Origin of the sequence: Vibrio antiquarius (assembly GCF_000024825.1) — a bacterium.
Taxonomy (GTDB): Bacteria; Pseudomonadota; Gammaproteobacteria; order Enterobacterales; family Vibrionaceae; genus Vibrio; species Vibrio diabolicus.
The window spans coordinates 3,054,925-3,170,267 of sequence record NC_013456.1 but is presented as its reverse complement, the minus strand read 5'-3'; the positions used below and the strand labels follow the sequence as shown (position 1 = coordinate 3,170,267).

The 115,343-nt window shown below is 45.1% G+C and carries 98 protein-coding genes, 4 tRNA genes, 3 rRNA genes and 2 other annotated features (2 of these 107 only partly in view); of the genes, 70 read left to right on the top strand and 35 right to left on the bottom strand.

The features are described from left to right. A protein-coding gene (locus VEA_RS14665; protein WP_005396309.1) for a putative 4-hydroxy-4-methyl-2-oxoglutarate aldolase crosses the window boundary here: on the top strand, nt 1–428 show its 3' portion. 55 nt of this gene lie to the left of the window's left edge; only the last 428 of its 483 coding nucleotides appear in the window; its start codon lies off the left edge, out of view; it ends in the stop codon at nt 426–428. Here the strand turns inward: VEA_RS14665 and VEA_RS14660 are convergent. Then, complete coding sequence (locus VEA_RS14660) at nt 425–895, bottom strand: hypothetical protein (protein WP_012842140.1); 471 nt, start codon at nt 893–895, stop codon at nt 425–427. The two genes, VEA_RS14665 and VEA_RS14660, sit on opposite strands and share 4 nt — an antisense overlap. A gap of 425 nt (nt 896–1,320) precedes the next feature. On the opposite strand from VEA_RS14660, the gene thrL reads away from it, so the two are divergent. The 5 genes from thrL (at nt 1,321) to VEA_RS14640 (ending at nt 6,995) form a co-directional block, all read left to right on the top strand. Further along, nucleotides 1,321–1,398, top strand: a complete 78-nt coding sequence (gene thrL / locus VEA_RS24320; protein ID WP_074192076.1) for a thr operon leader peptide — start codon at nt 1,321–1,323, stop codon at nt 1,396–1,398. After that, nucleotides 1,334–1,453: a sequence feature (Thr leader region), on the top strand. It overlaps the preceding gene by 65 nt. A 53-nt stretch (nt 1,454–1,506) precedes the next feature. Next, nucleotides 1,507–3,966 carry a bifunctional aspartate kinase/homoserine dehydrogenase I gene (gene thrA / locus VEA_RS14655; RefSeq protein ID WP_006742684.1) on the top strand — a complete coding sequence of 820 codons (2,460 nt, stop codon included), beginning with the start codon at nt 1,507–1,509 and terminating at the stop codon, nt 3,964–3,966. Nucleotides 3,967–3,986: 20 nt separating this feature from the next. Continuing rightward, a complete protein-coding gene (gene thrB, locus VEA_RS14650; protein ID WP_041852994.1) occupies nt 3,987–4,943 on the top strand; it encodes a homoserine kinase in 957 nt (318 codons plus the stop codon). Then, nucleotides 4,940–6,220: a threonine synthase gene (thrC, locus tag VEA_RS14645; protein WP_006742682.1), complete on the top strand. Its 1,281-nt coding sequence runs from the start codon at nt 4,940–4,942 to the stop codon at nt 6,218–6,220. Before thrB ends, thrC begins: the two co-directional genes overlap by 4 nt. A gap of 175 nt (nt 6,221–6,395) precedes the next feature. Further along, on the top strand, nt 6,396–6,995 hold the full coding sequence (locus VEA_RS14640) for an NADPH-dependent FMN reductase (protein ID WP_268257814.1): 600 nt from the start codon (nt 6,396–6,398) through the stop codon (nt 6,993–6,995). Between the two features lie 92 nt (nt 6,996–7,087). On the opposite strand, the gene grcA is transcribed toward VEA_RS14640, so the two are convergent. Continuing rightward, nucleotides 7,088–7,465: an autonomous glycyl radical cofactor GrcA gene (grcA, locus tag VEA_RS14635; RefSeq protein ID WP_005381814.1), complete on the bottom strand. Its 378-nt coding sequence runs from the start codon at nt 7,463–7,465 to the stop codon at nt 7,088–7,090. Nucleotides 7,466–7,791: 326 nt separating this feature from the next. On the opposite strand from grcA, the gene nfo reads away from it, so the two are divergent. The 3 genes from nfo to VEA_RS14620 all read left to right on the top strand — a co-directional run bounded on the left by nfo (nt 7,792) and on the right by VEA_RS14620 (nt 10,307). Next, nucleotides 7,792–8,679 carry a deoxyribonuclease IV gene (gene nfo / locus VEA_RS14630; RefSeq protein ID WP_006742681.1) on the top strand — a complete coding sequence of 296 codons (888 nt, stop codon included), beginning with the start codon at nt 7,792–7,794 and terminating at the stop codon, nt 8,677–8,679. Nucleotides 8,680–8,962: 283 nt separating this feature from the next. After that, entirely contained in the window at nt 8,963–9,643 is a 681-nt protein-coding gene (gene ung / locus VEA_RS14625) for a uracil-DNA glycosylase (RefSeq protein WP_005396298.1), read from the top strand. Between the two features lie 112 nt (nt 9,644–9,755). Next, nucleotides 9,756–10,307: a hemerythrin domain-containing protein gene (locus VEA_RS14620; protein WP_005396296.1), complete on the top strand. Its 552-nt coding sequence runs from the start codon at nt 9,756–9,758 to the stop codon at nt 10,305–10,307. 234 nt (nt 10,308–10,541) lie between these two features. On the opposite strand, the gene VEA_RS14615 is transcribed toward VEA_RS14620, so the two are convergent. Further along, entirely contained in the window at nt 10,542–10,727 is a 186-nt protein-coding gene (locus tag VEA_RS14615; protein ID WP_005396294.1) for a DUF3545 family protein, read from the bottom strand. 721 nt (nt 10,728–11,448) lie between these two features. Between VEA_RS14615 and VEA_RS14610 the strand changes: the two genes are divergently transcribed. Both VEA_RS14610 and yaaA read left to right on the top strand, forming a co-directional pair. Continuing rightward, nucleotides 11,449–12,882 carry an alanine/glycine:cation symporter family protein gene (locus tag VEA_RS14610; RefSeq protein ID WP_012842138.1) on the top strand — a complete coding sequence of 478 codons (1,434 nt, stop codon included), beginning with the start codon at nt 11,449–11,451 and terminating at the stop codon, nt 12,880–12,882. A 111-nt stretch (nt 12,883–12,993) separates the two neighbouring features. Further along, the gene (yaaA, locus tag VEA_RS14605) at nt 12,994–13,770 is read left to right on the top strand and encodes a peroxide stress protein YaaA (protein WP_012842137.1); all 777 of its coding nucleotides are present in this window, start codon (nt 12,994–12,996) and stop codon (nt 13,768–13,770) included. A 109-nt stretch (nt 13,771–13,879) separates the two neighbouring features. Here yaaA and srmB read toward each other — a convergent pair whose 3' ends face one another. Next, on the bottom strand, nt 13,880–15,103 hold the full coding sequence (gene srmB / locus VEA_RS14600) for an ATP-dependent RNA helicase SrmB (RefSeq protein ID WP_006742678.1): 1,224 nt from the start codon (nt 15,101–15,103) through the stop codon (nt 13,880–13,882). A gap of 107 nt (nt 15,104–15,210) precedes the next feature. Then, a complete protein-coding gene (locus VEA_RS14595; protein ID WP_041852993.1) occupies nt 15,211–15,930 on the bottom strand; it encodes a tRNA1(Val) (adenine(37)-N6)-methyltransferase in 720 nt (239 codons plus the stop codon). A gap of 330 nt (nt 15,931–16,260) precedes the next feature. Between VEA_RS14595 and brnQ the strand changes: the two genes are divergently transcribed. Continuing rightward, nucleotides 16,261–17,571, top strand: coding sequence for a branched-chain amino acid transport system II carrier protein (gene brnQ / locus VEA_RS14590; RefSeq protein ID WP_006742676.1), 1,311 nt, complete (start codon nt 16,261–16,263; stop codon nt 17,569–17,571). Between the two features lie 85 nt (nt 17,572–17,656). Here the strand turns inward: brnQ and fldB are convergent, their stop codons facing one another. Beyond that, nucleotides 17,657–18,175: a flavodoxin FldB gene (gene fldB, locus VEA_RS14585; RefSeq protein ID WP_005397338.1), complete on the bottom strand. Its 519-nt coding sequence runs from the start codon at nt 18,173–18,175 to the stop codon at nt 17,657–17,659. A 158-nt stretch (nt 18,176–18,333) separates the two neighbouring features. On the opposite strand from fldB, the gene xerD reads away from it, so the two are divergent. The 7 genes from xerD to VEA_RS14550 all read left to right on the top strand — a co-directional run bounded on the left by xerD (nt 18,334) and on the right by VEA_RS14550 (nt 27,062). Beyond that, nucleotides 18,334–19,251 carry a site-specific tyrosine recombinase XerD gene (gene xerD / locus VEA_RS14580; RefSeq protein WP_005397336.1) on the top strand — a complete coding sequence of 306 codons (918 nt, stop codon included), beginning with the start codon at nt 18,334–18,336 and terminating at the stop codon, nt 19,249–19,251. A 59-nt stretch (nt 19,252–19,310) separates the two neighbouring features. After that, nucleotides 19,311–20,099: a bifunctional protein-disulfide isomerase/oxidoreductase DsbC gene (gene dsbC, locus VEA_RS14575; protein WP_012842135.1), complete on the top strand. Its 789-nt coding sequence runs from the start codon at nt 19,311–19,313 to the stop codon at nt 20,097–20,099. 44 nt (nt 20,100–20,143) lie between these two features. Next, on the top strand, nt 20,144–21,883 hold the full coding sequence (gene recJ / locus VEA_RS14570; protein ID WP_006742673.1) for a single-stranded-DNA-specific exonuclease RecJ: 1,740 nt from the start codon (nt 20,144–20,146) through the stop codon (nt 21,881–21,883). 173 nt (nt 21,884–22,056) lie between these two features. Continuing rightward, nucleotides 22,057–23,155, top strand: a protein-coding gene (gene prfB / locus VEA_RS14565) for a peptide chain release factor 2 (RefSeq protein ID WP_100068604.1) whose coding sequence is annotated in 2 segments (ribosomal slippage) — nt 22,057–22,131 and nt 22,133–23,155 — 1,098 coding nt in all. Because the reading frame shifts where the segments join, the coding sequence is not laid out codon by codon here. A gap of 33 nt (nt 23,156–23,188) precedes the next feature. Continuing rightward, nucleotides 23,189–24,706, top strand: a complete 1,518-nt coding sequence (gene lysS / locus VEA_RS14560; protein WP_005397328.1) for a lysine--tRNA ligase — start codon at nt 23,189–23,191, stop codon at nt 24,704–24,706. Nucleotides 24,707–24,950: 244 nt separating this feature from the next. Then, nucleotides 24,951–26,285 (top strand): cyclic-di-GMP-binding transcriptional regulator VpsR, encoded by a 1,335-nt coding sequence (vpsR, locus tag VEA_RS14555; protein WP_006742671.1) that lies wholly within the window; start codon nt 24,951–24,953, stop codon nt 26,283–26,285. A 525-nt stretch (nt 26,286–26,810) separates the two neighbouring features. Beyond that, nucleotides 26,811–27,062 carry a hypothetical protein gene (locus VEA_RS14550; RefSeq protein WP_005397324.1) on the top strand — a complete coding sequence of 84 codons (252 nt, stop codon included), beginning with the start codon at nt 26,811–26,813 and terminating at the stop codon, nt 27,060–27,062. Nucleotides 27,063–27,196: 134 nt separating this feature from the next. Here VEA_RS14550 and VEA_RS14545 read toward each other — a convergent pair whose 3' ends face one another. Continuing rightward, nucleotides 27,197–28,231: an NADP(H)-dependent aldo-keto reductase gene (locus VEA_RS14545; protein WP_012842134.1), complete on the bottom strand. Its 1,035-nt coding sequence runs from the start codon at nt 28,229–28,231 to the stop codon at nt 27,197–27,199. Between the two features lie 154 nt (nt 28,232–28,385). Between VEA_RS14545 and VEA_RS14540 the strand changes: the two genes are divergently transcribed. After that, nucleotides 28,386–28,697 (top strand): DUF6482 family protein, encoded by a 312-nt coding sequence (locus tag VEA_RS14540; RefSeq protein ID WP_005397320.1) that lies wholly within the window; start codon nt 28,386–28,388, stop codon nt 28,695–28,697. A gap of 15 nt (nt 28,698–28,712) precedes the next feature. Here the strand turns inward: VEA_RS14540 and mutH are convergent, their stop codons facing one another. Continuing rightward, on the bottom strand, nt 28,713–29,393 hold the full coding sequence (mutH, locus tag VEA_RS14535; protein WP_006742669.1) for a DNA mismatch repair endonuclease MutH: 681 nt from the start codon (nt 29,391–29,393) through the stop codon (nt 28,713–28,715). Nucleotides 29,394–30,012: 619 nt separating this feature from the next. On the opposite strand from mutH, the gene rppH reads away from it, so the two are divergent. The 5 genes from rppH (at nt 30,013) to VEA_RS14510 (ending at nt 35,351) form a co-directional block, all read left to right on the top strand. Continuing rightward, nucleotides 30,013–30,534: an RNA pyrophosphohydrolase gene (rppH, locus tag VEA_RS14530; RefSeq protein WP_005381953.1), complete on the top strand. Its 522-nt coding sequence runs from the start codon at nt 30,013–30,015 to the stop codon at nt 30,532–30,534. A 2-nt stretch (nt 30,535–30,536) separates the two neighbouring features. Beyond that, on the top strand, nt 30,537–32,783 hold the full coding sequence (ptsP, locus tag VEA_RS14525) for a phosphoenolpyruvate--protein phosphotransferase (RefSeq protein ID WP_006743342.1): 2,247 nt from the start codon (nt 30,537–30,539) through the stop codon (nt 32,781–32,783). Nucleotides 32,784–32,789: 6 nt separating this feature from the next. Further along, on the top strand, nt 32,790–33,581 hold the full coding sequence (locus VEA_RS14520) for a sulfite exporter TauE/SafE family protein (RefSeq protein ID WP_006743341.1): 792 nt from the start codon (nt 32,790–32,792) through the stop codon (nt 33,579–33,581). Between the two features lie 87 nt (nt 33,582–33,668). Further along, a complete protein-coding gene (lgt, locus tag VEA_RS14515) occupies nt 33,669–34,490 on the top strand; it encodes a prolipoprotein diacylglyceryl transferase (protein WP_005381948.1) in 822 nt (273 codons plus the stop codon). Between the two features lie 9 nt (nt 34,491–34,499). After that, nucleotides 34,500–35,351 carry a thymidylate synthase gene (locus VEA_RS14510; RefSeq protein WP_005381947.1) on the top strand — a complete coding sequence of 284 codons (852 nt, stop codon included), beginning with the start codon at nt 34,500–34,502 and terminating at the stop codon, nt 35,349–35,351. A 70-nt stretch (nt 35,352–35,421) separates the two neighbouring features. Here VEA_RS14510 and VEA_RS14505 read toward each other — a convergent pair whose 3' ends face one another. Both VEA_RS14505 and VEA_RS14500 read right to left on the bottom strand, forming a co-directional pair. After that, nucleotides 35,422–36,564, bottom strand: coding sequence for a flavohemoglobin expression-modulating QEGLA motif protein (locus VEA_RS14505; RefSeq protein ID WP_006743340.1), 1,143 nt, complete (start codon nt 36,562–36,564; stop codon nt 35,422–35,424). Nucleotides 36,565–36,712: 148 nt separating this feature from the next. Further along, nucleotides 36,713–37,858, bottom strand: a complete 1,146-nt coding sequence (locus VEA_RS14500; RefSeq protein WP_031780616.1) for a Na/Pi symporter — start codon at nt 37,856–37,858, stop codon at nt 36,713–36,715. 386 nt (nt 37,859–38,244) lie between these two features. On the opposite strand from VEA_RS14500, the gene nhaR reads away from it, so the two are divergent. Together nhaR and VEA_RS14490 are read left to right on the top strand one after the other, a co-directional pair. Next, nucleotides 38,245–39,135, top strand: coding sequence for a transcriptional activator NhaR (gene nhaR / locus VEA_RS14495; protein WP_005381942.1), 891 nt, complete (start codon nt 38,245–38,247; stop codon nt 39,133–39,135). A 289-nt stretch (nt 39,136–39,424) separates the two neighbouring features. Then, nucleotides 39,425–39,727, top strand: coding sequence for an ArsR/SmtB family transcription factor (locus tag VEA_RS14490; RefSeq protein WP_005397309.1), 303 nt, complete (start codon nt 39,425–39,427; stop codon nt 39,725–39,727). Between the two features lie 306 nt (nt 39,728–40,033). Here the strand turns inward: VEA_RS14490 and rpsT are convergent, their stop codons facing one another. After that, nucleotides 40,034–40,294: a 30S ribosomal protein S20 gene (gene rpsT / locus VEA_RS14485; RefSeq protein ID WP_005381938.1), complete on the bottom strand. Its 261-nt coding sequence runs from the start codon at nt 40,292–40,294 to the stop codon at nt 40,034–40,036. 305 nt (nt 40,295–40,599) lie between these two features. On the opposite strand from rpsT, the gene murJ reads away from it, so the two are divergent. The 6 genes from murJ to ispH all read left to right on the top strand — a co-directional run bounded on the left by murJ (nt 40,600) and on the right by ispH (nt 48,221). Further along, complete coding sequence (gene murJ, locus VEA_RS14480; RefSeq protein ID WP_012842133.1) at nt 40,600–42,162, top strand: murein biosynthesis integral membrane protein MurJ; 1,563 nt, start codon at nt 40,600–40,602, stop codon at nt 42,160–42,162. Between the two features lie 70 nt (nt 42,163–42,232). Beyond that, nucleotides 42,233–43,168, top strand: coding sequence for a bifunctional riboflavin kinase/FAD synthetase (gene ribF / locus VEA_RS14475; RefSeq protein WP_006743103.1), 936 nt, complete (start codon nt 42,233–42,235; stop codon nt 43,166–43,168). Between the two features lie 64 nt (nt 43,169–43,232). Then, on the top strand, nt 43,233–46,061 hold the full coding sequence (gene ileS, locus VEA_RS14470; RefSeq protein ID WP_012842132.1) for an isoleucine--tRNA ligase: 2,829 nt from the start codon (nt 43,233–43,235) through the stop codon (nt 46,059–46,061). A 73-nt stretch (nt 46,062–46,134) separates the two neighbouring features. Further along, nucleotides 46,135–46,644 (top strand): signal peptidase II, encoded by a 510-nt coding sequence (gene lspA, locus VEA_RS14465; protein WP_012842131.1) that lies wholly within the window; start codon nt 46,135–46,137, stop codon nt 46,642–46,644. A gap of 156 nt (nt 46,645–46,800) precedes the next feature. Then, entirely contained in the window at nt 46,801–47,232 is a 432-nt protein-coding gene (fkpB, locus tag VEA_RS14460) for an FKBP-type peptidyl-prolyl cis-trans isomerase (protein ID WP_012842130.1), read from the top strand. 23 nt (nt 47,233–47,255) lie between these two features. After that, the gene (ispH, locus tag VEA_RS14455; RefSeq protein ID WP_006743106.1) at nt 47,256–48,221 is read left to right on the top strand and encodes a 4-hydroxy-3-methylbut-2-enyl diphosphate reductase; all 966 of its coding nucleotides are present in this window, start codon (nt 47,256–47,258) and stop codon (nt 48,219–48,221) included. A 46-nt stretch (nt 48,222–48,267) separates the two neighbouring features. On the opposite strand, the gene VEA_RS14450 is transcribed toward ispH, so the two are convergent. The 4 genes from VEA_RS14450 to VEA_RS14435 form a co-directional block, all read right to left on the bottom strand. Beyond that, a complete protein-coding gene (locus VEA_RS14450) occupies nt 48,268–48,741 on the bottom strand; it encodes an arsenate reductase/protein-tyrosine-phosphatase family protein (protein ID WP_041852992.1) in 474 nt (157 codons plus the stop codon). 71 nt (nt 48,742–48,812) lie between these two features. Continuing rightward, nucleotides 48,813–49,541 (bottom strand): two-component system response regulator BtsR, encoded by a 729-nt coding sequence (gene btsR / locus VEA_RS14445; protein WP_006743107.1) that lies wholly within the window; start codon nt 49,539–49,541, stop codon nt 48,813–48,815. Nucleotides 49,542–49,572: 31 nt separating this feature from the next. Next, the gene (locus tag VEA_RS14440; protein WP_005397519.1) at nt 49,573–51,243 is read right to left on the bottom strand and encodes a sensor histidine kinase; all 1,671 of its coding nucleotides are present in this window, start codon (nt 51,241–51,243) and stop codon (nt 49,573–49,575) included. Between the two features lie 193 nt (nt 51,244–51,436). Further along, nucleotides 51,437–52,921, bottom strand: coding sequence for a carbon starvation CstA family protein (locus VEA_RS14435; RefSeq protein ID WP_006743108.1), 1,485 nt, complete (start codon nt 52,919–52,921; stop codon nt 51,437–51,439). Nucleotides 52,922–53,201: 280 nt separating this feature from the next. On the opposite strand from VEA_RS14435, the gene VEA_RS14430 reads away from it, so the two are divergent. Next, entirely contained in the window at nt 53,202–53,543 is a 342-nt protein-coding gene (locus VEA_RS14430) for a DUF2799 domain-containing protein (RefSeq protein ID WP_012842128.1), read from the top strand. Between the two features lie 112 nt (nt 53,544–53,655). Further along, nucleotides 53,656–53,928 carry a hypothetical protein gene (locus VEA_RS14425; RefSeq protein ID WP_012842127.1) on the top strand — a complete coding sequence of 91 codons (273 nt, stop codon included), beginning with the start codon at nt 53,656–53,658 and terminating at the stop codon, nt 53,926–53,928. Nucleotides 53,929–53,979: 51 nt separating this feature from the next. Here the strand turns inward: VEA_RS14425 and murQ are convergent, their stop codons facing one another. Further along, complete coding sequence (murQ, locus tag VEA_RS14420; protein ID WP_006743109.1) at nt 53,980–54,909, bottom strand: N-acetylmuramic acid 6-phosphate etherase; 930 nt, start codon at nt 54,907–54,909, stop codon at nt 53,980–53,982. 20 nt (nt 54,910–54,929) lie between these two features. Continuing rightward, nucleotides 54,930–56,042, bottom strand: coding sequence for an anhydro-N-acetylmuramic acid kinase (locus tag VEA_RS14415; RefSeq protein ID WP_012842126.1), 1,113 nt, complete (start codon nt 56,040–56,042; stop codon nt 54,930–54,932). A 99-nt stretch (nt 56,043–56,141) separates the two neighbouring features. On the opposite strand from VEA_RS14415, the gene nagZ reads away from it, so the two are divergent. From nagZ to tyrA, 3 genes are all read left to right on the top strand, one after another. Then, on the top strand, nt 56,142–57,125 hold the full coding sequence (gene nagZ / locus VEA_RS14410) for a beta-N-acetylhexosaminidase (RefSeq protein ID WP_006743111.1): 984 nt from the start codon (nt 56,142–56,144) through the stop codon (nt 57,123–57,125). Nucleotides 57,126–57,332: 207 nt separating this feature from the next. Next, a complete protein-coding gene (locus tag VEA_RS14405; protein WP_006743112.1) occupies nt 57,333–58,409 on the top strand; it encodes a 3-deoxy-7-phosphoheptulonate synthase in 1,077 nt (358 codons plus the stop codon). A 21-nt stretch (nt 58,410–58,430) separates the two neighbouring features. Beyond that, the gene (gene tyrA / locus VEA_RS14400; protein ID WP_006743113.1) at nt 58,431–59,558 is read left to right on the top strand and encodes a bifunctional chorismate mutase/prephenate dehydrogenase; all 1,128 of its coding nucleotides are present in this window, start codon (nt 58,431–58,433) and stop codon (nt 59,556–59,558) included. A 77-nt stretch (nt 59,559–59,635) separates the two neighbouring features. Here the strand turns inward: tyrA and VEA_RS14395 are convergent, their stop codons facing one another. The 3 genes from VEA_RS14395 to ettA all read right to left on the bottom strand — a co-directional run bounded on the left by VEA_RS14395 (nt 59,636) and on the right by ettA (nt 62,933). Further along, the gene (locus VEA_RS14395) at nt 59,636–60,637 is read right to left on the bottom strand and encodes a peptidoglycan DD-metalloendopeptidase family protein (protein ID WP_006743114.1); all 1,002 of its coding nucleotides are present in this window, start codon (nt 60,635–60,637) and stop codon (nt 59,636–59,638) included. Between the two features lie 28 nt (nt 60,638–60,665). Further along, the gene (locus VEA_RS14390) at nt 60,666–61,034 is read right to left on the bottom strand and encodes a PilZ domain-containing protein (protein ID WP_012842125.1); all 369 of its coding nucleotides are present in this window, start codon (nt 61,032–61,034) and stop codon (nt 60,666–60,668) included. Between the two features lie 231 nt (nt 61,035–61,265). Next, a complete protein-coding gene (gene ettA / locus VEA_RS14385; RefSeq protein WP_005381894.1) occupies nt 61,266–62,933 on the bottom strand; it encodes an energy-dependent translational throttle protein EttA in 1,668 nt (555 codons plus the stop codon). A gap of 373 nt (nt 62,934–63,306) precedes the next feature. Between ettA and sltY the strand changes: the two genes are divergently transcribed. Continuing rightward, entirely contained in the window at nt 63,307–65,244 is a 1,938-nt protein-coding gene (sltY, locus tag VEA_RS14380; RefSeq protein WP_012842124.1) for a murein transglycosylase, read from the top strand. 13 nt (nt 65,245–65,257) lie between these two features. Continuing rightward, nucleotides 65,258–65,566, top strand: coding sequence for a trp operon repressor (trpR, locus tag VEA_RS14375; protein WP_012842123.1), 309 nt, complete (start codon nt 65,258–65,260; stop codon nt 65,564–65,566). Nucleotides 65,567–65,676: 110 nt separating this feature from the next. On the opposite strand, the gene yjjX is transcribed toward trpR, so the two are convergent. The 5 genes from yjjX to VEA_RS14350 form a co-directional block, all read right to left on the bottom strand. After that, complete coding sequence (gene yjjX / locus VEA_RS14370; protein WP_012842122.1) at nt 65,677–66,210, bottom strand: inosine/xanthosine triphosphatase; 534 nt, start codon at nt 66,208–66,210, stop codon at nt 65,677–65,679. A 24-nt stretch (nt 66,211–66,234) separates the two neighbouring features. Then, complete coding sequence (gene pheA, locus VEA_RS14365; RefSeq protein WP_005397485.1) at nt 66,235–67,413, bottom strand: prephenate dehydratase; 1,179 nt, start codon at nt 67,411–67,413, stop codon at nt 66,235–66,237. A gap of 12 nt (nt 67,414–67,425) precedes the next feature. Continuing rightward, nucleotides 67,426–67,547 (bottom strand) — a sequence feature (Phe leader region). A 108-nt stretch (nt 67,548–67,655) separates the two neighbouring features. Then, nucleotides 67,656–67,982, bottom strand: coding sequence for a ribosome hibernation-promoting factor, HPF/YfiA family (gene hpf, locus VEA_RS14360; RefSeq protein ID WP_005397484.1), 327 nt, complete (start codon nt 67,980–67,982; stop codon nt 67,656–67,658). 299 nt (nt 67,983–68,281) lie between these two features. Then, nucleotides 68,282–69,763: an MltF family protein gene (locus VEA_RS14355; protein WP_041852990.1), complete on the bottom strand. Its 1,482-nt coding sequence runs from the start codon at nt 69,761–69,763 to the stop codon at nt 68,282–68,284. Between the two features lie 171 nt (nt 69,764–69,934). Beyond that, entirely contained in the window at nt 69,935–70,663 is a 729-nt protein-coding gene (locus VEA_RS14350; RefSeq protein WP_006743118.1) for an outer membrane protein assembly factor BamD, read from the bottom strand. Nucleotides 70,664–70,799: 136 nt separating this feature from the next. On the opposite strand from VEA_RS14350, the gene rluD reads away from it, so the two are divergent. The 13 genes from rluD to VEA_RS14285 all read left to right on the top strand — a co-directional run bounded on the left by rluD (nt 70,800) and on the right by VEA_RS14285 (nt 83,296). Beyond that, nucleotides 70,800–71,777, top strand: a complete 978-nt coding sequence (gene rluD / locus VEA_RS14345) for a 23S rRNA pseudouridine(1911/1915/1917) synthase RluD (RefSeq protein WP_005385913.1) — start codon at nt 70,800–70,802, stop codon at nt 71,775–71,777. Nucleotide 71,778: 1 nt separating this feature from the next. After that, nucleotides 71,779–72,507, top strand: a complete 729-nt coding sequence (gene pgeF / locus VEA_RS14340; RefSeq protein WP_006743119.1) for a peptidoglycan editing factor PgeF — start codon at nt 71,779–71,781, stop codon at nt 72,505–72,507. 144 nt (nt 72,508–72,651) lie between these two features. After that, on the top strand, nt 72,652–75,225 hold the full coding sequence (gene clpB / locus VEA_RS14335; protein WP_005397478.1) for an ATP-dependent chaperone ClpB: 2,574 nt from the start codon (nt 72,652–72,654) through the stop codon (nt 75,223–75,225). A 506-nt stretch (nt 75,226–75,731) separates the two neighbouring features. Next, nucleotides 75,732–77,284: ribosomal RNA gene (locus tag VEA_RS14330) — 16S ribosomal RNA — on the top strand. 67 nt (nt 77,285–77,351) lie between these two features. Further along, nucleotides 77,352–77,428 (top strand) — tRNA-Ile (locus VEA_RS14325). A gap of 45 nt (nt 77,429–77,473) precedes the next feature. After that, a tRNA-Ala gene (locus VEA_RS14320) sits at nt 77,474–77,549 on the top strand. Between the two features lie 264 nt (nt 77,550–77,813). Beyond that, a 23S ribosomal RNA gene (locus VEA_RS14315) occupies nt 77,814–80,702 on the top strand. A gap of 93 nt (nt 80,703–80,795) precedes the next feature. Then, nucleotides 80,796–80,912 (top strand): 5S ribosomal RNA (rrf, locus tag VEA_RS14310). The 16S, 23S and 5S rRNA genes sit together here with 4 tRNA genes alongside, the layout of an rRNA operon. Nucleotides 80,913–80,958: 46 nt before the next feature. After that, nucleotides 80,959–81,035 (top strand) — tRNA-Asp (locus tag VEA_RS14305). Nucleotides 81,036–81,070: 35 nt separating this feature from the next. After that, nucleotides 81,071–81,147 (top strand) — tRNA-Trp (locus tag VEA_RS14300). A gap of 336 nt (nt 81,148–81,483) precedes the next feature. After that, entirely contained in the window at nt 81,484–81,816 is a 333-nt protein-coding gene (locus VEA_RS14295) for a DUF1904 domain-containing protein (RefSeq protein ID WP_005391613.1), read from the top strand. A gap of 12 nt (nt 81,817–81,828) precedes the next feature. Further along, a complete protein-coding gene (gene mepA / locus VEA_RS14290; RefSeq protein WP_006741905.1) occupies nt 81,829–82,665 on the top strand; it encodes a penicillin-insensitive murein endopeptidase in 837 nt (278 codons plus the stop codon). A 322-nt stretch (nt 82,666–82,987) separates the two neighbouring features. Continuing rightward, on the top strand, nt 82,988–83,296 hold the full coding sequence (locus VEA_RS14285) for a hypothetical protein (RefSeq protein ID WP_005391608.1): 309 nt from the start codon (nt 82,988–82,990) through the stop codon (nt 83,294–83,296). 42 nt (nt 83,297–83,338) lie between these two features. Here VEA_RS14285 and VEA_RS14280 read toward each other — a convergent pair whose 3' ends face one another. The 3 genes from VEA_RS14280 to rdgC form a co-directional block, all read right to left on the bottom strand. Next, a complete protein-coding gene (locus VEA_RS14280; RefSeq protein WP_031780214.1) occupies nt 83,339–83,593 on the bottom strand; it encodes a YfhL family 4Fe-4S dicluster ferredoxin in 255 nt (84 codons plus the stop codon). A gap of 2 nt (nt 83,594–83,595) precedes the next feature. Beyond that, entirely contained in the window at nt 83,596–84,996 is a 1,401-nt protein-coding gene (trhP, locus tag VEA_RS14275; protein ID WP_006741904.1) for a prephenate-dependent tRNA uridine(34) hydroxylase TrhP, read from the bottom strand. A 165-nt stretch (nt 84,997–85,161) separates the two neighbouring features. Then, nucleotides 85,162–86,076: a recombination-associated protein RdgC gene (gene rdgC / locus VEA_RS14270; RefSeq protein ID WP_006741903.1), complete on the bottom strand. Its 915-nt coding sequence runs from the start codon at nt 86,074–86,076 to the stop codon at nt 85,162–85,164. A 224-nt stretch (nt 86,077–86,300) separates the two neighbouring features. On the opposite strand from rdgC, the gene phoB reads away from it, so the two are divergent. Genes phoB through VEA_RS14255 form a run of 3 tightly spaced genes read left to right on the top strand, consistent with a single transcriptional unit; the run spans nt 86,301 to nt 89,288 of the window. Beyond that, complete coding sequence (gene phoB, locus VEA_RS14265) at nt 86,301–86,990, top strand: phosphate regulon transcriptional regulator PhoB (RefSeq protein WP_005381752.1); 690 nt, start codon at nt 86,301–86,303, stop codon at nt 86,988–86,990. A gap of 40 nt (nt 86,991–87,030) precedes the next feature. Then, nucleotides 87,031–88,329: a phosphate regulon sensor histidine kinase PhoR gene (gene phoR, locus VEA_RS14260; RefSeq protein ID WP_006741902.1), complete on the top strand. Its 1,299-nt coding sequence runs from the start codon at nt 87,031–87,033 to the stop codon at nt 88,327–88,329. Continuing rightward, nucleotides 88,329–89,288, top strand: coding sequence for a PstS family phosphate ABC transporter substrate-binding protein (locus VEA_RS14255; protein ID WP_006741901.1), 960 nt, complete (start codon nt 88,329–88,331; stop codon nt 89,286–89,288). The genes phoR and VEA_RS14255 overlap by 1 nt, the downstream gene beginning before the upstream one ends. Nucleotides 89,289–89,322: 34 nt before the next feature. Here the strand turns inward: VEA_RS14255 and ppx are convergent, their stop codons facing one another. Both ppx and ppk1 read right to left on the bottom strand, forming a co-directional pair. Continuing rightward, nucleotides 89,323–90,828, bottom strand: coding sequence for an exopolyphosphatase (ppx, locus tag VEA_RS14250; protein WP_006741900.1), 1,506 nt, complete (start codon nt 90,826–90,828; stop codon nt 89,323–89,325). Continuing rightward, nucleotides 90,812–92,902, bottom strand: coding sequence for a polyphosphate kinase 1 (gene ppk1 / locus VEA_RS14245; protein ID WP_005391598.1), 2,091 nt, complete (start codon nt 92,900–92,902; stop codon nt 90,812–90,814). The genes ppx and ppk1 overlap by 17 nt, the downstream gene beginning before the upstream one ends. A gap of 207 nt (nt 92,903–93,109) precedes the next feature. Here ppk1 and VEA_RS14240 point away from each other — a divergent pair, with 207 nt between their 5' ends. From VEA_RS14240 to phoU, 4 genes are read left to right on the top strand one after another with little or no spacing between them, the layout of a single operon-like run. Beyond that, a complete protein-coding gene (locus VEA_RS14240; protein WP_006741899.1) occupies nt 93,110–95,314 on the top strand; it encodes an ABC transporter permease subunit in 2,205 nt (734 codons plus the stop codon). Between the two features lie 30 nt (nt 95,315–95,344). Then, nucleotides 95,345–97,018 carry a phosphate ABC transporter permease PstA gene (gene pstA / locus VEA_RS14235; protein WP_006741898.1) on the top strand — a complete coding sequence of 558 codons (1,674 nt, stop codon included), beginning with the start codon at nt 95,345–95,347 and terminating at the stop codon, nt 97,016–97,018. A 2-nt stretch (nt 97,019–97,020) separates the two neighbouring features. After that, entirely contained in the window at nt 97,021–97,839 is an 819-nt protein-coding gene (gene pstB / locus VEA_RS14230) for a phosphate ABC transporter ATP-binding protein PstB (RefSeq protein ID WP_005381745.1), read from the top strand. Nucleotides 97,840–97,869: 30 nt separating this feature from the next. Next, nucleotides 97,870–98,568 (top strand): phosphate signaling complex protein PhoU, encoded by a 699-nt coding sequence (gene phoU / locus VEA_RS14225; protein WP_005381744.1) that lies wholly within the window; start codon nt 97,870–97,872, stop codon nt 98,566–98,568. Between the two features lie 62 nt (nt 98,569–98,630). Here the strand turns inward: phoU and ppk2 are convergent, their stop codons facing one another. The 3 genes from ppk2 to VEA_RS14210 form a co-directional block, all read right to left on the bottom strand. After that, the gene (ppk2, locus tag VEA_RS14220) at nt 98,631–99,407 is read right to left on the bottom strand and encodes a polyphosphate kinase 2 (protein WP_005381743.1); all 777 of its coding nucleotides are present in this window, start codon (nt 99,405–99,407) and stop codon (nt 98,631–98,633) included. A gap of 70 nt (nt 99,408–99,477) precedes the next feature. Further along, entirely contained in the window at nt 99,478–100,221 is a 744-nt protein-coding gene (locus VEA_RS14215) for a copper homeostasis protein CutC (RefSeq protein ID WP_081442479.1), read from the bottom strand. Between the two features lie 283 nt (nt 100,222–100,504). Further along, nucleotides 100,505–101,116: a peroxiredoxin C gene (locus VEA_RS14210; RefSeq protein ID WP_005381738.1), complete on the bottom strand. Its 612-nt coding sequence runs from the start codon at nt 101,114–101,116 to the stop codon at nt 100,505–100,507. Nucleotides 101,117–101,315: 199 nt separating this feature from the next. On the opposite strand from VEA_RS14210, the gene VEA_RS14205 reads away from it, so the two are divergent. The 3 genes from VEA_RS14205 to aceA all read left to right on the top strand — a co-directional run bounded on the left by VEA_RS14205 (nt 101,316) and on the right by aceA (nt 105,890). Beyond that, nucleotides 101,316–102,221 (top strand): hydrogen peroxide-inducible genes activator, encoded by a 906-nt coding sequence (locus tag VEA_RS14205; RefSeq protein ID WP_005383681.1) that lies wholly within the window; start codon nt 101,316–101,318, stop codon nt 102,219–102,221. Nucleotides 102,222–102,827: 606 nt separating this feature from the next. Continuing rightward, entirely contained in the window at nt 102,828–104,456 is a 1,629-nt protein-coding gene (gene aceB, locus VEA_RS14200; protein WP_012842117.1) for a malate synthase A, read from the top strand. 120 nt (nt 104,457–104,576) lie between these two features. After that, entirely contained in the window at nt 104,577–105,890 is a 1,314-nt protein-coding gene (aceA, locus tag VEA_RS14195; RefSeq protein WP_012842116.1) for an isocitrate lyase, read from the top strand. Between the two features lie 124 nt (nt 105,891–106,014). Here aceA and VEA_RS14190 read toward each other — a convergent pair whose 3' ends face one another. Further along, a complete protein-coding gene (locus tag VEA_RS14190; protein ID WP_005391583.1) occupies nt 106,015–106,464 on the bottom strand; it encodes a CBS domain-containing protein in 450 nt (149 codons plus the stop codon). A 323-nt stretch (nt 106,465–106,787) separates the two neighbouring features. On the opposite strand from VEA_RS14190, the gene VEA_RS14185 reads away from it, so the two are divergent. The 6 genes from VEA_RS14185 (at nt 106,788) to secF (ending at nt 113,912) form a co-directional block, all read left to right on the top strand. Beyond that, the gene (locus tag VEA_RS14185; protein WP_006741891.1) at nt 106,788–107,954 is read left to right on the top strand and encodes a S1 family peptidase; all 1,167 of its coding nucleotides are present in this window, start codon (nt 106,788–106,790) and stop codon (nt 107,952–107,954) included. Nucleotides 107,955–108,224: 270 nt separating this feature from the next. After that, nucleotides 108,225–109,277, top strand: coding sequence for a tRNA preQ1(34) S-adenosylmethionine ribosyltransferase-isomerase QueA (gene queA, locus VEA_RS14180; protein ID WP_006741890.1), 1,053 nt, complete (start codon nt 108,225–108,227; stop codon nt 109,275–109,277). A gap of 150 nt (nt 109,278–109,427) precedes the next feature. Next, nucleotides 109,428–110,576 (top strand): tRNA guanosine(34) transglycosylase Tgt, encoded by a 1,149-nt coding sequence (gene tgt / locus VEA_RS14175; RefSeq protein ID WP_005391577.1) that lies wholly within the window; start codon nt 109,428–109,430, stop codon nt 110,574–110,576. Nucleotides 110,577–110,742: 166 nt separating this feature from the next. Next, entirely contained in the window at nt 110,743–111,072 is a 330-nt protein-coding gene (gene yajC / locus VEA_RS14170) for a preprotein translocase subunit YajC (protein ID WP_005381725.1), read from the top strand. A gap of 21 nt (nt 111,073–111,093) precedes the next feature. Further along, nucleotides 111,094–112,950 carry a protein translocase subunit SecD gene (gene secD, locus VEA_RS14165; protein WP_006741889.1) on the top strand — a complete coding sequence of 619 codons (1,857 nt, stop codon included), beginning with the start codon at nt 111,094–111,096 and terminating at the stop codon, nt 112,948–112,950. Nucleotides 112,951–112,964: 14 nt separating this feature from the next. Beyond that, nucleotides 112,965–113,912 (top strand): protein translocase subunit SecF, encoded by a 948-nt coding sequence (gene secF, locus VEA_RS14160; RefSeq protein WP_005391572.1) that lies wholly within the window; start codon nt 112,965–112,967, stop codon nt 113,910–113,912. Nucleotides 113,913–114,121: 209 nt separating this feature from the next. Here the strand turns inward: secF and suhB are convergent, their stop codons facing one another. Continuing rightward, entirely contained in the window at nt 114,122–114,925 is an 804-nt protein-coding gene (gene suhB, locus VEA_RS14155; protein ID WP_012842115.1) for an inositol-1-monophosphatase, read from the bottom strand. A gap of 231 nt (nt 114,926–115,156) precedes the next feature. On the opposite strand from suhB, the gene trmJ reads away from it, so the two are divergent. After that, nucleotides 115,157–115,343: the start of a tRNA (cytosine(32)/uridine(32)-2'-O)-methyltransferase TrmJ gene (gene trmJ / locus VEA_RS14150; protein WP_006741887.1), read on the top strand. Its footprint extends 533 nt past the window's final position; the window shows 187 of its 720 coding nt (coding positions 1–187); its start codon is at nt 115,157–115,159; its stop codon lies off the right edge, out of view.

Below are 115,343 nucleotides of genomic sequence, written 5' to 3'. Positions count from 1 at the left end.
TTACTTTGCCACTGCAGAACTTTGGTCAACGCACCGCTTTTTACGGAGAAATTGTCACAGTGCGTTGCTATCACGACAACTCAAAAGTACGTGAAGTACTGGGCGAAGATGGAACGGGGAAAGTATTGATTGTTGACGGACATGGTTCGTGTCAGAAAGCATTGCTTGGCGATCAATTAGCAATACTCGGAATAGAAAATGGGTGGGAAGGCATTATTGTCTATGGTGCAATACGCGACGTAGCACAAATATCTCAGATGGACATTGGCGTGCAAGCACTTGGTACCAATCCGTTTAAGACAGAGAAGCGAGGTATGGGAGAGGTCAATGTGACTTTAACGATGCAAAACCAAATCGTGCAGCCGAAGCATTATGTGTACGCTGATTGGAATGGTGTGTTGATTTCAAAGCAAAAATTAGATTTCTAAAAACGAAAGCCTAAACCTACCTCAATACCTTGTTGCCAATCTTGGTAATCAAGAGTCGCGTGAAGATCCAGTTTATCGGTGATTTTTACGCGACTTGAAACTTCAGCTGCGAGGCTGCTGTCTTCTTGGCGAATACCTTCCGCAGTCTCATTCTTGTAAGAGCGAACCGTACTTTTTAGTGTGACACGATCATTGAAGTGATAGCTGATCCCACTCAAAAAACCGCTTTGGTTTTGGGTTGGAGAGTTGTTGACTCGTGCTCCGACGTAAACGTCTACTGAGTCAAAGAGTTCGTACGCATAACCCGTGTCGATATTCCAAACATCGAAACTGTCAGATTGATAGCTGTCGCTGGAAATAAATAGTTTATGAGGAGAAGGGGATGTTTTGCCTGGAAGAGGCGGAAGCTCGTTTGCTAGACAAACGCCAGACACAAAAAACAGCAACAGAAAAAGCCCTCTTTTCATGCTCACCACTCCTTGTGTCAACTTTTTTATTAGTATGTGCCCAAAGCTTCTCACTATTAAAGCATAGAATATGAAAGCTAGCTCACCTATTTTCTAAATAATTCGATCCTGTGAACATAGGTCACAGTTAAGTTGTTGTTAAGTGTCAACAACTCCCTTTCATAATTTGATCTTACGCTTTATGACGAAGATCAGACTAGTTATGGAGTAAAAAGTGAGACTGATGACGATGGGATGAGCCCCCTACAAAAATAAGCGACAGATTTCCTAACGAGCAATAACATCCAATTAGCTTTAAATATCAATAAGATTGCTTAGCAGAAATCGCTGTAAGACTGAAAAACAAACAATTTTTTGTTGACTATGAATCGGAAACTCGGTAAACGTAGAGTTAAGCAAACACAATTAACGTTGAATATTTATTTATGCCATCTAACAGCCTAGTAGTAATGACCACGACCATTATTATTACCGACACGACACATGTTGGGGCAGGCTGCTGAGCGAAAGAAATTCACAAAAAAGGCCTGTATCCAACAAGATACAGGCCTTTTTTTATGCTTTTTTATCCAGAATTTAGACAAGTTTGAGAAGATATACCGGAGGAAGGGATGCGAGTATTGAAGTTTGGCGGTTCATCACTAGCTGATGCAGATCGCTTTTTAAGAGCGGCAGACATCATTGCCAATAACGCTCAACAAGAAGAAGTGGCTGTTGTTCTTTCAGCCCCAGGTAAAACAACAAATAAGTTGGTTGCAGTCATTGAAGGCGCGTTGCGCAATGGTGAAGCAGAGCTGCAAATCAAAGAGTTGGATGAATCGTTTAAAACGCTCTTCACTCAAATCCAAGCAGTACTCCCCAATATTGATGGTTCAGCTTTCGATAACCAAGTGAAAACCTCGCTATCTCAATTACGTCAATTTGTTCACGGCATCAATCTATTAGGTATGTGCCCAAACAACGTAAATGCGCGCATTATTAGTAAAGGTGAGCGTGTTTCCATTCAGTTGATGAAAGCTGTCTTGGAGGCGAAGGGACAACAAGCGAGCTTGATCGATCCTGTCGAGTATCTGTATGCCCAAGGTGATCATCTTGAAGCTATGGTTGATGTGGATATTTCAACGCAAAACTTCCGTCAAAAACCCCTTCCTCAGGGTCATGTGAACATTATGCCGGGCTTTACAGCTGGCAACGAAAAAGGAGAGCTTGTCACGCTTGGTCGGAATGGCTCTGACTACTCGGCAGCGGTTCTTGCAGCTTGTTTACGCGCAGACTGCTGTGAAATCTGGACCGACGTTGATGGTGTATACAACTGTGACCCACGTTTAGTCGAAGATGCTCGCCTACTTAAATCACTAAGCTACCAAGAAGCGATGGAGCTTTCTTATTTTGGTGCTTCCGTTCTGCACCCGAAAACCATCGCCCCTATTGCTCAATTCCACATTCCATGTCTGATCAAAAACAGCTTTAACCCTCAAGGTGCAGGTACTCTTATCGGCCAAGATACTGGTGAAGATAATCTTGCGATCAAAGGTATTACAACACTTAACGACCTAACCATGGTTAACGTATCAGGCCCTGGTATGAAAGGCATGGTAGGCATGGCGAGCCGTGTATTCGGTGCGATGTCGTCTGCTGGTGTATCTATTGTTCTGATCACTCAGTCTTCTTCTGAATACAGCATCAGCTTCTGTATTGAGGCTGAAGATAAAGCGAAAGCGCAGCAAGTGCTGGCAGATGCGTTCGAGCTAGAACTGAAAGATGGCTTACTAGAACCGGTCGAGTTTATTGATAATGTTTCAATCATTACGCTTGTTGGTGACGGTATGCGCACATCGCGTGGTGTGGCTTCTCGCTTCTTCTCTTCTCTAGCTGAAGTGAACGTGAATATCGTAGCGATAGCACAAGGCTCATCAGAACGTGCGATTTCTGCCGTTATTCCAGAAGACAAAATTTCTGAAGCGATCAAAGCGTGTCACGAAAACCTATTCAACTCGAAACACTTCCTCGATGTGTTCGTTGTTGGTGTTGGTGGTGTGGGTGGCGAGCTTGTGGATCAGATCGAGCGCCAACAAGTCAAACTGGCTGAGAAAGGCATTGTGATTCGAGTTTGTGGCTTAGCAAACAGCAAAGGTCTTTTGCTTGATAGCGAAGGCTTACCGCTTGAGCACTGGCGTGATCGTATGTCAGCAGCCACAGAAGAGTTCAGCCTAGCGCGTCTGATTTCTTTGGTACAACGCAATCATATTATCAACCCAGTATTGGTTGATTGTACGTCCAGTGAAGACATTGCTAAACAATACGCCGATTTTCTAGCGGCAGGTTTTCATGTTGTAACACCAAACAAAAAAGCAAACACAGCAAGCATGGCGTACTACCATCAGCTTCGCGATGTGGCTCGTAGCTCCCGTCGTAAATTGATGTATGAAACAACCGTAGGTGCAGGCCTACCGGTTATTGAAAACTTGCAAAACCTAATTTCTGCAGGCGATGAACTGGAGCGCTTCAGCGGTATTCTTTCCGGTTCTCTTTCTTATATTTTCGGTAAGTTAGATGAAGGAATGAGCTTAAGTGAAGCGACGAATATCGCAAAAGAAAATGGCTTTACTGAACCAGATCCTCGTGATGACCTGTCTGGTATGGATGTCGCGCGTAAGCTGTTGATCCTAGCTCGTGAAGCGGGCATGTCACTAGAGCTTGAAGATGTTGTTGTTGACCAAGCGCTACCGCCAGGTTTTGATGATTCAGGCAGTGTTGATGAGTTTATGGCGCGTCTTCCAGAAGCAGACGCTTACTTCAAAGAGTTATCGGCTAAAGCAGCAGAAGAAGGCAAAGTACTGCGTTACGTTGGTGAAATTAACGAGGGCAAGTGCACAGTAAGCATCGCTGCGGTGGATGAAAACGATCCGATGTATAAAATCAAAGACGGTGAAAACGCACTGGCATTTTACAGCCGTTACTACCAGCCAATCCCACTTGTGTTGCGTGGCTATGGCGCAGGTACTGAGGTAACGGCTGCGGGTGTATTCTCTGACGTGATGCGTACTTTAGGTTGGAAACTAGGGGTATAACAAGAATGAGTTCAAGTGATATGGATGTAGTGGTTTATGCCCCAGCATCAATTGGTAATGTAAGTGTTGGTTTTGATGTGTTGGGGGCGGCGGTGTCCCCAGTGGATGGGACCTTGCTAGGTGACAGAGTGCAAGTTAAGGCAGGGACTGAGCCGTTCAGTCTGAAAACTGCGGGTAATTTTGTCTCTAAGTTGCCTACAGAGCCAAAAGAAAACATCGTTTACGATTGTTGGCTGGTGTTTTCTCGCGAGCTAGATAAAAAAGGTGTTGAGCTAAAACCACTTGAAATGACGCTAGAAAAGAACATGCCAATAGGCTCAGGTTTAGGCTCAAGTGCATGTTCTATCGTTGCGGCGCTGGATGCCTTAAACCGATTCCATGGTCAACCGCTGAATGAGACTGAGCTGCTAGCACTGATGGGGGAAATGGAAGGCAAAATCTCTGGTGGTATTCACTACGATAACGTCGCGCCGTGTTACCTTGGTGGTGTCCAGTTGATGCTTGAAGAGCTTGGTATCATCAGTCAAGAAGTGCCTTGTTTTGATGATTGGTACTGGGTCATGGCGTATCCGGGAATCAAAGTATCAACAGCAGAAGCGCGTGAGATCCTACCATCTCAATACCGCCGACAAGATATCATCGCTCATGGTCGTCACCTTGCGGGCTTTATTCATGCGTGTCATTCTGGTCAGCCAGAGCTAGCTGCAAAAATGATCAAAGACGTGATCGCAGAACCGTATCGTGAGAAACTGCTTCCGGGCTTTGCGAATGCACGTCAATACGCTGCATCAGCAGGTGCGTTAGCAACCGGTATTTCTGGCAGTGGTCCAACACTGTTCAGTATTTGCAAAGAGAAAGATGTCGCTGAGCGAGTTGCTCGCTGGTTAGAACAGAACTACGTACAAAACGAAGAAGGATTCGTCCACGTTTGTCGTCTAGATAAGCAGGGTTCGAAAGTAACAGGAAGTGAGCTATGAAGCTTTACAATATAAAAGAAAATGATGAACAAGTTTCCTTTGGCCAAGCCGTTCGCCAAGGGTTAGGCCGTAACCAAGGTCTATTTTTCCCATCGGAATTACCAAAGTTTGAAGACGTTGATGCGCTACTGGCAGAAGACTTTGTTTCTCGTAGCACTAAGATTTTATCAGCGTTTATCGGTGATGAGCTGGCGGAAGAGCAAGTCAACGCGCTTGTGGACGCAGCGTTCCAATTCCCGGCGCCAATCAATCAAGTCAAAGACGGTGTTTACGCGTTAGAGCTTTTCCATGGTCCAACGCTGGCATTTAAAGATTTTGGCGGTCGCTTTATGGCGCAATCTCTTGCGGCGGTATCGGACGGTGGCAAGATCACCATTCTGACTGCGACTTCTGGCGATACTGGCGCAGCCGTTGCGCACGCTTTCTATGGTATGGAAGACATCAACGTTGTGATTCTTTACCCGAAAGGCAAGATCAGCCCACTGCAAGAGAAGCTATTCTGTACGCTAGGCAAGAACATTCACACTGTCGCGATCGATGGCGACTTCGATGCGTGCCAGGCTCTGGTTAAGCAAGCTTTCGATGATTCCGCACTGCGTGAAGAGATCGGCCTGAACTCTGCAAACTCAATCAACATCAGCCGTTTGATGGCGCAAATCTGTTACTACTTTGAAGCAGCAGCGCAAATGAGCAAACAAGAGCGTGAAAACCTAGTCGTGTCTGTACCAAGTGGTAACTTTGGTAACCTAACTGCTGGTCTACTGGCAAAAGCGCTGGGTCTGCCGATCAAACGCTTTATCGCTGCAACTAACGCTAATGACACGGTTCCGCGCTACCTAGAAACAGGTAAGTGGGAGCCAAAACCAACGGTTGCAACGACATCGAACGCGATGGACGTGAGTCAACCGAACAACTGGCCGCGTATCGAAGAGCTCTGCCGAGTGAAAGAGTGGGGCCTAGAGACTCTAGGTAAAGGCGCGGTTTCAGATGAGCAAAGCGCACAATCTGTGAAAGACCTGTACTCATTGGGCTACCTATGTGAACCGCACGGTGCGATTGCTTACCGCGTTCTTGAAGAGCAACTGCAAGATGGTGAAACCGGTCTGTTCCTATGTACTGCGCACCCAGCGAAGTTCAAAGAAGTGGTGGATGACATTTTGCAATCTGACATCGAGCTTCCTGCACCGCTAGCGAAGCACGCGGCAATGGAACTGCTATCGGAAGAGCTAGACGCAGACTTTGATGCATTGAAACAAGTACTGCGCCGCGTACAGTAATTATTAAAATGATGAACGACGAAAGGTGAATGAGCAATCATTCGCCTTTTTTATTGTCGGTAAGTCTCGACTCTCTTTATGATTGAGAAATGAACTTAAAGATGGAAATAGAAGCATGCATTTTTTGATTTTTCTAGGCTCAGTAAGGGACAGCACACCGCCATGACCAGCCCGCTTGGGCATGCGAGTGAGTAGAGCATGTGAAACGTTGTTTAAGAATCAGTATTCGCAACATACCGTCGAAATCATTGACCCATTGAACTACGACTTTGACGACGTGTTTAAGCCTGAGTTTGCTTACCATCGCGCTAAAGTGCCAGCCCACTTGAGAGAACTGGCAGACAAAATTAAAAGCGCCGATGGGTACGTGATGGTCAGTCCGGAATACAACCATTCGATGAGCCCTGCTTTGGCAAACATGCTTAACCATTTTGGTAGTTCGCTGTTTTCTTATAAGCCAAGTGCTATCGTGACCTATTCTGCTGGACAATGGGGTGGTGTTCGAGCAGCTGTGTCGATGCGTACCTTCTTATCTGAACTTGGATGTTTACCTGTCTCGGCGATGATTCACATTCCGAAAGCGCAAGAAGTGTTTGATGAACAGGGCGTGGCTGCGGGTGAGTCTGAGCAGACGCAGTGGGACAGCTATATGAATCGCACCATACATCAATTGATTTGGTGGGCAGAAGGAGCGTCGTTGCAAAGAGAAAGGCTTGACCCAACCTCATTGGCTGAAGTGTTTAAGAAGGATCCGTCACAGAGAAATGCTCCGTAAAGGAACAGAACGGTTAGATACTAGGAAAACAAAAAAAGCTTGGCCATTGAGACCAAGCTTTTTAAATTCTAGCGAGCTAGTTTACTGAGAAATTATAGAGTCTCAGTAAAAGTACGAGCGATTACGTCACGTTGTTGCTCTGGAGTTAGCGAGTTGAAACGTACAGCGTAACCAGAAACACGGATTGTTAGCTGTGGGTATTTCTCTGGGTGTGCAACTGCATCTTCTAGTGTTTCGCGTTTAAGCACGTTCACGTTTAGGTGTTGACCGCCTTCGATGCGAGGAGCTGTTTCGATTGCTACTTCACGGCTTTCGTATTCACCTAGATCGCTGATTGCGATAACTTGGTCTGCTTCGTAGCCAGCAGTTGCAGCAACACAACGAGCTTCATTTTTTTCGCTATCTAATAGCCAGATAGAGTTTAGTAGGTCGTCGTTTGCCGCTTTTGTAATTTGGATACCTTGGATCATCACTATCTCCTAGACCACTTACGTGGTGATTATTGGTGTTAATTTTCGAATTTTCGTTGAGCTGAGTATTATATAGCTAATATCCACTATTTTAATATTGATTTAAGTCAAAAAACAACCAAAAACATTATTTTTATTAAGGTGATTTTGTTGAGTTAAATCAATAAAACCTTTGAAAACAAACTAATTACAATTTATTTGATAATATAAAAAATATTTAATGGCTCATTTTGTTGTAAATTTACTACAAATTGAGCTTAAAGTTTAAACTAATTAACGCAACTATCTGTATTTAGGTAGCAATACTGAAAGTCTAAAGTGATTAAATGACAAACATGAAAAACAAGCTTGGGAATAAACTCATTGGTGCACATGTCTCTGCTGCTGGTGGGGTCGATCAAGCGCCGTTGAGAGCTCGCGAAATTGGCGCGAATGCGTTCGCACTATTTACAAAAAACCAACGCCAGTGGGTGGCGAAGCCTTTAGAAGCAAAAACCATCAGTGCGTTTAAAGCGAACTGTAAAATGCTGGGTTTCGGCGCAGAACATATTCTTCCCCATGACTCTTATCTAATTAACTTAGGTGCACCAGAAGCGGATAAGTTGGATAAGTCACGCGCTGCATTCATCGATGAGATGGAGCGTTGTAATCAATTGGGTTTAACGTTGCTGAACTTTCACCCTGGGAGCCACTTAAAGAAAGTCTCGGAACAGGAGTGCTTAGCGACGATCGCTGAGTCGATCAATCTTGCGCACAAAGCGGTGCCGAATGTGATCGCGGTAATCGAGAATACGGCTGGTCAGGGTACAAACCTAGGTTGGAAGTTTGAGCATCTTGCTGAAATCATCGATCAAGTGGAAGACAAAGAACGTGTTGGTGTATGTCTCGATACTTGCCACACGTTTACTGCCGGTTACGATCTGCGTACTAAAGAGGATTGTGAGCATACCTTTGCGGAATTCGACCGTATTGTTGGGATGCACTATTTAAGAGCAATGCATCTAAATGATTCAAAAGTTGAGTTTGCCAGCAAAGTGGATCGCCACCACTCATTAGGCAAAGGAGAAATCGGGTGGGATTGCTTTGAGTACATCGCGAAAGACCCTCGATTTGATGGTATCCCTCTGATTTTAGAAACAATTGATCCGGACATCTGGCAGCAAGAAATCAACGCACTGCGTCAGTTTCATCTAGCGGCGATAGGTAACCAATGATGTGATCACAGAGTTGGCACCTTTCTTTCTTAGCCACTTAAGTCAATTTGAATTAAGAAAGAAGGATGCCACTATGTCTCGACCACTCTCTTTTGCTTCTTACGCATATAGCCGCCGCGTGCTTCGTTTGCCGATGCCTAATCGTCACATTACCGGACAGGGGCATTTTCGAACGCCACAGAAGCATTAGTCTTTTATTACTGTTCTCAAGTTCGTGGTAAGTTTTTGTTTGTTTGGGTTTCGCTCGTTAGAATAGAAGCAAAATTTAGGACAGGAACTTTCCATGAATCAGTCACCCACTTGGCACGATGTGATCGGCGAAGAGAAAAAACAGAGCTACTTTGTAGACACTTTGAATTTTGTAGAAGCAGAACGCGCCGCAGGCAAAGCGATTTTCCCGCCAGCGAAAGATGTCTTTAATGCGTTTCGTTTTACCGAGTTTAACGATGTTAAAGTAGTGATTCTGGGACAAGACCCATACCATGGTCCAAATCAGGCGCATGGTTTGTGCTTTTCCGTGCTTCCTGGAATCAAAACGCCACCATCACTCGTTAATATGTATAAAGAGCTGGCTCAAGATATTGAAGGGTTCCAGATCCCTCAGCATGGATTCTTACAAAGTTGGGCTGAGCAAGGTGTATTGTTGCTCAATACGGTATTGACGGTTGAGCAAGGTAAAGCGCATTCACATTCAAAAACGGGGTGGGAAACGTTCACTGACCGAGTGATTGAAGCGATAAACCAGCATCAGGAAGGCGTGGTGTTTTTATTGTGGGGCTCTCACGCTCAGAAGAAAGGGCGCTTTATTGATCGCAATAAACATCATGTGTTAGCCGCACCACATCCATCACCACTCTCAGCACACCGAGGTTTTTTTGGTTGTAAGCATTTCTCTCAAGCAAACCAGTTACTTGCCTCGCAAGGAAAAGCACCAATCAACTGGCATTTGCCATTAACTGTATAAAAGAAGAGACAGCGATAATGCTGCCATTATCGCTGTTTTTTTGAGCACGCTCGAGGCTGATGGCAAATTTCTCATGTACACTTATTAAAAGTAGGTGTTAAGGAGAGACGCTATGATGATCGAAAGAATTCGACGCGAACACGGCTATATGGTTCGTCTGTTGGCGATACTGCGCCATAAACTTAATGAGATAAAAGAAGAACGTGCGATCAACTACGCATTAGTAAGCGAGATAGTTGATTACCTCTCTAATCATTCAGAAAAAGTTCACCATCCGAAAGAAGATATTCTCTATCACCACTTTCTTGAGCACTATGGTAAGCAACAGACCATGGAAAACTTAGAGAAAGAACACCAAGAGCTAGCAAGTAAAACCAAAGAGTTTGCTTCCTTGATAGAGATGATCCTGCAGGATGCTGTTGTGCCTCAAGATATGTTTGTGGCCCACCTAGAGGACTTCATTGAATCACAAAGACGCCACTTGGAGTTAGAGGAGCGAAAAATCCTGCCTCTCATTGAGGAGTTATTCACTACCGAAGATTGGCAGCATGTTGAAAGCTTATGGAGCGTCAGTGAAGATGACCCAGTTTTTGGTGACACTATTGCCGATCGTTATAAACAGTTAGCTGAACGTGTGCGTCAAAGTGATGCTGAGTATGTTTAAGTGTGTGCGATAAAACCTGAGCGAGCGAAAGTATCACTCGGGTTTGTTAGCTGCATTTCTTATTTATTGAGAATTGGACGTAAATTTATCGTTTGCGCTTCTCGACCAAAAGATAGGAAAATTCTTATTGAGTAATAACGGTACTCATACTCAAATCCTGGCGCTTAAACTCAAGTCGTTTACCGTTACTGTAAACAAAAACAAAAGGCACCCTTAAGGTGCCTTTTGTTTGAATTAGAGTTTAATGTCTTCCAAGTTGTAGTCGGTACAGGCATCAAGTTCGCGCAGCTCTTTAAGCAAATTGCGCCTGTCGTTCATCTCTTCTATTTCACGCCACTTTCGCTTTACTGGTTTGGCACGAGATTTGGTTGTTGAGGTAGTATCCAGATTAAAAATGTCATCTAGTTGAAAGCCTTCCATAAGCCACCTTTACCTTTCTTAAGCTAAACTGTTGTAACCAGTCCTTGTGGAGTTTTTTAAGTACCACAATAGCCGTGAGAATAACCATGATATATTTCGCATTTGTGTCGGTAGCATGACATTTTCGTGCAAAAATATTCTCAAAATCACACTTTTCATGGCAATGTGGTGGCTAAAAAATGCACAAACGATCTCAAGAAAACGATTAAATAGAGAGATTTTCAATGTTAATTCAATTTGGCGAGTGGGGGGACAGTGCAAAGGTCAAAGTTGCATAAAACCAGTTTGATGAAATAGTGTTCAATTAGATGGTAAGGCACTAGAGCAAATTTATGTAACACCTTGTGAATACTAGCTTGGTCTTAATCATATGGGTCTGCGTTCTGTTTGGTGGGCGATAATTATTTATGTTGGCATTTGGTAATTGAAATGTTGCGGCTTATGGGTGTTAAGTCTTCCATTTATGTTATTTTTTGGTGACTTTATAGTGAAAAATAACAATGTTATTATCATGATTGCATATTGATTTTTGCGCTCCTAGGTTGCATTATCCGCCCGTCAAAAAATACGCTGGTACGTAAAATGGATGCATGAAGCGACGTTTACGATTCTAGATTGCCCATAAACATTACTTAAAAAGCTAAGCACTCTTTGACACTTAGCAGGCAATTTGGTGGATGGCTTGGACGCATAGACCGGCGCAACTCACTTTGAGGTACACATGACAGACTTAATCAATTTGATGAACGATCTCCTTTGGGGTTCGATTCTGGTTTATCTTCTTGTTGGTGTTGGTATTTACTTCACCGTTCGATTAGGGTTCATTCAGTTCCGCCATTTCGGCCACATGTTCTCTGTTCTTAAGAACAGTCGTAAAGCAGACAAAGCTGGTATTTCTTCTTTCCAAGCGCTTTGTACTAGTCTTGCTGCACGTGTTGGTACCGGTAACATGGCGGGCGTTGCAGTTGCATTGACTGCAGGTGGTCCTGGTGCGATCTTCTGGATGTGGCTGATCGCAATGCTTGGTATGGCAACGTCGTTTGCAGAGAGTACTCTGGCGCAGCTATACAAAACCAAAGATGATGATGGCAACTACCGTGGTGGTCCTGCCTACTACATGGAAAAAGGCCTGGGCATGCGTTGGATGGGCGTATTGTTCTCAGTTTTCCTAATCATCGCTTTTGGTTTGGTATTCAACGCCGTACAAGCTAACTCAATTGCAAATGCAATGAGCACCGCATTTGGTTGGAGTGACCTGTACGTTGGTATCGCGGTTGTAGCACTGTCTGCGATTGTAATTTTCGGTGGTATCAAGCGTATCGCAAAAGTCGCAGAGATGATCGTTCCGATCATGGCGCTGCTTTACTTGGCTCTAGCACTGTTCATCATGTTCTCTAATCTAGAGAAGCTACCTGATGTATTAATGCTTATCTTTAAGAGTGCATTTGGTCTGCAAGAAGCGGCGGCTGGTGGTCTTGGCTACGCGATTGCACAGGCAATGATTAACGGTATTAAACGCGGTCTATTCTCGAACGAAGCGGGTATGGGTTCTGCGCCAAACGCGGCGGCTTCAGCAACGCCTTACCCACCACACCCTGCATCTCAAGGTTATGTTCAGATGCTAGGTGTATTTATGGATACGATCGTTATCTGTTCAGCGACAGTGGCTATCATCCTGATGTCAGGTGAGTATGTCGGTCAAGCAACAGAAGTGACGGGTATCGAGCTAACTCAGCGTGCATTGAGCTCGCAAGTTGGTGATTGGGGTGGCATCTTTGTTGCCGTGGCAATCTTCTTCTTTGCATTTACATCAATCATCGCGAATTACTCGTACGCTGAAACGAACCTAATCTTCCTAGAGCACAACCATAAGGCGGGCCTAAGCATTTTCCGCGTTGTTGTTCTTGGTATGGTGATGTTTGGTGCACTTGCTTCGCTCCCAGTCGTATGGTCACTTGCTGATGTTTCGATGGGGCTGATGGCGATAGTCAACTTGGTGGCAATCATCTTGCTATCTGGCATCGTGATTAAGCTAGCAAAAGATTACAACCGCCAACTTGGTGAAGGTAAAGTACCAACGTTTGATGCGAATGACTTCCCTGAGCTGAAATCTCAGCTTGAAGAAGGCATTTGGTACAACGATAAAAAAGACTAAGTGAGCTATCACTCATAGTTGAAAGCTATTAGTACGATGTAAAAAGCCATGCAGACAATGCATGGCTTTTTTTGTACCCTATTAAAAAACAAAATTAGAGAAGGGAAAGTCATGCTTATCGTAGTTTCTCCAGCGAAGACTCTTGATTACGAGTCTCCGTTAGCGACAGAAAAATTTACTCAACCTGAGTTGGTCGAATACTCAAAAGAGCTTATCGATGTTTGCCGCAAACTGACTCCTGCTGATGTTGCCTCTTTAATGAAAGTGAGCGACAAGATTGCCGATTTGAATGTCGGGCGATTTCAAGAGTGGAGTGAAACGTTTACCACAGAAAACTCACGACAAGCGATCCTAGCGTTTAAAGGTGATGTTTACACAGGACTAGACGCCGAAACCTTATCTGAGGCGGACTTCGAGTATGCCCAAGATCATTTGCGCATGTTGTCTGGCCTCTATGGTTTACTAAAACCACTCGATTTGATGCAGCCATACCGTCTTGAAATGGGTACCAAGCTTGCAAACGACAAGGGCACAAACTTGTACCAGTTTTGGGGCAATGTGATTACGGATAAGCTTAACGAAGCGATTTCTGCTCAAGGTGATAATGTGCTTATCAACCTAGCATCAAATGAATACTTTAAAGCGGTGAAGCCAAAGAACTTAGATGCGCAAGTGATCACGCCAGTATTCAAAGATTGTAAGAATGGCCAATACAAGGTCATCAGCTTCTACGCGAAGAAAGCGCGCGGCATGATGGCGCGTTACATCATCGAAAACCGTATTGAGAGCGTGGCAGATCTGACTAAGTTTGATACGGCGGGTTACTACTTTGTTGAAGATGAATCGACACCAACAGAGTTAGTATTTAAACGCGAAGAGCAAAACTAAAACTGATTGAGACGCAGTCTACGTTAATCTCTATCAGTACAAACGAAAAAGGGTTGGCAGTGCCAACCCTTTGTTATGTTTTAGCTTGGGCTATTTCGCCCCAATAAGATTACTTCTTCTTAGCGGTTTTCTTTTTCGCTGGCTTCTTCTTGTCTTCTTTTTTCTTTTTCTTCTTAAACACAGGTTTTTTGTGTTTCGGACGCATCTCTTTCACGAAACGCTCTTTGATGTCTTCTTTCACGTAACGTGCAACGCGATCCATCATTGGTTGGTCGTGTGCTTCTACGATTGAGATAGCGTTACCTTTCTTACCCGCACGAGCCGTACGGCCAATACGGTGAAGGTAGACATCAGCCGTACGTGGCATGTCGTAGTTAATAACGTGTGACACATCCGGAAGGTCGATACCACGCGCAGCAACGTCCGTCGCGAGCAGCACGTTCACAGTACCATCGCGGAAGCGAGAAATCGCATTGTTACGACGATCTTGAGGCATTTCACCTTGAATCCAAGAACATGGAATCTGTGCGCTCTCAAGCTGCGCTCGTAGCTCTGCCAAACGCTCACGTGTCTTCAAGAAGACAATGGTGCGTTCTGCTTGCTGAGTAATAATGTGTTTTAGTAATTCAAGCTTGTGTTCTGCATCATCAGCACGGTGGTACCACTGAGCAATCTTCTTACGTTCACGCAGTGGCGATTTTGCATCAATTTCTGCTGGGTCATTCAACAGATCAGCGGTAAAGCCTTCTACGCCTTTACCCTCTAGTGTTGCTGAGAATAGAAGGGTTTGTTTACGCCAGCGGCACTCGTTAGATAGACGATCAACAGTAGGAGCAAAACCCATGTCTAGCATACGGTCTGCTTCATCCAGAATTAACCATTCAATCGCACGGCAATCAAAACGCTCTGCATCAATGTATTCTTTTAAACGGCCAGGCGTTGCAACCACAATGTCTTGTGTTGTCGCAAGGATATCGGCGTGCTCTTGGTATTGAACACCACCTGTGATGGTGAAAATGTTCAGTTTAGTGTTTTTTGCCAAAGCTCGTGCTTGATCGGCGATTTGCATCGCCAATTCGCGCGTCGGCGTTAGGATCAAAATACGCGCAGGTCCAGGCTTGCGACGAGGGAAGTCTTGCAAGTATTGCAATGCAGGCAGGACGAAGGCTGCCGTTTTACCAGTACCTGTTGGCGCTGACGCTAAAATGTCACGACCATCCAACGCTTGTGGAATCGCTTCTGCCTGAATTTTTGTTGGGCGTTTGTAACCCATCTCTTCAATGGCTTCAAGTAGGTTTTGGTCTAGATCAAGTTCAGCAAAGGTTCTGATCACAATGAGTTCTCCACAAGCAAAGCTTGGTTAATGGTTCGCCACAACAGCATAGAATACAAAAAGGTCGCACATTATAAAGTGATTGGTGATAAGGATCACATGTTATTTCACATCTTAAGATAAAACTCGCGGGTTAATTGGACGAAATCGTCACTGTAACCGTCATGCGAATGAATTATTAAATGTGATTCTTGAGTATCGCAAGGCTGCTTCGCCAGTTCAAATAACAGTCGATGTACCGGTTTCTTTTCTGATGGCTGTACACGACAGACTCGCGATAGATGCCAACCTTGGTGTAATGCTAGTTCAATAAACCGTTCGCCTTCGGTGATTGGTAACACAAAATTAGCTTTCCCTTGTTCATCAAGCAACTGATAGCAACGTTGTAGCAATGCGTTGTGGCGTAGCGTATCAGTGTGCCTCGCGGTTGCACGTTGACTGTGTTTCGATTGCTCGCCGCTATTGAAGTAGGGCGGATTACAAATGATACGTTGGAATGGATGCGTCGGCGTAAAGTCTAGTATGTCGGAATGATGCACACACACACGAGCTGACCAAGGCGACTGAACCACATTTTTTTGCGCAGCTTCAATGGCTGTTAATTCAATATCGACCGCGGTTATTTGAGCTTCTGTAAAGCGTTGGGCACACATCAGGGCAAGCAACCCGGTGCCAGTGCCAATATCGAGAATTTGAGCGTTGTTCGGGCTTTGAATCCAAGCACCAAGCATTACCCCATCAGTGCTGACGGGCATACCACTCTCGCCGCCCTCAATACAAAATTGCTTAAAATTGAAGCCTTTAGTTTTCAGTTTTTTGCTCTTCATGATTGTTTTATGTTTGCTCAATAATTAAGTGAATTTCTCTATTGTTTCTTAATTGTATAGATTGTTGTTTTGTTGGTTATTAAATTGTATTGTTAATTGATCGAGATAAAGAACTGGTCTGTTATTTAGATCTGGTTATATCCACTGCTTTTAAGTTTGAAAACTAAATTAATATGGTGTTTTTTTCTTAAAGGTTGCCAAATGATGAGTCTTTCGTCATTATGCGGCGAAAATTTTATAGATTGAACCACGTGTACTTATTGACTTTAGGTATACAAAAAGTGGTCTAAGCATACACAACATTCATTAATTAAAAGACAAGGGTTATCTGTGAAGCAGACGTTAAAACTAACAGATATTATCGCAGTAGGCTTTATGCTATTTGCGTTCTTTTTGGGTGCGGGCAATATCATCTTTCCACCTCTAGCGGGTCAGCTAGCCGGTGAAAACTTAATGCCAGCGATGTTTGGTTTCTTGCTAACAGCGGTAGGTCTACCTCTTATTACTATCGTTGCTATTGCTGTAGCTGGTGGTTCTTGGGATCACTTAACGCAAGACCTTCCGAAAAAAGCAGCGGTTATTATGGCTGCGTTGATCTTCATCATCATCGGTCCTGCGTTTGCTGCGCCTCGTACTGGCCTAGTGGCTTACGAGATGGCGGTGAAACCTTTCTTCCTTGAAGCGTCACAAACGCATCTCACTGCATTTTCAGTGATCTTCTTTATTGCGGCGATGATGTTCTCATGGTTCCAAGGCCGTCTTATCGACTTGATTGGTAAAGTGCTGACTCCAGCGCTGTTTGTCGGTTTGATCATTCTTGCTGTCGCGGTATTTATTGATCCTCAAGGTGACATGCTGGGCGCGCACGGTGAGTACTTAACGCAACCACTGACCAAAGGCTTCCTAGAAGGCTACAACACAATGGATACGTTCGCGTCATTGATGTTTGGCATGCTGATGGTTGATGCACTGCGCGGTAAAGGCATTACTGAGCGTTCTGCAACGACTAAATATCTGATCTATGCAGGTTGTATTGCCGCTGCCGGTCTTGCGTTTGTTTACATCTCACTATTCTACTTGGGCGCGACGAGTGCAACTGTTGCTGCTGGTGCAGATAACGGTGGTCTGGTACTTAGCCAATACGTTCAAGCGCTGTTTGGTCCATACGGTCAAATCGTTCTGTCTGTCATTGTATTACTAGCGTGTTTGACAACGGCTATTGGCTTGATTTCTGCGTGTTCAGACTTCTTCAGCTCGAAAACGCCACTGTCATACAAGCAATGGGTACTGATTAACGGTTCTGTTTGTGCGTTGGTTGCGAATGTCGGCCTTGCACAACTGATTTCTCTGTCAGTGCCAGTATTGTTTGCGCTGTACCCTGTGGCGATTGCGTTGGTTGCACTAACATTTGTACGCAGCAAACTGCCAAATCCACGTTTTGCTTACCGCGCGGTACTGCTTGTATCTTTGCTGTTTGCGTTGGTTGATGCGGCAAAAGTATCGGGTGTTGATGTTTCTGCGTTTAACATGTTGCCACTATTCGAAGTGGGCATGGGTTGGGTGCTTCCAACATTTGCGGCTATTGTGTGCATGTTCTTCATCGCGAAACCTCGTCCAGAGCTAGCACAAGAAACAGCGTAATAACTTCGCACTATCAAGATATTAAAAAGCCCGATGAATGACTTCATCGGGCTTTTTATTTTTTATCTTTGAAGCGTTCACACTATTAAAGTGTGTCGTGGAACTCCACAAGAACTTGTTCACACCATTTTTCGATGCGCTCATCACTCAGTTCGTACTGCGAGTCTTCATCTAACGCTAGTCCAACAAACTTGCTGCCATCTTCAATCAGTGCTTTCGATGCTTCAAATTCGTAGCCTTCATTTGGCCAGTAACCGATAAAGGTTGCGCCGGTTGCTTGTAATTCATCGTGAAGTAAGCCCATCGCGTCCAAATACCACTCACCGTAGCCTTCTTGGTCACCCAGACCAAACAGCGCGACAACTTTACCTTTTAATGGTGTTGTGGCGATGTCTTGCCAAATCGCGTTCCAATCTTCTTGAATTTCACCAAAGTCCCAAGTTGAGATGCCAAGGAGTAATAAGTCGTAGTCCGCCATTAGTGATAACGGTGTCTCTTTCACATTGTGAATGTCGACAAGGTCTTCACCAATAATGGTACGAATTTTCTCTGCTGCCATTTCGGTGTAGCAGGTCGTTGAGCCGTAAAAGAGTCCGATTTTCATTATATTCATCGTTATTTGTGTTGCTGTTGTGGAAGATTCTAACCATAAATTGAGGAAGATTGCAGCGAATATCCTAAGCGGGATGATTTTTTTATGGTATTGGATCGGTAGGTGCCTTAATCTAAATACTGTAAATATAAACAGATAAGGAAGCGTTCATGACGGCACAACAGCCTGTCAATCAACAAGACTTTTCGCTTGTTGAGCAATTCTTAGATGCGATGTGGATGGAGCGTGGGCTATCAGAGAACACGTTGGCTTCCTATCGAAATGATTTGATGAAACTGCTCACGTGGATGGAGAAACATCGCTACCGTCTTGATTTCATTAGTTTGTCTGGCTTGCAAGAATACCAAAGCTACCTTGTAGACTTGGATTACAAGCAGACGTCCCGTGCGCGTATGTTGTCGGCAATTCGCCGTTTATTCCAATATCTGCATCGTGAGAAAGTACGTGCTGATGATCCGAGTGCGCTCTTGGTCAGTCCTAAACTGCCACAACGCTTGCCCAAAGATATTAGTGAAGAGCAAGTGGACGCCTTGCTCGAAGCGCCAGACCCGAATGATCCTGTGGAATTGCGGGATAAAGCGATGCTGGAACTGCTGTATGCGACTGGTTTGCGTGTGACGGAATTGGTCAGTTTAACTATGGAAAACATAAGTTTGCGTCAAGGTGTTGTGCGTGTCACAGGTAAAGGCGGTAAAGAGCGCTTAGTGCCAATGGGGGAGAACGCGGTAGATTGGATCGAGACGTTTATTCAACAAGGGCGCCCTGCGTTACTTGGTGATACATCATCTGATATTGTTTTTCCTAGCAAACGCGCAAGGCAAATGACTCGTCAGACGTTTTGGCACCGTATTAAGTACTATGCTTTGATAGCAGGGATTGACACTGAACAGTTGTCGCCGCACGTACTGCGTCATGCCTTTGCCACGCATTTATTGAACTATGGCGCAGATCTCAGGGTCGTACAGATGCTATTAGGACATAGTGACTTATCGACCACGCAAATTTATACTCACGTGGCGACTGAACGATTGAAGCAGATCCACAGTCAACACCACCCAAGAGCATAACAATGGTTAGATTCATCCATGTCTTCTTGGAAAAACGATTTTATATTAAGGTGAATTTCATGAGCGTATTACGCCGACTAACTCTGCTGACTTTACCATTTTTTGTTACCGCGTGTGGTGCAGAAGAAAGTCAGGCTAAAACGGACACTCCTGCACAGCAAGTGGCACCAGCTGCGCAAAGCAGTTTTGATGAAGCAGCATTAAAAACTAAGTTCTCAAAGCTTGGTTTATCTATCGTTGATATTCAGCCATCAGAAGTTGCTGGTTTATTGGAAATCCAAACTAATGGCGGGATCTTGTTTGCTTCAAATGATGGTAGCCATTTTATCGCCGGTACGCTTTATGCCATCAATGACGATGGTAGTTACAAAGATGTCATTGCAGAGCGCCAAGCGCCGCTTAATGCGGAGAAAATCGCGCAGTTCTCCGATAGCATGATTGAATACAAAGCCGACGATGAAAAATATGCAGTGACGGTATTTACTGATATCACTTGTGGTTACTGTGTGCGTCTGCACAGCCAAATGCAAGGCTATAACGATCTAGGCATTACAGTGCGTTACATGGCTTACCCTCGCCAAGGTGCTACTGGCCCAGTGGCAGAGCAAATGGCGACGATTTGGTGTGCTGAAGATCCAAAGTCGGCAATGCACAACGCGAAAGTGAATCGTACGTTTGATAACCCTGCGAAAGACTTAAAACAGTGTAAAGAAACCATCCAATCACATTACAATCTAGGTCGCCAATTGGGAATTTCTGGTACGCCAGCGATCTTCTTACCGAATGGCGAAATGGTTGGCGGTTACCTACCACCTGCAGAGCTATTGAAACGTTTAAAGCAACAATAATCCTTTAGGAGCAGAGCCGGCAAAGTCGCCGGCTCTTTTCAAGCATGATAGAAATTCAACGACGTCCTGAACCTGATCTTTCCCTTCTTCCTGATTCCATTCCTCCGATTCTCAAACGTATCTACATCAACCGTGGGATTACGGATCCTGCGCAACTAGAAACGTCAGCTCGTGGTTTGCATTCTTACCAAAAACTCGGGGGGATTGAGCAAGCTGTCGAGCTTTTGTTTCAGGCAATAAAAGAACAAAAACGCATCATCGTTGTCGGTGATTTTGACGCTGATGGTGCGACGAGCTCTGCATTGTCGGTGCTCGCGCTGCGTATGCTTGGTAGTCACAATGTGGACTACCTAGTACCGAATCGTTTTGAAGACGGTTATGGGTTAAGCCCAGAAGTCGTTGACCAAGCATTAGAGCTTGGCGCTGAGATGATCATGACGGTAGATAACGGTGTGTCATCAATCGAAGGCGTGCGTTACGCAAAAGAAAACGGCATTACCGTGCTCGTTACCGATCACCACTTACCGGGACAAGTGTTGCCTGATGTGGATGCAATGGTGAACCCAAACCTTGAGAGCTGTCACTTTCCGTCTAAAGCGCTCGCTGGTGTCGGGGTCGCGTTTTATCTCATGATGGCACTATGCGTTCATATGCGAAAACACAATTGGTTTGCTGAGCAGGGCATGCAAGAGCCTAAGTTGATGGAACTGATTGACCTTGTTGCACTTGGCACTGTAGCTGACGTTGTCCCACTGGATGAAAACAACCGTATTCTTGTGCACCAAGGCCTGCAGCGTATTCGTGCGGGCAAAGCGCGCCCTGGCATTCAAGCATTGATTGAAGTAGCGAAGCGCGATGCGCGTCGTTTGGTGGCGTCCGATTTTGGTTTTGCTTTAGGTCCTCGTATCAATGCTGCAGGTCGCCTTGATGATATGTCATTTGGTGTTGAACTGTTGATGTGTAACAACATTCACGCCGCTCGTCGTATGGCAAGTGAACTGGATGGTTTGAACCAAACTCGTAAAGAGATTGAAGAAGGCATGAAGCAAGAAGCGATGGCTTTCTGCGAGCGTCTCCAGTTTGGTGAAGGCAGTGAGCTTCCTTACGGATTAGCCTTGTTCCAACGTGATTGGCACCAAGGTGTGATTGGTATTTTGGCCTCGCGCATCAAAGAGAAGTTTCACCGTCCAGTCATCGCATTTGCTGATGGCGGAGAAGGGACAATTAAGGGTTCGTGTCGTTCAATTCCAGGGTTACACATGCGCGATGCGTTGGATTTCATCGACACGCAAAACCCAGGTTTGATCATCAAATTTGGTGGTCACGCGATGGCGGCAGGCTTAACAATTAAAGAGCAGGATTTTGAACGTTTCAGCCGTTTATTTGATGAAGTGGTAAAAAAAGAACTCGATGAAGCGGCGCTAAAAGGCGTGATCATGTCAGATGGTGAACTTAAGCCTGAAGAATTCTCTATGCATGTCGCTGAACAGCTACGGTCTGGTGGCCCTTTTGGACAAGCCTTTCCTGAACCAATCTTTGATGGTGAGTTTAAAGTGTTGCACCAAAAGCTGGTGGGTGAGAAGCATCTTAAATTAATGTTAGAGCCGCTTTACAAAGGTCATCCTACCAATGTGATGATCGATGGCATTGCATTTAATGTCGATTTGCGTCGCTGGCCGGATGCATCAGTTAAAACGGTACGTTTAGCTTACAAATTGGATGTGAATGAATTTCGTGGGAATCAATCACTGCAATTGATGATCGATCATATCGAAGCTAAGTAATATCTAGATTAACCTTTCTTATAGAGTACGGTTGCCCCTAAGAGGGTGTAAAATTTTATGACCGTGCTCTCTCTAACCGCAATCTGATTTCTCATCCGAAATTTTCCTGTATCTCGGTCACATTTTTCAGTAGAATTTCTCGGTTAAATTCTATTCTAAAATGTTGAGTAAACATGTTTGAAATCAATCCAATTAAAAACCGTCTGCAGGACGTGTCTCAGCGCACAAATGTCCTGAGGGGGTATCTTTGACTATGACGCGAAGAAAGAGCGTCTAGAAGAAGTCAACGCAGAGCTTGAACAACCTGATGTATGGAACGAACCTGAACGTGCACAAGCACTGGGTAAAGAACGTGCATCGCTAGAAGCGGTTGTTGAAACTATTGATCAACTAGAGCAAGGTGTAGAGGACGTAGAAGGTCTTCTTGAGCTGGCTGTAGAAGAAGAAGATCAAGAAACATTTGACGAAATCGAACCAGAACTTGCTGAGTTGGAAGAGAAGCTAGAAAAGCTTGAATTCCGTCGTATGTTCTCGGGCGACCATGATAGTTCAGATTGCTACATCGATTTGCAAGCTGGCTCTGGTGGTACGGAAGCACAAGACTGGACCAACATGCTGCTGCGTATGTACCTACGCTGGGCAGAGGCGAAGGGCTTCAAAGCTGAAGTGATTGAAGTCTCTGAAGGTGAAGTCGCGGGTCTTAAGTCGGCAACAGTTCGCATCTCTGGTGAGTATGCCTACGGTTGGTTGCGCACTGAAACGGGCGTTCATCGTCTTGTTCGTAAATCTCCGTTCGATTCAGGCGGCCGTCGCCATACGTCATTTGCGTCTGCGTTCATCTATCCAGAGATTGATGAAAACATCGATATCGACATTAATCCTTCTGACCTACGCATCGACGTTTACCGTGCGTCAGGCGCAGGTGGTCAGCACGTCAACACCACAGAATCTGCGGTACGTATTACGCACGTACCAACGAACACCGTGGTTCAGTGTCAGAATGACCGTTCTCAACATAAGAACAAAGATCAGGCAATGAAACAGCTTCGAGCGAAGCTATTTGAGCTTGAATTGCAAAAGCAAAACGCGGAAAAACAAGCTAATGAAGACGCTAAGTCTGACATTGGCTGGGGTAGCCAGATCCGTTCTTACGTATTGGATGACTCACGTATTAAGGACCTCCGTACGGGCATTGAAAACCGTAATACTCAAGCGGTTCTTGATGGCGATCTGGACAAATTTATTGAAGCTAGCCTGAAATCAGGCCTATAAGCTTTTCACCGACAAAAACAGGATACATCGAAAATGACTGATGCTGTTCAAAACGAAACTGTACTAGAAGAAAATAAGCTGATTGCTGAACGCCGCGCTAAACTGGATGAAATCCGAAAGAGCTGCAAAGCAAACGGCCACCCAAACGACTTCCGTCGTGACGCACTAGCGGGCGACCTTCAAAAAGAGTTCGGTGAAAAGACGAAGGAAGAGCTAGAAGAGCTTAACCACGTGGTTGCAATTGCTGGCCGTATTATGGCTAAGCGTGGTCCATTCCTAGTAATTCAAGAAACATCTGGCCGTATCCAAGCTTACGCTGCTAAAGACGTACAAAAAGAGCTAAAAGAGAAATACCAAGGTCTTGATATCGGTGACATCATCGGTGTTAAAGGTGCGCTGCACAAATCTGGTAAGGGTGACCTATACGTGAACATGGAAGAATACGAGTTGCTAACTAAAGCACTTCGTCCACTTCCTGAGAAATTCCACGGTCTTACTGACCAAGAAATGCGTTACCGTCAGCGTTACGTTGATCTGATTGTGAACGAAGATTCACGTAAAGCATTTATTGTACGTTCTAAAGTAATGTCTGCAATTCGTAACTTCATGATCTCAAAACAGTTCATGGAAGTAGAAACGCCGATGATGCACGTGATCCCTGGTGGTGCAAGTGCACGCCCATTCATCACGCATCACAACGCGCTAGACATGCCAATGTACCTACGTATTGCACCTGAGCTATACCTGAAGCGTCTAGTGGTTGGTGGCTTCGATCGCGTATTCGAAATTAACCGTAACTTCCGTAACGAAGGTCTTTCTCCACGTCATAACCCAGAATTCACTATGATGGAATTCTACATGGCGTACGCGGATTACAAAGATCTGATGGACTTTACTGAAGAACTACTAAGCTCGGTAGCGCAAGAAGTTCTAGGTTCAACATCAATGCCTTACGGTGATGAAACGGTTGAATTTGGTGGCACTTACACTCGTATGAGCATGTTTGAAGCAATCAAGCAGTACAACCCAGATCACGCGCAAATCCAAGCGCTAACCGAAGAAGATCTACAAAACCGTGAACTGATGGTTTCTATCGCGAAATCAGTACATGTTGAAGTAGAAGACTTCTGGACATGTGGTCAGCTTCTAGAAGAAATCTTCGGTGAAACAGCAGAACCTAAGCTAATGCAGCCAACGTTCATCACTGGCTACCCAGCGGACATCTCTCCATTGGCTCGCCGTAGCGATGACAACCCGTTCTTTACAGACCGCTTTGAATTCTTCATCGGCGGCCGTGAAGTGGCGAATGGCTTCTCAGAGCTTAACGATGCAGAAGATCAAGACGCGCGCTTTAAAGCACAGGTTGAAGCTAAAGAGTCTGGTGATGACGAAGCTATGTTCTACGATGCAGATTACATCACTGCACTAGAGCACGGCCTACCACCAACGGCAGGCCAAGGTATCGGTATCGACCGTCTGGTTATGCTACTGACTAACACGCACACTATCCGTGACGTGATCTTATTCCCAGCAATGCGCCCACAAGCGTAATTTGGCAGGATGATCAAAAAAACCACCTTCGGGTGGTTTTTTTATGCCTTTTAGTTAAATAAGTTCAAGTTGTTGCATTTGCTTTTTAATAGGATATGCAAATAAACATTCGCAAAATCTCAATCTATTGCATAGTCTTAATACTGAGACAGACGTAGGGGCGCGGAGTCTCGATAATGTTACCCGCTCGCAAAGATAGGTTTGTGGCGCAAAATTTCTATTAACAATGAAAAAGGGTTAGAGAATGGCTGGGCAGTTTAAGATGGATTCCATCCCGGGATCGCTTGTGGTAGTTGGCGGTACTTATGAGCCTTGGTTATCAGTACTTGAGCAAGTGGGCTGGAAGTGTCACCAAGTGGGTGACTTACGCAAAGCTAATACGTTGTTAGAGGATATTGGTCCATGTATCGGTATTGTCGATCTCAGCCATGACGAATTCAGCTTGAACGGTTTGGCGAACTTAGTCAGTTCTCACAAACACGTGCGTTGGTTAGCGTTTATTCGTGAATCTCAGCTTGGCACTGATACTATATGCCAGTTCATTGTTAACTTTTGTATCGACTTTTTCACTGCGCCAATCCCGGATGCCCAGCTTTTAAGCACGATTGGTCACCAGCTTGGTATGCTCAAGTTGGAGAAAAAAGTTTGGCCTAGTTTTGGTAGCAGCTTAGACATGGGGCTGATCGGTGAATCTATCCCGATGAAGCGTTTACGCGATCAAGTAAAGAGAATCGGTCCGACGGACGTCAGTATTCTGATTTCTGGGGAAAGTGGTACAGGTAAAGAGGCGGTTGCTCGCGCTATCCACAAAGTCTCTTCACGCTCTCATAAACCGTTTATGGCAATTAACTGTCGCGCACTCAATGAGCAACGTTTCCAGGCGGAAGTGTTTGGTATCAATGCCGATGAAGATATGGAAGCATGCATGCTCGAACAAGCGGATGGCGGTACGGTGCTGTTTAATGACATTCTTACTATCTCAAAAGAGCAGCAAATGAATCTGCTGAGATTCTTGCAAGAAGGCACCATTGATACCAAAGATGGTGTAAAAGCGGTCAATGTGCGCATCCTTGCTGCTAACTCGTCAGATGTAGAAAAAGCCTTGATTGACGGAGATTTTAATGAAGAGCTTTATCACTACATTAACGTATTACGCATTAATGTCCCGAGCTTAAAAGAGCGCGCGAGCGATATTTCTTTGTTAGCGCGCTACTACTTACAAGAGTTTTCTAAAGAGTATAACTCGCAAGCAAAAAGCTTTTCTGAGGATGCACTCAAGGCACTGACACGTTATTTCTGGCCAGGTAACGTACGTGAGTTGATGAACCAAGTGAAACGAGCGGTTCTGATGTCTGACAGCGTAATGATTGAAGAGCATCACTTAGATTTACCTCAACGTAATGACTCAAAGCGCAGCTTGAAATCAATCCGAGAGAAGAGTGAACGTGATGCGTTGCTGGTTGTTTTGGAATCTCATTCTGGTCAAGTTTCAAATGCGGCGAAAGAGCTCGGAGTTTCGCGTGCAACCATGTATCGACTACTTAATAAACATAACTTGATTTCCGAACAAGCCATGTAGTTGGCCTTTCCCTGTGTTAAATGGGCGAATAAATACAATAAAAGAGAGTGGCCACGGAGCCGCTCTTTTTATTTTTTGTTTGGTTTGATTTATAAAATCCGCAAATTTATATATTCCTTAGGTGAATATGTTATACATAAAAGTATATGAAACTAAATTGCGGTGTATTGATTTGTTTTTAATCAAAAAGGCAAAAAATGTTTGATATATATTCATCAAAGCTTACAATTTAACCGTAACTCAATGAGTTATACCTTTCATAAACGGATTAATTTTTAGCTAGGAGGCGCAAGATGAAACATTACGTTGTTAACACCACTGCTTGCGCTGATCGTATGCCTATCGCTCCGATGACTCTTAAGTTGGATGATACCAATACCACTGGCTCACAAGATAAAAATTAATCCGTAACCTATTTTATTACTAGGCTGCGGAAAAGTAGCGGCTTAGTATCAACAGAACACCTCTGTTCATTTTACGCACTATTTTTCCCAGTCGAATACATCGATAATCGGAGAAAATATTATGCGTCACTCTATTTACCTACAACTGGCAACTTTGCTATTGAAAGCAGACCTTAAACGCGAAGAAAAGCAATGGCAGCGAACCATACGTCGCACTGCTCATGATGTTCCATGGACGAATGTTCATTTATTGAGAGATATTGGTTTAGATAGCGATGGTCGTTCCACACGCGCCAATGTTCCGGATGCAGTAAAAGTTGAACGTCGAGTTCGTCACCTTCGTCGAGTTTTAACGTCGCGAATAATGACGTAATCGTTAGCGTGTTGGACTGACTGAGTTGCTATCAAGTCATTCAACACGCTTAACGTGCGATATGAAGTCATACTTCATTTGATAAACAGCTGACCTTGAAGGTCAGCTGTTTTCGTTTGAGGGGAGCTTTACTTTTAAGGGCAAGGATTCGAGTAGGTTGTACCAATTGCTTGAATCTCAGTAAGGAGCTCATCGCTTAGTTTTAGATCGATACTGTCGATGTTGGCTTTTAATTGGTCAAGGTTGGTCGCGCCGATAATATTAGATGCTACAAATGGGCGCTGATTGACAAATGCGAGTGCCATTTGTGCAGGATCCAAACCATGCTCTTGAGCTAAATTGACGTAAGCTTCGGTCGCTTTAACACCTTGTGGAGTGAAGTAGCGCGCAAAACGCTCCCACTTCGTGCATCGAGCGCCTTCAGGTTTTGCCCCGTTTAGGTATTTACCACTCAGGCAGCCAAATGCCAAAGGAGAGTAGGCCAGTAGCTGGACACCTTCATAGTGGCTGATTTCAGACAAGCCAACTTCGAAGCTGCGGTTCAATAAGTTATATGGGTTTTGAATGGAGACAATGCGTGGCAAATCATGCTTTTCAGCTAAACGCAGTAATGACATCACACCCCACGGCGTCTCGTTTGATACGCCGATATAGCGCACTTTACCTGCATTCACTAATTCAGTAAGCGCTTCCAACGTTTCAATTAACGTGACTTCTTCTTGTTTGTCAGGGTATGGGTAGTTGAGTTGACCAAAGCAGTTGGTTTGACGCTGCGGCCAATGTAGTTGGTACAAATCGACATAATCGGTTTGTAGACGATTAAGGCTGTCATCAATTGCTGTATGGATGTGGCGACGATTAAGGCTCATGTTGTCTCTAATGTGAGGAACATTGCGAGGGCCTGCCACTTTTGTTGCCAGTACTACTTTTTCTCTTTTGCCGCTTTTTGCTAACCAATTACCGATGTATTGCTCGGTAAGCCCTTGTGTTTCCGATCTTGGCGGTACAGGGTACATCTCTGCGGTATCGATGAAGTTCACTCCATGATCAAGGGCAAAGTCGAGCTGTTCAAAGGCGTCCTTTTCTGTGTTTTGCTCGCCAAACGTCATAGTGCCGAGGCTGATTTTACTGATCTCAAGTGATGAGTGCGGTAGTTTTGTGTATTGCATATCACGTCCTTGAAGAGTTACCGACTAAATAAGTGACTCCAATATAGGGGATTTTTAGCCGCAATCGCAAATGATTTACGTATAAAGGAAGAGCAAACTCGAAAGCTACAGTTAGCCTAACTACACTTAAACGATCGTGTGAAGGAGGTATGTTATGCAGAAGCATCAATTGGACATGTGGCTACATGGTCCACATAAAGATACTTATAAAACTCCCAAAGTATTTGTGATTGGGTGTTCTGATGTCTCTGACTATTTGCTAGCAGTGGAGTACAAGCATCAACTTGAGCCAATTAAAGACGGTGAAGATCCGATACATTTCGGTTCGCTAGATTTGGTGAAAGAAGAGCTGCTGAGGTTAGGGGTAGATAAAGCGTACTTAAGGCTGCACAATGCGTATGACGAATGTGGCACTGAAGAGGCAGCCTCGTACTGTGATATCGAGTTATCGCTCGTGACGCACTAAATGGCGGAAACAACATTACTCAGATTGCGTGTTGATGTAGTGCTTGAGTAAGATCTGTTCAGTAAACTGCGTTCTGAGGTAAAAACCTCGGGGCAGAGTTTTTATCGGCTTGCCATTTGAGCTGTATGCTTCGGTGAGCGCTTTTGCATTCGCGGCTTTAGGGCGAAGATGCAGCGCTTCTCCGTGTCTGGCGGAAATTTGATCAAACTTCCCCAAGACGATCATCTCCATTAGCTCTTCCCAGTCGTTTCGTAAAATACGCTCTTCGTCGTCGTCTGGTGACCAAATCAGTGGGCTACCAACACGTCTTTCTGCAAGTGGAATTTCTCGTTCCCCTTCCACTGGTACCCAAAGCACACGAGATAGCTTGTTTCGAACATGACTTGTTTCCCATGTAAGACCATGAACACCAGTGAGGGGGGCCACAGAAACAAAGGTTGTTTCCAACGGTTTGCCAGAGTGACTGATCGGAATACTTTTCAGCTCGATCCCTAGCTTAGCGAAATCTTGTTGAGGTTTACTGCCAGCTGGAGCGCCCAAGTGCCATTCGAGTAATTGACCCACCCAACCTTTATCACGTTTTAAGTTTTCAGGAACAATCATATTCGCCTCGGCGGCCAACTCAGCAAAACTGAGTCCTGCCATATCATGCGCTCGTTCCAATAGCTCTGCTTCTGTTTGTGGTTCTGGTTTCATAGTCACAAGGTGGTATTACAAAAAATATAGTTTATCAAACTCCGGCCAAATCTACTGTTTAAGATTTCACCGAGGCGGTGTAAGAACGATCAATTCATAACTTATCCACAGGTGGAGGAGGTGTTGATAAGATCCTGACGGGGTCTGTATGAATAAACAGGGGTTAAAATGCATTTTTGGGGTTGATTTTGTTGTAATTATCTAAACGAATAGCAGGTGAGTGTGGATAAATAGCCTATTGGTGGATCTTTGACCGATCTGAGTTTGGTGAAAAGATCATCAAGAAACTGAAGATCGATTTATCGCTATTTTTTAAAATAAAGACTTTTTTATCAATGTGTTATATTTGTTTTCTTGTTTCTTTATTTGTTTTGCTTGTGATGGGGTTGAACAGAATTACTCATTTGAATTGAATTCTTCACAAAGTTATTCACAGAAAAGGTGAATAAATGTGGGCAATGTCTCACTCTTGTGTTGATAAGGTATGGTTTGATTAAAAGATATCCAAAAATGGTGAAAAGGTAATAAATCTTGCTCATATCACATCAGTAAGTTTGCTAGTAATGGGGATATGTGGAAAAATCACGGTAATAAAAAATTTATTCATAGAGGTTAGCCAGTGATAGATGGCGATGGTTACCGACTTAATGTTGGTATTGTGATATGTAATAACCATGGTCAGGTCTTCTGGGCTAAACGATACGGGCAACACTCATGGCAATTTCCACAAGGTGGGATTGACGAAGGTGAAACCCCTGAACAAGCCATGTTCAGGGAGTTATACGAAGAAGTCGGTTTAACGAAAAAAGACGTTAAGATCATTGCAACAAGTCGTCATTGGTTAAGATATAAGCTACCAAAGCGATTGGTGCGTTGGGACTCCAAGCCTGTTTGTATCGGCCAAAAACAGAAATGGTTTCTGCTGAGATTAGAATGCGATGAGTCTCGCATTAATATGCAACGCGGAAAATCCCCTGAATTTGATGGTTGGCGCTGGGTAAGTTACTGGTATCCAGTTAGGCAAGTTGTTTCTTTCAAGCGAGATGTTTATCGACGAGCGATGAAAGAATTTGCATCCTTAGCCATGCCTTTTCGAGAGAGAAAAGCGAAAGGGAAAAGAAAAAAGCAACGTAGAGGATAATCATGCTCAGTCAGCTAAGGGAAATAGTTGAGAAAGTCTCCAGGGTCGATGATGTGCATCTGGCACTCGATATATTGGTGAAAGAGACTTGTGCTGCCCTTAGTACTGAGTGCTGTACTATCTATCTTGCTAATGAAGAAATGCAGCGCCTTGAGTTAATGGCAACTCAAGGCCTTATTTTTGAAGGTGATAGTATTCATATCAACTTCAATGAAGGCTTGGTTGGGTTGGTAAAACGAAGCGCTGAACCCCTTAACCTTGCCGAAGCCTCAAAACACCCCGAGTTCAAATTCTTTCCTCAACTCGGCGAACAGATTTACCACTCTTTTTTAGCTACTCCAATCATTCATCGTAAACAAGTTTTAGGTGTGTTGGTGATCCAGCAAAAAACACCGCGCTTGTTCAGTGAAATGGAAGAGTCGTTTCTTGTCACGTTATCCGCTCAGCTAGCAGTGCTTATTGCGCATGCGCAGAATCTTGGGCATTGGCAGTTGGCATCTAAACCCACGGTATTAAAAGGTTTGCCTGCATCTACTGGTGTCGCGATTGGAGAGTTTTGGTTCGACAATACCCAACCGAGTTTATCGGATGTTTTCCCATCGTCCACGTTAGATAAGGAACGTGAGCACGAGACATTGCTGGTGGCGATAGAGCGAGCGTTAAATGATTTTCGCCGTATGCGGAAAAAGCTGGACAGTGAAATCAACAAAGATGCGCTGGCGATCTTCGATCTGTTTACGCACTTACTCAATGACCCGATGCTTCGTGGTGATTTGAAGAAGCAGATTGAAAAAGGAGACAGGGCAGATTGGGCGTTACGCCAAGTGGTAGAATCATACTCGAATCGATTTGCCAGAATGTCGGATGTCTACATGCGCGAGAGAGCGCAAGACATCCGAGAGTTAGGGCAAAGGCTGCTCTATTTTCTACATAACAGTGAGCAAGAAAATTCTGCAATTGATCGTCCCATTATTTTGGTGGCGAGTGAACTCACAGCCACCTTGCTCGCGTCTGTACCTAAAGAGTTTTTGTTAGCTGTCGTATCATTAGAGGGAGGCGCAAACTCTCACGCTGCCATTTTATCTCGAGCTCTTGGGGTCCCTGCAGTCATGGGTGCCAACATTAATCAGGATGTGGTGAATGGCAAACTCGGGATAGTCGACGGCTATACGGGTGAGATCTTCCTAGAGCCAAACCGTCAATTATTGCGAGAGTATCGCAGCTTAGTGAGTGAAGAGTCAGAATTGTTTGCAATGGTAAACAAGGACCTAGCACTCCCAGCGGTTACGCAAGACAATCACCACATCGAAATTATGCTCAATGCGGGGCTCAGTGCAGACAGTAATATTGCCATCAATACAGGTGTTGATGGTGTTGGATTGTACCGAACTGAGATTGCATTTTTACTTCAGCATCACTTTCCGTCGGAAGATGAGCAGTATCATCAATACCAAGCGATACTCAACAGTTATCCGAATCAACGAGTGGTGATGCGCACTTTGGATATTGGTGGTGACAAACCTTTGCCGTATTTGCCCATCGAAGAAGATAATCCGTTTCTAGGCTGGCGTGGCATTCGTTTTACATTGGATCACCCAGATATTTTCTTGATCCAGCTGCGTGCAATGTTAAGGGCGAGTGCAGAAAGCGGTAACTTAAGTATTTTGTTGCCAATGGTGTCTGGGGTAAAAGAGCTAGACGATGCAATTAGCTTGATTAATCAAGCCCACAGCGAAGCCGTGTTGCTTGATGATAGAATTCAGTTCCCACAAGTTGGGGTCATGATCGAAGTGCCATCAATGGTGTATTTATTGCCAACGATTGCTCACCGTGTTGATTTTGTTTCTGTCGGGACAAACGATTTAACCCAGTATTTATTAGCAGTTGATAGGAACAATTCCCGCGTTGCGGATGTCTATGAATCTATGCATCCTGCGGTACTGCTAGCGCTTAAGCAAATCCATGACGTGTGCGATAAGTATCAGGTGCCAGTGTGTATTTGTGGTGAGTTAGCTGGCGACCCATTTGGCGCTCTTCTCTTACTTGGGTTAGGGTATACCAGTTTGAGTATGAACACCTCCAACGTGGCTAAGGTGAAATATTTGATTCGTCATAGCCAACAAGAAGAATTAGAAAAATTAGCGGAGCAAGCAATGACAAAGTCCTACGGGGAGGACATTCATCAAATGATGCATGACTTCTTCATCCAACAGGGTTTTGCGGGCTTTATCCGTGCAGGTAAAAAGTAGGAAATCGTGACCGTCTCTTTATTTTTGTTATTGTTGGCGCTAGGCGCTTTTGTGGGTGTGATGGCGGGGTTACTCGGTATCGGTGGTGGTTTGATTGTTGTTCCTGCCTTGTTGTATTTGCTTCCTCTTGCTGGAATCTCTCCAGAAATGAGTATGCACATGGCCCTAGCCACTTCGTTAGCGAGTATTATTGTCACGTCAGGCTCATCGGCGATGAATCACCTTAAGCTCGGCAATGTCGATATGTTCGTCGTAAAATGGTTGATGCCAGGTGTGGTTATAGGTGGTTTTGTCGGTGCCAATATTGCTGAGTGGATCCCTACGCACTACTTGCCGAAAGTATTTGGTGTCATTGTTCTTTGCCTGTCAGTACAAATGTTCCGTTCCATTAAAGTTACGAGCAGTAAACCTATGCCGAGCAGCCCGGTGACCGTTGCGTATGGCACGGGGATTGGCGTCGTATCAAGCCTTGCTGGTATTGGTGGTGGTTCACTGTCGGTCCCATTTTTAAATAAACACGGGATAGAAATGCGTAAAGCGGTAGGTTCATCTTCCGTTTGTGGTTGCGTGATTGCTATTTCTGGTATGATCGGTTTCATCTTACATGGCTATAAAGTGGAAGGCTTACCTTCATACAGTATTGGCTATGTTTATCTTCCCGCTTTATTAGCGATTGCCATGGCCTCGATGCTCACAACAAAAGTGGGTGCGAAGCTGGCAACTAACCTTCCAACTGCGGTATTAAAAAAGATATTCGCGGTGTTCTTAATGTTTGTAGCAGCGACCATGCTGCTTTAAGTTTGTACCCAAGTCATTCTCGCTGAACCAAGCATCTAGAGGTTACTTGGGTATATTTATTTTGTTGTGATAAGAAGAGAATGATTTATGTCTCAGGGATATATTGAATTTCCCAATATTGATCCGGTTTTAATCTCTATTGGTCCTGTTTCGGTTCGTTGGTACGGTTTGATGTACCTTGTGGGCTTTATGTTCGCCCTATGGTTGGCGAACCGACGTGCGGATAAGCCGGGAAGTGGTTGGACACGAGAACAGGTTTCTGATTTGTTGTTCGCAGGCTTCCTTGGCGTGGTGATTGGTGGCCGTGTTGGCTACGTGCTTTTCTACAATTTTGAGCTTTTCCTAGCTGACCCTTTGTATTTGTTTAAAGTGTGGACCGGTGGTATGTCTTTCCACGGGGGCTTACTGGGTGTGATTACCGCGATGTTCTGGTATGCACACAAAAACGGGCGAACGTTCTTCGGCGTTGCCGACTTTATCGCGCCGCTTGTGCCATTTGGTTTGGGTATGGGGCGTTTAGGTAACTTCATGAACAGCGAATTGTGGGGCCGAGTAACGGATGTGCCTTGGGCGATCGTTTTCCCAAATGGCGGTCCACTGCCACGTCATCCATCGCAGCTTTATGAAATGGCGCTTGAAGGTATCGTACTTTTCTTCATCTTGAATTGGTTCATCAAGAAACCTCGTCCTCTAGGTTCTGTTTCAGGGCTATTTTTAGCTGGATATGGTACATTCCGCTTCCTAGTTGAGTACGTGCGCGAACCAGACGCTCATTTGGGTTTATTCGGTGGCTTTATTTCCATGGGACAGATTTTATCCCTGCCAATGGTGGTTATCGGTGTCCTAATGATGGTTTGGGCATACAAACGTGGTCATTACAAAGACGAGTTACCACAAAAGACGAAGTAAGGTATTGGTGTGAAACAGTATTTAGATTTGTGTCAACGCATCGTTGACCAAGGTGTTTGGGTTGAAAATGAGCGTACAGGCAAGCGCTGTCTGACCGTAATCAACGCGGATTTAACCTACGATGTTGCGAACAATCAATTTCCGTTGGTAACCACACGTAAAAGTTTTTGGAAAGCGGCCGTTGCAGAGCTACTAGGGTACATTCGTGGTTACGATAATGCGGAAGATTTTCGTAAGCTGGGCACGAAAACCTGGGATGCCAATGCCAACCTAAATGATGCTTGGTTAAATAATCCATACCGTAAAGGTGAAGACGACATGGGCCGTGTCTACGGTGTCCAGGGGCGCGCATGGGCGAAGCCTGATGGCGGGCATGTTGACCAATTACGCAAGATAGTGGATGACTTAACGCGTGGTGTTGATGATCGCGGTGAAATCTTGAACTTCTACAACCCGGGTGAATTCCACATGGGGTGCTTGCGTCCTTGCATGTATAGCCACCATTTTTCATTGCTGGATGATACGCTTTACCTAAACAGTACTCAGCGTTCGTGTGATGTACCGCTTGGCTTAAACTTCAATATGGTTCAAGTTTACGTGTTCTTGGCGATCATGGCGCAAATCACGGGCAAGAAACCTGGTCAGGCATTTCATAAGATTGTGAATGCGCACATTTATGAAGATCAGCTTGAACTGATGCGTGATGTTCAGTTGAAACGTGAACCATTAAAAGCGCCGACGTTCCACATCAATCCAGAGATTAAATCTCTAGAAGATCTGGAAACATGGGTCACACTGGATGACTTTTGGGTTGAAGGATACGAGCATCACGACCCTATTCGTTACCCATTCTCAGTGTAACCAGTGTTGTTCTTCAAGATATGAAAAAAGCTCCAAATGGAGCTTTTTTGCTTTTTGTACTTTGAAGGTATTACTTGAGTGCACTGACAATATAGCGGTGAATAGGGTTGGTCTGCTTCGGTGCAGACAGTGCCGGGCTAATAAACTTGGGTTGGGTGAATATTTGTTTGCTCACTAATGAGCGGATAAGCTCAAAATATTTCAGTTCTGTTTTCCCACATAGCAACAATGAAAAGTCATTGCCCAGTTTATCGTAGGCATTTAGCACCTCTCGGAACCCTCTGAGGTACAAGTAATCCTTCGTCAAACCGCCTCCTCGATACACACGAGCAGTCGTTGTAAATGCTTGAAGGTCAGACGTTTTATACTGTTCTTTTAATAGCATGAACGTATGGCGGAAATCGCGATCCTTGATCATCGACTCTACCGCCAGGACTCGTAAGGCTAAGGTTCTTAGGCGTTTGATACTGAAATGTCCTGACAGATATTCACACAATATAGCCAGCCCTTCTTGGGTGTTTGTATTAGCTGGGCACCCTAAGCTCAGGACCTTTAGCGGTTGTTGACGACCGTTAAGCGTAGTAAGAAGGTGTACACCCATTTCATGATGTGCGAGAGCCTCTAACTCATCGGTCGTGATGTATGCTGCGTGGTTAATTTTGACTCGAGATCCCGAAACGAGTGCGTTTGCTAACATCCCATCCAACACCTGTATTTCACACTCATATCCATTACGTTGAGCAAAGTTTTGCATGAAGTGTGCTATCGCGCGGCTATCATGCTGCGGTTTGCTCTCTTCTTCCGTGGGAAGGTGTAAAATGAAATGGGCGTTGGCAATATCTTTGGCGCTCGGCTCTCCGTAATAGCGCAGGGAGTTATAAAGAAACTCTTGTGTACCGATAGTATTCACTTGATCCAATTTATCTGCGTAAGACTGAATCACATCCGCGTACAGCTTTTGTAATTGGGTGTCTTGAATATTTTCTAAAGGCAGTTCATACAGACGTCGTTTTGCGCTGTGAGTATCTAGATTGGTGGTTGAGTATTGGAAGTTAGGCTCTTGAGAGTATTTGTTCTTAATAAAGCGCTCTCTTTCCTGAGCATAATTGAGAGGATTCACGCTACTGAGGATATCAATATCAGCAACCAGTTGAGTTAGGTTTTCGTCTATTGCGAGTAGCTGATCAGAAATAGTGCCATTAAGCTGCGTCATGTTGTCGACTCCAAATGAGGTAGCCCAGCATAAGTATGCTGGTATGGCTCAAATTATCACCAGACAACGAATTTGAACAGCGTCATTAACGCAAAAAAGGCCCCACAATGTGGAGCCTAAACAATAAGCGATGGTATGTAAGTTATTGTTATGTCGTTAGGGCTAAGATCGCGCCTGGTAAAATAACGAATACAGACATTAGGTAGCCACCGACAACAGCTTTGTTCTTGATAGCCATTTCAGAAATCATCTCAGCGCCTTTCACTGGAATTTCACGTAGGAACGGAATACCAAAGATAAACAGCGTTGCCATGATATTAAATACTAGGTGTACCAGAGCGATTTGAAGCGCGAATACCGCGAACTCACCCGATACGGCTGTTGCTGCTAGTAGCGCCGTAATACAAGTACCAATGTTTGCACCTAGCGTGAATGGGTAAATATCACGAACTTTAAGAACGCCTGTACCCACAAGTGGAACCATCAAGCTAGTTGTTGTTGATGAAGATTGTACCAACACAGTCACGATTGAACCCGATACAATACCGTGAATAGGGCCACGACCAATCGCGTTTTTCAAAATTTCACGTGCGCGGCCAACCATTAGGCTCTTCATTAGCTTACCCATTACCGTAATTGCAACGAAGATTGTCGCAATACCCAAAACGATAAGCATGATGCCACCAACAGTATCACCGAATGTTGAAAGTGGCTCTTTAATTGCACCCACAACTGGTTTTGTTATTGGCTTAATGAAGTTGAAGCCTTTAATGCTCATATCGCCAGTAGCAAGTAGTGGAGAAACAAGCCAATGAGAAACTTTCTCTAAAATGCCGAACATCATTTCCAACGGAAGGAAAATAGCAACAGCAAGTAAGTTGAAGAAGTCGTGAATAGTTGCGCTTGCAAATGCACGTTTGAATTCTTCTTTACAACGTACGTGACCAAGAGAAACAAGCGTATTAGTCACTGTGGTACCAATATTGGCACCCATCACCATCGGAATCGCGGTTTCTACTGGTAAGCCACCTGCAACTAAACCTACAATAATAGACGTTACAGTACTTGAGGACTGAATTAAGGCTGTTGCCACCAAGCCGATCATTAGACCAGCAACAGGGTGAGCGGCAAACTCAAATAGCACCTTAGCTTGATCGCCAGTTGCCCATTTGAAGCCACTACCAACCATAGATACTGCTAGAAGAAGCAGATACAACATGAATGCCAAGTTAGCCCAGCGTAACCAACGAGCAGTGCTCGAAATTGGCGCCACTGTTGAAGTAGCTTGGTTCATCATAATTTTCTCCGTTGACCTTTCAGTTCATTTTTCGGTCTGTAGTTGAAACTGCGGGCGATGTTAGAGAACAAATATTTCAGTAATATTACAGATTTCTTGCTGTGAGTAATTTTTATTGTTCTTTTTGATAGTGGTGTGAGTAGGGAAAAATGAAGGTTTTTAACTCTTTGAATTTAATGAATAAAATTGATTTTTGTTTTGTGTGGTTTTTGCGTTTTCTTTAGAAAGAAAATGCGCCTCAGTTCAACTTTTATGACAGTGTTAATTTTATATATTCGGTAAAACTTATGTTTTTGTAATGTATTGTATGGTTTTGTCGAGTTTATTGTTTGTCTCTGTCACATTTGGTATAAAAAGCATCACTTTCTTTTCGGGACTTGATCATGTCACATTTAAACTACAACCATCTATATTATTTCTGGATGGTGTGCAAACAGGGCTCTGTAACTAAAGCGGCCGATGCGCTTTTCCTGACACCGCAAACCGTGACAGGGCAGATTAAAGCGCTTGAAGAACGCATGAAAGGAAAGTTAACCAAACGAAATGGTCGTACAGTTGAGCCAACTGAGTTAGGGCAACTTGTTTTTAAGTACGCCGACCGAATGTTTGGTTTGAGTTATGAGATGTTAGATATCGTCAATTACAGTCAGCACTCGAACATTCTGTTTGAAGTTGGCGTAGCCGATGCGTTATCTAAGCGCTTGGTCAGTAAAGTACTAATGACGACTGTCCCGGAAGATAACAGTATTCATTTACGCTGTTATGAGTCAACCCACGAATTGCTACTTGAACGACTGTCTCAGCACAAGCTGGATATGATCCTCTCGGATTGTCCCGTTGACTCAACTCAAAGCCCTGGCCTTTATAGCAAAAAGCTAGGTGAGAGCAGCATGAGCTTTTTCGCCTCTTCTGAAATTGAAAATGTGCGTTTCCCTGAGATTCTGGAACAGAAAAAGCTTTTGATTCCTGCAAGCCGAACAGCAATGGGGCGTAAGGTTATTCAGTGGTTTGATCGTCAAGGTCTTCAGCCTAATGTGTTGGGAGAATTTGATGATGTTGCGTTGATGAAGGCTTTCGCACGGTATCACGATGATGTGATTTTCTTAGCGCCGACCGTATACATGTCGGAGATTGAGGACGACCGAAATCTACAGCTAATTGGTCATGTCGATGGGTTAAAAGAAGAGTACTACGTGATTTTTGCGGAACGAATGATCCAACACCCAGCGGTAAAAAATGTTTGTGATGCTGATTTCAGTCAAATGTTTGAGTAAACCCGTATCGTTGCGCAAATAAATAGATTACTATCAATAAAAATATAATTCTAAATAATACCTAAGTAACTCAAGATACTTGTTTTAGTGAGCAAAACTATTAATTATTGATGGCGCATCAATTCTTCACTTTGGTGGATAATATTGGTGTATCACTAACAACTAAATTAGAGGTTCTAATAATGAAGACTCTGGAAGTGTATCTTGATTTTCTTAGATATATAAATCAGTGCAACACAACAAGCTGGCCAGGGTTGGAATAAGTAAGTTGTAGCTAGAGGTCCAACACATGAATCTACAAGAAATGGAGCAGAACTCCGCAAAAGCCGTCGTGTTGCTCAAAGCGATGGCAAACGAGAGACGCCTACAAATCCTTTGTATGCTGCATAACCAAGAGCTGTCCGTGGGAGAGCTGTGTGCAAAGTTAGAGCTAAGCCAGTCGGCATTATCTCAGCATCTTGCTTGGCTTCGCCGTGATGAGCTAGTCACGACAAGGAAAGAAGCACAAACCGTGTACTACACATTAAAGAGTGATGAAGTGAAAGCGTTAATAAAAACACTGCATAGTCTTTATTGTGCTGAAAGCGCTTAGCGTTAATTACATATACCTAATATATCGTTCATTTTAGGCTGTGAATCTAACTCGTTGGAATATTTGAGAGTGGCGTTAAACTTTTGATGGTAGAGTTGCTGCGCATCGACCAATTTGCTTTGTTCTCAAGTGTTTTATTGGTGCTTTCCAGTTTGAGCTTTATAAGGTAAATAAGCTGATGCCTTTGAATAGGCGTGCAGAAAAAAGAAAAGCTGGCATTGCCAGCTTTTTTATTAAGAAAATTTTGTAGATATAAAAAAACCGACACAAGGTCGGTTTTTTCTTCACTGTAAAATCAGGACTCTATTAAAGAGCTTTGATTTGTGCAGCGAAACGAGACTTATGGCGAGCTGCTTTATTCTTGTGAATAAGGCCTTTAGTTGCCATGCGGTCTAGGATAGGTGTAACTACAGCGAATGCAGCAGTTGCAGCTTCTTTGTCGCCTGCTTCGATAGCAGCAACAGTTTTCTTCATGTAAGTACGCATCATTGAGCGACGGCTAGCATTGTGCTGACGACGTTTCTCAGCTTGGATAGCGCGCTTCTTAGCAGATTTACTATTTGCCAAGGGTCTAACTCCCAAAAACTTAGTTCTGTGACAATTTAAGGGCGAGGAATATCCCTCATTTGCGCTTAAATGTCAAATGATTTGTGCAAAAACCGATCTAAGCCAAAACAAATTTTGGTAAGAGAGGTTATCGCGGTTAAGATGGCGGGGATTCTAACAGCATTTTTATACCAATGCTAATAATTATCCGCGAAAGGCACACTTATTCCTTACAACCCGCGGATAGATTTTTGACGTCTATTTACAGCACCTGTCAGAGAAACAGTATAGGGTTAGCTGTCTTATGGTGATATTCCGAGGTTACAGTGAGTAAACGACTACTCAAGTCTGGCATGATCGTCAGTGCTATGACATTTATTTCCCGCGTTCTTGGCCTAGTTCGTGATGTTGTAGTGGCAAATTTAATGGGGGCAGGAGCAAGCGCAGACGTCTTTTTCTTCGCCAATAAAATTCCTAATTTTTTACGACGTTTGTTTGCTGAAGGTGCTTTTTCCCAAGCGTTTGTACCTGTTTTAACGGAAAGCCATGCTCAAGGCGACATGGATAAAACTCGGGATCTCATTGCTCGCGCGGCGGGTACGTTAGGGGGGATAGTCTCGATTGTTACCATTTTAGGTGTCCTAGGCTCCGGCGTGGTCACTGCTGTGTTTGGTTTTGGTTGGTTCCTTGACTGGATGCATGGTGGCCCGGCTGCAGCAAAGTTTGAGCTTGCTAGCGTGATGCTCAAAATCACCTTTCCCTATTTATGGTTCATTACCTTTGTCGCTCTATCGGGCGCTATCCTCAATACATTAGGTAAATTTGCTGTCTCCTCCTTTACCCCTGTTTTCCTCAATGTGATGATTATTTTGGCGGCGTGGTTTATCTCGCCGCAAATGGAAATGCCAGAAATAGGGCTTTCCATTGGTGTTTTCTTAGGTGGTTTGGTCCAGTTCTTATTCCAAATTCCCTTCCTTATTAAAGCAGGCGTCATGGTTAAGCCAAAATGGGGCTGGCGCGATCCGGGTGTGGTAAAAATCCGTACTTTGATGATCCCCGCTTTATTTGGTGTATCGGTCAGTCAGATTAACCTGTTGTTTGATACGTTCATCGCCAGTTTTTTGCAAACCGGTTCGATCAGCTGGCTGTATTACTCAGACCGTTTATTGGAATTTCCTTTAGGCTTGTTTGGTATTGCGATTGCGACTGTGATTTTACCCGCGCTTTCACGTAAGCACGTTGACGCACAAAGTGAAGGCTTCGCGCAAACCATGGATTGGGGGGTGCGCATGGTGATCTTGCTTGGTCTTCCTGCAATGCTTGGTCTGATGGTACTGGCAAAACCTATGCTCATGGTTCTGTTTATGCGAGGTGAATTTTCTCCTCAAGACGTACATCAAGCATCATTGTCGCTCTTTGCCTACGCTTCAGGTTTGTTGAACTTCATGTTGATCAAGGTGCTCGCGCCAGGTTATTACTCGCGTCAAGATACTAAAACGCCAGTAAAGTACGGCATCATTGCGATGGTGACCAACATGGTGTTTAACGCAATTTTTGCGTACTTTTATGGCTACGTTGGTTTGGCTATCGCGACGGCACTTTCGGCGTTCGTAAATATGGCATTGCTGTATCGTGGTCTACATATCGCAGGGGTATACCAAATCACCAAACGAACCGTCTTCTTTATTATACGTTTGGTTATTGCAGGTGCGGCGATGGTGGCTGCGATCTTATGGCAATTGGAAGACATGCCAGTGTGGCTAGATTGGAGCTTTGCTCACCGCAGCGGTGTACTAGGAATGTTGATCGGTCTAGGAGCCGTGGTTTACCTAGTGGTTCTATTTTTAACTGGTGCACGCTTAAAAGACCTAAAAGCTGGGACAGACTAAGGGTGATTAGTATATAATCCGTCAGTTTCACACAGTGTAAAGTAAAAACAGAGGCAGAAAGCAGTATCCAATGGAACTGATTAGAGGCATTCACAATATCACCCCGCGACATCATGGTTGCGTGCTGACTATTGGCAATTTCGATGGTGTCCATAAAGGCCATCAACAAGTATTGCAGCAAGTGTCTGAGCAAGCGGACAGGCTATCATTGCCTTCTGTTGTGATGACCTTTGAACCTCAGCCGATGGAGCTGTTTGCCAAAGATAAGGCACCTGCACGGTTGACGCGATTACGCGATAAGTTCGTGCAATTGAGTAAGCTCGATATTGATCGCTTGCTCTGCGTCAATTTCAATCGTCATTTTGCAAGTTTAACCGCGGAAGAATTTATCCGTGACTTGTTGGTCGAGCGTTTGGGTGTTAAGTTTCTTGTCGTTGGTGATGATTTCTGCTTTGGCAAAGGCCGTACAGGTAACTTTGCAATGCTGCAGGAAGCGGGGGAAAAGTACGGTTTTGATGTCGTGAGTACCCAGAGCTTTTGTTTACAACAATTACGTGTCAGCAGTACGGCTATCCGTCAAGCGCTGGCGCGTGACGATTTGCATTCCGCGCAACAGATGCTGGGAAGAAACTACAGCATCAGCGGTCGTGTTTCTCACGGAAGAAAGCTGGGCAGAACGATAGGTTTTCCTACTGCGAATATTCCTTTGAAACGCTGTGTTTCTCCGGTTTCCGGAGTCTATGTTGTTCAAGCGCTTGGCTTAGGAAATAAGCCAGTTGGTGGTGTTGCTAATATTGGTCAAAGACCGACTGTCAATGGCGTTCGCCAGCAGTTAGAAGTACACTTATTCGACTTTCATGCCAATTTATATGGCAAGCAACTAGAAGTGGAACTTTTGCATAAACTTCGAGATGAGCAAAAGTTTGAGTCGTTTGAAGCACTTAAACAACAAATCGAATTGGATGCTGAAGCAGCAAGGGTGTGGCTGCGTCAGCTTAAGCGTTGAGCGGTTTATTCCACCGTTCAACATAATGTCTAATTTTCGCCCAATATAACGGAATTAAGAATCGATGAGTGAGTATAAAGATACCCTGAACTTACCTGAAACAGGGTTTCCAATGCGCGGCAATCTGGCCAATCGTGAGCCAGAAATGCTTAAGCGTTGGTACAAAGAAGATCTTTACGGTGAAATCCGTAAAGCTAAGAAAGGCAAAAAGTCATTCGTATTGCACGATGGCCCTCCTTACGCAAATGGTGACATTCATATTGGTCACGCACTAAACAAGATTCTTAAAGACATTATTATTAAATCCAAAACACTTTCAGGTTTTGACGCACCTTACATTCCTGGCTGGGATTGCCACGGTCTACCTATTGAATTAATGGTAGAGAAAAAAGTAGGCAAGCCAGGCCAAAAAGTGACGGCAGCAGAATTCCGCGAGAAATGTCGTGAATACGCAGCAGGTCAGGTTGAAGGTCAGAAAGAGAGCTTCAAACGCCTTGGTATCATGGGTGAGTGGGACAAGCCATACCGCACTATGGATTTCGCAACTGAAGCGAACATTATTCGTGCTCTTGGTAAGATCGCAAGTAATGGTCACCTGCTAAAAGGTTTCAAACCTGTTCACTGGTGTACAGACTGTGGTTCTGCTCTTGCTGAAGCGGAAGTAGAATACAAAGATAAAGTATCGCCATCTATCGACGTTCGTTTTAAAGCGGCTGACGAAGCGGCACTGTTGTCTAAGTTTGAGCTGACTGAAGGTCATGAAGGTAAAGGCGATATCTCTATTGTCATCTGGACGACAACTCCTTGGACGCTTCCCGCGAACCGTGCTGTGTGTCTACGTGATGACCTTGAGTATGTACTTATCCAAGTCGAAGGCGAGCAACCTGAACGTATCATCGTTGCAGCTGAACTAGCGAAAGACGTAATGGACCGTGCGGGTATCGAGCACTTCCACAATCTTGGCTTTGCTAAAGGTGCGGATCTAGAGCTTTCTCAATTCCAACACCCATTCTACGATTTCACTGTACCGGCGATCCTTGGTGATCACGTTACGACTGATTCAGGTACTGGTGTTGTTCACACTGCTCCTGGTCACGGTCAAGAAGACTTCGCGGTTGGTAACAAGTACAACCTAGAAGTAGCAAACCCAGTTGGTTCAAACGGTGTTTACTTACCAGATACAGAGCTATTTGCTGGTCAGCACGTATTTAAAGCGAACGATGCAGTAGTAGAAGTACTGAAAGAAAAAGGTGCACTACTACACCACCACGCTTACGAGCACAGCTACCCACACTGTTGGCGTCATAAGACTCCAATCATCTTCCGTGCTACACCTCAATGGTTCGTTTCTATGGACCAAGCTGGCCTACGTGCTAAAGCATTAGAGTCAATCAAGAACGTAGAGTGGATGCCTGAGTGGGGTCAAAGCCGCATCGAAGGTATGATCGAAGGTCGCCCTGAGTGGTGTATCTCTCGTCAACGTACTTGGGGTGTGCCAATTGCTCTGTTTGTTCATAAAGAAACAGCAGAACTTCATCCAAACACGCTAGAGCTGATCGAGAAAGTCGCTAAGCTGGTTGAAGAGAAAGGCATCCAAGCATGGTGGGATGTCGATGCAGCTGAACTACTAGGTGCTGACGCTGACCAATACGAAAAAGTACTCGATACGCTAGACGTATGGTTCGATTCAGGTGTCACTCACTTCTCCGTTGTTGATGCTCGTGAAGAGTACAACGGCAACAGTGCAGACCTATACCTAGAAGGTTCTGACCAACACCGTGGTTGGTTCCAGTCTTCTCTAATTTCATCTATCGCGATGAAAGACGAAGCGCCTTACAAACAAGTACTGACACACGGTTTCGTGGTTGATGGTCAGGGTCGTAAGATGTCTAAATCTATCGGTAACGTGGTTGCGCCAAAAGACGTAACTAACAAGCTAGGTGCTGACATTCTTCGTCTATGGGTTGCTTCAACAGACTACACTGGTGAAGTTGCGGTTTCGGATGAAATCCTAAAACGTAGCGCAGATGCTTACCGTCGTATCCGTAACACGTCTCGCTTCTTCCTAGCTAACCTGAGCGGCTTCAACCCAGAAACAGACATCGTTCCTGTTGAAGAGATGGTTGCGCTAGATCGCTGGGCAGTTGGTCGTGCGCTAGCAGCACAAGAAGAGATTGTTAAAGCATACGAAGAGTACAACACACACGGTGTAACTCAGCGTCTAATGCAATTCTGTTCAATCGAAATGGGTTCTTTCTACCTAGACGTAATCAAAGACCGTCAGTACACAGCAAAACGTGGCGGTAACGCTCAACGTAGCTGTCAGACAGCACTTTACTACATCGTAGAAGCGCTAGTTCGTTGGATGGCGCCAATCATGTCGTTCACTGCAGATGAAATCTGGAACGAAATGCCAGGCGAGCGCGACAAGTTCGTATTCACCGGTGAGTGGTTCGACGGTCTATTCGGCCTTGCTGAAGGTGAAGAGCTGAACAATGAATTCTGGGCTGAGATCCAAGCGGTTCGTGGTGCAGTAAACAAACTTCTAGAAGATGCGCGTAAAGAGAAAACCATCGGTGGTGCACTACAAGCTGAAGTGACTCTATTTGCTGATGACGCTTTAGCGGCGAAGATCAACAAACTTGAAGATGAACTGCGCTTTGTTCTACTAACCTCTGCGGCGAAAGTTAAGCCTCTAGGTGAGAAGACTGATGCAGCACAAGCCACGGATATCGAAGGCTTGTTTGTTGAAGTTGCAGCAGCTGAAGGCGAGAAGTGTGATCGTTGTTGGCACCACACGCCAGACGTAGGCACAATTGAAGGTCACGAGAAAATCTGTGGTCGTTGTGTATCTAACGTAGAAGGCGAAGGTGAAGTACGTAAATTCGCGTAATTGCCTAGAACGACTGAACTTTTTTTAAAATTAACAGCCCCAGTATTTACTGGGGCTGTTTGTAGGTAAAGTAATGAGTGAAAAAGCACTGTCTTTAAAGCAATCTGGTATTCGCTGGTTATGGTTAGCGGTGGTTATCTTTTTAGCTGATATTGGCATTAAGTATGTTGTAATGAACAACATGGGATATGGCTGGGCAAACCGCATAGAAATTTTGCCATTCTTTAATCTTTTGTACGTGCATAACTATGGTGCTGCTTTTAGCTTTTTGAGTGATCAAGCGGGCTGGCAACGTTGGTTATTTACAGGTATTGCTTTTATCGTTACAGGTCTTTTGACTTACTGGATGAGCAAACTACCAGCGAAAGAGAAATGGAATAATATTGCTTATGCCATGATTATTGGTGGCGCAGTAGGCAATGTATTCGACCGAGTAATACATGGGTTTGTCGTAGATTATTTGGACTTTTTCTGGGGTAATTATCACTGGCCAGCGTTCAACCTTGCAGACATGACGATCTGTATTGGTGCCGCGATGATTATTCTTGACGGCTTTCGAAAGAAAGACGAGGCGAAAGCCTAAGTAGTGGCAGTGTATATTGCGAAAAGTTGAATAACCCTAAGCGTCGCCCGTTGATTCGGGCGACGCTTTTTATTATGTTGGAGCGCCAATCAGCACATCAATGTATAAAAAGACCAAGCTGACAGCGTAATAACCCAAGAACAAGGAAGCAGTAACGTGACAACAATAACCAATGAATCTGTAGTAACCCTTCACTTTACGATTAAAATGAAAGACGGATCGGTTGCGGATAGTACTCATAACATGGGTAAACCAGCGAAATTTGTTATGGGTGATGGCAGCTTGAGTGAAAACTTTGAGCAGTGCTTGATAGGCCTCGAAACAGGCGCACAAAAAGCGATTGAGCTAAAAGCAGAAGACGCGTTTGGCATGCCAAACCCAGACCATGTACACCATATGGATCGCACTAAGTTTGTAGGTGATGCAGAAGTAGAAGTGGGTACAATCATGGCGTTCAGTGGTCCTGATGGTATGGAAATCCCGGGCATTATTACAGAGATTGCTGGCGATTCAGTCACTGTGGACTTCAACCATCCTCTAGCGGGACAAGACGTGACTTTCGAAGTTGAAATTTTGTCAGTAGAATAGCGAACCCAATAAAGATAATTTCCATGAGCAATGAAATGAAAATCCTATTAGCTAACCCACGCGGCTTTTGTGCTGGTGTAGACCGTGCGATTAGCATCGTAGAGCGTGCGCTAGAGATGTATCAGCCACCGATTTATGTTCGTCATGAGGTGGTGCATAACCGTTTTGTGGTTGAAGGGCTAAAACAACGTGGCGCTGTCTTCGTTGAAGAGCTGCATGAAGTGCCAGACAACAACATTGTGATTTTTTCTGCTCATGGTGTATCGCAGGCGGTTCGTCAGGAAGCCAAGCAGCGAGATTTGACGGTATTTGACGCGACTTGCCCGTTGGTAACCAAAGTGCATATGGAAGTAGCGCGAGCAAGCCGCCGCAATATGGAAGTGGTTCTGATTGGTCACGCAGGTCACCCTGAAGTGGAAGGCACAATGGGGCAGTACGCGAGTGAAACCGGTGGTATGTACTTGGTTCAAACCCCGGCCGATGTTGAGAAACTGAAGTCGATTGTGAAAGATCCATCTGATCTTCATTACGTAAGCCAAACGACACTTTCTGTAGATGAAACTGCCGATGTTATCGAAGAGCTACGCCGCGTCTTCCCAGATATCCAAGGACCACGTAAAGACGATATCTGTTACGCGACACAAAACCGCCAAGATGCCGTACGTGAATTAGCGGGTGACGTAGATGTGATGGTTGTGGTGGGTTCTAAAAACTCATCAAACTCTACACGTCTTAAAGAGCTAGCTGAAAAGCTAGGGACACCTGGCTACTTAACCGACTGTCCGGAAGATATCAAACCTGAGTGGTTCGAAGGCAAAACAAAGGTCGGCGTGACTGCGGGAGCATCTGCTCCGGAAGAGCTCGTCAATCAGATTCTAGAGCGAATCAAAGAACTCGTCGGTGCCGAAGCGGTCGATGAAGTACTTGGTCGCGAAGAGAATATGTTCTTTGAAGTACCTAAAGAACTGCAAATCAAGCAAGTGGATTAATCTCCATTTATCGAATATTCAAAAGGCGACCAGTGGGTCGCCTTTTTTACATCTCTCTCAGTTCATTTAGGTAATCACGAATTTGGTCTTTTCCTAAACCATCGATAATCATATCAGACATCTTCGTGATTCTTCGCTCAAGCGACTGAGCAACCCTTTTGCAATGTGCGTACACCTCTTCATCAGAACCTTCAGTCGGAAAGGCATCAACTTGCCAGTTTACTCGAACGCCCCCCGCAAGCCATTGAGGAGCTGCCTCTTGATGTAAAGAGTCACAGAGAATAATAACGATGTCAGGAAGAAACTGAGTTCGCTCTTCCCATGAGTGTGTGTGGGTATGCGGAATGGGAAGTTGGTGGTCATCTAAATATTTTTGCACCACCGGGTGAACTGTGCCTGTGGGGTGAGACCCGCCGCTGGCGACACTAAACTCTGCTGGCAGGATATGGGTTGCGATCGACTCAGCGAGCACACTTCGTCCAGCATTGTGCTTACATATGAACAAAACTTTATACATCATCGCCTCGTCTTTTCGGAGCGTCTTATTTATACGCTAGCGGAAACTCAGCGGTGATGTGTGAACTTTTTGTGTTAGTGGCTAATGCCCAGCATCTCTTTGAGCACTTTAAGGTAGCGGCGGCTTACTGGTATCTCAAAGCCAGTTTTGGTGATGATTTCTGCTAATCCGTTTTCGAGTAATTTGATTTCGCTGATGGCCTTAATGCTGACTAAGTATTGGCGATGACAGCGTACCAGTGGGGTTTTCTCTTCTAGCGTTTTTAATGTTAGTTGAGTGCTCGCGGCTTGGCTGGTGGAGCGTACATGCACGCCGCTGATATCACTGTATGCACATTCTACCGTGTCGGTGGCCATGATGACGATACGGTTGTGCCCGATGCACGGAATCTGATCTAAAGTGTCGGGCGTAATAGCAGACAGCTGTTGAGTTAGGGCGGATTGACTAATGACTTTATTTAGCCGTTTGACCGTTTTGGTTAAACGGCATGGGTCGACAGGTTTGAGCAAGTAATCAAAGGCGTTGTCTTCAAACGCTTGAATTGCATACTGGTCGTAAGCCGTGACAAAAACCACATAAGGCATGGTTTCTGGATCAAGCATTCCAAGTAGTTCAATCCCAGTGACTTGAGGCATTTGGATATCGAGAAACACCACATCAGGTTTGAGCTCATTGATTTTTTTTAGACCAAGGATCGCGTTTGAGGCATTGCCCACCACTTCAACTTGTCCTGTTTCATCCAATAACTCTGTCAACTCTTCACGAGCAAACTGTTCATCATCAATGACGAGTGCGGTTAACATCCAACATTACCTTTATTGCTTCAGCGTGCTTTTATGATTTTGGGGGAATGATAAAGCTCATTTTAGTAAATTGATGTGGCTCGCACGTAATTTTTAGCGATGCATCACGCCCAAATTGATTAGTGAGACGTTTGTCGACAATTTCTAAACCTAGCCCGGAGTGGTTTTCTTTTGGCGGTTCAAAACTGCCTGCATTGTCTTCGACGGTAATCAAATGACCTTGTGGGTGTGCTTCGCTGTATATATGAACTTTACCACCTTCAAGCATGTTTGAAATGCCGTGTTTAATGGCATTCTCAACCAAAGGCTGGAGTGTAAAGCTTGGCAATTTGATGTCCAGCAATTCAGGTTGAATATCGATTTCAACCTCTAAGCGGTCCGTAAAACGAGCTTTTTCGATGCTCAAGTACGAGTTCACATGTGCAAGCTCTTCCTTTAGCGTCACGGTATTAATGTTCTGCTTTAAATTGCTGCGGAAGAAGTGCGATAAATTTTGGATTAGCTCGCGCGCTTTGTCAGGATCACGACGAGTAATCGCACTAATAGTATTGAGTGCATTAAACAAAAAGTGTGGATTCACCTGAGCGTGAAGCAGTTTGATTTCTGCTTGAGCGAGTAAGGCTTGTTGTTGTTGGTAATCGCCATACAGGATTTGGCTAGAGAGAAGCTGAGCTATCCCTTCCGCCATTGACATGTTGGCCGTGGAGAACAATTTACGCTTCGGTTCATACAGCTTTATGGTACCAATGACCTCTTTTCCCGCACGTAGTGGGATGATCAGCGCGGAGCCAAGTTTGCAGTCTTTTGCGATGGAACATTGGTATGGACGTTCTGCGCCATCAAGATAAATGATGTCGTTTTTCTCCATGGAGTCTAATGTGCTTTGCGATGAAATCGGCGTGTTCGGTTTATGGTGATCATCGCCAATGCCCACAAACGCTAAGATTTTTTCTTGGTCGGTAATCGCGACAGCGCCCACTTTTGTTTCTTCGTAAATAATACGTGCTATTTTCTCTGCGTTTTCGGTGTTGAAGCCGTTGCTTAGAATTCCCACTGAGCGATCAGCAATGGTGAGTGCTCGACGCGAAAACGTCGCAGAAAACTTTTCAAAGATCGCTTTTCTGTCTTGCAGGATACTCATGAACAACGCCGCACCAAATGAGTTTGCGATGATCATAGGTGCTGCAATGGCGGACACCAGTTCATAGGCTTGATCAAAAGGTTTCGCGACGGCGAGCAGCAAAATCATTTGCACCACTTCTGCAACAAACGTGACGCTGAATACAACGCTTGGATTAAACAGCAATGCGCCTTTATTTCGTTTGATAAGGTAAACGTGGAGCAAGCCACCAATTACGCCCTCGGCGGTGGTTGAAATTGCGCAGGCTAGGTCAGTAAAGCCACCAAGAGAGTATCGATGGATGCCACCAGTAAATCCGACGGCGAAACCTACAACAGGTCCACCAAACAGCCCGCCCATGACCGCGCCGATCGCTCGAGTATTGGCAATAGCGTCGTTGATATGCAGACCGAAATAGGTGCCGAGAATACAAAAGCCAGAGAAAAGTACGTAACAAATTAGGCGGTGGCTTAAGCGCGAAGAAATACTCAGCAAAGGTAAGATGATTGGCGTTTTACTTAGCATGTAAGCCAAAACTAAGTAAACACACATCTGTTGTAAAAGGGAAACGACCAGTTCCATAGTGAACCTAACCTAGAATCAATGTTGTTATTGTATACCTAAGTCACTTCAAGATGCTTGGCTCAGATAAATAAAGACAGCTTAATACATGGCGCTGCGCTCCGAGTTCTGAATCTTAAAGTGACTTGGGTATAAAACAAAAAGAGCCTGCAATTGGCAGGCTCTTATCTTAGTCACTCGGATGCGACGAGTATTACGCTGTTTCTGATACGGCTTGTGGTTTCTCTTCGTCAGCCAGTTCAGTTTCACCTTTACCCTTAGAGGTTTTGATAACGTAACCAGTCACTGCTAGGGCAAACACAATACCGACGATAGTTGATAGTTGCATTGGCAGGCCAAAACCTAGCGAGCTGTTGTTTAAGATGAACGTGACACATACAATGGTCATGAAGATAGCAGGGATAGTGGTAATCCAGTGCAGCTTGTTGTGACGCAGTAGGTAAGCGGACGCAGTCCAAAGCATCATTACTGCTGTTGTTTGGTTAGCAAAACCGAAGTAGCGCCAGATAATGCCGAAGTCTACTTGAGTTAAGATACCGCCGATAACGAACAGTGGAAGTGCCATCAGTAGTCGGTTACGTAGCGTCTTTTGTTCCATGTTGAAGTATTCAGCAAGGATCAGACGGCTTGAACGGAACGCTGTATCGCCAGACGTAATTGGTAGGATAACCACACCTAAGAACGCAAGGATACCACCGAACACACCAAGCAGACCAAATGATGCGCTGTATACCACGTTACCAGGACCACCGTTTTTCACAGCTTCTGATAGTGCGTCTAGAGAGCCGAAGAAAGACAGAGCGATAGCACACCAGATTAGCGCGATAACACCTTCACCAATCATTGCTCCGTAGAAGACGAAACGACCGTTTTTCTCGTTTTCCATACAACGCGCCATCAGTGGAGACTGAGTCGCGTGGAAGCCAGAGATCGCGCCACATGCGATAGTGATGAACAGTGCTGGCCATAGTGGCATATCATTTGGGTTAAGGTTCGAGAACATGTCTGAAACTTGGAAGTCACCCATTACTGTGTGTTCGCTAGAAAACGCAACGGCTGTCATTAGACCAACAGACATAAAGATGAGTAGAGCGCCAAACAGTGGGTAGAAGCGGCCAATGATTTTATCGACAGGAACAATCGTCGCAATGATGTAGTAAGCGAAGATAGCGATAACCATAGTAGTCATGCTTACGCTCAAGCTTGTTTGATCATTGATGAGGTTAGTAATCATGCCTGCAGGAGCAGAAACGAACACTACGCCAACAAGAAGCAGTAGGACAATGGCAAAAATATTCATAAAGTGTTTTGCGCCATTACCTAGGTAGCGACCAGTGATAGTAGGTACAGATGCGCCGCCGTTACGCACTGAAAGCATGCCTGAGAAGTAATCGTGTACTGCACCAGCAAAAATACAACCGACAACAATCCAAAGCATTGCCGCTGGACCGTATAGTGCACCCATGATTGGGCCGAAAATTGGACCAACACCAGCGATGTTAAGTAGCTGAACTAGATAAACTTTCTTTGTTGACATTGGAACGAAGTCAACACCGTCCGATTTGGTGTGAGCAGGCGTTTGGCGTTTTTCATTGATGCCGAAAATCTTCTCGACGAAAGCGCCGTAGATGAAGTATCCGCCGATTAGGGCTGCGACACAGGTTAGAAACCACATCATAGCAATTGTCCTTGGTCTTAGTTGGGTAGGGTAATTTTTTAATCTCAGGATGCATGTTATGCGTCACTTGTGTTAAATGCATTCGGTTAGTAGATGAGTGGTCGAATAGAGCACTGAGTGGTCGATATGCTGCTTGAGCGGTTTTTAAAAATGGCGAACGGTTGATTGCAGTAGTGAGCGGCTGATTCGAGGCGTCAGTGGTTTAATCTGCAAGCTAAGCGGCAAACGCCAATAATTAGTGGTAAGCTTATTTTTGAAAACAATTACTTAAGGAAGAACCATGAAAAAGGCAACGTTAGGTTTGGCGCTGGCTTTACTTGCAGGATGCGCTGCAACGACGGAAGATCTTGCCAAGTCAGGAGATTGGCATCAGATCGGATATCAAGATGGTGTAGCCGGACATACATCACGCACGATGAGCGAGCTGCGTGAGTTGGGTAGCGTTAAGCAAAGTGACTACGACCAAGGTTATTTAGAGGGTCTACGTGAATACTGTAACCCTGCTTTTGCGTATCAAATGGGGTTATCTGGTCAGTATTATGAAGGGGTTTGTGAGGGTACTGAGCAAGCACAAAAATTCCGTATGGAATGGCAGCGTGGCTGGAATGAGTACTCAAATTAATAGTCAATAAAGCCGTTGTGATACCGTCCGCATAACATAATTGTGGCAAAATTATCATTATTAAACTATGTTCATATTGCTTGATAGTGAGCACAGAAAAAGGAATCACATTATGTCAACGCAAATGGCTGGTGGCTGGAGTCCATTTAATGAACTCAAAGCAGAGGATAAAGAAGTATTTGCTAAAGGTATCGAGGGGTTTGTCGGCGTCAAATACTCCCCTTTGGTTGTGGCTACTCAAGTCGTAGCCGGACAAAACTATGCGTTTTTCTGTAATGCAGAAGTTGTCTACCCTGGAGCACAACCATACCCAGCAATGGTTCATATGTTCAGCGACCTTGAAGGTAAAGTCGGTATTACTCACATTGAACGATTGAACTACTAAATTAAGCCATAAAAGGCGCCTGACTTTTAAATAAGTGAGGCGCTTTATTGATTAAGGTTGATTCGCTTGATCGATCACGACTTTTCTTAAATATCCTTGTTTGGCTTTCAGTTGCTCAGTCGCGCTTTCTTTATCCAGCCCGGTTAAAATCATCAAAATCGCTAACTTGGCGTCGTAGTCCGTTTCTTTGAGCGCAGTTTTAGCCTCTTGGTTAGTACAATCTGTTGCTTGCATAACAATACGAGCCGCTCTTGCAACTAGCTTTGCATTCGTCGCTTTCACATCTACCATTAAGTTCTGATAACTTTTGCCTAGGCGAATCATGCTTGCAGTAGTGAGCATGTTCAGTACGAGCTTTTGCGCCGTCCCTGATTTTAAGCGAGTGGATCCCGTTAACGCTTCAGGTCCAACAACGGGGCTGATCGCAATATCGGCAATATCTGCAATCGGAGAGTCAGGGTTACAAGATAGTGCTACAGTGGTGGCACCAAGTTCGTTCGCATACTCTAAGCCCCCAATCACGTACGGTGTCCGTCCACTTGCCGCAATACCAACGACGACATCGCGTTGTGTTAGCGTATTCTCTTTGAGATCTTGCTCGCCTAGTTCAGGATCGTCCTCTGCCCCTTCTTTCGCGCGGAACATTGCCTCTTTTCCACCCGCAATAATACCAACGACCATCTCTGGATCCGTGCCAAAAGTCGGCGGGCATTCTGAAGCGTCCAAGACACCGAGCCGACCACTGGTGCCTGCACCGATGTAAAACAACCGACCTCCGACCTTAAATGCTTCCGTGATCTTATCAACGGCTTGAGCGATCTCTGGTAGCACTTTCTCGACCGCAATTGGGACGAGTTTATCTTGTTGGTTTAAACGCTGCACAATATCGAATGAAGGAAGAAGATCGATATCCATTGTTTCAGGATTTCGACCTTCAGAGACGAGGTGAGAAAGAGCCGCAATAAGCGCGTCATTTGTCATAGTAATTTAAGCCTTCGTGATTAATTTTTTGAGTAGAGTACGCCAAGTGAAGCGAGACGACTTGCCCCTGTGACTTCCGGTAAATTGCTAGGGAGGCTATGAATATAGCGCTGTGCGAGCCAAGCAAATGCCATGGCTTCCATGTAGTCACCATCAACGCCTTTTTCTGCCGTTGTCGCAACGTGCCATTGTGGCAATAACTTAGTCAATCGCTGCATTAAAAGTGGGTTTCTTGCTCCACCGCCACAGACCAATAGTTGAGGCGTGATGCCATGAGAAAACTTGTCGACTTCGTTGGCAATGGTAATCGCAGAATATTCGCAGAGTGTACGCTGTACGTCTTCGGTTGGTAAATTGTAATGAGCCAGTTGCTGATGCAGCCAGTCAATATTGAACAGTTCTCGCCCGGTACTTTTAGGTGCTGGCATGGCGAGGTAAGCTTCTTTAAGTAATTGAGTCAACAAAGTAGCGTTTACCGTTCCTTTCAGTGCAAATTGTGCATCTTTGTCGAAGCTTTGCCCAGTGTGCAGCGCACACCACGCGTCCATCAACATGTTGCCCGGACCTGTGTCATAGCCAATGACTGGTTGCTCGGGATGCAGTACAGAGATGTTGGCAATGCCACCGATGTTCAGCACGACGGTGGTGGAATCTTGCATGGCAAAGATACTTTTATGAAAAGCGGGAACCAGCGGTGCACCTTGTCCACCTAGCGCCATGTCTTTACGACGAAAATCCGCTACCGTATCAATGCCTGTCTTGACCGCGATAATGTTGGCATCGCCCAATTGAGTGGTAAACGGCAAGTTTCCGGTAGGCTGATGGAACACTGTTTGACCGTGATTACCAATCGCACGAATTTGCTCTGCGACGTAACCAGACTTATTGAGCAGCTGTAGCACGGCATCTGAAAATAGGTGGCCGAGCTGGTGATCCAATTCACCTATGGCTTTTAAATTTGTTGCTTGACCGGTACAAACAGATAACAGCATGTCTTTTAGTGCTGCGGGCATTGGGTAGTCGTCGTGCGCAACCAGACGAACGTGCTCATCACTTATTTCAACCAGAGCGGTATCAACGCCGTCCATACTCGTTCCAGACATCACACCAATGTACAGTTCGTTAAATTTCATAGCCGATCTCGTCAATTCTTCATTCACTTATTGTAAAGCAAATCTGAAGCGAATAACCTCATCGAATACGAGATATTCAACCGATTTTGAGGAGAAAACATGGGACCGTTATGGGTTGACGTCGCGGGTTATGAACTGACCGCTGAAGACAAAGAAATTCTGGAACATCCTACGGTTGGTGGCTTAATTCTATTTGCTCGCAACTATCATGATAGTGAACAGCTTCAAGCACTTACTCAATCAATCCGCAAGGCTGCCAAGCGCCCGATTTTGATCGGTGTGGATCAAGAAGGGGGGCGAGTACAACGCTTCCGTGAAGGTTTCTCGTTGATCCCTGCAGCCGAAGAATACGCCAAACATCAAAATGGCGAAGAGCTAGCACGTATGGGCGGTTGGCTAATGGCAGCGGAGTTGATAGCACACGACATTGATTTAAGCTTTGCACCCGTGCTCGATAAAGGTCATCAATGTAAAGCGATCGGTAACCGAGCATTTGGCGAAGATGCCGATACCATTCTTCGATTTAGCACCGCTTACATGCAGGGCATGAAGAGCGTTGGAATGGCAACAACAGGCAAACACTTCCCGGGTCACGGTGGTGTGATTGCTGACTCACACTTAGAAACGCCATACGACGAGCGCAGCGACATTTTTGAACAAGACATGGCTATCTTTAAAGCGCAAATTGATGCCGGTATTTTAGATGCCATGATGCCTGCTCACGTGATTTTTCCGAACTACGATTCTCAGCCTGCGAGTGGTTCAGAATACTGGTTGAAACAAGTTTTGCGACAGCAACTCGGTTTTAAAGGCTTGGTTTTCTCCGATGATCTGACGATGGAAGGCGCTGCAATCATGGGTAGTCCTGCCGAGCGTGGGGTTCAAGCCTTGAAAGCCGGTTGCGATATGCTATTGATGTGTAATAAGCGTGAAGCACACATTGAGGTGTTGGATAACTTGCCAGTATCAACAGTGCCACTGGCGGATGCGTTACTGAAAAAACAGTCTTTTTCTCTAAGCGATCTCAAGTTATCTCAAGAGTGGAAAGCGGCGAGTGAAGCGATGAAACGCTTGACCAGCTAAACCTCTTGTAAACGATTCAAAACACCGATTAGAAGCCAAAGTTAATTATACTTTGGCTTTTTATTTGACTGTAAATAATAATTTACACCAAATGTTTTTTATTGTGTACGCTTGTTTTTCTTTTTTAGCCTGTTATCTTGTCGTTAAAGCTTAGTTGTCTCACCAAGGATTTGGTTGGGTGTAAAAATAAATATACAGGTTAGAGTTATGCAGAAAAGTGAGTTGAGCAATATTAATATTAGCGAAGAGCAGGTTCTTATTACCCCAGAGGAGCTAAAAACCAAGCTTCCTTTGAGTGAAAAAGCGCGCCGCTTTATTCAAGAGTCTCGCCAAACTATCGCTAATATTATTCATAAAAAGGATCATCGCCTGCTGGTTGTATGTGGTCCATGTTCTATCCACGACGTGGAAGCGGCGAAGGATTACGCAAAACGTCTTAAAGCGCTCTCTGAACAACTAAGTGACCAACTGTATATTGTTATGCGTGTTTACTTTGAAAAACCACGCACCACGGTCGGCTGGAAAGGGCTGATTAACGATCCGCACCTCGATGGCAGCTTCGATATTGAACATGGTCTGCATGTTGGACGCGAACTGCTAGTGGAATTGGCAGAGATGGAAATCCCGCTCGCGACTGAAGCTCTGGACCCAATTAGCCCACAATACTTGGCGGATACTTTTAGTTGGGCTGCGATCGGCGCACGTACTACGGAGTCACAAACTCACCGTGAAATGGCAAGTGGCCTGTCTATGCCAATCGGTTTTAAAAATGGCACGGATGGCAGTTTGGCAACCGCAATCAATGCGATGCAAGCTGCGTCTTCTAGCCACCGTTTTATGGGAATTAACCGTGAGGGACAAGTAGCGCTATTGACCACTCAGGGTAATGCTAATGGGCATGTGATCTTACGTGGCGGCAAGCAAACTAACTACGACTCAGTGTCAGTTACTGAGTGTGAGCAAGAAATGGCGAAATCTGGCCTTGATGCATCATTAATGGTGGATTGTAGTCACGCCAACTCACGTAAAGATTACCGTCGCCAGCCATTAGTCGCAGAAGATGTTATTCACCAAATCCGTGAAGGTAATAAGTCCATTATCGGCCTTATGATTGAAAGCCATATCAATGAAGGAAATCAATCTTCTGACTTAGCTCTCGAAGAAATGAAATACGGTGTATCTATCACTGACGCATGTATCAATTGGGATTCAACTGAGGCACTATTACGTCATGCACATGAAGAGCTAGTGCCTTTCTTAGAAAATCGTCCAAAGGCTAATTAATACAGGATTTAAGGAACATCAATGGCAGTTGAACTTAACGCATTGCGCGATCAGATTGATGCAGTCGACAAGCAAATGTTGGAGCTATTAGCTCAGCGTTTGGCGCTCGTAGAGAAAGTTGGGGAAGTAAAAAGCGAACATGGTTTGCCTATTTATGCCCCTGATCGTGAAGCGGCGATGCTGGCTTCTCGCCGAGCAGAAGCTGAGAAAATGGGAATTCCTCCACAGCTTATTGAAGATATTCTGCGTCGTACCATGCGTGAGTCTTATGCCAGTGAAAAAGACTCCGGTTTTAAGTGTTTGAACCCTGAATTACGCTCAGTGGTCATTATTGGTGGTAATGGCCAGTTAGGCGGCCTGTTTGGGCGTATGTTTAAGTTATCTGGTTATCAAGTCAAAGTGCTTGGTAGCAAAGACTGGGATCGTGCGGATGACATCCTAAAAGATGCGGGCTTGGTGGTGGTTACTGTGCCAATTCACCTAACAGAAGGTGTGATTGAAAAGCTAGGTAATCTGCCACAAGACTGTATTCTGTGTGACCTGACTTCTATAAAATCTAAGCCACTGCAAGCAATGTTGAATGTGCACCAAGGACCGGTGGTTGGTTTACACCCAATGTTTGGCCCAGATGTGCCGAGCCTTGCCAAGCAGGTGATTGTGTACTGTGATGGGCGTGGAAATGATCAATACCAATGGTTGCTGCAACAGTTTGGTATTTGGGGCGCGAGCTTGTGCCAGATTGATGCGCAAGAGCACGATCATGGCATGACGTTAATCCAAGCGCTGCGTCACTTCACCTCATTTGCTTACGGCATGCATCTAAGCAAAGAGAACCCGAACATTGAGCAACTGTTAAAGTTGAGCTCACCGATCTACCGCCTGGAGTTGGCGATGGTAGGGCGTCTGTTTGGTCAGGATCCAAACCTCTACGGTGACATTATTCTCTCATCGCAAGAAAACATCGACATGATTAAGCGATTCCACCAACGCTTCGGCGAAGCACTTGCGATTTTGGATAGCAAAGATAAAGCCAAATTTGTCGAAAGCTTTGAGCAGGTGAGTGAGTGGTTTGGTGATTATTCACAACAATTTATGAATGAGAGCCAAAACTTACTCAAACAGGCGAATGATAATATTCATCGCGGTTAATCGCTGGTTATCTATCCGTGTGGAGCCCGAAACGAAAAGAGCAGCTTACGCTGCTCTTTTTTGTGTCGAGAGATAAATCAGTTAGTCGCGGTATTGCTGGTATCTTCACTTGATACTGTATTGATACTGGTGTCGCGATAGGGGGAGTTGGTTAAATTGACTTGCAGACGCACGACATTATCAATCAATTGAACTAAAGGGCCCCATTTCACTTTTTTCTCTTTTTCAAATACATAATTGAAGTTTTCAGGTGTCCACTCCATCAAGTATTGAGGGTTGAGTGCTCGCCCGAGAAAGCGCACCTCGTAATGCAGGTGCGGGCCAGTGGAATTACCTGAACTACCACATTGAGCAATCACATCGCCTTTACTGACAAATTGGCCGCTTTTCACTTTAAAGCGTTGTAAGTGAGCAAAGGAGCTCATAAAGCCAAATGAGTGACGAATAGTGACATAGTTGCCATAGCCACGATTACTCGGGCGAACGGTTTCCACCACTCCGTCTGCAGGTGCGAGGATTTCTTCTCCTCGTTTACAGGTAAGATCGATACCAGTATGAACGTGTCGTTTACCTGAAATAGGATTAATGCGACTGCCGTAGGAAGAAGAAATACGTTGGTATGTCACTGGGCTATCATTTGGAATCAAACGAAACATGGTTGCTCGAACTGCGGAATCGATAGCTGCTGCATCAATTCGCTCTTCTAACGCCATGTTGTTTTCATCGATCATCAGCTCTTCGTCAGCGAGACCTAGAACCGATTCGACGTCGAATACCCGTTTTCCTAATAGCTGAATTTGATTGTTTTTATCGGTCAATGACTGAGAAAGCGAGTGGTTGGTATCAAGCTGTTCTTCATAAAGCGCGGTGATTTCGGCCTTTTCACTTTCTAGTTTGGCGATGGTTTGTGTTAGTTCGTCTTTATTTTGTATCTGCTGTTGATTGAGATACCACGCGCCACCAACGACGGCGGGTAATGCCAATACCGAAGCAAATACTGCTAGGACCGAACTGCGGCCCAAATAGAACTGCTGATCGCCGTCTTTCGTCGGGATCTGCATGATGATTTTTTTAGACATAGTTATTGTTACTTAAATAGGCGTTCATTTATTTTTCTCCTAAATCAGAGAGATGTTCTAACTCTCGGTTCAGAAGGTCGTTATTGCCTACATTCAATTCTATAAATCGTTTTAGTTGGCTAATGCTCTCGATGTCTATCTTGATGATCTTTAACCTAATCTCACACTTAGAAACATCCACAATTTGCGCTTTTAACGTAATCACTTGTTCGGATTGATCAAATGAAAAAGTAACATGGGCTGGAAGGGCTGGATCCAAAGCCTCAGTCTCTTCCACTTTCATGAGTAAACCATGTAAGGAAAGATCTTGAATCCTAGCTTCAATTGCCAAGTCACGTTGTTCTACCTTCGCTGGCGCTTGATGGAGAATGCGTGAAAAGCGTCGTCTCTCTGCCATGTGCATTTTCTCGTTATGTTTTCAAACAGAATTGAATAGTATATCAATGCGAACAAAAAATGTTCGATTGCTGTTTGAAAAGTGTCGAGGTCGCTACAGAGTGACGTAAGTGCAATGTCATGTTCTTAACGAACGAGACGGGCTAATGAGCTCTTTTTTATAACAAAGAAAACAAAGGCCGCTATGATAGCGGCCTTTGTACAAATTACAATCAAACTTTGCGGGTTGCGATTACTTCGCAATACGCTTGTATTTGATGCGGTGTGGTTCTGCGGCTTCAGGGCCCAACGTTTTCTTCAACCAGTCCATGTACTCGGTGTAGTTACCTTCGTAGAAGTTAACTTGGCCTTCGTCACGGTAGTCAATGATGTGGGTCGCGATACGGTCAAGGAACCAACGGTCGTGCGAGATAACCATTGCACAACCAGGGAACTCTAGTAGTGCTTCTTCTAGAGCACGCAGTGTTTCAACGTCAAGGTCGTTGGTCGGTTCGTCGAGTAGTAACACGTTACCGCCCGCTTTAAGCAGTTTCGCAAGGTGGACACGGTTACGCTCACCACCTGATAGCTCACCAATGATTTTTTGTTGGTCGCTGCCTTTAAAGTTAAAGCGTGAACAGTATGCGCGAGCTGGGATTTCGAAGTTGTTGATCTTAATGATATCAGCGCCTTCAGAAATCTCTTGGAATACGGTTTTAGAATCGTCCATGCTGTCACGGAACTGATCGACCGATGCTAGTTTTACTGTATCACCCATTTCAATTGTGCCTGAATCTGGTTGTTCAGTACCACTTAACATCTTGAATAGGGTCGATTTACCTGCGCCGTTCGCACCGATGATACCAACAATCGCACCTTTAGGGATGCTGAATGATAGGTCATCAATGAGAACACGGCCGTCAAATGACTTCGTTAGGTTCTTCACTTCAATAACTTTATCACCTAGGCGCTCACCTGGCGGGATAAACAGTTCATTGGTTTCGTTACGTTTTTGGTGATCAGAGCTTTGCAGTTCTTCAAAGCGTGCCATACGTGCTTTTGATTTCGCTTGACGACCTTTAGGGTTTTTACGTACCCACTCAAGTTCTTTCTCGATGGTTTTTTGACGAGCGCTTTCTTGAGATGCTTCTTGTTGTAGACGAGCGTCTTTTTGCTCCAACCATGAAGTGTAGTTACCTTCCCATGGGATACCTTCACCACGGTCAAGCTCTAAGATCCAACCCGCGGCGTTATCTAGGAAGTAACGGTCGTGGGTGATAGCGACTACAGTACCTGTGTAATCCACTAAGAAGCGCTCTAGCCAAGCGACAGATTCTGCATCTAGGTGGTTGGTAGGCTCATCAAGCAGCAGCATGTCTGGCTTAGAAAGTAGCAGGCGACAAATAGCGACACGGCGGCGTTCACCACCTGATAGGTGCGCAATTTTTTGGTCCCATTCAGGTAAACGAAGTGCGTTTGCAGCTCGCTCAAGTGCGTTTTCTAGGTTGTGACCATCTTTCGCTTGAATCAGAGCTTCAAGTTCGCCTTGCTCTTTTGCAAGTGCGTCGAAGTCTGCATCTGGTTCTGCGTAAGCCGCATAGACCGCATCCAAACGTTTCAGTGCGTCAGCAACGTCAGCAACCGCTTCTTCAACAACTTCACGAACGGTTTTTGATTCGTCTAATACTGGCTCCTGGGGTAGGTAGCCTACGTTTAGACCAGGTTGTGGACGCGCTTCACCGTCGATATCCGTGTCGATACCTGCCATGATACGTAGCAGTGTGGATTTACCTGCACCGTTCAGACCTAAAACACCGATTTTCGCACCAGGGAAGAAGCTCAGAGAGATGTCTTTAAGAATTTGACGCTTAGGTGGCACAATCTTGCTCACCCGCGACATGGTATATACGTATTCAGCCATTGCCGATCGTTCCTAAATTAACTGTCATTCAAACCCATCATTTTATACCAAGTGCTTTGTTTTTGTTACCGCATTGCAAGAATTTCCCTTTCGAATGGATTTCTTATTTTGAGCTGACCGGAAACTTACACGGTTAGGGTATACACTTTTGTTATTCGTTATAAATGACGAAGTGCTTTCTGCACAAGTTAGGAACTCCTTGTCTCCATCGTCTTAAAAGTTTCACGAGTACAATTTTTAATACACTAAGTTGCTTTACATGGACATCTGCATTCTGTGTAAATAGATGCATGTGTGAAAATTGCCTTAACATCACATGAACGCTAACAAAACGAGGCTTTGGGGCAGTATATGTCTGGGGAAAATGACACAAATGAGATTCAACGTATCTGAATTGGCTAAAAACGTATGCTGCGCCGCCGCGCTGTGTGCGATGAGTTTGAGTGCTAATGCTGCGCTGAGCTTGGAAAAGCAGCGTGAAGTTTATGAGCAAGCTCAAGATTTATTAGATAAAAATGACATCGACGGATACCTTTCGATCCGTCCTAAAATTTCTGACTATCCACTGACGCCTTATGTGGACTACCGAACGTTTATTAGACAGTTACCGGAAAAGTCGCCACAGCAGGTGAACGAATTTATTTCGGAGCACGAGTCGTTTCCTTTTTCTCGTCGTGTGCGCGCTCCATACCTCAACCATCTTTATAAGCAAAAAGATTGGAAAACCATTACTGAGTTTCAAAAAGTCATTCCAAGTGGCGAGCGTTACCAATGTATTTTCTACGTGGCTCAGTTAGAGCAAGGTAAGAAAGTTGCCGCGTTTAAAGGGGCTGAGCATATGTGGTTGCGTGGCAGAAGTATTGCCGATGAGTGCGATCCATTATTCGCAGCATGGGACAAGGCAGGTGAACGTACTGATGAATTGGTCCTCCAGCGTATGCTACTGGCGTTTGATGCTCGTAATGGCAGTTTGATGAGTTACTTACTTAAACTGCCTAAATCCTCGCAGGCAAGGCAACAAGCGAAAGAAATGAAGGAGTTGTTTGATAACCCTTCAAGCGTTGCGGAGTTCGCGAAGAAAAAAACGGCTAATGATTTTAATCGAGCGCAAAGCGAATATGCGTTGGAAAAGCTAGCTCGCATGAATACCAGTCAAGCGCAGAGTGTATATGATGCCGTTATTAAAGGGCAGAAGTTTTCTCCAGAAAAGGCGCAAGCCCTGGCTGACTATATCGCATTTCGATTGACCCGTACGGAGTCTGAGTCACTAGCGAAGTGGCGTGATGATAAAACGAAAACCAGCCAGTACTTACCGCTCATTGAAACTCGCATTCGCTTAGCGATTCAGAACGCGGATTGGAAGGGCGTACAAGAGTGGATTGCCGTTCTCAATAAAGAAGAGCAAGCGTCGCTTCGCTGGCAATACTGGCTTGGACGAAGTGAAATTGCGTTAGGTGATGACATCGCAGGGAAACAGCGTTTAGCGACTTTGGTCGGGCAGCGAAACTTTTATAGTGTGGCAGCCGCTAATGCGATTGGACAATCAATCAAATACCCTACGCATACGGTTAAGTTTGATAAGCGAGTGGTTCAACCCTATCAAGACTCGTTAGTTCGTATTGAAGAGTTGATCGCGACGGATAAAATTGCAGCAGCGAAAAGTGAATGGGCACATTTATTGCGCCGCGTAGGGAAAGATGAAAAGGCGATGCTGGCGGCTTATGCGTCTTCTAAGCGTTGGCATAACCTAACGGTGACCGCGAGTATTCAAGCGCAGATGTGGGATAATATCGAACTGAGGTTCCCGATTGCGCATCGCTGGTGGTTTAACTTTTATGCAAAAAAACACAACATAGATCCCGTGACGATGATGTCCCTAGCTCGACAGGAAAGTGCGTTGGATGTCGAAGCCCGTTCTCCAGTTGGTGCTCGTGGTCTTATGCAGATCATGCCCGCTACAGCAAAGTATACAGCACGTAAATATAAGTTGAGTTATCAAGGTACGCAGGATCTCTACAATGTGGGCAAAAATATCGAAATTGGTAGCCATTATTTGCAAGGCTTATTAGAGGATTACGATAATAATCGTATTTTTGCTCTTGCTGCTTATAATGCAGGTCCTAACAGAGTAAAAACGTGGCGAGAGCGTACCCAAGGAAAAGTGGATGCTTATGCCTTTATTGAGGCAATTCCATTTAGAGAGACACGCGGTTATGTACAAAACATCCTGATGTTTGAAACATATTACCGTGATCTTTTGGGTATCGATGGCGCGTTCTTGAATCAACATGAGATCAATACCAAGTATTGAGTGAGGTAACTTGATGTCGCACGAACCCGAGTACAAAGACTGGCAACAGATTATTGAGCTAATTCGAACTAGCATGGACAGTGAGCAAGATGACATGCTGTTAACCATGCTGATGTCACGTGATGAGAGAGAATCATTAATATCACGCGTTAATATTATTAACGAGCTTCTTAAAGGAGAATTATCTCAACGTCAGATCAGCCAGATGCTTGGCGTGGGTATTGCCACTATTACTCGTGGTTCTAACGAGTTAAAGTCTAAATCTGATGAAGAGAAAGACAAACTCAAGGTTTTGTTAGAGCAAGTTGCGGTATCTAAGTAGTCAGTGATTCCAATTCGCTTTTAGGTATTGGTATCACAAGTGGTTAAGATAACGTGTTAAAAAGGGCGGAAATATCCGCCCTTTTTCGTACCTAGCGAATAGGATGAGCGTTATAAATTTGAAGGGAAGTGCTCAGAGTTTGTGAATGGAATTAGAGCCAGAATCAAGGCTTGATGGTAAACCGAACTTCGAGTCAGCTGGTTTTGGGTGAGCAGGCTGATGGCACCACCTTTCTGTTTGATGTTCTCGGTACCAAACACCTCATCCATGACATCTCCCAGCTCATTCGCATGCTCGAGTTTGTCCAATACTTTAGGCGGCAGCATTAAGCTCGCAGAGCGAGATTCACCACGGTGAGTATTCGATTCAATCACCATCCACGCAAACGTCACGTTTGTTTCAATTCCCGCTTCAAGTCCGACATAGTAATCCGCGTTTGGCATCTCTACTTTTGCGTTTTTAACGCGGTTTAGTGCACCGCGATGAGTTTCTTCATCAGTCATAGGTTGATCTGCGACCTCACTAGGTACACTGACGCCAACGAAGTTGAACTCTTGGTGCGGAAATGCACTGTTAAATGCACTTTGAACGGCATTAATTTTAGCTGGGTTTAGCGATGCGATTACGACTTTTTGGGTTGCCATGATCTTTTTACTCACTGGTGTCTATTAACTCAATTTTACTTGGGTAGGCTTTACGTTCTCACTAGGGTAACACCCTAATACTTTCAAGTGTTTAGTGATTTTTGTTAGCTCTTCTAGTGCCTGTTGCATTTCTGTCGAAGCAAGATGAGATTCCAAGTCTACGTAGAACATCTCTTCCCATGGGTTCCCCATAATTGGACGTGATTCTAGCTTGGTCATATTGATGCCGTAACGTTGCAGCACTAATAGTGTTTCAACCAATGAGCCAGCCTCTTGGGAGGTCGACATAATCAAGGTGGTTTTTGCTGGAATCTGAGTTGAAACCTCAACTGGTTTGCGAGCAACCACGATAAAACGAGTATGGTTCTCAGTTTGGTTTGCGATGTTGCCTTGAATTGCTTGCAAGCCGTATAGCTTACCGCTTGATGCATTACCAATTGCAGCAACATCATCACGATCCATCTCTTGGACTTTTTGCATTGCATCTGCCGTGCTGGCGCAAGACTCCAGTTTTACACCTTTCATACGGCTTAAAAACTCACTGCACTGTTGGTGTGGCTGAGGATGTGAATACAGCGTTTTAATGTTTTCCAGACGAATGTCTTTTTTCGCAACCAAGCAGTGCTCGATTGGTTGAGTTAGCTCTCCAACGATGTACAGCGTCGTGTGTTGTAGTAGGTCATACACTTCATTAATAGAGCCTGAACTGGTGTTTTCGATAGGCAGAACACCATAATCAGCATGGCCCGATTCTACTGTTTGAGTCACTTCTTTGAAGTGTTCGCAGTTGAGCTCGATAAGTTCTGTATTTTTACGGCTGAAGTATTCGCGGCTTGCCAAGTGCGAGTAAGAGCCTTTGGCTCCTAAGAAAGCGACGCGAGCAAGTGGCTTACGACTTTGTTGCGGGTTAACGAGGTTTTGCAGGTAACTTTGCTGAAGAAGCACAGAGTCTTCAATGATGGTATGGAAAAGTTTAGTGATGTACTGCGCGTCGAGTTCGTATTTATCTCGGCCATTAGAAATCAGCTTAACTAATAGTTGTTGTTCTCGAACGGCATCACGAACGGGTTTTGAGGTTTGTACTTTGCTTTTGGCTACTTCAATGCTGAGTTTACGGCGCTCAGACAATAAGCTAAGAAGTTGGTCATCTAGCTCATTCAAGCGCAAACGAATTTCTTCGAGGGAAATAGGTTGGTCAGTCATCAATTCTTTCCTTATAAAAAAGCCTCCCGATTTGGGAGGCTTTCTGTTTGTTTTTGACTTTTCTTTCACAAACGAGTTCGCCCCTCCGACTATGGGAGGAAAAAGAAGTCAAAAATAAACAGTGAGGTTAAATGCATAAATAGTGCTTAATTTATGAGTGTTTAAACACAATAAGCAAGGCAGGGGAGAGCGTCAAGCAAAAAAATAGCGCCTTTCGGCGCTATTTCCTCAATCTGGTCAGTTTACTCTTCTTCTTCCACTAGCTCAGGCTTATTTGCACGTCGAGCTTCAGGTTTGTGGGTCAGCTTGTTCAATTGTCGTTCTAGTTTTTGCTCCACTTCGTTGATAGCTGCGTAAAGATCTTCGTGAGTTGCTGAGGCAATGAGCTGGCCTTTAGGAACTTTAATAACCGCTTCGAATTTCTTCTGTTTGTTTGGTTCCTCACTGAAAGTTGCTTGGCAACCAATTAGGTCTACTTGCCATTTCTCCAGTTTTTTAAACTTGCTCTCAATATGAGCTCGGATTGCAGAGGTGATTTCGATGTTTTTGCCAGTGATATTCATTGTCATAAGTGTTTTTCCTCTGTTGCATCCCTCATGGGTTGAGTTCAGATTACCGCTTTAAGCATAAAAAAATGTGATTTAGATCATTATTTTGTTCGGGGTTTTTATGATGAAAAATGAATGTGATCTCACTCAAGATCTGCTGAGATTTATCGTGAAATTGCTTGTTATCGGTTAGTAAATCCGTAGATTGGATAGAGTACTCAGCTGAAAACGTCTTCGTTTTTAGGGAAGTTTTACGGCCTAATATTAGAGGTGGTTAAAATTTAACTATACGTAAAGTGTGATGACAGTCACTGAGTCTCTCAGACGAGTTTATTTACAAAGCCGCTTATTTGTACAAGCGGCTTTTTTGTGTCTGGCGTTTGACTGACTTTTCGTAGCGGTATCATGAATACGGGATCCTTTGGAGCCAGTGATACCCGCTCTAGACTTTTGACCTGGTCCAAACTTTCTAGCTGTTTGTATATAACGTAATAGCGATTAATACTGGTAACGTATCCAACCGTTGAGCTTAAACTTTTCCGCATAACGACTTCCACGTTATTGAACCAAACATTAGGATCGTAGCCTTGCTGGGCTGCACGTTTACGAATTCGTTCTACATTCCCGGGGCCAGCATTGTAAGCCGCTAAGGTAAAGTAGAGTTTATTTTCCGCCGTAATAGCAGGATCACTGAAGTACTGCTTACGCAAAAATGCTAAATACTTCACGCCAGCATGAATATTGTTTTCTAGCTGTCGAACGTTTTTGATATTGATATTAGGGTCTCGAGCCGTGCTGGGTAGAACTTGCATTATGCCGACTGCACCTCGACTTCCAACGAGGTCGTTATTAAAGCCGGACTCTTTATAAGCGACGGCTGCGATCAGTAAATAGTCGATATCGTACTTCTCGCCATAGCGTGAAAACAACGTAGCAAGCTTTTCTAGTTGAGCAATTTTGTTGGGGTTAAGGGCTTTGTTTAGCCAACCTGTGTTATCGATGTATTTTCCGTAAATGACGTTACCGAGCAGTGTCCCAGAACGAGATTTCTGAATAAACTTGTTCACGACGGCTTTCAAACTTGGGCTGTTTTCCCGCATTGCCCAAGCGATTTTACCATTTTCACGAATAGGAATTTCTGGGTGAGCTCGAATATCATCCATCACTTTCAGCCAAAGTTTGGCTTTATGGCTATCGAGAACAATGGCTTTGACGTAGCCGTTATTGAGCATCCCAACCAGTTCGTAGTCTTGCAGTGTTTCTTCAATAAAATGTACGACAACGGGTGGTAAGCCTTTTTTATTTAGCTTCTTATTTAGTGCTTGAATACTCTCAAAGTAGCTAGAACTGGCACGTACCCAAACCTCTTTGCCGCTCAGTTGCTCAATGTTAGTCATAGCTGGTGTGTTTTTGTTCGTGACTATCCACTCGTCAATACCAGTAAGAATGGGTGAACTAAAATCGACTTTCTGTTTACGTGAGTTGGTAATGGTCAGATTGGCGACGACTAGATCACCGGAGCCATTTTCTAAGGCTGGCAGAAGTTGGTCACGGGCTAGAGGAATAATTTGTACGTTAAGTTTCGGTTTGAGCTTACGAAGGTCTTTTTCGAAATGCGCCAGCAGTTCTGCACCTATTCCTTTTGGTGTGCCGCCCTCAATGTAATAGAAGCCTAGATCAGCAGAAACGAGAACACGTAAAACATTCTTCTCTTTAATAACATCGAGGTCCCCAGTGTAAGGAGGTTGCTTGAGTGGTGATATTTGCAGTGCGCAAACGGAAGCAGACAATAAGAGCAGCATAACTGCGCATAGCTTAGGTATCGTCACGTTCACATCCTTTTATAAAGGGGAGGGGAACTTTAAGCATATGTAGAGCCCCGTAGATCATCAAGCAAGGGCAGAACACGCTATTGCGGGTAATAAAAAACCGCCACGGTAAAAACGGTGGCGGTTTAGTTTGAAGCGGCTCAGTTACTTCACAGGGTTGAGCTCGATAAGCTTTTCAGTTCTTGCTACGGCGTCTTCCAAACCGAGTTGCTTGTAGGCCTCTAGCTGGATAGTCAGTGACTTACGTGCCGCTTCTGTGTCTGGGAATGCTTTTTGTAGCTCTTGACTGCGATTAATTGCAGCTACCCAGGCTTCACGGCGGAGGTAGAAGTCAGCCGTCGCTAAGTCATAGTTCGCTAGGCGGTTTTTCAGTGCAACCATGCGTTTTTGTGAATCTTCTGCGTATGGACTGTTCGGGTAGCGTTGAAGCAGTTTTTTGAAGTCATCAAACGCTTTTTTTACTGGCTCAGGATCGCGATCGCTTCGATCTACGCTGAACAGATCATGCATAAAGTTACGATCTTGCGCCATATGGCTTAGACCGCGCATGTACAGTACCCAGTCCATTTTTTCATGGGTTGGGTTTAAACGCATAAAGCGAGAAATGGTTGCCAAGCCCAAAGCAAGGTCGTCGTTTTTGTAGTACGCATAGATTAGGTCAAGCTGCACCTGTTCTGAGTAGGCACCGAATGGGTAACGTGAGTCTAATGCTTCCAGTTTCTCAATTGCAGAAAGCCAATTACCACTTTGAAGAGAAATCTGTGCGTCTGCATACAGTTCCGAAGGCGGCACATCAGGAACGATTTCTTCTTTGCTTGCACATCCAAACAGAAGGGATACCGCTAAAAGGCCTGTTAAAGTCTGACGTTTCATATCAGGAGTCTGTTCCTTGAATCTAAATATTTCTTAAGCTGCCGTTACTTTCTTTCCAGTAACAGATACAATGACGTAATAGTCTATTTTTTCACAGTCGTGAGCATTAGTCTCACAGTTTTTAAAAAAGTTCGATATGGCTCAGCAGATTGTATTAACAAATACCGTAAAAGATAGCCAGTTAGGTCAACGTTTAGACCAAGCTATCGCCGAATTATTCGCGGACTTCTCTCGCTCGCGCCTGAAAGAGTGGCTGCTTGATGGGAAAGTTCAAGTTAATGGTGAAGTTGTCACCAAACCTCGCACCAAAGTAATGGGTGGCGAGGAAATTACATTGCAAGCCGAGTTAGAAGATGAAGAACGCTGGGAAGCGCAAGATATCCCGCTAGATATCGTTTTTGAAGATGACGATATTATCGTTATCAATAAGCCTCGTGACTTTGTGGTTCACCCAGGTGCCGGTACGCCAGATGGTACGGTGCTTAATGCGTTGTTGCATCATTACCCTGATATCGCAGAAGTGCCTCGTGCTGGCATTGTGCACCGCCTGGATAAAGACACAACGGGTCTGATGGTGGTGGCGAAAACCGTTCCTGCACAAACTCGTCTGGTTCGCGCACTGCAAAAACGTAATATTACTCGAGAGTACGAAGCGATCGCTATTGGTCGTATGACAGCGGGCGGTAAAGTGGACCAACCTATTGGTCGTCATTCTACCAAGCGCACGCTTATGGCGGTAGCACCAATGGGTAAACCAGCGGTAACACATTACCGTGTCGCTGAACGTTTCCGCGAACACACACGTATCCGTCTGCGTCTTGAAACGGGTCGTACGCACCAGATCCGTGTGCACATGTCTTACCTTCAGCATCCGCTGCTCGGTGATATTGCATATGGTGGACGTGCTCGCATCCCGACAGGTGCTTCTGAAGAGCTAACGGCAATGATCCGTGGCTTCGATCGCCAAGCATTGCACGCCGTAATGCTACGCTTTGAACATCCAATTACGGGAGAAGTACTTGAGTTCCATGCCCCTGTGCCTGATGACATGGTGGCGATGACTGAAGCGCTTCGTCAAGATACGGAAGAGCACGGTTTACCGGAAGAGTTCTAAGATGAAGACAATCATTCCGAATTGGCGTGCGCCTAAAAATGTCAAAGCTTTTGCCTCAACACGCATAGGCGGTTTTTCGACAGGCCCTTATCAAGGGCTAAATTTAGGTACTCACGTTGGGGATGATTTGTCTTTAGTAGAGAAGAACCGAGCTTGGTTGGCGCAGCAGGCGAACATGCCAAATGCGCCAATCTGGTTAAACCAAACGCATTCGACCGTTGTGGCTCAAGCAAATGAACCAACAACACAAGTGCTTGATGCGGACGGTGTATTTACTTCTTCAAGCCATGTTGTTTGTTCAGCGATGACCGCCGATTGTCTACCTGTATTATTGACTAATACACAAGGCACGCAGGTCGCTGCCGTTCATGCAGGTTGGCGCGGCTTAGCAAATGGTATTGTCGAAAATGCATTAGCGTTATTTTCAGGTGAAGTGATAGCGTGGCTTGGCCCTGCCATTGGCCCTCAAGCCTTTGAAGTGGGTGAAGATGTTCTGCAAGCTTTTGTTGATTTTGACTCACAGGCGCATCAAGCATTCACTCCACGCGATATCGACGGCAAATGGTTTGCTGACATGTCGGTGCTGGCAACGCAACGTCTAAATCGAGCTGGAGTGACACAAGTGTTTGACTCTGGACTTTGTACTTACCAAGATAAAGCCTCTTTTTATTCGTATCGCCGTGATGGTAAAACTGGTCGACAAGCCACCTTTATTTGGATTGAAGATTAGTTATAAGCACTAAAGTGCCAAGATGCATAGTGCTATTTTTGCAAAGCTATCTTTATTCATTCACTCCCTTGAAATTCCTCCTCTGAGTATCCATCTTTCTAACTGTCAAAAGAATTTCCTTTAGTTGAGGTTAGGAAGGTAGATATGCGTCTTGATCGATTCACAAGTAAGTTTCAAATCGCTATCTCTGATGCTCAATCACTAGCGTTAGGGCGCGATCATCAATATATCGAGCCAGTTCACCTCATGGTGGCTTTGCTTGACCAAAATGGCAGTCCAATTCGTCCATTGCTTACTATGCTGGATGTGGACGTAACGCATTTACGCTCTAAATTGAGTGAAATGCTAGATCGATTACCAAAAGTCAGTGGCATCGGTGGAGATGTACAGCTCTCTAGTTCGATGGGCACGTTGTTTAACCTGTGTGACAAAGTGGCGCAAAAGCGTCAAGACTCCTATATCTCGTCTGAAATCTTCCTGCTTGCTGCTTTAGAAGATCGCGGACCATTGGGGCAATTACTCAAAGAGATAGGTTTAACAGAGCAAAAAGTTAGCCAAGCAATCGAAAAGATCAGAGGTGGTCAAAAGGTTAATGATCCGAATGCAGAAGAGCTTCGCCAAGCATTGGAAAAGTTCACCATTGACCTTACCGAGCGAGCAGAACAGGGCAAACTGGATCCGGTTATCGGCCGTGATGATGAAATTCGCCGTACCATCCAAGTATTGCAGCGCCGTACTAAAAACAACCCTGTGATCATCGGTGAACCTGGCGTAGGTAAGACCGCAATTGTTGAAGGCTTAGCTCAGCGCATTGTCAACAATGAAGTGCCAGAAGGTTTGCGTGGTCGCCGTGTGCTGTCATTAGATATGGGCGCACTGGTTGCTGGTGCTAAGTACCGTGGTGAATTTGAAGAGCGCTTGAAGTCGGTATTGAATGAACTCGCTAAAGAAGAAGGTAATGTCATTCTGTTTATCGACGAGCTCCATACTATGGTTGGTGCGGGTAAAGGTGAAGGCTCAATGGATGCGGGGAACATGCTCAAACCTGCATTAGCCCGTGGTGAACTGCACTGTGTTGGCGCAACAACACTGGATGAATATCGTCAGTACATCGAAAAAGATGCGGCGTTAGAACGTCGTTTCCAAAAAGTGCTGGTGGATGAGCCGACCGTTGAGGATACCGTGGCGATTTTACGTGGCTTGAAGGAGCGTTATGAGCTTCATCATCACGTTGAAATTACTGACCCAGCGATTGTTGCAGCGGCGAGTTTGTCACATCGTTATGTTTCTGACCGTCAACTGCCAGATAAAGCGATCGACTTAATCGACGAAGCGGCTTCAAGCATTCGTTTACAAATTGACTCTAAGCCAGAGTCATTAGATAAGCTTGAACGTAAAATTATCCAACTTAAGATTGAGCAACAGGCGCTTAGTAACGAGCACGACGAAGCGAGTGAAAAGCGTTTGAAAGCGCTTAATGAAGAACTCAATGAAAAAGAACGTGAGTACGCTGAACTAGAAGAGGTTTGGAATACAGAAAAAGCCGCACTTTCTGGCACTCAACATATTAAGTCTGAGCTTGAACAAGCTCGTATGGACATGGAGTTTGCTCGCCGAGCTGGTGATTTAAACCGCATGTCGGAACTTCAATATGGTCGTATTCCTGAACTTGAGAAGCAGTTAGATCTTGCAACCCAAGCGGAAATGCAGGAAATGACACTATTGCGTAATAAAGTAACCGACAACGAGATTGCAGAAGTACTTTCTAAGCAAACTGGCATCCCAGTATCCAAGATGCTAGAAGCGGAAAAAGAGAAACTACTTCGTATGGAAGACGTACTGCATAATCGTGTGGTAGGGCAAAGCGAAGCAGTCTCTGTTGTATCGAATGCCATTCGTCGTAGTCGAGCTGGGCTTTCTGATCCAAACCGACCAATTGGCTCCTTCTTATTCTTAGGTCCAACTGGTGTAGGTAAAACAGAGCTTTGTAAGACACTTGCGAGCTTTATGTTCGACAGCGAAGATGCGATGGTCCGTATCGACATGTCTGAGTTCATGGAGAAACACTCAGTGGCAAGATTAGTGGGTGCGCCTCCAGGCTATGTCGGATATGAAGAGGGTGGTTACTTAACGGAAGCGGTTCGTCGCAAGCCGTATTCGGTAATTTTGTTAGATGAAGTAGAGAAAGCGCATCCGGATGTATTTAACATTCTGCTGCAAGTTCTCGATGATGGGCGTTTAACGGATGGTCAAGGTCGTACTGTTGACTTCCGTAATACGGTTGTGATCATGACATCGAACTTGGGTTCATCTCGTATCCAAGAGAATTTCGCAACATTAGACTATCAAGGTATCAAGAGTGAAGTAATGGATGTGGTTAGCAAACACTTCCGTCCTGAGTTCTTGAACCGTGTTGACGAAATCGTGGTGTTCCATCCACTTGGTCAAGAACACATCAAGTCCATCGCTTCTATTCAATTAGAACGTTTGGCGAAACGACTAGAAGAAAAAGGATATCAACTAGAGGTTTCTGACAAAGCACTCGATTTGATCGCTCAAGTTGGTTTCGACCCTGTATATGGTGCGCGTCCTTTAAAACGCGCAATTCAACAGAATGTCGAGAACCCATTAGCCAAATCGATTCTTTCTGGTGAAATTGTTCCAGACAAGAAAGTGCAGCTAATCGTTACTAATGACCAAATTCGTGCCCATCAGTAATTGCACGGATACAATAAGAAATGAGATAAAAATCACATTCAAGGGGCCATTTGGCCCCTTTTCTATAATGTTTTAGAACCTTTTGCCTGTTTTCTATACGAATGAACTAAAAAGGTGAGTTTTTTTTAAAAATGCACTTGTGTTCCTTAATGAACGCCCTATAATGCGCCTCCGTTGTCAAGGGAAAGCAAGTTAAGCGAAGCCTAGACAACCAAGGTCAGCGAGTTAAGAATTAACTCGCAGATAAATAACTTAAAAAGTGTTTGACACGATAAGTTATCTAGCTAAAATGGCCGTCCACTTTGAAGAGAACTTCAAAGTGTGCTCTTTAAAAATATAGACCTATCAATCTGTGTGGGCACTCGTTGATGGTAATCCAATTAGAAACTTCGGTTTCAAATTAGGTTTCAATGAAACGAAGTGACCATTGAATCTTCGGATTCAGCACAGTCAATTCAAACATTACTTATGTAATGTTCAGTATTCATTGAGCCGAACAAAATCTTAAATTGAAGAGTTTGATCATGGCTCAGATTGAACGCTGGCGGCAGGCCTAACACATGCAAGTCGAGCGGAAACGAGTTATCTGAACCTTCGGGGAACGATAACGGCGTCGAGCGGCGGACGGGTGAGTAATGCCTAGGAAATTGCCCTGATGTGGGGGATAACCATTGGAAACGATGGCTAATACCGCATGATGCCTACGGGCCAAAGAGGGGGACCTTCGGGCCTCTCGCGTCAGGATATGCCTAGGTGGGATTAGCTAGTTGGTGAGGTAAGGGCTCACCAAGGCAACGATCCCTAGCTGGTCTGAGAGGATGATCAGCCACACTGGAACTGAGACACGGTCCAGACTCCTACGGGAGGCAGCAGTGGGGAATATTGCACAATGGGCGCAAGCCTGATGCAGCCATGCCGCGTGTATGAAGAAGGCCTTCGGGTTGTAAAGTACTTTCAGTCGTGAGGAAGGCGGCGTCGTTAATAGCGGCGTTGTTTGACGTTAGCGACAGAAGAAGCACCGGCTAACTCCGTGCCAGCAGCCGCGGTAATACGGAGGGTGCGAGCGTTAATCGGAATTACTGGGCGTAAAGCGCATGCAGGTGGTTTGTTAAGTCAGATGTGAAAGCCCGGGGCTCAACCTCGGAATAGCATTTGAAACTGGCAGACTAGAGTACTGTAGAGGGGGGTAGAATTTCAGGTGTAGCGGTGAAATGCGTAGAGATCTGAAGGAATACCGGTGGCGAAGGCGGCCCCCTGGACAGATACTGACACTCAGATGCGAAAGCGTGGGGAGCAAACAGGATTAGATACCCTGGTAGTCCACGCCGTAAACGATGTCTACTTGGAGGTTGTGGCCTTGAGCCGTGGCTTTCGGAGCTAACGCGTTAAGTAGACCGCCTGGGGAGTACGGTCGCAAGATTAAAACTCAAATGAATTGACGGGGGCCCGCACAAGCGGTGGAGCATGTGGTTTAATTCGATGCAACGCGAAGAACCTTACCTACTCTTGACATCCAGAGAACTTTCCAGAGATGGATTGGTGCCTTCGGGAACTCTGAGACAGGTGCTGCATGGCTGTCGTCAGCTCGTGTTGTGAAATGTTGGGTTAAGTCCCGCAACGAGCGCAACCCTTATCCTTGTTTGCCAGCGAGTAATGTCGGGAACTCCAGGGAGACTGCCGGTGATAAACCGGAGGAAGGTGGGGACGACGTCAAGTCATCATGGCCCTTACGAGTAGGGCTACACACGTGCTACAATGGCGCATACAGAGGGCAGCCAACTTGCGAAAGTGAGCGAATCCCAAAAAGTGCGTCGTAGTCCGGATTGGAGTCTGCAACTCGACTCCATGAAGTCGGAATCGCTAGTAATCGTGGATCAGAATGCCACGGTGAATACGTTCCCGGGCCTTGTACACACCGCCCGTCACACCATGGGAGTGGGCTGCAAAAGAAGTAGGTAGTTTAACCTTCGGGGGGACGCTTACCACTTTGTGGTTCATGACTGGGGTGAAGTCGTAACAAGGTAGCGCTAGGGGAACCTGGCGCTGGATCACCTCCTTATACGATGATTATTGCGATGAGTGTTCACACAGATTGATACGGTTTATGAAGTTTAAGAGACGATACTGGGTCTGTAGCTCAGGTGGTTAGAGCGTTCGCCTGATAAGCGAGAGGTCGGTGGTTCGAGTCCACTCAGACCCACCAATTTCCTTCCCAAGGAATTGGCATACAGTATCGACACACCTTGATGGGGCTATAGCTCAGCTGGGAGAGCGCCTGCCTTGCACGCAGGAGGTCTGCGGTTCGATCCCGCATAGCTCCACCATCTTTAAGTGTTCTTGAAAAAGAATCTTTAAAAATGGTTTTCATCAGAAAATCTAGCTCTTTAACAATTTGGAAAGCTGATAAAACAACAATTTATTGTTGTTTGTAAAGTTCTCAAAGTATTCATTTATGAATACAACTAAAAACACATTCAAGTGTTCTTGGAATTTGAGTCCGGCAAAATCGAAATGTCTCTCGCTCATTCAAATAATGAGAGACAACTTTGGTGATTTGAACATCAACTCGAAACTCCTTCGGGTTGTATGGTTAAGTGACTAAGCGTACACGGTGGATGCCTTGGCAGTCAGAGGCGATGAAGGACGTATTAACTTGCGATAAGCCCAGATTAGGTAGTAAAAACCACTTGAGTCTGGGATTTCCGAATGGGGAAACCCACTTACATAAGTAAGTATCGTTATGTGAATACATAGCATAACGAGGCGAACCGGGGGAACTGAAACATCTAAGTACCCCGAGGAAAAGAAATCAACCGAGATTCCGAAAGTAGCGGCGAGCGAAATTGGACTAGCCCTTAAGCTTTATACGCGTTAGGTGAACAAGCTGGAAAGCTTGGCGATACAGGGTGATAGCCCCGTAACTGACGACGCATATTCAGTGAAATCGAGTAGGGCGGGACACGTGATATCCTGTCTGAATATGGGGGGACCATCCTCCAAGGCTAAATACTACTGACTGACCGATAGTGAACCAGTACCGTGAGGGAAAGGCGAAAAGAACCCCTGTGAGGGGAGTGAAATAGAACCTGAAACCGTGTACGTACAAGCAGTAGGAGCAGGCTTGTCCTGTGACTGCGTACCTTTTGTATAATGGGTCAGCGACTTATATTCAGTGGCAAGGTTAACCATCTAGGGGAGCCGTAGGGAAACCGAGTCTTAACTGGGCGTTCAGTCTCTGGATATAGACCCGAAACCAGGTGATCTAGCCATGGGCAGGTTGAAGGTTGAGTAACATCAACTGGAGGACCGAACCGACTAATGTTGAAAAATTAGCGGATGACTTGTGGCTAGGGGTGAAAGGCCAATCAAACCTGGAGATAGCTGGTTCTCCCCGAAAGCTATTTAGGTAGCGCCTCGGACGAATACTACTGGGGGTAGAGCACTGTTAAGGCTAGGGGGTCATCCCGACTTACCAACCCTTTGCAAACTCCGAATACCAGTAAGTACTATCCGGGAGACACACGGCGGGTGCTAACGTCCGTCGTGGAGAGGGAAACAACCCAGACCGCCAGCTAAGGTCCCAAATTACTACTAAGTGGGAAACGATGTGGGAAGGCTCAGACAGCCAGGATGTTGGCTTAGAAGCAGCCATCATTTAAAGAAAGCGTAATAGCTCACTGGTCGAGTCGGCCTGCGCGGAAGATGTAACGGGGCTAAGTAGTAAACCGAAGCTGCGGCAATACTCTTTGAGTATTGGGTAGGGGAGCGTTCTGTAAGCGGTTGAAGGTGTGTGGTAACGCATGCTGGACGTATCAGAAGTGCGAATGCTGACATGAGTAACGATAAAGGGGGTGAAAAACCTCCTCGCCGGAAGACCAAGGGTTCCTGTCCAACGTTAATCGGGGCAGGGTAAGTCGACCCCTAAGGCGAGGCCGAAAGGCGTAGTCGATGGGAAACGGGTTAATATTCCCGTACTTCTTACAATTGCGATGGGGGGACGGAGAAGGCTAGGTGGGCCTGGCGACGGTTGTCCAGGTTCAAGTGCGTAGGCTGAAGAGTTAGGTAAATCCGGCTCTTCTTAAGGCTGAGACACGACGTCGAGCATCTACGGATGTGAAGTCATTGATGCCATGCTTCCAGGAAAAGCCTCTAAGCTTCAGATTGTAAGGAATCGTACCCCAAACCGACACAGGTGGTCGGGTAGAGAATACCAAGGCGCTTGAGAGAACTCGGGTGAAGGAACTAGGCAAAATGGTACCGTAACTTCGGGAGAAGGTACGCTCTCGACGGTGAAGTCCCTTGCGGATGGAGCTATTGAGAGTCGCAGATACCAGGTGGCTGCAACTGTTTATTAAAAACACAGCACTGTGCAAAATCGCAAGATGACGTATACGGTGTGACGCCTGCCCGGTGCCGGAAGGTTAATTGATGGGGTTAGACTTCGGTCGAAGCTCTTGATCGAAGCCCCGGTAAACGGCGGCCGTAACTATAACGGTCCTAAGGTAGCGAAATTCCTTGTCGGGTAAGTTCCGACCTGCACGAATGGCGTAATGATGGCCACGCTGTCTCCACCCGAGACTCAGTGAAATTGAAATCGCTGTGAAGATGCAGTGTACCCGCGGCTAGACGGAAAGACCCCGTGAACCTTTACTACAGCTTGGCACTGAACATTGACCCTACATGTGTAGGATAGGTGGGAGGCTTTGAAGCGCAGTCGCTAGATTGCGTGGAGCCGTCCTTGAAATACCACCCTTGTAGTGTTGATGTTCTAACGTTGACCCCTTATCGGGGTTGCGGACAGTGCCTGGTGGGTAGTTTGACTGGGGCGGTCTCCTCCCAAAGCGTAACGGAGGAGCACGAAGGTGGGCTAATCACGGTTGGACATCGTGAGGTTAGTGCAATGGCATAAGCCCGCTTGACTGCGAGAATGACAATTCGAGCAGGTGCGAAAGCAGGTCATAGTGATCCGGTGGTTCTGAATGGAAGGGCCATCGCTCAACGGATAAAAGGTACTCCGGGGATAACAGGCTGATACCGCCCAAGAGTTCATATCGACGGCGGTGTTTGGCACCTCGATGTCGGCTCATCACATCCTGGGGCTGAAGTCGGTCCCAAGGGTATGGCTGTTCGCCATTTAAAGTGGTACGCGAGCTGGGTTTAGAACGTCGTGAGACAGTTCGGTCCCTATCTGCCGTGGGCGTTGGAGAATTGAAAGGGGCTGCTCCTAGTACGAGAGGACCGGAGTGGACGAACCTCTGGTGTTCGGGTTGTGTCGCCAGACGCATTGCCCGGTAGCTAAGTTCGGGATCGATAACCGCTGAAAGCATCTAAGCGGGAAGCGAGCCTTGAGATGAGTTCTCCCTGATACTTTAAGTATCCTAAAGGGTTGTCGTAGACTACGACGTTGATAGGCAGGGTGTGTAAGCGTTGTGAGGCGTTGAGCTAACCTGTACTAATTGCCCGTGAGGCTTAACCATACAACACCCAAGGGGTTTTGATGGACTCAATGAAAGAACGTTGAATGTGTAAGAACGAGAATTAAGAAACAGCTTTCCGAATTAAAGAATTTGCTTGGCGACCATAGCGTTTTGGACCCACCTGATTTCCATGCCGAACTCAGAAGTGAAACGAAATAGCGCCGATGGTAGTGTGGGGCTTCCCCATGTGAGAGTAGGACATCGCCAGGCTTTAAATTATGGACACTTGCTGATTACAAGCGAGTGATACCACTGCGGAGTGGTAGTTCAGTTGGTTAGAATACCGGCCTGTCACGCCGGGGGTCGCGGGTTCGAGTCCCGTCCACTCCGCCACTTATTTGAGAGTCGTCTCATTAAACACGAACTGCAGGGGTGTAGCTCCAATTGGCAGAGCAGCGGATTCCAAATCCGCGTGTTGGGAGTTCGAATCTCTCCACCCCTGCCATATATCAAGGCTCTGACTTAGGTCAGAGCCTTTTTCGTTTCTAGCGAATAGTTGTCGACATCTGATGCACATTGATCTTAAGAACATATTACATCGGTGACTTAAGCCATTCTATTTTCCATTGCAATAGATTGCGTCACTAAGCTTCGGTGTATCGTTTTACCCTTTCTTACTTCTCTTCATACTCCCATTACTCTTCGTTAGTGAGCTAGTTGATTTACTACTTGATCTATATGACGTGTATAGAAAAGGTTAGTGGTTACATTGGCTTGGATGATTACTGACTTGGTTCCTGTTATTATCATGAGTTAATGCTAATAATTAGGAAGTAAGTTTATGCCACATTTTCGATTCCGTGCTGTAGAGCCGCAAGCTGTTCAGGCACTATCAAAGCCTCTGACGGATGAACTTCAGCCTCTGATGGACTGTCCGCGTGAGGATTTTACTTTTGAGTATATCTACACTACGTTTTTCAATGAGGGTGAGGTGAGTGCTGCATATCCTTTTGTCGAAGTGCTTTGGTTTGACCGTGGTCAGGAAGTACAAGATAAAGTTGCTAAGCTTATTACACAGCAAGTTCGTGGTATTGCTGGTGCAGATATTGATGTTGCTGTTATCTTTTCAGCTTTATCTCCTAAAGCTTATTACGATAATGGCGAACACTACTAAAGGCTAAAAGCTATGAAGCTGAGTTTCATTGTATCTTTGGGTTTATGTTTCTCAGCTTCTGTATACTCTACTCCTTGGGAGTCTGTTGCTAACCCTACCCGAAACTCTTCTTCCTCTATTGGTAGTTATGCCAACGGTTGTTTGGATGGCGCATTACCTTTGCCTCTTGATGGCGTTGGTTATCAAGTTTTACGTAGTAAAACGAAACGCTACTATGGGCACCCTAAAACGATAGAGTTTATTGAAAACCTAGCGCTTCAAGCTCATCAAAATCTCAACACAACGCTGCTTATAGGTGATCTGTCTTTACCACGAGGAGGAAGGTTTTCTTCTGGCCATTCTAGTCACCAAACTGGGTTAGATATTGATATCTGGTTAAGACTCGCTGACCAACCGCTTTCTTATAACGAATTACAACTCCCTAAGCCAATGAGTGTGGTGGACTTAAAAGGGTATTCCATACTTAACCATCGTTGGGAAGATAGGCACTTTAGGCTGATTCGATATGCTGCACAGAGTGAGGATGTAGCACGAATTTTTGTACATCCTGTTATTAAGGAGCAGCTTTGCTCGCAAGAAGAAGGCAAAGAACGTTCTTGGTTACGTAAAGTTCGCCCTTGGTGGGGGCATCATTACCACTTCCACGTCAGGTTATCTTGTCCTGAGTCGAGTGGCTACTGTGTTGAACAAGCTCTGCCTCCCGCTGGTGATGGTTGCGGGGTAGAGCTTGCTAGTTGGGGACCGAAAGTTAAGCCTATCGATAAGCCTCCGTCTGCGAAAGTTATTACTAAGCCCAAGCGAAAAAAAGCGATTCCACCGCAATGCCAATCACTTATCTCTACTAACTAGAGTGACTCTACAGGTTTATATTCCCTTACGTATCTCTTTTATGAAACTGGAGAAACATCATACTTTTGTCTACAGTGAATAATACCAATACAAAAACTAACCTAATTAGTTTTGGTGACATAATATAGAAATCTAAATTAAACAAAGAGTTGTAGTATAGATAAGTCGTAACTTCTCTGTTTAGAAAGATCTTTCGTCACGATACTTTGGTTTCTTAGCAATATGTCTGTCAGTTGGCTAGCGAAGCAATAACAAGGCAGACAAGTGTGTGATGCAGGAATGGATACTTCTCCTGCTAGAAGAGTAAATCAAGGATAAAACCATGACTATGATTTGTGCAAAAGAATTTGCAGAGTGGTTAAGACACAGATTTAGCAGTGAAACGAAAGGGGTCTTATTGACTCGGGTTGATGTAAATCACCTGACAGGACGTCAGCGTCTTGATCCCGGATTTGTTAATGATGTGCATTACGAGCTGATGCAATATGGAATGGCTTTCGTTACGGACACGAGCCGAGAAAACTTTTATCTTGTGCCGGTTTCCCAAGCAGAAAATTGGCGAGATAGGTTAGAGTCTCATTTTGAAAAAGAGTTGTTTTGTAATATCTATCCTATTGAAAAGTCGGGTTAAAAAAAGGTTCAACTTTGTCTCCAAAGTTGAACCTACTTGTTCTTATGCCAACCCTTGAATAATCACGAACTTCTCCAGTAACTGCTCTTCTGTTTCTACATGATCCGGGTCTGTGATGATGCATTTTGTAATCGGACACACTGACTGACAGGTCGGCTTTTCGTAATGTCCCTTACACTCTGTACATAGAGCTGGGTCAATCTCGAAAATGCTTTCTCCCATGCTGATTGCCCCATTGGGGCATTCGGGATCGCACATGTCGCAGTTGATGCATTTGTCAGTAATGAGCAAGGCCATGATTACTTACCAGTCGGGTTACGGGTGTCCTGCCCTGAGTTCAAGTTACGCATCAATAGACCGTATTCTAAATCTAGATCTGCTGGTACTGGAATGAAGACGAAGTGACCATTCCCTTTGGCATCCTCAATAGACTCTGACTTACGGTTTTCCATCGCTTCTAGCGTGAAAACAACATTACCTTTTGGCGTCATTAGCTCAAGACTATCACCGACAAGGAATTTGTTTTTCACTTCTACTTCAGCCATATCACCACGACGTTTACCAGTGAACTCACCGACAAACTGTTGAGCATCAGAGACTGAGTAGCCGTAATCGTAATTTTGGTAGGTATCGTGAGTATGACGACGTAGGAAGCCTTCGGTATAGCCACGGTGAGCTAGGCTCTCTAGTGTACCCATTAGGCTTTCATCAAATGGTCGGCCTGCTACAGCGTCATCAATTGCTTTGCGGTAAACCTGTGCAGTACGAGCACAGTAATAGAATGATTTAGTACGACCTTCGATTTTCAGCGAGTGCACACCCATCTTAGTTAAGCGCTCAACATGCTGTACCGCACGTAGGTCTTTAGAGTTCATGATGTAAGTACCATGTTCATCTTCGTACGCTGCCATTTTTTCTTCTGGACGGTGCGCTTCAGAAAGTAGAACGACTTCATCCGTTGGTTTACCACGACCAATTGTGGTTTCAGGGCGTTCGTCTTGTACTTCGACAGGCTGTGCTTCAGATGGGTCAAACTTCTCTACAATATCACCAGCGTCGTTTTCTTTGCCTTCTTCCACTTTGTATTCCCAACGGCACGCGTTGGTGCAAGTGCCTTGGTTAGGATCCCGTTTGTTGATGTAACCAGAAAGTAGGCAACGACCAGAATAAGCCATGCATAATGCACCGTGAACGAATACTTCAAGTTCAGTTTCAGGACAATGCTCACGAATTTCTTCGATTTCTTCTAGAGATAGCTCGCGAGAAACGATCACTCGTTCCACGCCATTCGCTGCCCAGAACTTAACAGTCGCCCAGTTTACAGCGTTTGCTTGTACAGAAAGGTGAATTGGCATTTCTGGGAAAGCTTCACGAACCATCATGATTAGGCCTGGATCTGACATGATCAATGCGTCAGGACCCATTTCTACGATTGGTTTAAGATCACGGATGAAGGTTTTTAGCTTCGAGTTGTGTGGTTGAATGTTACATACCACATAAAGCTTTTTGCCTAGAGCATGTGCTTCATCGATACCGATTTTTAGGTTTTCGTGGTTAAACTCATTGTTACGTACGCGGAGGCTGTAGCGAGGTTGGCCAGCGTAAACTGCATCTGCGCCGTAGGCGAATGCGTAACGCATGTTTTTCAGGCTTCCCGCAGGAGACAGTAGCTCAGGTACGAATGCTTTCTCAGTTGTCATTGCTCAATTCTCTTTTATCTGATCACAAGTCAGGCCAATTCCACCTAATGGAAATGGGGCGCAAATTTTACGTCAAAATGTGAACTGTGACTAGGGTAATTGTGCTTCAGATAGAAAAACGCCCTCAAAAAAAGTGAGGGCGTTATGGTTAACCTTTATACAATATTAAGCGTTGGGATTTGGTAAGCCGCCTAGCGCATCGTATAGGTTGGGTAGGAAAGCACTGAACTCCCCACACATCAGAGAGAAGTCTGCATCAAATCGAGCTGCTTGATCTTCACGTGGAATATCGTCATTTTGATCTTTCAATTCATCAGAGAATTTTAGACGCTTAATACCCGCATCTTCTGTCATGATGAATTCAATACGATCTTGCCAATTAAGTGCAAGCTTCGTTACGACTTTATCTGCTGCGATGTGGTTGCGGATTTCATCTGTGGTCAGCTCTTGCTTCTTACAACGAATCACGCCACCTTCTTCAAGCACGGATTTTAGCTCAGCTTCGTCCATCATGGTGATACCTTGAGGTGTGTCGCCCGTTTTCACCCACTCGGTTAGCGTTGTTTCAATCGCTACTTCTGGAATGGCAGGAACAACAGGTAAACTACCCATGGTTTTACGAAGTAGTGCTAATACGTCTTCCGCTTTTTTGTAGCTGCTTGCGTCAACAAGGATGAACCCTTCTTTTGGCATGATGAGCACGTGAGTGTGGCTGCTGCGGCTAAATGCGCGAGGCAGTAAATCCATTACGATGTCATCTTTCAGGTTGTCTTTCTCTTTCTTCTTCAGAGGACGACCTTCTTGCGCTTCCATTGCTTCTACTTTTGCATTCAATGACTCTTTGATCACTGAGGCAGGTAGCATTTTCTCTTCTTTCTTGGCGCAAATCAGAATGCGGTTTTCTGACACGTGAGTCATCATGTCGCCATGTCCACCCATTGCACTGACCCAGCCAAATTTCTGTTTATCTTGACTGCCACATGGGGTGAATCGGAATTCAGACAGTTGAGTTTCTAGTTGTTCGGCGTTGAAAGTAACCTCGCGGTTAACGTGGTATACCAGACAGTTTTTAAACCACATAAATCTTCTCTAGGCTTGATGACAAGGGACTAATCATAGGGAATTTTTGTGCTGATGTCTTAATAGAAATGAAAAATATCCGAATGAACCTCAAAAGAAAGTTATATGAAAATTTGTTTTCAAAGGTCACAAAAGTGTCATAATTGGTAGTGATAATGCTTATGCATAGAGAGGCGCTTTGTCTCTTAAATTCATTAGCTCAACGAACATAAGGTTACTCAATTATGTCTAGAAGGATTCTGGTTGTTGAAGACGAAGCTCCTATTCGCGAAATGCTGTGCTTCGTACTTGAGCAGAAAGGTTACCAAGCGGTAGAAGCGGAAGATTACGATACTGCAGTAACCAAACTGGCTGAACCCTTCCCTGATTTAGTTTTACTGGATTGGATGTTACCAGGAGGCAGCGGCATTAACTTCATCAAGCATATGAAGCGAGAGGAATTAACGCGCAACATTCCAGTTGTGATGCTTACCGCTCGTGGTGAAGAAGAAGATAAAGTGCGCGGTTTAGAAGTCGGTGCGGATGACTACATTACTAAGCCATTTTCTCCTAAAGAGTTGGTTGCCCGTTTAAAAGCGGTGATTCGTCGTGTAACCCCGACCGCACTGGAAGACGTAATTGATGTGCAGGGATTGAAGCTTGATCCTGTATCACACCGTGTCACGGCTAATGATGCACCATTAGATATGGGCCCAACAGAGTTTAAAATGCTACATTTTTTCATGACGCATCAAGAGCGTGTGTATAGCCGTGAGCAGCTATTAAATAATGTTTGGGGTACTAACGTGTATGTTGAAGATCGTACGGTCGATGTTCATATTCGCCGCCTGCGTAAAGCATTGGAAGCCGCAGGTCATGATAAGCTGATCCAAACTGTTCGTGGTGCTGGATACCGCTTCTCGACAAAAGCATAAATTAACACGCAGCTTACCGGTACCATTTCTGGAGTTATGAGTGGTTGAAAGATTAACGTGGAAAAAGCTGGCCTGGGAGCTGGCTTTTTTTTACACCCCATGGGTGATAGTAGGTTGGATATTCGGTTATATGCCGTGGTTGCTTTTGGCAGCTACGGCATTGCAGCTTGTGTGGCATTTGCATAACCAAGTACGTTTATCTTCTTGGTTATGGGATGAAAAGCGCCTCACGCCACCGTCTGGTAGCGGTAACTGGGAATCTTTGTTCAATGGCTTGTATCGCTTACAGCAGCGCCAACGTCGTAAACGCAAAGAGCTTACTAATCTCATTCGCCGATTCAGAAATGGTGCGGAATCGTTACCCGATGCCGTCGTGGTGTTCCGTGCTGAAGGCAATATCGTTTGGTGTAACAAACTGGCTCAACACTTATTGGGTTTCCATTGGCCGGAAGACTCTGGTCAACCTATCTCCAACCTCATTCGTACGCCTGATTTTATCAAGTACCTCAACAAGAAAGACTTCTCTGAGCCATTGGAAATGCGCTCACCACTCAATGTCGAACGCATGCTAGAACTACGTATCGTACCGTATACCGAAGGTGAACATTTGATGGTGGTGCGTGATGTTAGCCAGTTAAAACAACTTGAGGGAATGCGCCGCAACTTCTTTGCTAACGTTTCTCATGAACTTCGTACACCAATGACGGTGCTGCAAGGTTATTTGGAGATGACAGAAGATCCTGACATGGTTGTGGGCCCAATGTGGAGCAAAGCGCATGGTGTTATGACGGAGCAGCTCAACCGCATGAACAGTTTGGTGAACCAACTACTGACGCTATCTAAAATTGAAGCGGCACCTATGCATGAGCTTGAAGATGTCGTGAATGTACCTGCGATGCTAGAAGTACTAGAAAAAGAGGCGGTCAGCCTTAGTGGGGACAACCAACATAAATTGAAATTTGATGTTGATGCTAGCCTACGCGTACTGGGCGATGATGACCAGTTACGTAGTGCTATCTCTAACCTCGTTTATAATGCTGTCAAATACACACCGCCTGGCGCGAACATTAATGTTCGTTGGTTCCAGACATCTCAAGGCGCATGCTTAGAGGTGGAGGATAGTGGTGATGGTATAGAGCCTCAGCACCTCCATCGACTTACTGAGCGTTTTTATCGCGTCGATAAAGCAAGATCACGCGATACCGGAGGGAGTGGGTTAGGGTTGGCTATTGTGAAACATGCGCTGAGCCACCATGATGCTCATTTGGAAATTCACAGTGAAGTGGGCGTGGGCAGTAAGTTTTCTTTTGTATTGCCTGAACGTTTGGTGGTGAAATAATGGCATTAAGAGTCGCAAAAGTGTTCAGTCTACTGGCTCTCGCTTGTTCCGGTATGGCTGTCGCTCAAGATAAACCATTGCCGAATTATCATAAAACGACTGGGATTGTCGGGAATTTGCTCTCTGTCGGCTCCGATACACTTGCGGGCATGACAACACTTTGGGTTGAAGAGTTTAAATCCATTTACCCGAATATTAATGCGCAAGTCCAAGCGTCTGGATCTTCTACTGCCCCCCCAGCATTGACCGAACAAACAGCTCAGTTTGGTCCCATGAGCCGCCCTATGCGTTTAAGAGAGGTTGAAGCGTTTGAACGTGAACATGGCTACAAGCCAACGGCGCTCAGGGTGGCCATCGATGCAATCGGTATTTTTGTTCATCAAGACAATCCAATTCAAGGACTTAACTTTAGTCAATTAGATGCTTTGTTTTCTGCCACGCTACGCTGTGGTGAAAGTCAATTCGTCACAAACTGGCAGCAACTCGGTCTTGAATCACAGTGGGCAAAGCGAAACGTGCAGTTGTTTGGTCGTAACTCCGTTTCTGGAACTTATGGTTACTTCAAAAGCAATGCCTTGTGTGGAGGAGATTTCAAGACCCGAGTTAACGAGCAGCCAGGCTCCGCGTCAGTTGTGCAAGCTGTAGCGTCAACCATCAGTGGAATCGGTTATTCCGGTGTCGGTTATCGAGTGGCAGGCGTACGCTTAGTTCCGGTGGCAAAAACGGGGAATGACTACGTGACGCCAACGCGAGAACATATTGTTAGTGGTAAGTACCCACTATCACGTTACTTATATGTTTACGTGAATAAGCACCCGGATTACCCATTAACACCAATTGAAGCCGAGTTTATTCGCTTTATTTTCTCCGCTCAGGGGCAAGCGTTGGTTGAGAAAGATGGTTATGTGCCCATTACGGCAGATTTTGCAGAAGAAGAGTTACAAAAAGTCGGCCTGTAAGCCGACTTTTTGTTTAGGTATGAACAGCACGAGATCAGAAAGTGAGTGTCCACTTCACGCTGTCCCAACGTTCTTGTTCTTCCTGTAAATCAGCATGAAGCAATTTGTTGTTTTCTAGCCATGCTTTATCTGTGCACGTAAGAATCCATTCATCATCTTTGATGGATAAAGTGATGTCAGGCAATGGATCTTCGTTACGCTGTCCATTTAATACGATAGAAAGTCGTAATATTTTGATGAGGCTTATCACGTCACTTTGTTTGTAGAGGTTGAAATCTGGCAGTTCTTGCAGTTTGAGCGCTTTACGCTGGAAGCGGGCTAATGTTGCGAGCACTAATTGCTGTTCACGGTTGAAGCCTTGTAGAGTGGAATGCAACAGAATATAGAAAGAGTGGCGATGGAAGCTACGTAAGTTGATACTTAATCCGACTTCATGAAGCAATGCTGCCCATTCTAGTAAGTCAAATAACTCACTCTTTTTCTTAATGCCTAGTTCAGAGCGCACCTGACATAACATCTCACGTGCATGGCCTTTAACACGAGCAGCATGCTCTAAGTCAACCCGGTGTTTGTTGGCTAAATTTTCAGTTGTGCGCATACGTATATCGGAGCGCGCAAAACGCTCTTCCATTTCGTACAACAGGCCTTCGCGCAGAGCACCATCGGAGAAAAACATCTGCTCAATGCGAAGTGCTTTGAAAATTGCGGACAAAATCGCCACGCCTGCCGCGAATACGGGCTTACGTTCTTCTGTTAAACCTGTCAGTTCAATCTCTTCAATTGAATCAAAATTACACAGAGTTTCAATAAGCGTGTCCAGTCTCTTCGCGGTGATCAGGCCATCTTCAAAACCTAATCCTACTAGCACTTCTTGAATCGCTTTGATGGTTCCTGATGAGCCGAGAGCGATATCCCAGCCTTTTTTACGGTATGCTGAAGCGATGGACTCGAGTTTTTGCTCGGCGGCTAACATCGCTTTATTAAAGTTTTTCCCAGACAGTTTGCCGTTTTTAAAATATTGCTCTGTAAAGCTGACGCATCCCATCTGTTTACTGTTGAGAAGCTCAGGTTCAAACTCTTGTCCAATGATCATTTCGGTACTGCCGCCGCCAATATCAACGACCAACTTGGAGTTTGACTCTACTTGAGTGTGAGCGACACCTAAGTAAATCAAGCGGGCTTCTTCTTCCCCTGGGATGATTTCTATTGGGAAGGGCATCACTTCTTTCGCACGCTCAATGAATAGATGAGCATTTTTAGCGCGTCTTAGTGTGTGTGTCGCGGCGATACGCACATTCGACTCATCAAGCCCTTGCAGTCTCTCAGCGAACATGGCTAAGCACTCTAACGCACGTTCCATCGCGGAATGACTTAAGTTCAATTCACTGTCGAGTCCTGATGCTAAGCGAACACGCTGTTTATGACGGCTAACCAGTTGTAAGTCACTGCCTACAACCTTGGCCACCACCATGTGGAAACTGTTTGAGCCGAGGTCTATCGCGGCAATGTAGCGAGTATCTTGTTCAAGTATTTGAGGCATCTGAATTTTGTTTTCTAGTTTGCTTTTCTATATTTTTAAGATAGTCATAGATAGCGATTTGAGAACGAACTTTTTTGCGATTACCTCGTGGTACATAAGCGTTGCTCATTTCCTTATCTATAAAACGAGCCTTTACTGTATCGGTAAAATGGATATTCGTTATATCAATAATTCTCTGTTTCAAACGTGGATCACGGACTGGCGCCGCCACCTCAATGCGGTGATCGATATTTCTTGTCATCCAGTCAGCAGAAGAGATATAGACTTGCGGATCGCCATCGTTATGGGTAATCACCACTCGTGGGTGTTCCAAAAAGCGGTCAACAATACTGATGATGCGAATATTGTCGCTGATCCCCTCAATGCCCGGTACTAATGAGCACATGCCGCGAATGATCATATTTATTTTCACTCCCGCCGTACTTGCTCCATATAGCTTATTGACGATGCCCTTATCGACTAGGTTATTGACCTTGATCGTAAGAGCGGCTTTCTTTCCTAGCTTGGCATTCGCAATTTCATTATCAATTAAGCGGTAGATTTGGGTTCGAGAATTACGTGGAGATACCATGAGGTGGTTGAACTTCACTGGGCGGTATGGATTCTCAATATAACCGAAGACATTACGAACTTCGTTAGTGATTTCTTGATCTGCGGTAAGGAGAGAGAAGTCGGTATAAATTCGTGCCGTCTTCTCATGGAAGTTGCCTGTGCCGATGTGCGCGTAGCGAATAATTTCTTCACCTTCACGGCGACTGATCATCAGTAGCTTTGAGTGAATCTTAAGGCCAGGCGCTCCGAAGATGACGTGCACACCAGCTTCGGTCAACACTTTTGACCATTCGATATTGGCTTCTTCATCAAAGCGAGCCTGCAGCTCCACGACCACTGTGACATTTTTGCCGTTGTGCACCGCATCAATTAATGAGTTCATCAAGCGAGAATCTTTCGCGACACGGTAAATGTTAATCTTGATACTAAGTACTTTCGGATCGAAGGAGGCTTGGCGCACCAACTCACTAATGTGGTCAAAAGTGTGGTAGGGGTAATAGAGCAGAATATCTTTCGCTTTAATCGCATCAAAGCTGTTAGCGTAACCTTCGAAATCGGCGCATTTCATTGGCGGAAGCGGTTTATTTTCAAGGTACTCTCGCCCAACATTTGGAAAAGCAATGAAGTCTTTAAAATTGTGATAGCGGCCGCCGGGGATAAGGTTATCGTAATTAGAGATATTGAGCTTGTTACAAAGAAACTCTAGCATTTGGGGCGGCATATCACGTTCGTAGACGAAGCGAACGGGCTTTGCTGTCAGTCGCTGATTGACACCTTCCGACATTTGTTCGAGCAAGCTGTATTCGATTTCGTTGCGTAAATCGTATTCGGCGTCACGCGTCATTTTCATCGCATAGCCGCTAAGCTCATCATAATCAAAAAAGCCTTTGAACAGCTCATCCAAACAGTGGCGGATAATATTATCAAGTAAGATGATGGTTTTTCGACGCTTTCCTTTCTGTTCTGGTACCATCACAAAGCGGGGAAGGTGATCGGTCGGAATTTCGATCAAAGCGTACTGGTAATGCTCTTCTTTACGTAGCTCTACAGCGATGTAAGCGTACTCGTCTTTGAGAAATTGCAGAACATCGATCTCATCTTTCATTAGCAGAGGAGTGATATGCGGCATGACCTCTCTACGGAAGTATTTCGCGATCCACTTTTGTTGCGATTCATCCAGTTGTTGTTCGTTGACCAAGAAAATGCGACGTCGCGCCATTTCTCGAATCAATTCGCTGTAAAGCTCATCAAATTGTTCGTTAAGCTTGAGTGCTTTCGACTGCATTTTGGTTAACAGTCGTTTAGGGCTATCGCTGCCACCGCGCTCTTGGCTGATTAGGATTCTGCGCTTCACGTCAGCAAAGCGTACTTTGTAAAATTCATCTAAATTGTTGGAAAAGATCCCAAGAAAGCGAATACGTTCGATCAAAGGGACGGTTTTATCGGCAGCTTCTTGTAATACTCGTTCGTTGAAAGACAACCAACTAAGTTCTTTTTCTATATATAGTTTTTCTGCGCTCATAACCTTACCTAGCCAAAAGTGAAGTAATACGTACTCATCTTGGAAAAATGGATGAGTGAGAACATTATGAGATTTTCATTACAGATTTATTTCATACCACGCATTGCATAAGAGTTGTATTCTTTTCAGGTGTTTAATGTGATCTGTAATATAATTGTCATCTTAACGACATATTCTAGTACTAAGTCAAAAAAGGTAGAGATTTAAATGGCACAAGCCGAGTTTTCATTGCAGGAAAAAGATAAGAAACGACTGATAAAAGATCGTTTAGTTCGACTTGCAGTGACATCCGGTGGTGTCGGCGTACTCGCGGCGCTTATTTTGATCTTTGTCTACCTCGCCATGGTGATCATTCCGCTTTTTTCTGATGCGGAGATCAAAACCAACCAAGCCATTCGAGCCTCCCATATTGAAACACCACTGGCGATTTCGGTGGATGATTACGCTCAGCTCGCGTTCGTTCTAACCCAAAGTGGTGAGATTCAATATTTGTCGATGGACGATCCTACGAAACCTGCGGTGTATAAACAGCAAATCGTCCAGGAACCCGTCGCTTTCTCTCAATCGGCTCCTGGACTAGGTTGGTATGGGTTTGTTGATGGGCAGGGTAAAGCGCACCTTTTCAAGCCTGAATTTAATGCCACGTTGAGAGAAAATACACGTCCTCCGGAAGTGATTGAGCTAGACACCAGCATGGATCTGACGCTGAGTACGCCTCAAGATCCTGTGACTCAGTTTGTGTTTGCAGCTTCAACGCCGTTACCAACAATTGTTTGGCAGACACAAAGCGGTGAAGTGAAGGCTCGTTGGCAAGTGTCTTCGTCTTTGGGGACGCCTCCGACAACGATCGATTTTACGTTCTCTTCAGGCTTTGATGCCCCTCAGCAAATGTTATTGACACCTGATGGTGAAACGCTTTATTTGCGCGATGGCTCTGAGTTGATCGTGTTAAAGAAAACCGCACGTAAATTTGCTGTGCGAGAGGTGGTCGACCTCACTCAAGGTGATAAGAAGCACTCCGTTCGTACAATGGACCTACTGGCTGGTGCTTACTCGCTTTTGGTGACACACAACGATGGTCGGGTGTCGCAATGGTTTGACACGCTGCAAGAAGAGAGACGCACGTTAACGCATATTCGTGATTTTAAATTGGCATCAGAGCTTAAGTATTTGTTGCCGGATTCTCATCGCAAAGGATTTTATAGCTTTTACACCAACGGCACGTTGCAAAGCCATTATACAACCAGTGAAAAACTGGTGTTGTTTAAGCGTGCGTACAATCAAGCGCCCGCAATCGCAGCAATGTCTAACAATGAACGCTACTTAATCACTTGGCAAAATAATGAGTTAAATGTTGCGGAAGTGGACAATGCCTATCCGGAAATTTCATTGTCCTCATTATGGCAAGAAGTGTGGTACGAAGGGTATCCTGAGCCTGAATATGTGTGGCAATCGACTTCGGCGAGCGATAACTTTGAGGCTAAGTTCAGCCTAGTACCTATTGCGTTTGGGACGATAAAAGCGGCGATGTTTGCGATGCTGTTTTCAGTACCGCTCGCAGTGCTAGGTGCTATTTATACGGCTTACTTTATGTCGCCACGCATGCGTCGTGTCGTAAAACCGTCGATTGAGCTAATGGAAGCACTGCCGACGGTGATCATTGGTTTCCTCGCGGGGTTGTGGTTCGCCCCTATTGTCGAAGATCACCTGATTACGATCGTCGTCATGCTGTTTGTTTTACCCTTGAGCACCATGATTATGGGCGGGTTATGGGCGTTAATACCGCAACCTTTGCGAAATCGTCTGCCGAATGGTTGGCATGCTTTAGTGCTCATGCCTGTCATATTGATACTGATTGGGCTTGGAGTGTGGATTTCGCCTACGATTGAGCAGACGTTCTTCAGTGGTGATATGCGCTTGTTCTTAACCGAGCATGGTATTGGTTACGATCAACGTAATGCATTGGTGGTGGGGTTAGCGATGGGTTTTGCTGTTATCCCGACGATTTTTACCATCGCCGAAGATGCCATTTTCTCTGTGCCGAAGCATTTATCGGATGGCTCTTTGGCATTAGGGGCCACGCCTTGGCAAACTTTAATCTATGTTGTCTTGCTTACCGCAAGCCCGGGTATTTTTTCTGCCATTATGATGGGGCTGGGACGCGCTGTTGGTGAAACCATGATTGTGTTAATGGCAACGGGCAATACGCCATTAATGGATTGGAATATTTTGGAAGGATTGCGCAGCCTGTCGGCGACCATCGCCGTTGAGTTGCCAGAGTCGGAAGTTGGAAGTTCGCATTATCGCCTGCTGTTCCTAGCTGCATTGATTTTGTTTGTGTTTACGTTTGCAGTAAACGCGCTTGCGGAGTGGGTTCGTCAAAGACTGAGAGATAAGTACCGTGCGTTGTAATAATGGTTTGAATAAAGAGCGAGTAATGACGTGTTAAATTGGATTCGTTCTGGCGCACCGTGGATATGGCTAACAGGCGGTGCAGTCAGCATCAGTTTGTTGTCGGTATTAGGGTTGTTACTCCTTATCGGCTGGAAAGGCTTGACTTACTTTTGGCCAGCTCCCTTGTATCAGTGGAATGTTGCAGCGCTGACCCCTGTACAAGGCGAAGTGCTACATGAAAATACTATTCTGATTGGTCAAGTGTATGAACGCAGCTTTGTACCGAAGAGTTATCTGCCTGAAAGCGCGGCGCAGAAATTAGAAGACGATGAAGACTTTGCTACGCGACTCAGTATCAAAATCGCCAACCGAGAGTTGTATCCCGCCGATTTTATCTCCGTATTGCAAATGCAGTTGGATGAGCCCACGACGCCAAAAGAGTGGGCTGTGATCGAGCGCAGCAGCGGCGGTTACTTTTTTGGTAAGCTGGTGGCGTTTCAGGATGGAGATAACTTATACACCAACGATATTCAATCAGTCTTGAACAAAAAACTGGATGATGCAGAAACTCTGCGCCATGAGATTGACTCTTTGGTTGTCGATCAGCTTAAAGAGCTTGGTTGGAAGCTAGAGCAGTTGCGATTAGAAAAGCGCAAGCATGAGTTGAATGACATGCTGACAGAAAGCTTCTTAAAGGAAAACCAGACGAAAAAAGAGCGGATAGAGAAAGCTCTGGCGACGTTAGATTTACAGCTTGATGGCTTACGATTACAGCTTTCTGGCTATGCCCTGATTGTCGAGGATATGACGGGCTCACAAGTATCGATTCCGCTCGAAGACATTTTGGACTACTGGTACCCAAACCAAATGTCACTGCCTGATAAAGTCATGCACTGGGGGAAGCAGGTTTGGAAGTTTTTATCTGAAGATCCAAGAGAGTCGAACTCTGAAGGAGGCGTGTTCCCTGCGATATTTGGTACGGTTTTCTTAGTACTTATCATGTCGATCATTGTGATGCCACTTGGGGTGATCGCCGCTATCTATCTACATGAATATGCTAAGAATAACGCTCTAACCAGGGTTATTCGTATTGCGGTTATAAACCTAGCGGGTGTTCCATCGATTGTTTATGGCGTATTTGGTTTAGGCTTCTTTGTTTATACGATTGGTGCCTCTATCGATAACGTATTCTATGCGGAGAAGCTACCGGCACCAACCTTTGGTACTCCGGGTTTGTTGTGGTCTGCACTAACTCTTGCCGTGCTGACGCTTCCGGTTGTGATTGTGACGACAGAAGAAGGTTTAACTCGTATTCCGAGTTCAGTACGACATGGCTCTCTGGCACTTGGTGCAACTCAGTTCGAAACCCTATGGCGTGTGGTTTTGCCTATGGCGACGCCAGCTATTATCACAGGGTTGATCCTTGCGATTGCACGTGCAGCTGGCGAAGTAGCGCCACTGATGCTGGTGGGGGTCGTGAAATTGGCATCCAGTTTACCGGTTGACGGGCAATTCCCTTATGTGCATTTGGATAGAAAGTTCATGCATTTAGGTTTTCACATTTACGATGTTGGCTTTCAAACCTCCAACATCGAAGCGGCGCGACCATTAGTTTATGCTACCTCTTTCTTACTCGTGACAGTGATTGTCGGGCTAAACTTAACAGCAATCAGTATTCGCAATAATTTACGAGAAAAATACAGAACGTTAGGACAAGATTAAGTATGTTTAATTTTGATAGTACATTAGGTTATGAGCCACCATTGGACGTTCATAATTTAACGGATGAACAAACAGCAATCTCAATCGAGAACCTTAATCTGTTCTATGGTCAAACTCAGGCGCTGCATGATATTTCGATGCGAATTCCCAAAGGGCGAGTCACCGCTTTTATCGGTCCTTCAGGGTGTGGAAAGTCGACGTTATTACGTTGCATCAATCGCATGAACGACTTAGTGGAAGGGTGTCGAGTCACAGGCAAAGTGCGTCTACATGGCAAGAATGTTTATCATCCTAATGTCGATGTTGCGACACTTCGACGCCGAGTGGGGATGGTGTTTCAAAGACCCAATCCATTTCCTAAGTCTATTTATGAAAACGTAGTTTATGGCTTACGCTTACAAGGTGTAAAAAACAGCCGCAGTTTAGATGACGCAGTGGAGCGATCCTTGCGCTCGGCGGCGTTGTGGGATGAGGTAAAAGACCGCTTGCATGAGAACGCATTTGGTTTATCTGGTGGTCAGCAACAGCGCTTGGTCATTGCGCGCGCGGTGGCGATTGAGCCGGAAGTCCTGTTATTGGATGAGCCGACATCAGCGTTGGATCCAATCTCAACTTTAACTATTGAAGAGCTTATCAATGAGCTTAAGACTCAATATACTGTCGTTATCGTTACCCATAACATGCAGCAAGCGGCGCGAGTGAGTGATCACACCGCATTCATTCATATGGGTAAGTTAATTGAATACTCTGACGCGGACTCGATCTTCACCTCGCCAATGAAGAAACAGACCGAAGATTACATTACGGGTCGATACGGTTAAGTCGCGACTCTATACGGAATAAGGAACATCATGCACTTTGGACGTCATATTTCAGGACAATTTAACGTAGAGCTAGAATCGATTCGTACTCATGTATTAACCATGGGTGGCTTGGTAGAACAGCAGCTTTCGTATGCTATTCAAGCCTTGCATAAAGAAGATATCGAACTGGCGCGTAAGGTTGTGCGTGACGATCATAAAGTGAATGCGATGGAAGTCTCGATTGATGACGCCTGCACACGCATTATTGCTAAGCGTCAGCCAACGGCAAAAGACTTGCGCTTAATCATGGCTATCATCAAAACGATCACTGATTTAGAACGTATCGGTGACGTGGCGACACGCATTGCTTATGTTGCCATTGAAAGCCCATCATCAAAAGAACGACAGTTCCAAGTGTCGTTAGAGCCTCTCTGCCGTCAGGCAATTAATATGCTGCATCAGGTTTTGGATGCGTTTGCCCGCATGGATGTAGAAGCGGCAGCAGAGGTGCACAAACAAGATGACAAGCTAGACGCCGAATATGAAGCGGTAATTCGTCAGTTGATGACCTACATGATGGAAGACCCAAAAAATATCCCCAATATTCTGCAAGTGATGTGGTCTGCACGTGCCATTGAACGCGTGGGGGACCGTTGCCAGAACATCTGTGAATACATTATTTACTTCGTGAAAGGGAAAGATGTACGCCATCTAGGTGATCAAAGCATTGATGACGTACTGAAGTAACTGATTTCAATAAATAGACCAGCTTTTAGGCTGGTCTATTTATTAGGGAGAGGGAAAGCACGTCAATATTTATCGGGCACGAAGGTCTGATCATCAATGGGCGCTCTGACATAACCTTCTTTATTGAGTTCAGGTAATTCGATGGGTGAGTACTCAAGTGCTTTGTAATCAATCTGGCTTAGTAAATGACTGATACAGTTCAAGCGCGCTTTCTTTTTGTCATCAGAAGGGACGACCCACCAAGGGCAGTTTTTCGTGTCTGTATAGGCAAACATCTTATCTTTTGCTTCCGAATACTCCGCCCAGCGATGACGTGACTCTAAATCCATTGGGCTGAATTTCCAACGTTTGATCGGCGTATTAATTCGACCTAGAAAACGTTTTTCCTGCTCTTCGTCTGAAACCGAAAACCAATACTTAATCAGAATAATCCCAGAGCGTTGCAACATTCTTTCGAATTCAGGACAAGAGCGTAAAAACTCTTCGTATTCATCAGGCGTACAGAACCCCATGACTTTTTCGACACCCGCTCGGTTATACCAACTTCGGTCAAATAAGACGATTTCACCAGCAGATGGTAAATGAGCGACGTAACGTTGGAAGTACCATTGCGTTTTTTCTTTTTCTGTCGGTGCAGGCAGAGCGACCACGCGACAAACACGCGGGTTTAGCTTTTCTGTGATGCGTTTAATCACCCCGCCTTTGCCCGCAGCATCACGGCCTTCAAACAGAACCACCACTTTTAACCCTTTGTGTTTGACCCACTCTTGAAGTTTTACGAGCTCAACTTGAAGGTTTTTGAGCTCCTTTTCGTATTCCTTTTTCTTCAATTTAGACATACACCTTTCCTCACTCCTTGATAAACAATATGTTAGCACTCAAAAGCTATGCGTGTGAGGTTACGGTCGTCTATTTGAGAGCTGCTACGACATCGGTAATGGCTTGTGTACTTGTGATGGGGATTAAAAAATCATCGACATCGGATGCGCCCATTTTGCTTTGTTCTGCAATAAATATCATTTGGCTAGGGCGTGTGGTCTTGCCTGACAGATGGATTTCAGGAACTTGAGTGTCTTCTACTAATGCACGTACGTTACTTGCATTAACGCCAGCACCCGCCATGATTGCAATGCGTCCTTGGGCTTGTTCAACAAGAGATTTAAGTACTTTCTGGCCTGCTGGCGCAGAAGGTGCGAGCCCTGAAGTGAGAATGCGTTCGCAGCCCAAACTGATGACCTCTTCCAATGCTGATTGAGCGTTTCTACATTGATCAAAAGCACGATGGAACGTTACGCCCAGCCCTAATTCCTGTGCGAATTCGCACAGTGCTGTTGCAAAGGGCATGTGGATATCCCCTTCTTGGGTGAGTACACCGAGAACCACACCATCCAAGCCCGATTGGTGAGCCGCTTCAATATCCCAACGCATCATTTCGATCTCTTCTTCACTGTAGAAGAAGTCACCTTGGCGTGGGCGAATCATGGCATAAACAGGAATAGTCGAAATCCTAGCGGCTTGCTGCATAAAGCCATAACTGGGTGTTAGTCCGCCTAAAGCCAAAGAGGAGCAAAGTTCAATCCGAGAGGCGCCGCCAGTAATGGCGTAGTGCAGAGATTCAATATTATCGATACAGACTTCTAGGTGAGTAACCACGTTCATTCATCCTGCTAACGTTACAAATAAGTGTTGTGGCTAAGATATTAGCAGGGCCAGTAAGCAGAATCTGTATGGGAGGCATGAGAAATAGAGGTAAAGTTTACGCTGCAGCGTTACCTCATTTTGGCGGTTTATCTGAAGGTAAAAGAAAGCCCAGAGCATTTGCTCTGGGCTTTGATAGGACTTTACTTAGACTGATTGGCGTTTGCGGTTTTCCGCATTAGCTTTTTGCTTTATATACATCCAACCATCACACCCGTTGAGCTAGGGTGAAGGTCTATTATTTTTTGCCTAGGTCAGCTGCGTGCTCAGATAGGAACGCTGCAACACCTTTTGGAGATGCGTCCATACCTGCTTTACCTTCTTCCCATTGTGCAGGACATACTTCGCCGTGCTTCTGGTGGAAGTTAAGAGCGTCAACCATGCGTAGCATTTCGTCGATGTTACGGCCTAGTGGTAGGTCGTTAACTACTTGGTGACGTACAACGCCTTCTTCGTCGATTAGGAAAGAACCACGGAAAGCAACGCCTGCTTCTGGGTGCTCAACGTCGTAAGCTTTACAGATTTCGTGCTTAACGTCAGCAACTAGTGGGTACTTAACTTGACCGATACCGCCATCTTCGATAGCAGTGTTACGCCATGCGTTGTGAGAGAACTGAGAATCGATAGAAACGCCGATTACTTCAACACCTTTAGCTTGGAAATCAGCTAGACGGTTGTCGAATGCGATTAGCTCAGATGGGCAAACGAAAGTGAAATCTAGTGGGTAGAAGAATACTACTGCTTTCTTACCTTTAGTGAACTCTGCAAAGTTGAAGTTTTCAACGATTTCACCGTTACCTAGAACAGCTGCTGCAGTAAAATCAGGGGCTTGACGACCTACTAGTACCATTTTTTTGCTCCTAAAAAGTATGGTTAGTTCCAAACCGAATTCAGTTGTGTCGGTTTGGTCCGTGTTTGTACGAGACAAACTATAGTACAGATTGTAGTATTGAAAAAAGCGAAATAAATAGATTGAGTTAATCGAAAAAAACGATAATAGCAAAACTCTTAACTCGATCACTGGAACGGCGGTAGATACAAATACAATTATGAATAAATGGCCCAGTTTGAAGCAGTTGCACTACTTAGTCACACTGCATGAAACAAGACATTTTAGTGACGCTGCAGAGCGTTGTTTTGTCAGTCAGTCGACTTTAAGTAAAGGTATTCAAAACTTAGAGGAATTGATTGGTTGTCCATTATATGAAAAGAAAGACAAGAAAAGTCCACTGGTTTTTACCCAAACAGGAGAAATGGTAGTAAAGCAGGGGCGAGAGCTGTTAGCAAAAGGGCAAGATTTGGTCGAGCTTGGACGTATGTGCCAAGGCGACGATATGCAAGGCCAGCTAAAAGTGGGATGCATACCAACAATTGCTCCGTTTTTACTGTGTGATTTGGTGCAAGAGGTTAACTACCGTTTCCCACAACTGAATCTTTTATTAAGAGAAGACACGACAACAAACTTACTTCAAGCGCTTAGACACGGTGAGCTGGATGTACTCATTTTAGCGTTGCCAGTCGAAATTGACGGTATGGAAAGCCGAGTGGTGGGTAAGGATCCGTTTCGAATGGTTATTAGTGCGAATCAAGCCCAATCGGTGCCTGTGCCGATTCGTTACGCAGATTTACCTGACGAATCCGTCTTTTTATTAGAGAAAGAGCATTGCTTAACGGAACACGCGGTATCTGCGTGTAAATTAACAGATAAAGAAAAAATTAATCCGTTTACAGCAACCAGCCTTCATACTTTGGTGCAAATGGTTGCGAATGGTTTGGGAACAACGTTCATTCCTCAAATGGCTATCGACCACGGCCTACTGCATAACCAGAATTTAGTCGTGATCGATCCCCCAGGAAAGCAAGCCTATCGCGAAATTGGCTTAGTTTGGCGTCCGAGTTCATCAAGAACGAAAACATTTAATCAGCTTGCAGAAGTCGTTTCCGAACTGCTTTAGCTATTAGTATTAGCCTCTACATCTCCATTATTTATCTAAAAGCGCACTAAAAACAGTGCGCTTTCTAGTATTTTATTCTGTTGGTGAACTTTGACTTGTAAAATTTTACAGCTCTTCTTTGATGAAGCTTTCATAAAATAGTGAAATTTCACAATGTTAATTTTACACAAAACCTTGTATGTCTTGTTTGACCCTTGTTTGAATCCACCTTGCCAGCCCTTGTGAATACAAGGTGTTTGTTTGCCAGTCTATATTCATACACTCGTTTGAAATGATAAATCGACCTTAAAATTAATGTAATTTAATTACGTAATAACTTACAAAAGTAGGTGTTCGATAGGCGGTTTTTACCCTGCCGAATAAAACTTCGAATTTTCTGTTTTGTTTATCTTGGGGGTTTCGTTAAATCCTTTGTTGAGATAGCTTATTTAAAGGCCGATAAGACTTATGTCTAGATTGAAAATACACATAACATTACGCAATCTATCGACATGGCTAGACGAGTTGAACACAAAGTTAAAGGATGTAATTTGTTGTTCATAACTTACAAATGTAGCTTTACGCTGACTGCCCAAGATGGATAAAGCACGTTAAGGATGAATGATTATGCTTGCTCAGACAGAACAAAAAACACAACAACTAAAGCAAACCCAAGGCATGCTTGAGGTGAATGGAGTCGTTGCTCCAGAACATCAAGCAATTTTCCCTGTTGAAGCCCAAACCTTTTTATCTCTACTGTGTGAAAAATTTGCCGGACGTGTTGAGCAGTTGCTGGAAGCACGAGAAGAGAAGCAAGCGCGTATCGATGCAGGTGAGCTGCCAGACTTTTTACCAGAGACACAAGACATCCGTGAAGGAAGCTGGAAGATCCTGGGAATCCCACAAGATCTGCAAGATCGCCGTGTGGAGATTACCGGACCAACTGATCGCAAGATGGTGATTAACGCACTGAATGCGAATGTAAAAGTGTTTATGGCAGACTTCGAAGATTCAATGTCTCCAGCATGGAGTAAAGTGCTGGATGGGCAAGTGAATTTACGCGATGCCGTGAATGGCACCATCAGTTACATCAACCCTGGCAATGGCAAGCATTATCAGCTGGAAGATGACCCAGCGGTGTTGATCTGCCGTGTTCGCGGCCTTCATTTAAAAGAAAAACACGTTACGTGGCACGGTCAGATCATTCCAGGTGCGCTATTCGATTTCGCTCTGTACTTCTATAACAACTACAAAGCGTTACTTCAAAAAGGCAGCGGCCCTTATTTCTACATTCCAAAACTGCAATCGCATCACGAAGCGAAGTGGTGGAGCGAAGTGTTCCATTTCACGGAAGACTATTTCGGTCTTGATACAGGCACCATCAAAGCGACAGTGCTGATTGAAACCTTACCAGCCGTATTCGAAATGGATGAGATTCTGTTCTCACTTAAAGAACACATCGTTGGTTTGAACTGTGGTCGCTGGGATTACATCTTTAGCTACATCAAAACCTTGAAGAAGCACCCTGAACGCGTACTGCCAGATCGCCAAGTGGTTACGATGGATAAGCCATTCTTGAACGCTTACTCGCGATTATTGGTGCGTACTTGTCATAAACGAGGTGCTTTCGCGATGGGAGGAATGGCCGCCTTTATCCCAGCGAAAAACCCGCAAGAGAATCAAAAAGTATTAGACAAGATCCAGACTGACAAATCGCTAGAAGCAAACAACGGTCACGACGGTACTTGGGTAGCTCATCCAGGTTTGGCTGACACCGCGATGGAAGTTTTTAGTGCTGTACTGGGCGAGCGCACCAATCAATTGGATGTGAGTCGTTCAGAGGATGCACCTATTACAGCGGCTGAACTACTTGAGCCTTGTGAAGGCGAGCGTACAGAAGCCGGAATGCGCCACAATATTCGTGTTGCGCTGCAATACATCGAAGCTTGGATTTCTGGTAATGGTTGTGTACCAATTTATGGCTTGATGGAAGATGCGGCGACAGCTGAAATCTCTCGCGCTTCTATCTGGCAATGGATTCAACACGGCAAGTCGCTAGATAACGGATTGAAGGTCACTAAGGATCTGTTCGAGCTCTATCTAAAAGAAGAGATTGAAGTCGTGAAACAAGAAATTGGTGAGCAGCGCTACCAAGCGGGTCGATTTGAAGAAGCGGCAGACTTGATGGCAAGACTCACCACAAGCGATGAGCTGACCAACTTTTTAACAGTTCCTGGTTATGACTACCTGGATTAATAAAGAATAACTGTAACACCAATAACGTGAAGGATTTTCAAGGCAGATAGGGAAGTACTGCCTGAGAACGGAAACTCAACGCACACGCATAAAGTGCAAATTATAAAGAGGGATAGACCAATGACTAACTTAACTCGCCGCCAACAAATTGAAGCTCTGGAAAAAGACTGGGCAACTAACCCGCGCTGGAAAAATGTAAAGCGTACATACACTGCTGAGGAAGTGGTGGAACTGCGTGGCTCTATGGTACCAGCCAACACAATTGCACAACGTGGTGCAGACAAACTTTGGTCACTGGTCAACGGTAGCGCGAAAAAAGGTTACGTAAACTGTCTTGGTGCGTTAACTGGTGGCCAAGCTGTTCAACAAGCTAAAGCTGGTATTGAAGCGATTTACCTATCTGGTTGGCAGGTAGCGGCGGACAACAACACCGCTTCAACGATGTACCCTGACCAGTCTCTATACCCAGTCGATTCTGTACCGTCAGTAGTAAAACGCATCAATAACTCGTTCCGTCGTGCAGACCAAATCCAATGGTCAGCAGGTAAATCGCCTGAAGAAGAAGGCGGTATTGACTACTTCCTACCAATCGTAGCGGATGCTGAAGCGGGCTTTGGTGGTGTGCTTAACGCTTACGAGCTCATGAAGTCGATGATCGAAGCAGGCGCAGCGGGCGTTCACTTTGAAGACCAGCTAGCATCAGTGAAAAAGTGTGGCCACATGGGCGGCAAGGTATTAGTTCCAACCCAAGAAGCGGTACAAAAACTGGTTGCTGCTCGTTTAGCTGCTGATGTAGCGGGTACAACAACCTTGGTTATTGCTCGTACTGATGCGAATGCGGCAGATCTCATTACTTCAGATTGTGACCCATACGATAAAGACTTTATTGAAGGTGAGCGTACTCAAGAAGGTTTCTACCGCGTTCGCGCTGGTATCGACCAAGCCATCTCTCGCGGCCTAGCTTACGCACCGTATGCAGATTTGATCTGGTGTGAAACAGCGACGCCATGTTTGGAAGAAGCACGTAAGTTTGCAGAAGCGATTCACGCTGAATACCCAGATCAACTGTTGGCGTACAACTGTTCGCCGTCCTTCAACTGGGAGAAGAACCTAGATGCAGAAACCATTGCTAAGTTCCAACAAGAGTTGGCAGACATGGGCTACAAGTACCAATTCATCACGCTAGCAGGTATCCATAACATGTGGTTCAACATGTTCGAACTGGCACACGCTTACGCTCAAGGTGAAGGTATGCGTCATTATGTTGAGAAAGTTCAGCGTCCTGAATTCCAGGCGGCAGAAAAAGGCTATACATTTGTTGCACACCAACAAGAAGTAGGTACAGGTTACTTCGATAGAATGACCAATACTATCCAAGGTGGTAACTCTTCAGTGACCGCATTGACAGGTTCGACCGAAGAAGACCAATTCTAATTGGCAGAGAAACACTTCCTTAATCAGCGTCAGTAATGGCATTTTGAGCGGCAACCCTGCCGCTCTTTTTTCGTTTAAAACGTTTAAGAAACGAAATTTACACCCAAGATAACGCGTTTGCGTATTATTCTTCTGGCTCGATTTCTTCGGGTTCCACTTCTTCTTGCAGTTCCAATAAGTTAATCGCAATGGTCACAAAGTCACTGTCAGTAATGATGCCTACCAATCGACCCTTAGTGACAACAGGTAAACAGCCAACTTTGTGCTTTTGCATGTAGATAGCGCTCTCTTTAAGCCCCGCGATGGGTTCGGCCGTCATGATGTTAGTGTGCATCATTTCGTAGAGCGGTGTATCTAGAGTAAAAGATTGTTCAGCCTCATCTGGGTGCAAGCTCGATTCTTGAGCAGCAAGAATGTCGCGTTGAGTCACCAAGCCTTGTAAGTGGTTATTGGCATCAACAACCGGAATATGTCGAATATCAAGCGCATCCATCATGCTTTTTGCATCACGCAAGGTGTGCGTGCGCAGTAAGGTATGAGGATTACGAGTCATCATGTCTTCAACCTTGATCATAGAGACCTCCAGCGGCATTGTCCTTCTCTTAAATATAGAGAATATTTTTCTGTATATCTGGGAGCTAACTCGTTTTTCATCAATTAAATAGCACAATACACTTGCGCTTCTTTTTGTCTGCGTAATCTGTGTCTTATCGACGTTTTTATTAATTTGAATAAGTCGGTTTGCGTGCGAGTCAGTTGGCATTTTTGGTTGATATTGAATGTGTACCCAAGGTAATCCAATGAATTGAATCGCACATTTTTATTCGTTGGATTTTCCAAGATTCGTCTCTCGAAGAAGATACGCTCAGGCTTACCAAATTGAAGACAGCAACCTAAATGAAAAGAACAACGTGTAACAAACTCATTGCGCTGGCAGTGGCGGCATTCAGTGTGCAATCAGCACAGGCGATTGTGTTAGGAGATGAACTAACCGACTCTGTTGATCGTGTTACTTTACGAGCAAGTAATATGGCAGAGTTCCCACTGTGTGGCGGCACCATGCTGACGGAGCAGTGGGTGTTGACTGCGGCACACTGCGTGGTAATGGGGCAGGGAACGAACGAAGCAAGCTACTATGTGACCCCGCCGGGCGAGTTGTCGGTGAATGCGAATGTGCATGAACTTAATTCAGCAGGGCTTGATAACTTCTATCCGGTGTCTCACGTTGTGGTTCATCCGGATTACACTCGGATTTCAAAAGCTGAGACCGACAGTAATGGCAACGTGAAACCTATCCAAACCGGTTTAGATTCAGACATCGCGTTGCTGTATCTCACGCGCCCAGTGGCAAATGCGAGCTTTGCTGATTTAGCAAACAAAGCCGACATGGAGAGTATCGAAGCGCGTTTGGCAGCGGATTGGAACGATAATTACCTGACCAATCAACGTGTCGAAAATGTGCAAGTGTTTGGGTGGGGGACCACTCAGCCGGATGCTTCTGAACCTTCCAATACGCTCAAAACCACCATTAGTACATTTTTACCCATCGACAAATGTTATGAGCGTTTAGAAATTGGCAGCAGTTTTCCGGGGATCATCGACTCAAGAGAAAACCAAACCAAAATTTGTACGCTACCAACGAAAAACCGAGTATTAGAGCCGGATAGCCACACCCAATATGGTAACTCTGCATGTAAAGGTGACAGTGGGGGGCCGCTGGTCGATGTGGCAACGGGCAAACAGATTGGTATTGTTAGCGGTGGACCTCTCATTCTTCCGACATGTGGCTCTTTGACGATTCCAAGTTTCTACACCAAGGTGAGCCAATATTACGACTGGGTACAGTCTTACATTACTGCCGATGTGCCACCAAGTAGCTACATCATTGCACCGAACTTTATTAAAGAGGCTAATAACGAAGTCGGCGGAGATAAAGAGTGTCACGACGGTATTGCAACCAATAACTGTGATTTCAAAGGGTCAGATGATGATGGTGGCAGTCTGGGTCTGTGGCTATTGGGTCTATTCGTACCCTTGGCGTGGTGGCGAAGGCGTGAGGTTTGATAGGGCGATTTGAATACCAAACGAGTAAGCAGCGTTATGCGCTGCTTTGCTTTTTAATGTTCCATTTCTGTCGGCTTAAACTGAAAAACAATGCCAAGTGATCGCGGTTTTTCACGTTTTATTACACTCTTCATCATGGCTTTTACAGTGATATTCTGGGGATTTGCTTGCTATTGCAGCATGTAAACATATACTAGTCTGCTGCGAAAAACTCGTCGCAATTTTATCGTCGTCCTAGACGTGATTTGACCAATATATAAGACAAGTAACATGCAAGTATCAGATTTCCATTTCGACCTTCCAGATGAACTTATCGCTCGTTACCCTCAGCCAGAGCGTACCGCTAGCCGACTATTACAAATGGACGGCAATACCGGAGAGCTAATTGATGGCACATTTACTGATGTATTGGGCCAAGTTCAACCCGGTGATCTCGTGGTGTTTAATAATACTCGTGTTATACCTGCTCGTCTTTTTGGTCGTAAAGAGTCGGGTGGTAAGCTAGAGGTGCTGGTGGAGCGCATGCTTGACGAGAAAAGCATCCTCGCGCACGTTCGCTGCTCTAAATCTCCAAAACCAGGTACAACCATCATTGTTGGCGAGAATGATGAATACTCAGCAGAAATGGTGGCGCGTCATGACGCTCTATTTGAACTGAAATTTAACGCTGATAAGACGGTATTAGAAATTTTGGAAGAAATCGGCCACATGCCACTTCCTCCTTACATTGACCGCCCAGATGAAGATGCAGATAAAGAGCGTTACCAAACCGTATATAACCAGAAGCCAGGCGCAGTAGCGGCGCCGACAGCGGGTCTTCATTTTGATGATGTTCTACTAGAGAAAATCAAAGCGAAAGGCGCAGAGTTTGCTTACGTCACTTTGCACGTTGGGGCAGGTACATTCCAGCCAGTAAAAGTAGAAAACATCAACGATCACCATATGCACGCTGAGTACGTAGAAGTACCGCAAGAAGTCGTCGAAGCAATTAAAGCGACGAAAGCGCGCGGTGGACGAATTATTGCTGTTGGTACTACATCGGTACGCTCACTTGAAAGCGCAGCGCAAGACGCATTGAAAAAAGGGACTGAGTTGGCCCCATTCTTTGGTGATACAGAAATCTTTATTTTCCCTGGCTACGAATATCAGCTTGTGGATTGCTTGATTACCAATTTCCACCTGCCAGAATCCACACTGATCATGTTGGTGAGTGCATTTGCAGGTTATGAGAACACCATGAATGCTTACAAGCATGCGGTAGAAAACAAATATCGCTTTTTCTCATATGGTGATTCAATGTTCATCAAGAAGAAAACGATTTAGTAAAAAATAAGATTTACGAGTGCTAGCAGTAAGCTAGGAAATAGAGCAGAACCTCTGCTTTATCTCTCGCAAGGAAAAGCGACCGCTCCTTAAAGTAGGGTAGAGCCCTAAACACTCAGTCAGACTGTTTCTCTGACACCCGGAGGCATCGTGAAATTAAAATTCGATCTTAAGAAGAAAAACGGCAATGCGCGTCGTGGTCAACTGACTTTCGAACGTGGCACTGTTCAAACCCCAGCGTTTATGCCAGTTGGTACTTACGGTACGGTTAAAGGCATGACGCCAGAAGAAGTGAAAGGTACGGGCGCAGAAATCTTACTAGGTAACACGTTCCACCTTTGGCTGCGTCCAGGTCAAGAAGTCATGAAAATGCACGGCGACTTGCATGATTTTATGAACTGGCACGGTCCTATTCTTACTGATTCAGGCGGCTTCCAAGTATTCAGCCTTGGCAAGATGCGTACTATTACCGAAGAGGGTGTGCACTTCCGTAACCCAGTTAATGGTGACAAGATTTTCATGGACGCAGAAAAGTCGATGGAAATTCAAAAAGACCTAGGTTCTGACATCGTCATGATTTTTGACGAGTGTACGCCATACCCAGCGACACACGATGAAGCGAAGAAATCGATGGAAATGTCACTACGTTGGGCACAGCGCTCACGTGATCACTTCGAGAAGCTAGAAAACCCGAACAACCTGTTTGGTATTGTTCAAGGTGGTGTTTACGAAGATCTACGTGATGTGTCGGTAAAAGGTCTAACGGAAATCGGTTTTGACGGTTACGCGGTTGGTGGCTTGGCAGTAGGCGAGCCTAAAGAAGACATGCACCGTATTCTTGAGCACACTTGTCCGCAGCTTCCAGAAGACAAGCCTCGCTACCTAATGGGCGTGGGTAAACCAGAAGACTTGGTTGAAGGTGTTCGCCGCGGTATCGACATGTTTGACTGTGTAATGCCAACGCGTAACGCGCGTAATGGTCACCTGTTTGTGACTGGTGGTGTGATCAAGATCCGTAATGCGAAACATAAAACGGATACAACCCCGTTGGATCCGCACTGTGACTGTTACACTTGTCAAAACTACAGTAAATCGTACCTTCATCACTTAGAGCGTTGTAATGAAATTCTGGGTGCTCGTCTGAATACGATCCACAACCTACGCTACTACCAGCGTCTGATGGAAAGTATTCGTAAAGCGATTGATGAAGATCGTTTTGATGAGTTTGTTACTGAGTTCTATGAGCGTCGTGGCCGTGAAGTGCCACCACTAGCAAAAGAACAGTCATTGACGGACTAAAAAGAATTAAAGCCTTTGGCATGTCGCCAGAGGCTTTTGCTAATAAAGTAGGCTAACGCACGTTATTTTTGAGAGAGTGATCGCTATTAGTTACTCTCAGACTTGAATCTAAAATGCGAAAGCCCAACTTGTTGGATTATCAATAAAATATAATGAGGATGTTTTAATGTTTATTTCTCAGGCTCACGCAGCAGCAGAAGGCGCGCCAGCAGGCGGTGGTTTTGAAATGCTAATCATGCTTGGCATGTTCGCAGTGATCTTTTACTTCATGATTTACCGCCCACAAGCGAAACGTGTAAAAGAGCACAAGAACCTAATGGCTTCTATGGGCAAAGGCGACGAAGTTCTAACTAGCGGTGGCCTAGTGGGTAAAATCACTAAGATTGCTGAAGACAATGACTACATTTCAATCGAGCTTAACGCGAACAATGAAGTGGTAATCAAGAAAGACTTCATCACTGCAGTGTTGCCAAAAGGTACGCTTAAGTCTCTATAAAACAGCTAAAGGATCCTCGCTGTGCTAAACCGTTATCCATTATGGAAGTACTTGATGGTATTTTTTGCCATCATCACCGCTGCGTTATACGCACTTCCAAATATCTACGGTGAAGATCCGGCTATTCAAGTTACAGGGGCGCGTGGCGCCTCTGTAGATATGTCAACGCTGGATGCTGTCACTACTGCTCTTGATAAAGAGCAACTCTCTCATAAATCCATTGCTCTCGAAAATGGATCAATTCTTGTTCGTTTTAACGACACTGACACACAAATCAGTGCTCGTGATGTCATCAGCGAAGCGCTTGGCAAAGACACAATTGTTGCACTTAACCTTGCTCCTTCTACACCCGATTGGCTAGAAGCGATTGGCGCGTCACCATTAAAGCTGGGTCTTGACCTTCGTGGTGGTGTCCACTTCTTAATGGAAGTAGACATGGACGCGGCGATGGAAAAGCTCGTTGGTCAGCAAGAAGAAGCTTTCCGTAGCGAACTTCGTGAGGCAAAAATTCGTTATCGTGCTATTCGCCCTTCTGGCAAAGAAGCGGTAGAGGTTCTGCTACGTAACGAAGAGCAATTAGCAGAAGCGAAAGCAATGCTAGAAAAGAATCACCCGGACATGCTCTTTGTCGAATCTGATTCAAATGGCCGTTACGCTCTTACTGCGACCTTTACCGAGCAACGTTTACAAGAGATCCGTAACTACGCTGTTGAGCAAAACATTACGATTTTACGTAACCGTGTAAACGAGCTAGGTGTTGCAGAGCCTCTCGTTCAACGTCAAGGTGCAAGTCGAATTGTTGTTGAGCTTCCTGGTGTTCAAGATACTGCTCGTGCAAAAGAGATTCTAGGTGCGACTGCAACGCTAGAATTCCGTGAAGTTGACGATAAAGCTGACCTATCAGCGGCGGCAAATGGTCGTGCGCCAGCAGGCAGTGAAATCAAAATGGACCGAGACGGTCGTCCGGTTGTGCTTAAGAAGCGTGTTATTCTTGGTGGTCAAAGCATTACGGATGCAAGCTCAAGTGTCGATGAATACGGTCGTCCACAAGTTAACATCTCGCTAGACAGCGAAGGTGGTAACAAGATGTCAGCGTTCTCTAAGAAGAACATCGGTAAGCTAATGGCTACCGTGTTTGCTGAGTACAAAGACAGTGGTCGTCGTACGCCAGAAGGCAAAGTCATCCTAGATAAGCATGAAGAAGTCATCAACCAAGCGACGATTCAATCGGCTCTTGGACGTAACTTCCGTATCACGGGTATAGACTCCGCAGCTGAAGCGCACAACCTTGCACTTCTATTACGTGCTGGTGCACTGATCGCACCTATCTCTATCGTTGAAGAGCGTACTATTGGTCCATCAATGGGCCAGCAAAACATCGATATGGGTATCCAAGCGTGTATCTGGGGTATGGTTGCGGTAATGCTGTTTACACTGCTTTACTACCGTGGCTTTGGCTTGATTGCCAACATCGCTCTAATGGCTAACTTAGTGTTGATCATTGGTGTGATGTCGATGATTCCAGGCGCTACCATGACGCTTCCGGGGATTGCCGGTATCGTGTTAACAGTCGGTATGGCGGTTGATGCGAACGTACTGATCTTCGAGCGTATCCGTGAAGAGCTTCGCGATGGGCGTAGTCCACAACAAGCGATTCACCAAGGTTACGCGAATGCATTCAGTACGATTGCCGATGCGAACATCACGACACTGATTACTGCAATTATCCTATTTGCAGTCGGTACTGGTGCAGTGAAAGGTTTCGCGGTTACTCTATCTATCGGTATCTTAACTTCAATGTTCACCGCCATTATTGGTACACGTTGTATCGTGAACCTGATTTACGGTGGCAAACGCGTTGATAAATTGTCGATCTAAGGCTGGGAATTAATATGTTTCAAATTCTAAAAGCAGAGAAGACGATCGGCTTTATGCGTTGGTCGAAAGTAGCATTCGTTTTTTCAATCTTTATGATTGCTGCTTCTATCTTCACTTTGTCAACTAAGTGGCTAAATTGGGGCCTAGACTTCACTGGCGGTACGCTAATTGAAGTTGGCTTTGAAAAGCCTGCGAACCTTGAAAAAATCCGAACCGCTCTAGATGCGAAAGGTTTTGGTGATGCGACAGTACAAAACTTCGGTAGTGCTCGTGAAGTAATGGTTCGTCTTCGTCCACGTGATGACGTTTCTGGTGAAACGCTGGGCAACCAAATCATTGGTGCTATCAAAGATGGTACTGGCGAAAGCGTAGAAATGCGTCGTATTGAATTCGTAGGTCCTAACGTTGGTGATGAGCTAACAGAAGCTGGCGGTCTAGCGATCCTCGTGTCGCTGATCTGTATCCTGCTTTATGTCTCGATGCGATTTGAATGGCGTCTAGCGGCTGGTGCGGTTATGGCATTGGCTCACGATATCATTATCACGTTAGGTGTTTTCTCATTCCTACAAATAGAAGTTGACCTAACCATCGTCGCGGCATTATTAACGGTAGTCGGTTACTCGCTCAACGATACCATCGTTGTGTTTGACCGTATCCGTGAAAACTTCCGTAAGATGCGTAAAGGTGAGCCAGCCGATATCATGGACGCTTCAATCACCCAAACGTTGAGCCGTACGTTGATTACCTCGGGTACAACATTGTTCGTGGTAATTGCACTGTTCATGCAGGGTGGTGCGATGATTCACGGCTTCGCAACCGCACTTCTACTTGGTATCACTGTAGGTACTTACTCTTCTATCTACGTAGCATCAGCACTAGCGCTAAAACTGGGCATCCAGAAAGAGCACTTGATGCCACCTCAAGTAGAAAAAGAAGGCGCAGAGTTCGACGAAATGCCATAAGGCAGGTTGAGAATCGAAAACAAAAACCGCTGAGCAATCAGCGGTTTTTTTGTATCTGAATCGAGCCGTATGCTTGCAGAACCTCACTGTATGGAGAGCCTTACATTACAGCTAAGTAGATACGGTTCAGTAGATACAAAAAAGCCCCGCTCATTGAGTGGGGCTTTCTAAAGTCATCAGCGTGACGGGCTAAATATGACTTTCAAATCTTACTTAAGGATCGCGCTGTTACCGTTTTCGCGGATGTGCTTAAGGATAGATTTTACGCCACGAGCGCTTGAAGCAACAATGTTACCAGACTTCATGTACTCAGTGCCGCCAGCAAAGTCAGTTAGGATTGCGCCAGCTTCACGAGCAATAAGCTCACCTGCTGCCATATCCCAAGGTTTTAGACCTAGCTCGAAGTAACCATCAACACGGCCAGCAGCCACGTAACATAGGTCAAGAGCAGCAGAGCCGCTACGACGGAAATCAGCACATTCAGTGAATAGCGCACCAACGATCTTGATGTAAGACTCAGCGTGTTGTTTCTGCTTGAATGGGAAGCCTGTTGCTAGAACAGTACCTTGAAGGTCTTTTAGTTGAGCAACACGAATACGCGCACTGTTTAGTTGAGCGCCAGCACCACGTTGTGCAGTGAATAGCTCGTTTTGCATTGGATCGTAAACACAAGCAACTTCAGTTTTGCCTTTGATACGAACAGCGATAGAAACCGCGAAGTGTGGGTAACCTTTTACAAAGTTAGTGGTGCCATCCAGTGGGTCGATGATCCATTGTACGTCTTTATCTTTACCTTCGATAAGACCTTGTTCTTCAGCAACGATACAGTGCTCAGGGTAAGACTGCTTGATAGTATCGATGATGATGTATTCTGCTTCTTTATCTACATTAGTGACAAAGTCATTAGTGCCTTTAAGAGTAGATTCTACTTTATCAGTGTTTTCTAATGATTTAGCAATATGATTGCCTGCCTTTCGCGCAGCGCGAATAGCAATGTTTAGCATTGGATGCATACGAATTTCCCAACGGATGTTAAAGAACAAATGAAAGCGGCGGCGAGTATACCAGAGATCAGTAAAAAGGGAAGTGGTTATTTTTTGTTCTAAAGTCAGTGGTTTTATTGTATTTAGCTTGAGGCGAACGAGAACAATGACCAAGAATGAGAAGAGAGGCCTGCTTCGCCCTAGGGAGTGTTAAAAAACTATGGTAACATTCTGCGGTTTTAATTTAGGTAGCAAACACAGATGTTGGATCAAGTAAAAATTGTACTCGTAGGTACCTCTCATTCAGGCAATATTGGCTCAGCAGCTCGAGCTATGAAAGTGATGGGTTTAAGCCAACTAGTATTAGTCGATCCACAATGTGAAGTGGACGAACAAACTCTTGCTTTGGCTGCGGGTGCTGGTGATATTGCTCAAAATGCAAAGATTG

Coding starts and splice junctions, on each gene's coding strand:
- ppk1 (WP_005391598.1), bottom strand. CDS start 92,902: ATGAGCGCAGAAAAACTATATATAGAAAAAGAACTTAGTTGGTTGTCT.
- VEA_RS14505 (WP_006743340.1), bottom strand. CDS start 36,564: ATGACGCAGCTTAATGGCACTATTTCTGATCAGCTACTCGCAATAGAC.
- phoU (WP_005381744.1), top strand. CDS start 97,870: ATGCACTTTGGACGTCATATTTCAGGACAATTTAACGTAGAGCTAGAA.
- recJ (WP_006742673.1), top strand. CDS start 20,144: ATGATAGAAATTCAACGACGTCCTGAACCTGATCTTTCCCTTCTTCCT.
- thrC (WP_006742682.1), top strand. CDS start 4,940: ATGAAGCTTTACAATATAAAAGAAAATGATGAACAAGTTTCCTTTGGC.
- rdgC (WP_006741903.1), bottom strand. CDS start 86,076: ATGTGGTTTAAAAACTGTCTGGTATACCACGTTAACCGCGAGGTTACT.
- clpB (WP_005397478.1), top strand. CDS start 72,652: ATGCGTCTTGATCGATTCACAAGTAAGTTTCAAATCGCTATCTCTGAT.
- mepA (WP_006741905.1), top strand. CDS start 81,829: ATGAAGCTGAGTTTCATTGTATCTTTGGGTTTATGTTTCTCAGCTTCT.
- fldB (WP_005397338.1), bottom strand. CDS start 18,175: ATGAAAATCGGACTCTTTTACGGCTCAACGACCTGCTACACCGAAATG.
- VEA_RS14415 (WP_012842126.1), bottom strand. CDS start 56,042: ATGAAATTTAACGAACTGTACATTGGTGTGATGTCTGGAACGAGTATG.
- thrB (WP_041852994.1), top strand. CDS start 3,987: ATGGATGTAGTGGTTTATGCCCCAGCATCAATTGGTAATGTAAGTGTT.
- hpf (WP_005397484.1), bottom strand. CDS start 67,982: ATGACAATGAATATCACTGGCAAAAACATCGAAATCACCTCTGCAATC.
- VEA_RS14435 (WP_006743108.1), bottom strand. CDS start 52,921: ATGATGTGGTTTCTAACCTGTGTCGCAGCCCTAATCGGCGGATACTTC.
- VEA_RS14615 (WP_005396294.1), bottom strand. CDS start 10,727: ATGGAAGGCTTTCAACTAGATGACATTTTTAATCTGGATACTACCTCA.
- VEA_RS14500 (WP_031780616.1), bottom strand. CDS start 37,858: ATGAACCAAGCTACTTCAACAGTGGCGCCAATTTCGAGCACTGCTCGT.
- VEA_RS14395 (WP_006743114.1), bottom strand. CDS start 60,637: ATGTCTAAAAAAATCATCATGCAGATCCCGACGAAAGACGGCGATCAG.
- thrA (WP_006742684.1), top strand. CDS start 1,507: ATGCGAGTATTGAAGTTTGGCGGTTCATCACTAGCTGATGCAGATCGC.
- VEA_RS14450 (WP_041852992.1), bottom strand. CDS start 48,741: ATGATGTATAAAGTTTTGTTCATATGTAAGCACAATGCTGGACGAAGT.
- nhaR (WP_005381942.1), top strand. CDS start 38,245: ATGTCACATTTAAACTACAACCATCTATATTATTTCTGGATGGTGTGC.
- yjjX (WP_012842122.1), bottom strand. CDS start 66,210: ATGGCAACCCAAAAAGTCGTAATCGCATCGCTAAACCCAGCTAAAATT.
- VEA_RS14240 (WP_006741899.1), top strand. CDS start 93,110: ATGGCACAAGCCGAGTTTTCATTGCAGGAAAAAGATAAGAAACGACTG.
- ispH (WP_006743106.1), top strand. CDS start 47,256: ATGAGCAATGAAATGAAAATCCTATTAGCTAACCCACGCGGCTTTTGT.
- trpR (WP_012842123.1), top strand. CDS start 65,258: ATGTCGCACGAACCCGAGTACAAAGACTGGCAACAGATTATTGAGCTA.
- lspA (WP_012842131.1), top strand. CDS start 46,135: ATGAGTGAAAAAGCACTGTCTTTAAAGCAATCTGGTATTCGCTGGTTA.
- VEA_RS14440 (WP_005397519.1), bottom strand. CDS start 51,243: ATGGAACTGGTCGTTTCCCTTTTACAACAGATGTGTGTTTACTTAGTT.
- nfo (WP_006742681.1), top strand. CDS start 7,792: ATGACAAACATGAAAAACAAGCTTGGGAATAAACTCATTGGTGCACAT.
- ptsP (WP_006743342.1), top strand. CDS start 30,537: ATGCTCAGTCAGCTAAGGGAAATAGTTGAGAAAGTCTCCAGGGTCGAT.
- VEA_RS14595 (WP_041852993.1), bottom strand. CDS start 15,930: ATGAAGAGCAAAAAACTGAAAACTAAAGGCTTCAATTTTAAGCAATTT.
- pheA (WP_005397485.1), bottom strand. CDS start 67,413: ATGACTGACCAACCTATTTCCCTCGAAGAAATTCGTTTGCGCTTGAAT.
- lysS (WP_005397328.1), top strand. CDS start 23,189: ATGACTGATGCTGTTCAAAACGAAACTGTACTAGAAGAAAATAAGCTG.
- secF (WP_005391572.1), top strand. CDS start 112,965: ATGTTTCAAATTCTAAAAGCAGAGAAGACGATCGGCTTTATGCGTTGG.
- xerD (WP_005397336.1), top strand. CDS start 18,334: ATGACGGCACAACAGCCTGTCAATCAACAAGACTTTTCGCTTGTTGAG.
- VEA_RS14430 (WP_012842128.1), top strand. CDS start 53,202: ATGAAAAAGGCAACGTTAGGTTTGGCGCTGGCTTTACTTGCAGGATGC.
- VEA_RS14285 (WP_005391608.1), top strand. CDS start 82,988: ATGACTATGATTTGTGCAAAAGAATTTGCAGAGTGGTTAAGACACAGA.
- VEA_RS14255 (WP_006741901.1), top strand. CDS start 88,329: ATGGCATTAAGAGTCGCAAAAGTGTTCAGTCTACTGGCTCTCGCTTGT.
- VEA_RS14425 (WP_012842127.1), top strand. CDS start 53,656: ATGTCAACGCAAATGGCTGGTGGCTGGAGTCCATTTAATGAACTCAAA.
- lgt (WP_005381948.1), top strand. CDS start 33,669: ATGTCTCAGGGATATATTGAATTTCCCAATATTGATCCGGTTTTAATC.
- VEA_RS14660 (WP_012842140.1), bottom strand. CDS start 895: ATGAAAAGAGGGCTTTTTCTGTTGCTGTTTTTTGTGTCTGGCGTTTGT.
- aceA (WP_012842116.1), top strand. CDS start 104,577: ATGACTAACTTAACTCGCCGCCAACAAATTGAAGCTCTGGAAAAAGAC.
- VEA_RS14490 (WP_005397309.1), top strand. CDS start 39,425: ATGAATCTACAAGAAATGGAGCAGAACTCCGCAAAAGCCGTCGTGTTG.
- VEA_RS14295 (WP_005391613.1), top strand. CDS start 81,484: ATGCCACATTTTCGATTCCGTGCTGTAGAGCCGCAAGCTGTTCAGGCA.
- ung (WP_005396298.1), top strand. CDS start 8,963: ATGAATCAGTCACCCACTTGGCACGATGTGATCGGCGAAGAGAAAAAA.
- VEA_RS14355 (WP_041852990.1), bottom strand. CDS start 69,763: ATGCTGCTCTTATTGTCTGCTTCCGTTTGCGCACTGCAAATATCACCA.
- btsR (WP_006743107.1), bottom strand. CDS start 49,541: ATGTTAACCGCACTCGTCATTGATGATGAACAGTTTGCTCGTGAAGAG.
- nagZ (WP_006743111.1), top strand. CDS start 56,142: ATGGGACCGTTATGGGTTGACGTCGCGGGTTATGAACTGACCGCTGAA.
- suhB (WP_012842115.1), bottom strand. CDS start 114,925: ATGCATCCAATGCTAAACATTGCTATTCGCGCTGCGCGAAAGGCAGGC.
- ppk2 (WP_005381743.1), bottom strand. CDS start 99,407: ATGTCTAAATTGAAGAAAAAGGAATACGAAAAGGAGCTCAAAAACCTT.
- ppx (WP_006741900.1), bottom strand. CDS start 90,828: ATGCCTCAAATACTTGAACAAGATACTCGCTACATTGCCGCGATAGAC.
- VEA_RS14350 (WP_006743118.1), bottom strand. CDS start 70,663: ATGAAACGTCAGACTTTAACAGGCCTTTTAGCGGTATCCCTTCTGTTT.
- thrL (WP_074192076.1), top strand. CDS start 1,321: ATGCCATCTAACAGCCTAGTAGTAATGACCACGACCATTATTATTACC.
- pgeF (WP_006743119.1), top strand. CDS start 71,779: ATGAAGACAATCATTCCGAATTGGCGTGCGCCTAAAAATGTCAAAGCT.
- murQ (WP_006743109.1), bottom strand. CDS start 54,909: ATGACAAATGACGCGCTTATTGCGGCTCTTTCTCACCTCGTCTCTGAA.
- pstB (WP_005381745.1), top strand. CDS start 97,021: ATGTTTAATTTTGATAGTACATTAGGTTATGAGCCACCATTGGACGTT.
- VEA_RS14540 (WP_005397320.1), top strand. CDS start 28,386: ATGCAGAAGCATCAATTGGACATGTGGCTACATGGTCCACATAAAGAT.
- VEA_RS14545 (WP_012842134.1), bottom strand. CDS start 28,231: ATGCAATACACAAAACTACCGCACTCATCACTTGAGATCAGTAAAATC.
- ileS (WP_012842132.1), top strand. CDS start 43,233: ATGAGTGAGTATAAAGATACCCTGAACTTACCTGAAACAGGGTTTCCA.
- trhP (WP_006741904.1), bottom strand. CDS start 84,996: ATGACAACTGAGAAAGCATTCGTACCTGAGCTACTGTCTCCTGCGGGA.
- phoB (WP_005381752.1), top strand. CDS start 86,301: ATGTCTAGAAGGATTCTGGTTGTTGAAGACGAAGCTCCTATTCGCGAA.
- VEA_RS14210 (WP_005381738.1), bottom strand. CDS start 101,116: ATGGTACTAGTAGGTCGTCAAGCCCCTGATTTTACTGCAGCAGCTGTT.
- vpsR (WP_006742671.1), top strand. CDS start 24,951: ATGGCTGGGCAGTTTAAGATGGATTCCATCCCGGGATCGCTTGTGGTA.
- VEA_RS14280 (WP_031780214.1), bottom strand. CDS start 83,593: ATGGCCTTGCTCATTACTGACAAATGCATCAACTGCGACATGTGCGAT.
- sltY (WP_012842124.1), top strand. CDS start 63,307: ATGAGATTCAACGTATCTGAATTGGCTAAAAACGTATGCTGCGCCGCC.
- queA (WP_006741890.1), top strand. CDS start 108,225: ATGCAAGTATCAGATTTCCATTTCGACCTTCCAGATGAACTTATCGCT.
- tyrA (WP_006743113.1), top strand. CDS start 58,431: ATGGCAGTTGAACTTAACGCATTGCGCGATCAGATTGATGCAGTCGAC.
- grcA (WP_005381814.1), bottom strand. CDS start 7,465: ATGATCCAAGGTATCCAAATTACAAAAGCGGCAAACGACGACCTACTA.
- rluD (WP_005385913.1), top strand. CDS start 70,800: ATGGCTCAGCAGATTGTATTAACAAATACCGTAAAAGATAGCCAGTTA.
- yajC (WP_005381725.1), top strand. CDS start 110,743: ATGTTTATTTCTCAGGCTCACGCAGCAGCAGAAGGCGCGCCAGCAGGC.
- VEA_RS14190 (WP_005391583.1), bottom strand. CDS start 106,464: ATGATCAAGGTTGAAGACATGATGACTCGTAATCCTCATACCTTACTG.
- ribF (WP_006743103.1), top strand. CDS start 42,233: ATGGAACTGATTAGAGGCATTCACAATATCACCCCGCGACATCATGGT.
- ettA (WP_005381894.1), bottom strand. CDS start 62,933: ATGGCTGAATACGTATATACCATGTCGCGGGTGAGCAAGATTGTGCCA.
- dsbC (WP_012842135.1), top strand. CDS start 19,311: ATGAGCGTATTACGCCGACTAACTCTGCTGACTTTACCATTTTTTGTT.
- VEA_RS14610 (WP_012842138.1), top strand. CDS start 11,449: ATGACAGACTTAATCAATTTGATGAACGATCTCCTTTGGGGTTCGATT.
- mutH (WP_006742669.1), bottom strand. CDS start 29,393: ATGAAACCAGAACCACAAACAGAAGCAGAGCTATTGGAACGAGCGCAT.
- VEA_RS14185 (WP_006741891.1), top strand. CDS start 106,788: ATGAAAAGAACAACGTGTAACAAACTCATTGCGCTGGCAGTGGCGGCA.
- VEA_RS14550 (WP_005397324.1), top strand. CDS start 26,811: ATGCGTCACTCTATTTACCTACAACTGGCAACTTTGCTATTGAAAGCA.
- aceB (WP_012842117.1), top strand. CDS start 102,828: ATGCTTGCTCAGACAGAACAAAAAACACAACAACTAAAGCAAACCCAA.
- VEA_RS14405 (WP_006743112.1), top strand. CDS start 57,333: ATGCAGAAAAGTGAGTTGAGCAATATTAATATTAGCGAAGAGCAGGTT.
- VEA_RS14390 (WP_012842125.1), bottom strand. CDS start 61,034: ATGGCAGAGAGACGACGCTTTTCACGCATTCTCCATCAAGCGCCAGCG.
- VEA_RS14205 (WP_005383681.1), top strand. CDS start 101,316: ATGAATAAATGGCCCAGTTTGAAGCAGTTGCACTACTTAGTCACACTG.
- yaaA (WP_012842137.1), top strand. CDS start 12,994: ATGCTTATCGTAGTTTCTCCAGCGAAGACTCTTGATTACGAGTCTCCG.
- VEA_RS14620 (WP_005396296.1), top strand. CDS start 9,756: ATGATGATCGAAAGAATTCGACGCGAACACGGCTATATGGTTCGTCTG.